The organism is Roseivivax isoporae LMG 25204 (assembly GCF_000521865.1).
GTDB classification, from domain to species: domain Bacteria; phylum Pseudomonadota; class Alphaproteobacteria; order Rhodobacterales; family Rhodobacteraceae; genus Roseivivax; species Roseivivax isoporae.
The window spans coordinates 113,462-225,166 of the sequence record NZ_JAME01000001.1 but is presented as its reverse complement, the minus strand read 5'-3'; the positions used below and the strand labels follow the sequence as shown (position 1 = coordinate 225,166).

The window sequence follows — 111,705 nt, the reverse complement described above, 5'->3', positions numbered from 1 at the left end:
GGCAGCGACGGCGCGCGGGTCTACATCCGCATCGTGCACCTGCCCTCTGCGCGCATGCTGTATTCGAAGCTGCAGAAGCTCGACGATCCGCAGGACATCCTGTCGTCGAGCCCCGCCATCTCGGCGCTGGTGTTCGAGGCGGCCGACCGGGCGCTCGCCATGCTGCCGCAGGCGGTGGACCGCGCCCGCCCCGAGGCCCGCGCCACCGCCCTGTCGCGGCTGGCGCTCTACCGCATGTTCAGCTTCGAACCGGCGAGCCTGCGCGAGGCGGACGATCTGCTGACGCAGGCGCACGAGGCGGACGCGAACGGCGTCTATACCGCGTGGCGGAGCCTCATCCGCACCATCCAGATGATCGAACTGCTCGAACCCGACCCGCAGGCCCTGCGCGAGGAGATGGTCGAGCTGAACCGCCGCGCGCTCGAGGAGGGGCCGGACAACGCGCTGGTGCAGGCGCTCCTGAGCCAGGTCCGGGTGATGGCTCTCGGGGATGCCGCAGGCGGGCTCGACCTCGCGCGGCAATCGGTCGACCGTAACCCGACCTCGGCCTTCGGCTGGCTGTCGCTGTCGGTCAGCCGGATGCTCGCGGGGGACCAGACCGAGGCCATCGCGCTGTCGGCACGGGCGCGCGAGATCGCGCGCTTCTCGCCCTTCCGGCAATGGTGGGACCTCTATCACTGCATCGTCTGCGTCGCCTGCAACGCGCCCGCGGCGGCGATCGAGGCGGGCGAGGCCGCGGCCCGCGCCGCGCCGTCCTTCCGCCCGGCGCACCGGCACCTGCTCGCGCTCTACGCGCTCGAGGGACGGCTCGACAAGGCGGAGGAGACCGCGCGCAGGCTGGCCCGGATCGAGCCTGGCTTCACGCTCGACCGTTTCGTGAACGACGACACCTACCCGGTGCGGACCTTGCGCACGAAGGGCCTGCTCGAACCGGTGCGCGCGCTTCTCTGAGGGGGGTCAGCGGGCCCCGGTGCGCGCGCGGCGCGGCGGCACGATCTGCTGCACCAGTCCGACGAAGAGCAGGTAGACCGAGGTGCAGACGAGCCCCCAATGGGCCCAGCTCTCGGGGTGGAAATCCACCCAGGCGGCCCAGCCGGCAAAGAACACCCAGGCGAAGGCGATGGGCAGAGACAGCCCGCGCCAGCGATGCGTGCGCACCGGGTGGATGAACTTGAGCGGCAGGAACATCGCGACCGCCAGCGCCACGACCAGGGCCAGGATGATCCAGAAATCCGGCCGGATCGCGAAGAGCACCAGCACGACCATGTTCCAGCAGCCCGGGAATCCGTGGAAGGAATTGTCCTCCGTCTTCATCCGGGAATCGGCGAAGTACATGGCGCTCGCGAAGGTGATGACGAAGATCGTGAACCACCCGGTCCAGCCGGGCAGCAGGTCCGACTGGAAGAGCGCGAAGGCTGGGATGAAGACGTAGGTCAGGTAGTCGATGATGAGGTCGAGCAGCACGCCGTCGAATCGCGGCGCGTTCACCTTGACGTCGTACTTGCGTGCGAGCGGTCCGTCGACGCCGTCCACGGCAAAGGCGACGACCAGCCACAGGAACATGACGTCCCATTCGCCCTGCGCCGCCGCAAGCAGCGCGAGCATGGCGAAAACGGCGCCGGTGGCGGTCAGCAGGTGGACGAGCAGCGCCTGGGTCTTGAGCCTCATGCAGGGGTGATGACGGAAATCCGCGCCGGGATCAATCGCCGGCGGCCCTGACGCGGCGACGTGCGCGCTCAGGCGAGGAGCGCCTGCCCGTCATGGCCCCGCGGCACCACCTCGACGATCGTGCCCTCGGGATGCGGCGCGTCGAGCCGGACCTCGGTGAACTGCTCGGTCCGGCCCATGTGCGGCGCCTCGGTCAGGACGCGGTGGGGACGGGCCGCGGCGGCCTCGAGGTGACGCGCGACCGCGGCGCGGCCGGCCTCGCGCAGCCGGGCCGCGCGCGCCTTGATCGCGCGGCCGTCCACCTGAGGCATGCGCGCCGCGGGCGTGCCCTCGCGGGCCGAGTAGGGAAAGACGTGCAACCAGGTCAGGCCGCATTCCTCGACCAGCCGCAGCGCATTCTCGAAGGCCGCGTCGGTCTCGGTCGGAAAGCCTGCGATGATGTCGGCGCCGAAGGTCATGTCGGGCCTGAGGCGCCGCGCCTCCTCGCAGAAGGCGATGGCGTCGTCGCGCAGGTGGCGGCGCTTCATCCGCTTCAGGATCAGGTCGTCGCCATGCTGGAGCGACAGGTGCAGGTGCGGCATGAGGCGGGGCTCGTCGGCGATGGCCTGCATCAGCGCGGGGTCGGCCTCGATCGAGTCGATGGACGAGATGCGCAGCCGCGGCAGGTCCGGCACCAGGCGCAGGATCCGCAGCACGAGGTCGCCGAGCCGCGGCGTGCCCGGCAGGTCCGCCCCCCAGGACGTCAGGTCCACCCCTGTCAGCACCACCTCGTTGTAGCCGCGGTCCCGGAGCCGGGCGATCTGGTCCACGACCACGCCCGCCGGCACCGACCGCGAATTGCCACGGCCATAGGGGATGATGCAGAAGGTGCAGCGATGGTCGCAGCCGTTCTGGACCTGCACGTAGGCGCGCGAGCGCGTTCCGAAGCCGTCGATCAGGTGGCCCGCGGTCTCCCGCACCGACAGGATGTCGTCGACCTGCACGCGTTCGGTGTCGCCGATGAAGTCGGCCGCGAGGCCGCGCCAGGTGTCCGGCGACATCTTCTCGGTGTTGCCGATGACCGCGTCGACCTCGTCCATGGCGGCGAATGTCGCGGGTTCGGTCTGCGCGGCGCAGCCGGTGACGATCAGGCGCGCCCCGGGATTCTCGCGGCGCAGGCGCCGGATCTCCTGCCGCGCCTTGCGCACGGCCTCGGCGGTCACCGCGCAGGTGTTCACGACGACCGCGCCCGAGAGGCCGGCCTCGCCCGCGAGCGCCTTCATCGCCTCGGTCTCGTAGGCGTTGAGCCGGCAGCCGAGGGTCGAGAAGACCGGCGCGCTCATGCCCCCGCCCCGAGCCAGGCGCCGCGCAGCACCCCGTCGAAGACATGCGCGGTGGGTCCCGTCATCCACACGCCGTCCTCGCGCCACTCGACCGACAGCGTGCCGCCGTCGAGGTCGATGGTCACGCTGCGCCCGGTGAGGCCGCGGCGCGCGGCCGCGACCGCCACGGCACAGGACGACGACCCCGAGGCGAGCGTGACGCCGGCGCCGCGTTCCCAGACGCGCAGGCGCAGCCGGTCGGGGTCGCTGACGCTCACCACCTGGACGTTGGTGCGCTCGGGAAAGAGCGGGTGATGCTCGTAGCGCGGCCCGAAGGTCTCGAGCGGCACGGCCTCCGCATCGGGCACGAAGAAGGTGCAGTGCGGGTTGCCGATGCCGGTGGCGACCGGCGCGCCCTCGATCGGCAGCTCGAGCGTGTCCATCTCCTCGGCGAGCGGGATCTCGTGCCAGAGGAGCTGCGGCTGGCCCATGTTGACCGCGGTCAGGCCGTCGCCGCGCGCCTCGGCCCGGAGCGTCCCGCGCCCGGTCCGCAGGGTCAGCGCGGAGCGACCGGTCTCGTCCATCAGGTGGCGCGCGATGCAGCGGGTGGCATTGCCGCAGGCGGCCGAGGGCGAGCCGTCGGAATTGTAGAACACGAGGCGCGCATCGGCGCCGTCCGCGTCCGCCTCGATCACCGCCAGCTGGTCGAAGCCCACGCCGCGGTGGCGGTCCGCGAGGGCCAGCGCCAGGTCCGGCGTCACCTCGAGCGCGCGCGCACGCGCGTCCAGCACGACGAAGTCGTTGCCGAGCCCGTGCATCTTCATGAAGGGCAGGTCGTTGCGGGTCGCGTCTGTCATGGCCGCGCATATACGCCCGGTGCGGTCCGCTTTCCAGATCCGCCGCGTTCCGGCGCGCACGCCCCGCGGACATGCGGAATTTTTCGGGTTGACCCTCCCCTGCCGCCTTTCTAAGTAGCGCGCCAGTGGGCCGTTAGCTCAGTTGGTAGAGCAACTGACTTTTAATCAGTGGGTCGCAGGTTCGAATCCTGCACGGCTCACCACTGTCACCCGATCGCATGGCATGACCATTTCCGCCCCGCGGACGCGCTGCAGCGCGGCGCGTGACGGGCGGTGCGGCGATCCCGTGCCGCAACGGGCAGGCCCGGCCTATCCTGTGGGGCGTCGCTTTCCTCCCCGCGCGGCCAGTTGAGGTTCGAAAGTTTCCGCCCTACCATTCTGCACAGCAGAATATTCCAGGACCTCCCCTCATGCCCGACTTCAAGAAGATCCTCATCGCCAACCGCGGCGAGATCGCGATCCGCATCATGCGCGCGGCGAACGAGATGGGCAAGAAAACGGTCGCCGTCTTCGCCGAGGAGGACAAGCTGGGCCTGCACCGCTTCAAGGCGGACGAGGCCTACCGCATCGGCGAGGGGCTCGGGCCGGTCGCGGCCTACCTGTCGATTCCCGACATCATCCGCGTGGCGAAGCTGTCCGGCGCCGACGCCATCCACCCGGGCTACGGGCTCCTGTCCGAGAACCCGGCGTTCGTCGAGGCCTGCGACAAGGCCGGCATCACCTTCATCGGGCCGAAGGCCGAGACGATGCGCGCGCTCGGCGACAAGGCGTCCGCGCGGCGCGTGGCGGTCGAGGCGGGCGTGCCGGTCATCCCCGCGACCGAGGTTCTCGGCGACGACATGGACAAGATCGCCCGCGAGGCCGAGGAGATCGGCTACCCCCTGATGCTCAAGGCCTCCTGGGGCGGCGGCGGGCGCGGGATGCGCCCGATCCTGTCGGCCAAGGAACTCAAGGACAAGGTGCTCGAGGGCCGGCGCGAGGCCGAGGCCGCCTTCGGCAACGGCGAGGGCTACCTCGAGAAGATGATCGAGCGGGCCCGCCACGTCGAGGTGCAGATCCTCGGCGACAAGATGGGCAACATCTACCACCTCTACGAACGAGACTGCTCGGTCCAGCGGCGCAACCAGAAGGTCGTGGAACGCGCGCCCGCGCCCTACCTGAGCGAGGCCCAGCGCGAGGAGCTGTGCGAGCTCGGCCGCAAGATCTGCGCCCACGTGAACTACGAGTGCGCAGGCACGGTCGAGTTCCTGATGGATATGGACACCGGCCGGTTCTACTTCATCGAGGTGAACCCGCGCGTGCAGGTCGAGCATACCGTGACCGAGGAGGTCACCGGCATCGACATCGTGCAGGCGCAGATCATGATCGCCGAGGGCAAGAGCCTGGCCGAGGCGACCGGCAAGGCCTCGCAATACGACATCCGGCTGAACGGCCACGCGCTGCAGACGCGGATCACCACCGAGGATCCGACCAACAACTTCATCCCCGATTACGGCCGGATCACCGCCTACCGCTCGGCCACCGGCATGGGCATCCGGCTCGACGGCGGCACCGCCTATGCGGGCGGCGTCATCACGCGGTTCTACGATTCGCTCCTGGTGAAGGTGACCGCCTGGGCGCAGACGCCGGAAAAGGCGATCCGCCGCATGGACCGCGCGCTGCGCGAGTTCCGCATCCGGGGCGTGTCCACCAACATCGACTTCGTGCAGAACCTGCTCAAGCACGAGACCTTCCTGACGAACCAGTACACGACCAAGTTCATCGACACGACGCCGGAGCTGTTCGATTTCAAGCAGCGGCGCGACCGCGGCACCAAGGTGCTGACCTACATCGCCGACATCACCGTGAACGGCCACCCCGAGACCGAGGGCCGGGTCCGGCCGCCGGCGGACGCCAAGCCCCCGCGCGCGCCCGACGTCACCGACGCCGAGATCCGGCCGGGGACGCGCACGCTGCTCGAGGAGAAGGGGCCGCAGGCGGTGGCCGACTGGATGGCCGCGCAGAAGGGCGTGCTGATCACCGACACGACCATGCGCGATGGGCACCAGTCGCTCCTCGCGACGCGGATGCGCTCGCTCGACATGATCCGCATCGCGCCCGCCTACGCGGCGTGGCTGCCCGGCCTCTTCTCGGTCGAATGCTGGGGCGGCGCCACCTTCGACGTGGCCTACCGCTTCCTCCAGGAATGTCCGTGGCAGCGGCTGCGCGACATCCGCGCCAAGATGCCCAACATCATGACGCAGATGCTGCTCCGGGCCTCGAACGGCGTGGGCTACACCAACTATCCCGACAACGTGGTGCAGTTCTTCGTCAAGCAGGCGGCCGAGTCGGGCGTCGACGTGTTCCGCGTCTTCGACAGCCTGAACTGGGTCGAGAACATGCGCGTGGCCATGGACGCGGTCCTCGAGAGCAACAAGGTCTGCGAGGCGGCGATCTGCTATACCGGCGACATCAACGATCCCGACCGGGCGAAATACGACCTCAAGTACTACGTCGCCATGGGCAAGGACCTGCGCGACGCCGGCGCCCACATCCTCGGGCTCAAGGACATGGCGGGCCTGCTCAAGCCCGCCGCCGCCGGCCCGCTGATCCGCGCGCTGAAGGAGGAGGTGGGCCTGCCCGTCCACTTCCACACCCACGACACGAGCGGCGCGGCGATCGCGTCGATCATGGCCGCGGCCGATGCGGGCGTCGACGCGGTGGACGCGGCGATGGACGCCCTGTCGGGCAACACCTCGCAGCCGACGCTCGGCTCGATCGTCGAGGCGCTGCGCTTCACCGAGCGCGAGAGCGGTCTCGACATCTCCCGCATCCGCGACATCTCGATCTACTGGGAGGCGGTGCGCCAGCAATACGCCGCCTTCGAGAGCGCGATGCAGTCCCCTGCCTCCGAGGTCTACCTGCACGAAATGCCGGGGGGCCAGTTCACCAACCTGCGCGCCCAGGCCCGGTCGCTCGGGCTCGAGGAGAAGTGGCCCGAGGTGGCGCGCACCTATGCCGACGTGAACCAGATGTTCGGCGACATCGTGAAGGTCACGCCGTCCTCCAAGGTCGTGGGCGACATGGCCCTGATGATGGTCAGCCAGGGGCTGACCCGCGCCGATGTCGAGGACCCGAAGAAGGACATCTCCTTCCCCGATTCGGTCGTCGACATGATGAAGGGCAATCTCGGCCAGCCGCCGGGCGGATGGCCCAAGGACATCCAGAAGAAGGTCCTGCGCGGCGAGAAGCCCCTGACCGACCGGCCGGGCAAGCACCTGAAGCCCGTGGACCTCGACGCGATGCGCACGGAGCTCAAGGACAAGTTCCCCGAGCAGGAATTCGATGACGAGGACCTGAACGGCTACATCATGTATCCCAAGGTCTTTTCCGACTATGCCGAGCGCCACGCCACCTACGGCCCGGTGCGGACGCTGCCCACGCGCACGTTCTTCTACGGGATGGAGCCCGGCGAGGAGGTGACGGCCGAGATCGACCCCGGCAAGACCCTGGAGATCCGCCTCGTCACCGTGGGCGAGACGCAGGACGACGGCGAGGTGCGGGTGTTCTTCGAGCTGAACGGCCAGCCGCGCACCATCCGCGTGCCCGACCGCAAGGCCAAGGGGTCGAGTGCCGCGCGGCCCAAGGCGCAGCTCGGCAACGCCGCGCATGTGGGCGCGCCGATGCCGGGCGTCGTCAGCCAGATCGCCGTCGAGGCCGGCAAGTCGGTCAAGGAGGGCGACCTCCTGCTCGTCATCGAGGCGATGAAGATGGAGACGGGCCTTTACGCCGAGCGCGACGCGACCGTGAAGGCCGTGCACGTGACGCCGGGCGGCCAGATCGACGCCAAGGACCTGCTGGTCGAGTTCGAGGCGGACTGACCTCTGCGCCGGCCCCGTCGCGCGGGGCCGGCCTCACGAGGGCGCGGGACCTCAGCCCACGTGGTACAGCGAGGCGAAGAGCCGCGGGTCGAGGCTGTCGGCGGCGAAGAGGTCGCCCTCGGTCAGGACCGACACCGCGTCGTGGCTGTGCAGGCTCTCCTGGTGGCTCGCCACCACCCGGTAGTCGCCGATCCGCGCATCCCCTGACAGCGCCTCGGCGAACAGCCGCGCGGCATCCTCGACGAAGATCGGGTTCGCGGCATTCAGCTCGGCAAAGGCCTGCTCGTCCTCGCGCTTGACCATGACCTGCGTTTCGGTCGGCACCGCGCCGCGGCAGAGCTCGATCAGGTCCTCGAACCACAGGCAGCCCGCCTCCGTCAGCTCCACCGACAGGCGTGCCACGGAGCGCTGCGAATGCGGCGTGGCCAGCACGCCGCGCTCGCGCCGCGCATGCTCGGACAGTTCGAGCGAACACGGGCAGGTCGAGGAATAGACGTAGTCGAGATGCATGACCTTGCGCCGCACGCCGTCGCGCTCCACCAGCTCGAGCGCGATGTCGTAGTACTGGTAGCCCGTCAGCCCAGAGCGCAGGCTCTCCACCGCGACCGGGAAGCGCAGGCGCATGTGGATGCGCGCGTCGAAGCTCTCGAGGTCGGACTTGTAGTCGTCGAGCGCCGCCTCGATCGTGCCGAAGCTGAACGTCTCCTCCGCGTGCCGGTAGAACGAGCGGATGATGCGGGACATGTTGATGCCCTTCTTGTCCGCGTCGAGGCTGACCGACCCGGTCACGCTCGTCTCGAGCACGAGATCGCCGTTGTCCCGCGTGCGGTAGCGCAAGGGCAGGCGGAAGTTCGAGATGCCCACGTGCTGGATCGCGCGGTTCGCGCCGCGGATCAGCGAGGACGGCCCGTTCTGCAGGTCCGGCAGCGTCGCGCGGTAGGCCGCGTCGGGCGCGAAGCCTGCATCGTAGCGCCGCGCCAGATCCGGGTAGGCGGCGGGTGCCGGCTCCCCGAGCAGCGCCATCAGTGCCGGGTCGAGATCGGCGATCTCGCGGTCCTGCGCCTTGCCCGTCCACTTCCTGAGAAGCGCCAGCGCCTCCTCGGCTTCCTCGCGGCTGGGCTTGCGGTCGATATCCGGGGTATGAACGTTCATCTGAGGGGCCTTTCCGGCAACTTGCCAGCGCAGGATCTAGGAATTGCCTGCGCGAAAACCACGTATCGGAAGGGTGTACGCACGAGGACGTGTCCCGGATGACTCACGGGCGCGGTGCCCGGGGACACCGCGCCCGACCCGCTCAGACCGCGTCGAGTGCCGCCAGGATGTCCTCCGCCAGGTCCTCAGGATCCTCGAGCCCGACCGACAGCCGCACCAGGCCCTCGCCGATCCCGAGCGCCGCGCGCGTCTCGGGCGCGAGCCGCTGGTGGGTGGTGGTGGCGGGATGCGTGGCGATCGACTTCGCGTCGCCGAGGTTGTTCGAGATCAGCACGACCTCGAGCGCGTTCAGGAACCGGAACGCCGCCTCCTTGCCGCCCGCGACCTCGAAGGACAGCATCGTGCCGCCCGCCCCCATCTGCCGCTCGGCGAGCGCGTGCTGCGGGTGGTCGGCGCGGCCGGGATAGATCACGCGCGCGAGCTTCGGATGTCCGGCGAGCCGGTCCGCGAGGAGCCCCGCCGCCGCGGTCTGCGCCCGGACCCGCAGGTCGATGGTCTCGAGCCCCTTGAGCAGCACCCAGGCCGTGAACGGGCTCATGGAGCCGCCGGTATGCTTCATGTAGGGCTCGACGACCTTGCGGATGAAGTCCCGCGAGCCGAGGATGACGCCGCCCAGCGTGCGCCCCTGCCCGTCGATGTGCTTCGTCGCGGAATAGATCACCACGTCGGCGCCGTCGGCGATGGCGCGCGAATAGACCGGCGTCGAGAAGACGTTGTCGACGATGACCGTCGCCCCGACCGCGTGGGCCAGCGCCGCGACGCCCGCGATGTCCACGAGGTCGAGGACCGGGTTCGACATGGATTCGAAGAACACCGCCTTGGTGTCGGGGCGCAGCGCCGCCTCCCAGGCCGCGAGGTCGGTGCCGTCGACCAGCGTCACCTCGACGCCGAAGCGCGGCAGGATCTCCTCGAGGATGTAGAGGCAGGACCCGAAGAGCGCCCGGGCCCCCACCACGTGGTCGCCCGCCTTCAGGTGCGCCATCAGCGCCCCGTTCACCGCGGCCATGCCGCTCGCCGTGGCGAAGGCATCCTCGCAGCCCTCGAGCAGCGCGATGCGCTCCTCGAACATGCGCACGGTGGGATTGCCGTAGCGGGCGTAGATGTACTCGCCCTCCTCCGCCTTCACGAAGCGCCGCTCGGCCTGCTCGGCGCTCTCGTAGGCGAACCCCTGGGTGAGAAAGATCGCCTCGCTGAGCTCGCCCCAGTGCGACCGCTGCGTGCCGCCATGCACGAGCTTCGTGCGGCTGCGGCGGGCGGGCCCGGCGCCCGTGGTCTTCTCGGTGTCCTTCATCTGCGTCCTCCAGGTGGCCGGCGCGGGGGCGGGCCCCCGGGCACGCGGCACAAAAAAGCCCCGTTCGCGGCCAAGCGAAAGGGGCTCTTTCTCCTGACCTCTTTAGCGGGATTGTTTAACGTGGCCCGCAATCCGGTGAACAAATCGCCACGATGCAGCGTGTTTACGCCCCCGCACCGCGCCGGTCAAGCCGCCCCCTGCCCGCCCGGGCTCCCGGCCCGCCCTTCTTCTTGGCGGAAATATCCCCGCCGGAGGCTCCGGACCCCGCCCTCCGCCGCGCGACGGGGCAGGGGCGCCACCCGCCCGCCACGCGCGGCCCGAGGCAGAGGCCGGAGGCCGGCGCCGAGACGGGACAGCGCGGCGCGCCAGCGCCGCACCGCGCGATCAGAACGGCACGTCGTCGGCGCCGCAGAGGAAGCGCGCCACCACCTTCTTGGTGCCGGCCTTCTCGAAGGCGACCTCGAGCTTGTCGCCCTCGACGCCGGTGACCGCGCCGTAGCCGAACTTCTGGTGGAACACGCGCTCGCCCACGCCGTAGGACGGCACCGCCTCGAGGTCGATGACCTGGTGGCGCGCCTCGCGCGGCTGCGACAGCGGCCGGTCGGCCGCGCGGGCCTGCAGGCGCCGCCAGCCGGGCGAGTTGTAGACGTCGGCGCGGCTCGCGCGCTCGTGCAGGTCGCTCGCCTGCCGCGCCATGATCTCGGGCGAGGCCTGCGCCGCCATGCCCGCCGCGCCGTAGCCGCCGCCATAGAGGCCCGGCGGCGTCAGCACCTCGACATGCGCCGCGTCGAGCTCGTCGATGAAGCGCGAGGGCAGCTGGCTCTGCCACTGGCCGAAGACGCGGCGGTTGCCCGCGAACGAGATCGTGCAGAGCTCCTCGGCGCGGGTGATGCCCACATAGGCGAGCCGCCGCTCCTCCTCGAGCCCCTTCACGCCCTGCTCGTCCATGGAGCGCTGCGAGGGAAAGAGCCCGTCCTCCCAGCCCGGCAGGAACACGGCCGGGAACTCGAGCCCCTTGGCCGCGTGCAGCGTCATGATCGACACCTTGGCGCCGCCGTCGTCGCTCTCGTTGTCCATGACGAGCGCCACGTGCTCGAGGAACCCGCCGAGGTTCTCGAAGCCCTCGAGCGCCTTCACCAGTTCCTTCAGGTTCTCGAGCCGCCCCGGCGCCTCGGGCGTGCGGTCGTTCTGCCACATGGCGGTGTAGCCCGATTCGTCGAGCACGATCTGCGCCAGTTCCACGTGGGTCAGGTCCGCGTCGCCGGTCATCCGTCCCCAGCGCGCGAGGTCGTCCACGAAGCGGCGCAGCTCGCCCGCGCCCTTGCCCTTGATGGCGCCGTCCTCGAGCGCGATCCGCGCCCCCTCGACCAGGTTCACGCCGTGGGCGCGCGCGGTCTTCTGGATGGTCTGCTGCGCCTTGTCGCCGAGGCCCCGCTTGGGGACGTTCACCACCCGTTCGAAGGCGAGGTCGTCCTCGGGGCTCGTCACCAGGCGGAAATAGGCCATGGCGTCGCGGATCTCCATCCGCTCGTAGAAGCGCGGCCCGCCGATCACCCGGTAGGGCAGGCCGATGGTCAGAAACCGGTCCTCGAAGGCGCGCATCTGGTGGCTCGCCCGCACGAGGATGGCGCTGTCGTCGAGGCTCATGGGCCGCATGCCGCGCGTGCCCTTCTGCATCGCCTCGAGTTCCTCGCCTATCCAGCGCGCCTCCTCCTCGCCGTCCCAGTGGCCGATCAGGCGCACCTTCTCGCCCGCCTCGGCCTCGGTCCAGAGCGTCTTGCCGAGCCGCCCCTCGTTGCCCGCGATCACCGCGGAGGCGGCGGCCAGGATGTGCGGCGTCGAGCGGTAGTTCTGCTCGAGCCGGACCACGTGCGCGCCGGGAAAATCCTTCTCGAAGCGCAGGATGTTGCCCACCTCGGCGCCCCGCCAGCCGTAGATCGACTGGTCGTCGTCGCCCACGCAGCAGATGTTGCGGTGTCCGGCCGCCAGGAGCCGCAGCCACAGGTACTGCGCGACGTTGGTGTCCTGGTACTCGTCCACGAGGATGTAACGGAACCAGCGCTGGTACTGCGCCAGCACGTCCTCGTGACGGCGGAAGATGGTGACCACGTGCAGCAGCAGGTCGCCGAAATCGACCGCGTTCAGCTCGCGCAGCCGCGCCTGGTATTCGGCATAGAGCCGCGGCCCGGCGTGGTTGTAGGCGCCCGCCTCGGACGCCGGGACCTTGTCGGGCGTGATCGCGCGGTTCTTCCAGCCGTCGATCACCCCAGCGAGCTGCCGCGCCGGCCAGCGCTTGTCGTCGATGTTCGAAGCATTCACGAGCTGCTTCAGCAGCCGCAGCTGGTCGTCGGTGTCGAGGATGGTGAAGTTCGACTTCAGGTCCACCAGTTCCGCGTGGCGGCGCAGGAGCTTGACGCAGATCGCGTGGAAAGTGCCGAGCCACGGCATGCCCTCCACCGTCTGGCCCAGCATGCGGCCGACGCGGTCCTTCATCTCGCGCGCGGCCTTGTTGGTGAAGGTCACCGCGAGGATCTCGTTCGGCCGCGCCCGCCCGGTGGTGAGGAGGTGCACGATGCGCGCGGTCAGCGCCTTGGTCTTGCCGGTGCCCGCGCCCGCCAGCATGAGGACGGGGCCGTCAAGCGCCTCCACCGCCTCGCGCTGCGCCGGGTTCAGATCCTCGAGATAGGGCGCGGGGCGGGCCTGCATGGCGCGGGCCGACAGCGATGCGCCCTCGAAGGCGTCCATTTCGTCGAAGCTGCTCATGCCCCAGAGAATAGCGCGCGACGCCCCCGAGTTAAAGAAGCGTTCCGCGAATGTTCCAGAGCTTTCCGCGCAGGGTCGACCGGACCGGCCTGGACGTGCCGCCTTTCCGGTCAAGAGATTTGCCATGCATTTTCCGCATGGCCGCGTTGCCGCCGGATGCGTTGCGCTGCGCTGCAGCGTAACCTAGGTATGGATCAACGACGCGACGATGCGTCGACGTTTTTTCGGGGCCTCCTCCTCCCTTGCCCCGGAAAACAGGCGGCGGCCCTACTCCTCCTCCCTTGGGGTCGCCGCCATCCCCCCCTCCTCGCCACGATCCGTGACGGAATGACGGGCGGCAGCCTGTCCCTGTGCGGTCCGTCTAGAACGCCTTGAAGGTCAGCGTGGTCAGCGAGCGTTCGATGTGCGGAATGTCGAGCAGCCGCTCGTTGATGTACTTCCCCACGTCCTCGCCGTCGGGGATGTAGATCTTCATCAGCAGATCCCATTCGCCCGAGGTCGAGAAGAGCTCGGAATGCATCTCGCGCAGCGCGATGTCCTCGGCGACGCGATAGGTCTTTCCCGGCGTGCAGCGGAGCTGGACGAAGACGCAGACGGTCATGGGCGGAACCTCCTTCGCGCGGCCCCCGCGGGCCGCCGTGGCGACGCTGGCACAACACCGTCCGGCCCGCAATGGCCGCCGGTACCGGGCGGTCTCCCCTTGGACTTGCCGCGCCCGCCGCCTATAACCCGCCCCGACCACCCCCGAGGAGCCCCCCGATGCGCAAGGCCAGCGTCACCCGCACCACCGCCGAGACCGACATCGCGGTCACGCTCGATCTCGACGGCACCGGCCAGTCCGAGGCCCGGAGCGGCGTCGGCTTCTTCGACCACATGCTGGACCAGCTGGCGCGCCACGCGATGATCGACCTCGCCGTGACCTGCGACGGCGACCGCCACGTGGACGACCACCACAGCGTCGAGGATTGCGGCATCGCCATCGGCCAGGCGCTGACGCGCGCGATCGGCGACAAGGCCGGCATCCGCCGCTACGGGTCCTGCCACCTGCCCATGGACGACGCGCTGGTGCGCGCCGCGCTCGACCTCTCGGGCCGGCCCTACCTCGTCTGGAACGCCGAGTTCCCGACCGCCGCCATCGGCACCTTCGACACCGAGCTCGTGCGCGAGTTCTTCCAGGCCCTCGCGACCCATGGGGGCATCACGCTGCACGTGGACGTGCTGCGCGGGATCAACAGCCACCACATCGCCGAGGCCGCGTTCAAGGCGGTGGCACGGGCGCTGCGCGACGCGCTCGAGCCCGATCCGCGGCGCGGCGGCGCCATCCCCTCCACCAAGGGCACGCTCTAGACACCGCCCGCGCGCGGGCACCGACAAGTCACAGAACGACGGGACCACGGGACCGATGCTGACAGCGATCATCGACTACGAGAGCGGCAACCTGCATTCCGCCGACAAGGCCTTCCAGAAGATGGCGCGCGAGACCGACGCAGGCGAGGTGGTGGTGACCGCCGATGCCGACGTGGTGGCGCGGGCCGACCGGCTGGTGCTGCCGGGCGACGGCGCCTTCCCCGCCTGCGCGAGCGCGCTGCGCGCCGTGGACGGCGTGCACGAGGCGCTGGTCGAAGCCGTGGAACACCGCGGCGTGCCGTTCCTCGGCATCTGCGTCGGCATGCAGCTCATGGCCCGAAAGGGTCACGAATACGCCGAGACCGAGGGGCTGGGCTGGATCGACGGCGAGGTGATGAAGATCACACCGTCCGACCCGGCGCTCAAGGTGCCGCACATGGGCTGGAACGACCTGATCGTCGACCTGCCCCACCCGGTGCTCGAGGGGATCGAGACCGGCGCGCATGCCTATTTCGTGCACTCCTACCACGTGCGCATGGCCGATCCGGCGCAGCGCGTGGCGCGGGTGGAATACGGCGAGGACGTCACCGCCATCGTTGCCGCGGGCAGCAGCGTGGGCCTTCAGTTCCACCCGGAAAAGAGCGGACCCACCGGCCTGCGGATGATCGCGAACTTTCTGAAGTGGCGCCCCTGAGCCGCAGCGGGTGTCCCGGCGCGCGGGGGCCTGCGCGCCGGATCGCCGGCCTGCCTCAGCGCACGCGGCTCCAGGTCTGGCTCGAGCACAGGAGCCCGCCCGCGACGCAGCCCGACAGCTTCAGGCTGTCGCCCGAGAGCTCCATCTTGCCCAGATAGACCTTGTCGTTCGACGGCCGCCACACCCGGCCCTCGTAGCGGTTGCCGTCCTGCGGCACCATGTTGAGCACGAGGTACTCGCCGATATTGGGCGAGCGGTACTCGCCCTGCGCGTTGAACGTCCGGTCGATGGTGCCGCAGATCTTGTCGCCGCAGGGCTTCATGCCGACAAAGGCGTAGGACCCGTCGTCCGCTTCCGTCTTCCAGGTGCCGAGCACCGGGTCTGCCGCCGCGGCGGTCCCCGCCGCCAGCACCAGCGCAAGTGCCGCCATCGCTCTCTTCATGGTCTCTCCTCCCGTGAGCGTGATGGCGCGAGCCTGAGCGCGGCGCCCCGTGCCGATCAAGACTGACGCGAGGTCGCGTTGCAAATGCCGTTCCGTCATGCCATGCGCGTCACGCCACAGCAGACCGGAGCGCCGCCATGATCCTCTATCCCGCGATCGACCTGAAGGACGGGCAGGCGGTGCGGCTGCTGCGCGGCGACATGGACACCTCGACCGTGTTCAACGACGATCCCGCGGCGCAGGCCCGCGCCTTCGTCGCGGCGGGCTGCCGCTGGCTGCACCTCGTCGACCTGAACGGCGCCTTCGCAGGGCGCCCGGTGAACGCCGACGCGGTCGAGGCGATCCTCGCGGCGGTGGACGTGCCGGTGCAGCTCGGTGGCGGCATCCGCGACATGGAGACGATCGAGCGCTGGCTCGACCGCGGGCTCGCCCGGGTGATCCTCGGCACCGTCGCGGTCGAGGACCCGGATCTCGTGCGCCGCGCGGCGCGCGCGCATCCCGGCCGGGTGGCCGTGGGAATCGACGCGCGCGGCGGCCGGGTCGCGACCAAGGGATGGGCCGAGGCCACGGATGTCGAGGCGACCGACCTCGCCCGGCAGTTCGAGGACGCGGGCGTCGCGGCGATCGTCTACACCGACATCGACCGAGACGGCGCAATGGGCGGCCCCAATATCGACGCGACCGCGGCGCTGGGCCGCGCCGTCGACATCCCCGTGATCGCCTCGGGGGGCGTCGCCTCGCTCGCCGACCTCCTCGCGCTGCGGGACACCGGCGCGATCGCGGGCGCGATCTCGGGCCGGGCGCTCTACGACGGCGCGCTGGACCTGGGCGAGGCGCTGGCGGCGCTCGGCACGGCCTAGCATTCCCGAAGATCGGCTCGACGCGCCAGCAGCCGTGCGGCGCGCCCTCGCCCGCGCAAGGTGCGCGGCGTGGCGTGACGGCGCGCGGCCGCAGCCCGCATCGGCGCGGCATCGCCGACGGCACCCCGGCGGGCCCCATGCGCTGCGCGGACCGCGCCCGGCCGCGCACCCGCCCCCCAACGGCCGCACAGCGCCTCGGGAGCCCGACCTCCCGGTGCGTCTCGGCACTCCGGCGCACGCGGTGCGGTTGCGCTTTCGCCGCGGCTTCGGCATATCGCCCGCAGACGGCGCACGGAGGAGCCATGCTGAAGACCCGCATCATCCCCTGCCTCGACGTGGCCGACGGCCGCGTGGTCAAGGGCGTGAACTTCGTCGATCTGCGCGATGCCGGCGACCCGGTCGATGCCGCGCGGGCCTATGACGCGGCGGGGGCGGACGAGATCTGCTTCCTCGACATCGGCGCGACGCACGAGAACCGCGAGACCATGCTCGACGTGGTGACCCGCACGGCCGAGCAGTGCTTCATCCCGCTGACCGTGGGCGGCGGCGTGCGTAGCGTCGACGACGTGCGCAAGCTTCTGCTGGCGGGCGCCGACAAGGTGAGCTTCAACTCCGCCGCGGTGGCCGATCCCGACGTGGTGACGGCGGCCGCCGACCGGTTCGGCAGCCAGTGCATCGTGGTCGCGATCGACGCAAAGAGCACCGGCGACGGCCGGTGGGAAATCTTCACCCATGGCGGCCGCCGCGCCACCGGCATCGACGCGCTCGACTTCGCGATGGAGATGGCGGCCAAGGGCGCGGGCGAGATCCTGCTGACATCCATGGACCGCGACGGCACCAAGGAGGGCTTCGACATCCCGCTCACGCGCGCGGTGTCGGGCGCGGTGCCGGTGCCGGTGATCGCGAGCGGCGGCGTCGGCACGCTCGATCACCTGGTCGAGGGCGTGACCGAGGGCGGAGCGTCCGCGGTGCTTGCCGCGTCGATCTTCCATTTCGGCACCTTCACCATCGGAGAGGCCAAGGACCACATGGCCGCCGCCGGCATCCCGGTGCGAGCATGACGCTCGACGAGCTCGAGCGCATCGTCGCCGCGCGGGCCTCCGCCGCGCCGGGCGAGAGCTGGACCGCGACGCTCCTGTCCAGGGGCACCGACAAGTGCGCCGAGAAGTTCGGCGAGGAAGCGGTCGAGGCGATCGTCGCGGCGGTCCGCGGCGACCGCGCGGCCCTCACCGCCGAGGCGGCCGACGTGCTCTACCACCTCCTCGTGCTGCTGCACGCGGCGGAGGTTCCCGTGGCCGACGTCATGACGGAACTGGCCGCGCGACAGCACCGCTCGGGCCTCGCGGAAAAGGCCGCGCGCGGCACCCCCTGACCGGCCTGGGCCGCGCCCGGTCCCGGTCGGGTGGTCCGCCGCGGCCGCGGCGCGCCTCCGCGTCACGCGCTGCGCCGCATCTCGCCCCGGGCGGGTGCGCGGTGCGCGTCCAATCCCGGCTCGGCGGCGACGCGGAAGCGGCCGACCGCCTGCATCAGCCCCGCCGATTCGTCCCGGAGCGCCTGCACCGCGGCATTGGTCTGTTCGAACATCGCCGCGCTCTGTTGCGTCGCGCGCTCGAGCGCGCTCGTGGCGCGGCTGATCTCGGTCACGCGTCCGGCGGTCTCGCGCGAGGCGCCGGCGATGTCCTGGATGCGCGCGCTGATCGCGGTCACCGATCCCGCGATCTGGGCCAGCGCCTCGCCCGTCTGATTCACCAGCGACACGCCGTTGCCCACGTGCCGGCCGCTCTCGGCGATGAGCGCCTCGATCTCGCGCGAGGCCTCGGACGACCGCGACGCAAGCGCCCGCACCTCAGAGGCCACGACCGCGAAGCCGCGCCCCGCCTCGCCGGCCCGCGCGGCCTCGACGCCCGCGTTCAGGGCGAGCAGGTTGGTCTGGAAGGAGATGCCGTCGATCACCTCGATGATGCGCCGGATCGCGTCCGACGAGCCCTCGATCTCGCGCATGGCGGCGATCGCGTTCGACACGACCTCGGTGCCCTGTGCCGCGCCGCGGTCGATCTCCTGCACCGAGGTGCTGGTCTCGGCGGCGGCGGCCTCGGTCGCCTTCAGCGCCTTCGCCATCTCCTCGATCCCGGTGGCGGTCTCCTCGAGGGTGGCCGCGGTCTGCTCGGTCCGGCGGGCCATGTCCTCGGCCGAGGCGCCGATGGTGCGGGCCCCGCCGTCGACTGATTCGCCGGCGGCGCGGATGCGGCGCACCGCGTCCGCGATGCTGCCGGCGCAGGCGTCGACCGCCTGCCCGAGTTCGCGGAACACGCCCGCATGCGCGCGTGACGTCCGGTAGGTCAGGTCGCCGTCCGAGAGCGCGCGCAGCGCCGCCACGATGTCGTCGAGCGCCCCGCGCGTCGCCGCGGCGATGCCGTTCAGCCCCTCGCAGAGGTCGCGGTAGACCCCGGCCTTGCCCTCGAGCGAGAGGTCGCGCGAGAAGTCGCCGCGCGCCCAGTCCTGCACGACGAGCGTGATGTCGGCCGCAGCGCTCTGCTCCTCGGCCTGCCGGCGCGCGGCGGCACCCTGTTCCTGCTCGGCGCGGCTGCGCTCGCGGGCCTCCTCCTCGGCGGCGGCGCGGGCGGCCGCGTCGCGCGCGTCGCGCTCGCGTGCCTCGGCCTCGCGGCGCCGGGCCTCGAGCCGGTCGCGCTCGACCAGCGTGTCGCGGAAGACGGTCATCGAGGTCCGCAGGTGACCGAGTTCGTCCCGGCTCTCCCATCCCGGCATCTCTGCGCCGAGATCGCCGGCGATCAGCCGGTCCATGCTGCGCTGCAGGTCGAGGATGCGGCGCACCACGCGCGCGTTCAGCAGGATGTAGGCCGCGCCGGCAAGCGCGATGACCACGGCGAGCGCTGCCGCCACGTTGACCATGGCATGGTTGCGGCTCTCGAGCATGCGGTCGGCGGCGACCGCCATCTGGCCCTCGACGATGCGCACCACCGCGTCGGTCGCGCCCGTCGCCGCGTCGAGCGCGGTGCGGAAGGCGGTGTCGGCCTCGGCGATCTGGCCGCGCCGGGCGACCGAGGCCGCGTGCCGCTCCTCGGCCAGCGCGGACAGGCGGTCGATGTCACCGGCGATGGCGTCGAGGCGACCGTCCGCGCCCGCCGCCGCGAGCGCCACCACGGCGGTGCGCGCCGCATCGAACGACGCCGCCACCTCGGCAAAGCTTTCGCCGCCGTCGCCGCCGAGGATCTCGGCCAGGATCAGGTGTCCATGGGCGAGCGCATGCCGCGCCTCGCCTGCGCGCGCCTGCGCTGGGGCCTCCGCGCGCAGCTCCGGCAGCGCGGCGAGGGTCGCGAGCCGCGCCACGAGGTCGTCGTAGAGCGCGTCGAAAATCACGTCGGCGTCGCTGCCCACGCCCACCGCGTTTCCGATGAGGGCGAGCCGCCGGTCCGCCGCCGCGACAAGCGCGGCGAGCCGCGTCTCGGCCTGCCGGAGGGCCGCGCCGAGCGAGGCAAGGTCGTCGTCCTGCGGCAACCGCTCCTCGGCGTCGCGCATGACCTCGGCCAGGCGTCGCTGCGCCTCCTCGAAGGTGCGCGAGACGGCGGCGGGATCGAACGGCTCCTCCCCGGCGGCGCCGCGCAGCAGGAGGGTCGTCGCCACCGCCACGTCCCCCCTGAGATGCTGCGCCCCCGTGGCGACCGGCGACAGCGCGCGGGCGGCGAAGAGCCCCTCCCCCGCAAGCGCACGCACCGTGAGATACGTGGCACCCTGCGTGAGCAGCATGACGCAGGCGAAGAGTGCGAACCCCCAGCCGACCTTGGAGCGAATCGATGCGGACATGCGCGCGGACCTTGTGGCAATCCCTGGTGGGCGCCACGCATAGCGCAGGGACTCCTAACCGCGCGCTAACGCGCGCCGGTCACGTCTGGAACACGTCCGCCCATTCCGGGTGCCGCCGCCGCTGGGCGTTCACGAAGGGGCAGAGCGGCACGATCTTGACCCCCTCGGCCCGCGCATCCGCCACCAGCCGCTCGACCAGCGCCTGGCCGGCGCCGGTCCCGCGCAACGCGTCCGGCACTTCGGTGTGGTCGGCGATGATCGTTGCGGCGGAGAGGATCGAATAGGTCAGCTCCGCCTCGGCACCGTCCCGGCGCAGGACGTAGCGGCCCTTGCTGCCGGTGGTCTCGCGGACGATGCCGTCCTCAGACAATCGTCGCCTCGGTCTTTTCGCGGATCTCGTCCTCGGTCACGCCGGGCGCGGTCTCGACGATGCGGAGCCCGCCCTCGACCACGTCGAGCACGCCGAGATCGGTGATGATCCGGTTGACGACACCCGTGCCGGTCAGCGGCAGCGTGCATTCCCGCAGCAGCTTCGGCTCGCCCGCCTTGTTGGTATGATCCATGACCACGATCACGCGGCGCACGCCGGCGACGAGGTCCATCGCGCCGCCCATGCCCTTGACCAGCTTGCCGGGGATCATCCAGTTCGCGAGGTCGCCGTTTTCGGCCACCTCCATGGCGCCGAGGATCGCCATGGCGATCTTGCCGCCGCGGATCATGGCAAAGCTCGTGGCACTGTCGAAATAGGCCGTGTGCGGCAGCTCGGTGATGGTCTGCTTGCCGGCGTTGATGAGGTCGGGATCCTCCTCCCCCTCGATCGGGAACGGGCCCATGCCGAGCATCCCGTTCTCGGATTGCAGCGTCACGTGGACCCCCTCGGGGATGTGGTTCGGCACCAGCGTCGGGATGCCGATCCCGAGGTTGACATAGGTGCCGTCCTCGAGCTCCTGCGCCGCGCGCGCGGCCATCTGGTTGCGATCCCACGGCATTGCTCAGTCTCCTTCAGTGGTCGATGCGCCGGGATCCATCGGCACGTCGATCATCACGACCGTGCCGGCAGCCCCCCGGGCGACGTTGATTGTGGCGTCGAGGCCCTCGAGCAGCGCGGCGATCAGGCGTCCGCCCACCGTCGCCTCCGAGGGCCACGCGATCTTGGCGGGGATGCCGACGCCGTCATCCGACACCATCATCCGCAGGCCGCCCGCGGCGAGGCGGGTCACGCGCAGGTCGATGAAGCCCTGGTCGAGCCCGACGAAGGCATGGCTGAAGGCGTTCGACAGCGTCTCGGACAGGATCAGCCCCACGCGCGTCGCGGTCTCGAGGTTGATCTCGATCGGGTCGATCTGCTGCACGAAGCGCACGCCCGGGCGACCCTCGTGATAGGCCACGTTGGTCGCGATGCGCGCGAGCAGCGAGCCGAGGTCGATGCCCACCCGCTCGATCATCTCGTCGGTCTGGCGCAGTTCCTCGTAGACGAGCTGCAGGCATTCCAGCCGCCGCGGCAGCGCCTCGACCTCGTGCAGCGGGTCGTCGAGGCTCAGCCGCAGCGAGGGGCGGCTCATGTTGGTGAGGATCAGCCCCAGGTCGCCGTGCACGCGCGAGCGGATCATGTCGAGCCTGAGATCGCTCAGGCCCGGGCCGTCGTCCTCGCCGTCGCGCAGTTCCTTCTGCAGGCCGAGATAGAACAGCGGCGTGCCGTCGTCCCCCTCGATCGGGGCGATCACCAGGCGGTTCATGAAGGGCTCGCCCGAGGCGCGGTAGTTCAGGATGTCGACCGACACGTCGCGACCGGCCTCGACCGCGTGCCGGATCCGGTCGACCGCCCGCTTGTCCGTGCGTTCGCCCTGCAGGAACCGGCAGTTCCGCCCGATGACGGACGAGCGCGAATAACCGGTGGTGCGCTCGAAGGCGTCGTTCACGTAGACGATCGGATTGTCGGGCGCCCGCGGGTTTGTGATGATCAGCGAGATCCCGAGACGCGAGAAACCGGCCAGCGCCTCGCGGTCGTCGAGGACCGCGGTCAACCTGCGTCGGGAACCGGTGGTGGTGGTCACGGGACCGTCAACCTCGTGTCTGCGGGCGCACCGGGCCGGTCAGGCGGCGGGTCGGGTGGTGCGCTGTTCGATGCGTTTCTCGTGTGCGCCCTGGATCAGCCGGTGGACGTAGATGCCGGGCAGATGGACGTGGTCGGGATCGAGCGTGCCGGGCTCGACGATCTCCTCGACCTCCATCACGCAGACCTTGCCGCACATCGCGGCCGGCGGATTGAAGTTGCGTGCGGTCTTGCGGAAGATGCAGTTCCCGGTCGTGTCGGCCTTCCAGGCCTTCACGATCGACAGGTCGGCGACGATGCCGCGCTCGAGGATGTAGTCCTCGCCGTCGAACTGCTTGACCTCCTTGCCCTCGGCGATGCGCGTGCCGACACCGGTCTTGGTGTAGAAGCCCGGGATGCCGGCGCCACCGGCGCGCATCCGCTCGGCCAGCGTGCCCTGCGGGTTGAACTCGAGCTCGAGCTCGCCCCCGAGGTACTGGCGCATGAATTCCTTGTTCTCGCCCACGTAGGACGACATCATCTTCTTCACCTGCCGGCTTTCCAGCAGCAGGCCCAACCCGAACCCGTCGACGCCCGCATTGTTGGACGCCACGGTCAGGTCCTTCGTGCCGGCCTCGCGGAGCGCCGCGATCAGGAGTTCGGGGATGCCGCAGAGGCCGAAGCCGCCGGCCGCGATGGTCATGCCGTCGAACAGCAGCCCGTCCAGCGCCTCGGCCGCCGAACCGTAGACTTTCTTCATGGAACGCTCCCTCGTGCCGTGGTTGTCCGATATGTGACGAAGGGGACGTGCAGAGTCAAATGTCCCCACGCCGCAGCGCGCGCCCTGCGCAGGCCGCGCGCAACGGCCTGCAGCCCCGGCGCCCCGGCCGAGCCCGGATCAGCCCTTGGCGCGTTTCTTGGCGGGGCTGTCCGCGTCGGCGGCTGCCTTGGTCGTCGCCTTCTTGGCGGCGGGCTTCTTCGCGGCCGTCTTCTTGGCCGCGGGCGCCTTGGCGGTGGCCGTGCCGCTCGCGGACTTGGCGGCGGTCTTGCGCGCGCCGCCCTTCTTGGTGCCGGACTTCGACGCCTTCTCGGCGATCAGTTCGACCGCCATCTCGAGCGTGACCTGCGCGGGTTCGGTGCCCTTGGGCAGGGTCGCGTTGACCTTGCCCCACTTCACGTAGGGACCGTAGCGGCCTTCCATGACATTGACCGGCCCGCCCTCGGACGGATGCTCGCCCAGCTCCTTCAGCGGCGCGACCGCGCCGCGCCCGCCGCCGCGCTTGGCGGCCTTCTCGGCCAGGAGGTCCACGGCGCGGTTGATGCCGATCTCGAAGACCTCGTCGACCTCCTTGAGGTTCGCGTAGAGCCTGTTGTGCTTCACGAAGGGGCCGTAGCGCCCGATGCCGGCCTCGATCGGCTCCCCGTCCTCGGGATGGGTGCCGACGATCCGCGGCAGGCTGAGCAGCGTCAGTGCCTTCTCGAGGTCCATCGCGTCCGCGGCCCAGCCCTTGGGCAGGCTCGCGCGGGGCGGCTTCGGCTGCTCCTCGGTCGGCTCACCGCGCTGCACGTAAGGACCGAAGCGGCCCGACCGGAGGGTGATCTCGTCGCCGTTGTCGTGGCCCAGGACCCGGTCCTGCGCCTCGGCCGCGTCGCCGCCGAGCGGCCGCGTGTAGCGGCATTCGGGATAGCGCGAGCAGCCCACGAAGCCGCCCGAGCGCGAGGTCTTGAGGTGCAGGGACCCCTGGCCGCAGAGCGGGCAGGTGCGCGGGTCGGTGCCGTCCTCGCGCGGCGGGTAGAGCTGCGGAGCCAGCGCATCGTCCAGCACGTCGAGCACCTCGGCGATGCGCAGCTCGGACGTCTCGGCGATGGCGGCCGAGAAGTCGCGCCAGAACTTCCGCAGAAGCTCCTTGTAGTCCATCTGGCCCGCGGAGACGTCGTCGAGCTCGTCCTCGAGCGCGGCGGTGAAGTCGTATTCCACGTACCGCTTGAAGAAATTCAGAAGGAAGATCGTGACGATCCGGCCCTTGTCCTCGGGGATCAGCCGGTTCTTGTCCTTGCGGACATACTCGCGGTCCTGGATCGTCGAGAGCACGCTCGCATAGGTCGAGGGCCGGCCGATGCCCAGCTCCTCCATCTTCTTGACGAGCGTCGCCTCGGTGTAGCGCGGCGGCGGCTGGGTGTGGTGCTGGAGCGCCAGCACCGCGTCCCGCGCGGCAAGGAGCGCCGCACCGTTGCGCGTGGTCTCTCCGCTGCCGCCCTCGGTGCCCGCGGCCTTGTCGAACTCGGCGCGGAGCCCCGCGGCGGCGAACCTGGCGGCCTCGCCCTCCATGATCTGCGGCAGCCGGCTGTCGTCGTCACCGTCGCCCGCATCGTCGCGGCCTTCCTCGTAGACCCGCATGAAGCCGTCGAAAAGCACCACCTGGCCGGTCGCGCGCAGGCCCACCTGGCCGTCCGGCGCGCCGATCTCGACGGTGGTGCGCTCGAGCCGCGCGGCCTCCATCTGGCAGGCCAGCGTGCGCTTCCAGATGAGGTCGTAGAGCCGGCGCTGGTCGGCGTCGGTCAGCTTCAGCGCCTGCGCGTCGGCCTCCATGTCGGTGGGCCGGATGCATTCGTGCGCTTCCTGCGCGTTCTTCGCCTTGTTCTTGTACATGCGCGGCGACGAGGGGACGTATTCCTTGCCGAAGCGGCTGGCGATCGCGTCGCGGGCGGCGTGCACCGCCTCGGGCGCCATGTCGATGCCGTCGGTCCGCATGTAGGTGATGTGGCCCGCCTCGTAGAGCCGCTGCGCCGCGGCCATGCACTGCTTGGCCCCCATGCCGAACTTGCGGCTCGCCTCCTGCTGGAGGGTCGAGGTCATGAAGGGCGCCGACGGGTTGCGGTTCGCGGGCTTGGCCTCGACCGAGGTGACCTTGAGCGTGCGCGACGCCACTGCCTGCACCGCCATCTCGGCCTGCGTCTCGTTCTCGAGGTCGTAGCGGTCGAGCTTCTTGCCGGCGAGCGTGACGAGGCGCGCCTCGAAATCCTGGCCGCGCGGCGTCGTTAGCAGCGCCTTGACCGACCAGTACTCGCGCGGCCGGAACGCCTCGATCTCCATCTCGCGCTCGACGATGAGCCGCAGGCAGACCGACTGCACGCGGCCCGCGGAGCGCGCGCCGGGCAGCTTGCGCCACAGGACCGGCGAGAGGTTGAAGCCCACGAGGTAGTCGAGCGCCCGGCGGGCCAGATAGGCCTCGACCAGCGGGGCGTCGATGTCGCGGGGATTCTTCATCGCCTCGGTCACCGACGCCTTGGTGATGGCGTTGAAGGTGACGCGGCGCACGTCGGTGTCCTTGCGGATCGACTTCCGCTTGGTCAGCGCCTCGCGCAGGTGCCACGAGATCGCCTCGCCCTCGCGGTCGGGGTCGGTCGCGAGGATCAGCGCGTTGTCGTCCTTGAGCGCGTCGGCGATGGCCTTGACGTGCTTCTTGCTGTCGTTGCCGACCTCCCACGTCATGTCGAAGCCGTTGTCGGGATCGACCGAGCCGTCCTTGGCGGGCAGGTCGCGCACGTGTCCGTACGAGGCCAGAACGACGTAGTCCGATCCCAGGAACTTGTTGATCGTCTTGGCCTTGGCCGGGGATTCGACAACGACGACGGGCATGTCCGGAGCCACTCCTGACGGGAAAACGGGGCTTTCTATGGCCGCGCAGGATGTGGGGTGCAAGAGCTGATTGTCAATCTGGCCTGTCGCGGCGTCGTTGCGCCGGTCATACGGCGAGCGCGAGAAGGCCGCCCGAATGCCGCCGGATGCGGCCGTCGAGCTCGAGCTCGGTCAGCGCGGGCATCACGGTGTCGGGCGGCGTGGCGAGGTCGCGGATCAGCTGGTCCTCGGCCACGGGCGCCGCGCCGAGCCGCGACAGGATGCGCGCGTGCAGCGCCGTCGCGTCGGCGCGCGGCGGTCCGGGCTCCGGCGGCGCCAGCGGCAGCACCGACTGGCGCTGCGGCCCCTCCACGGCGGGCAGGTCCAGCACCTCGATCACGTCTTCGGGACCGCGGACGAGCCGCGCGCCGTCGCGGATCAGCAGGTTGCAGCCCCCTGCCCGCGTGTCGAAGGGATGGCCCGGCACCGCCAGCACCTCGCGCCCCTGGTCGAGTGCGGCGCGCGCGGTGATGAGCGAGCCCGACTTCGCCGCCGCCTCGACCACGACCACGGCCCGCGCGAGACCGGAGATCAGGCGGTTGCGTGCCGGGAAGTGCCGCGCCTGCGGCTGGAGACCCATGGGTTGCTCGCTGATCCTCAGTCCCGAGGCCGCGGGGATGTCCTCGGCGAGCTTCGCGTTCTCGGCCGGGTAGAGCACGTCCACGCCGCCCCCCATGACCGCGAGCGTGCCGGTCCCGAGGCTCGCCGCATGCGCCGCGGCGTCGATGCCGCGGGCAAGCCCGGAGACGATCACGAGACCGCGCGCGCCCAGGCCCTCGGCCAGGCGGCGCGCCATCCGCGTGCCGAGGGACGACGCGTTGCGCGCCCCCACGAGCGCCACCGCCGGCCGGTTCAGGAGCGCGGTGTCGCCCACCGCCCAGAAGAAGGGCGGCGGGTCGGCGATCTCGGCCAGTAGGGCGGGATAATCGGCCATGCCGCGGCAGATCATGCGGGCGCGGGCGTGGCGTGCGGCCTGCATCTCGGCCTGCGCGGCGCGTTCGGAAAAGGCCTCGTAGCCGTCGAGCCCGGCAGCGCGGGCGATGTCCGGCAGCGCCTCCAGCGCCTGCCGCGCGGTGCCGTGTTCGGCCATAAGGCGGTAGAAGGTGCTGGCGCCGACGCGCCGCGAGCGCAAGAGACGGATCCAGGCGAGCCGGTCGTCTTCCGTGGTGGGTGGGAGTAGGGGGTGAGTGGAAGAAGTGAGTTGCTCGACCATCCAGCCCGGCTCCGTCCCTTGCAGGAACCGTTCTAGGATCGTGCGGTTAACGAGCCGTAAATGACCCTGCGCGAGCACGGCTGCCGCGCCGCCGCGCGGGCCCCGTGCACGGGTGCTCCGGCGCGGATCGCGACACCAAGTGTCTGAGGCAATTTACATTCGCGGGACAAATACTGTCAGAAAAATCTGACAGAGATCGGCGCACCCCAGCGCCTGCGCCGGGCGCGGATCCGGCGCGCGGACACCCTGCCCGCCCGAATCAGCCGCCCGAGCCGCCCACCGTCAGCCCGCCGATCAGCAGCGTGGGCAGGCCGACGCCCACCGGCACCCACTGGCCCTGCTTGCCGCAATTGCCCATCCCGGGATCGAGCGCCATGTCGTTGCCGATCCCGCGGATCTGCATGAGCGCCGTCGCGCCGTCGCCGATGAGCGTCGCGCCCTTGACCGGCGCGCCGACCTTGCCGTCCCGCACGCGGTAGGCCTCGGTGCAGGAGAAGACGAACTTGCCGTTGGTGATGTCCACCTGCCCGCCGCCGAAGCCTACGGCATAGATGCCGTCCTTAAGCTCGGCCACCAGCTCGCCCGGCGTGGCGTCGCCGCCCAGCATGTAGGTGTTGGTCATCCGCGGCATCGGGAGGTGCGCGTAGCTCTCGCGCCGCCCGTTGCCCGTAGGCGCGGCGCCCATCAGGCGCGCGTTCTGGCGGTCCTGCATGTAGCCGGTGAGGATCCCGTCCTCGATCAGCACGTTGCGCCCAGACGGCGTCCCCTCGTCGTCCACCGTCAGCGAGCCCCGCCGGTCGGGGATCGTGCCGTCGTCGAGCACGGTGACGCCGGGGGCCGCCACACGCCGGCCCATGAGCCCCGCGAAGGCCGAGGTGCCCTTGCGGTTGAAGTCGCCCTCGAGCCCGTGGCCGACCGCCTCGTGCAGCAGGATGCCGGGCCAGCCGGGCCCGAGCACGATGTCGAAAACACCCGCCGGCGCGGGCTCCGCGCGCAGGTTCACGAGCGCGATGCGCAGCGCCTCGCGCGCCTTGGCCTGCCAGTCCGCCGGATCGAGCAGACCGTCGAGCGCGATGCGCCCGCCGCCGCCGGCACTGCCGCTCTCGCGGCGGCCGTCCTGCTCGACGATGACGCTGACGTTCACGCGGGTCATCGGCCGGATGTCGGTGACGAGCGAATCGTCCTCGCGCAGAATCGCCACCTCCTGGCAGGACGCGGCGATGGAGGCGGTCACCTGCACCACCCGCGGGTCGAGCCCGCGGACGAAGGCGTCGATCTCGGACAGGGTCTCGACCTTCACCGGAAAGTCGGTGCCCGCGATGGGATCGGCATCGGTGTAGAGCCTGCGGTTGGTGCGCGCCGGCGCGTCCGCCATGGTGCCCCCGCCATCGCCCACGGCGAGGCGCGCGGTCTCTCCGGCGCGTTTCAGCGCGGCTTCCGAGATGTCGGTCCCGTGGGCATAGCCCGCCACCTCGCCGCGCACGGCACGCAGCCCGAAACCTTCGGAATTGTCGTAGCTTGCGGTCTTGATGCGACCATCGTCGAACAGCAGCCCCTCGGAGCGGCGCCGCTCGAGGAAAAGCTCGCCGTCATCGGCGCCCGCGAGGGCCGCGCGCAGCTCCGCCAGGGCGCAGCCGCGGTCCAGGTGGGTCTCGAACGGGCGGAAGGGGGCATCTGTCATGCGGCACTCCGGTCGGGCTGCGGATGTGGGACCGTGGCCGCAAGCGTCCGTTTGCCGCAAGCCAGGTTCTTTATCTGGCCGAGAGAATATGGTTTTAAGCGGCAACAACAAGGACGGGACGCCGCGATCGCGCGCGACCGTCCGCTTGGCCGACAGTGAACCGATCGGGGTTGAGACATGCGAAACAGAACGATGCTGACGGGGCTCGCCACCGCCTTTGCCGCCCCTGCCGCCGCGCAGGACGCGGGCAACGGGCTCGAGGTGGTGGGCGCGCCGACCCACGGCGGCATGGGCTTCCAGTACGGCGCGACCGAGCTGGCCCGCGACATCCACTGGCTCGACGGCATGGTCACGATCATCATCACGGCGATCACCATCCTCGTGACGGCGCTGCTCGTGTTCTGCATCGTGCGCTACAACCGCAAGGCCAACCCGACCCCCGGCAGCTTCACCCACAACTCGCCGCTCGAGATCGCGTGGACCGTCGGCCCGATCCTCGTCCTCGTCTTCATCGGCGCCTTCTCGCTGCCCGTGCTGTTCAAGCAGCAGGAGATCCCCGAGGGCGACATCTACATCAAGGCGACCGGCTACCAGTGGTATTGGAACCACGAGTACCTCGACGACGGCTTCGCCTTCGACAGCTACATGATCGGTTCGCCCGCGACCGGCGGCGACAACCGCCTGACCGACGAGGTCGTCGCCCAGCTGCAGGAAGCCGGCTACGAGGAGGAGCACTTCCGCCTCGCCACCGACACCGCCGTCGTGGTGCCCGTCGGCAAGACGATCGTGATGCAGATCACCGGCGGCGACGTCATCCACTCGTGGACCATCCCGGCCTTCGGCGTGAAGCAGGACGCGGTTCCGGGCCGTCTCGCCGAGCTGTGGTTCACCCCCGAGCGCGAGGGCGTCTACTTCGGCCAGTGCTCGGAACTCTGCGGCATCGCGCACGCCTACATGCCGATCACCGTCAAGGTGGTCAGCGAGGAGGAATACGAGACCTGGAAGGCCGAGATGATCGAGGAATACGCCGAGGCCCCCTCGGCCCCGGAGGCGATCCAGGTCGCGTCGGCCGACTGATCCGATCCGCGGCGCGCCGGCCCGCCCGGCGCCCGCCCCACATTCCGACGCCATGCGCGGCCCCCGGCCTTCGGCCCTGCGGGGGCCGCGCGTTCCACCGACAGGGCCGGCGAGAGACGGAACCGGACGCCCCATGAGCGATGCCAGCCTTCAGAGCGCGCAATACGAGACCGAGGCCGAGTTCCGCGACTACTTCGCGCTGCTGAAACCACGGGTCATGACGCTGGTGGTCTTCACCGCGCTGGTGGGGCTTCTGGCCGCGCCGGCGGACATGCACCCCTTCGTCGCCTTCTGCGCCATCCTCTTCATCGCCATCGGCGGCGGCGCCTCGGGCGCCCTGAACATGTGGTGGGACGCCGACATCGACGCGCGCATGCGCCGCACCGCGCGCCGGCCGATCCCCGCGGGGCGGGTCACGGGCGAGCAGGCGCTGGGCCTCGGCGTGGCGCTGTCGGGCTTCTCGGTCGTGTTCCTCGGGCTCGCGACCAACTGGATCGCGGCCGGGCTCCTGGCCTTCACGATCTTCTTCTACGTTGTCGTCTACACCATGTGGCTCAAGCGCTGGACGCCCCAGAACATCGTCATCGGCGGCGCCGCGGGCGCCTTTCCCCCGATGATCGGCTGGGCCGCGGCCACCGGTGGCATCTCCATCGAATCGCTCCTGATGTTCGCGCTGACCTTCCTGTGGACGCCGCCGCATTTCTGGGCGCTCGCGCTCTTCATGCGCTCGGACTACGACGACGCAAACGTGCCCATGCTGACGGTGACGCACGGGCGTCCCGCGACGCGCGCGCACATCCTCGCCTACACCGTCATCCTCGCGCTGCTCGCGGTCGCCATGGGCTTCACCTCGGCGGGCGGACCGCTCTACCTCGCCGTGGCGCTGGCACTGAACGCGATGTTCCTGCGCGGTGCCTGGGCGATCTGGAAGCGCGACGAGGCCGACGCGGAGGCCGACGGCTACGCGGCCGAGAAGGGCTTCTTCAAGCTGTCGCTCCTCTATCTCTTCCTGCATTTCGGCGCGCTTCTGGCCGAGGCGGCGCTCGATCGCGCGGGCTTCGTCTGGGGAGCGATCTGATGAGCTTCCGCACCGAACACGAGCTTCACCGGCGGCGGCGGGGCCGCAATGTCGGCCTCGCGCTGACCCTTGCCGCCTTCATCGCGGTGATCTTCGGCCTGACCATGGTCAAGGTCACGCGCGGCGACTTCGCGCTGCCCCAGAACACGGCCGGCGCGCCTGCCACGGAGGACGTGAACTGATGGCGATGGATCCGAAAACCCGCACCGTCGCGCAGCTTGGCGGCGTCGTCGTCTTCATGGGCGCGATGGCCTGGGCGTCGGTCCCGCTCTACAACTGGTTCTGCGCGGTCACGGGCTACGGCGGCACCACCGGCGTGGCGGAACAGGGCAGCGCGGACGTCCTCGACCGCACCATCACCGTGCGCTTCGACGCCAACAAGGAAGCGGGCATGCCCTGGGAGTTCCGGCCGGTCGAGCGCGAGATGACGCTGCGCATCGGCGAGGACGGGCTTGCCTATTTCGAGGCCTACAACCCCACCGACCGCCCGGTGGCGGGCCAGGCGGGCTACAACGTGGCGCCGTTCTCGGCGGGCAGCTATTTCAACAAGGTGCAGTGCTTCTGCTTCACCGAGCAGGTTCTGCAGCCGGGCGAGCGGGTCGAGATGCCGGTCTACTTCTACGTCGACCCGGCCATCGTGGACGACCGCGACGCCAAGTTCACCAAGACCATCACGCTCAGCTACACCTTCTACGAGATCGACCTGCCCGAGGACGCGGCACGGGCGGATCTCGCCACCGACAATCCGACAGAAACTTCCGTCAACTGACGCCTTCCAGCGGGGGACCAGACCAATGGCGCACGCGAAAAACCACGACTACCACATCCTGAGCCCGTCGCTCTGGCCGCTGATCGCGGCCGTGTCGAGCTTCGTTATGCTGTTCGGCGGCGTTCTCTACATGCACGACAACGGGCCGTGGATGTTCCTGATCGGCCTCGTCGGCGTGCTCTACACGATGTTCGGCTGGTGGTCCGAGGTCGTGGCCGAAAGCAGCGTGGGCGACCACACGCCCGTCGTGCAGATCGGCCTGCGCTACGGCTTCATCCTGTTCATCATGTCCGAGGTGATGTTCTTCTTCGCGTGGTTCTGGTCGTTCTTCAAGCACGCCATGTACCCGATGGGCCCCGAGAGCCCGGCGGTGGACGGCGTCTGGCCGCCCGCGGGCATCGAGACCTTCGACCCCTGGCACCTGCCGCTGATCAACACGCTGATCCTGCTCTGCTCGGGCGCCGCGGCGACCTGGGCGCACCACGCGCTGGTGCACGAGGACAACCGCAAGGACATGAAGTGGGGCCTGACCATCGCGATCGTGCTCGGCCTGATCTTCACCGCGTTCCAGGCCTACGAGTACAGCCACGCGCAGTTCGGCTTCTCGGGCAACATCTACGGCGCAAACTTCTTCATGGCGACGGGCTTTCACGGCGCGCACGTGATCATCGGCACGATCTTCCTGTTCGTCTGCCTGCTGCGGCTGATGCGCGGCCACTTCACGCAGGACAAGCACGTGGGCTTCGAGGCGGCCGCCTGGTACTGGCACTTCGTCGACGTGGTGTGGCTGTTCCTCTTCGCCGCCGTCTACGTCTGGGGCGGCTGACCGGCCCCCACACGCGCGACCGGCATCCGACGCCCGCCCCACCGGCGGGCGTCAGTCGTTCGCGGCGGCGCGCCCGGAACGGGAGGAGGATGCGAGGGCGCTGCCCTCGCGCTCCCGGGATATTTCCACCAAGAAGAAGCCGGAAACCGTGCGCGCGCCGGGGCATCGGGCCGCACCGTTTCCGGTTGAACCTTCCCCCGGCTCGGCGCTAAAGCAAGGCGCCCTGACACGGCACAGGACGGAGCCCTCTTGAAACGCCTCGCCGCCCCCCTTCTGATCGGCCTCGTCGGCGCCGCGATCCTCGTCGCGCTCGGCATCTGGCAGGTCCAGCGGCTCGAGTGGAAGCGCGGCATCCTGACCGAGATCGAGACCACGATCACGGCCGACCCGGTGCCCCTGCCCGCCCCCGGTGCCGCCGATCCCGAGGCCGACCGCTACCTGCCGGTGGCGGCCCGGGGCACGATCGCGCCGGGCGAGCTGCACGTGCTCGTCAGCCGCAAGCAGCAGGGCGCGGGCTACCGCATCATCGCGCCGTTCGAGACCGAGGACGGGCGGCGCGTGCTTCTCGACCGCGGCTTCGTGCCGACCGAGGCCAAGGCGGCGCCCCGCCGCATCGGCGCGACGCGCATCACCGGCAACCTGCACTGGCCCGAGGAACGCGGCGGCTTCACTCCCGAGAACGACCTCTCGGACAACATCTGGTTCGCCCGCGACGTCGCCGCCATGGCGGAGGCGCTCGGGACCGAGCCGCTGCTCGTCGTGGTCAGGACGGAGACGCCGCAGGCGCCCGGCCTCGTGCCGCTGCCGGTCTCGGCGGTGGGCATTCCGAACGACCACCTGCAATACGCGATCACCTGGTTCTCGCTCGCGCTCATCTGGCTCGGGATGGCGGCGATCTGGATCCGGCGCGGACATTTCGCCAAGGAAACAAGGGCATGAAATACGTCTCGACGCGGGGCCGCGCCCCGGCTCTCTCGTTCGAGGAGGCGATGCTGTCGGGCCTGGCGCGCGACGGCGGGCTCTACGTTCCCGAGAGCGTACCGCAGATGTCGGCGGGCGACATCCGCGCGCTGCACGGGCTGAGCTACGAGGAGACCGCGTTCCGCGTGATGCGCCCCTTCCTCGGCGACACCTTCGACGACGCGACGCTGGGCGACCTGATCGCCCGGGCCTACGCGCCCTTCGGCCATGGCGCGCGCGCGCCGCTCGTGCAGCTCGCGCCCGGGCATTTCCTGCTCGAGCTGTTCCACGGGCCGACGCTCGCCTTCAAGGACTTCGCGATGCAGCTCATCGGGCAGTTCTTCGAGGAGGCGCTGACGCGGCGCGGCACGCGGGTGACGATCGTCGGCGCCACGTCGGGCGACACCGGGTCGGCGGCGATCGAGGCCTTCCGCGGGCTCGACGCGGTGGACGTCTTCATCCTCTACCCGCACGGGAGGGTGTCCGAGGTCCAGCGCCGCCAGATGACGACGCCCGACGAGACCAACGTGCACGCGGTGGCCATCGACGGGCATTTCGACGACGCGCAGGCGCGGCTCAAGGACATGTTCAACGATTTCGGCTTCCGCGACGAGGTCCGGCTGGCCGGCGTGAACTCGATCAACTGGGCGCGCGTCCTGGCGCAGGTGGTCTACTTCTTCAGCGCGGCGGTGTCGCTCGGGGCGCCCGACCGGGCGGTCAGCTTCACCGTGCCCACCGGCAATTTCGGCGACATCTTCGCAGGCTACATCGCCCGCCGCATGGGCCTGCCGATCGCGCGGCTGGTGATCGCCACGAACCAGAACGACATCCTGCACCGCGCGATGACCGGGGGCGACTACCGCACCGGCACCGTCGCCCCGTCGATCTCGCCCTCCATGGACATCCAGGTCAGCTCGAACTTCGAGCGCGCGCTCTTCGACGCCTATGGCCGCGACGGCGGCGCGGTGGCGCAGCTCATGGACGAGCTGAAAACCGGCGGCGGCTTCGCCATCAGCCAGGGCGCGCTCCAGGCGCTGCGGGAGCATTTCGCGAGCGGACGCGTGTCGGAGGAGGAGACCTCGGCCATGATCGCGCGCGCCCATGCGCAGATGGGCGAGCTGCTCTGCCCGCACAGCGCCGTGGGCGTGAAGGTGGCCGAGGAGCAGCGCGACCCGGCCGTGCCCATGGTCACGCTCGCCACCGCCCATCCGGCGAAGTTCCCCGACGCGGTCGAGGCCGCGACGGGGCTCCGCCCCGCCCTGCCCGAGCGCATGGCCGACCTTTTCGCCCGGCCCGAGCGCATCACGCGCGCCGAGAACGACCTTTCCGCCCTCGAGACCCTCATCAGGGAGCGTATCCGCAAGTGACTGTCCAGACTGCCACCCTTTCCAACGGCTTCCGCATCGTGACCGAGCGCATGCCGGGACTGAAATCCGCGGCGCTCGGCATCTGGGTGACCGCCGGCGGGCGGCACGAACGGCCCGAGCAGAACGGCGTGGCACATTTCCTCGAGCACATGGCCTTCAAGGGCACCGCGACGCGGTCCGCGCTCCGCATCGCCGAGGAGATCGAGGATGTGGGCGGCTACATCAACGCCTATACCTCGCGCGAGGTGACGGCCTATTACGCCCGCGTGCTCGAGGCCGATACCGGCCTCGCGCTCGACGTGATCGCCGACATCCTGCGGAACCCCGTCTTCGACCCGAAGGAGATCGAGACCGAGCGCCACGTGATCCTGCAGGAGATCGGACAGACGCTCGACACGCCGGACGACATCATCTTCGACTGGCTGCAGGAGACCTGCTATCCCGACCAGCCCATCGGCCGCACCATCCTCGGCGAGGCGGCGCGCGTGACGGGCTTTTCCCGCGACGACCTCGCCGCGTTCGTGCGCGAGCATTACGGGCCCGACCAGATGATCCTGTCGGCCGCGGGCGCGGTCGACCACGACCGCATCGTGGCGCAGGCGGAGGCGCTCTTCGGCGACCTCGCGCCGCGCGACGCCGACCGGGCCCTGCCCGCGCGGTTCCACGGCGGCGAGGTGCGGCGGCAGAAGACGCTCGAGCAGGCGCATCTCGCGCTGGCCTTCGAGGCGCCGGGTTACCGCGACCCGGCGTTCTACGCCGCGCAGATCTACTCGACCGCGCTCGGCGGCGGCATGTCCTCGCGGCTGTTCCAGGAGATCCGCGAGAACCGCGGGCTCTGCTACACGATCTTCGCGCAATCGGGCGCCTACGCGGATACCGGCGCGACGACGATCTATGCCGGCACCTCGGGCGAGGAGGTGGGCGATCTCGCGCATCTCGTGATCGACGAGATGAAGCGCGCGGCCGCGGACCTGAGCCCCGCCGAGGTCGCCCGCGCGCGCGCGCAGATGAAGGCCGGGCTGCTCATGGGGCTCGAGAGCCCCTCCGCGCGCGCCGAGCGCTCGGCGCGGATGCTGCAGATCTGGGGCAGCGTGCCGACGATCGAGGCCACGGTGGAGAGGATCGACGCGGTGACCGACGCCGACGTGCGCAGCTTTGCCGAGCACACGGCAGCCGAGGCCCGCGCGGCGCTCGCGCTCTACGGCCCGGTGTCGCGCGCGCCCTCGCTCGACACGCTCGCGGCACGCCGGATCGCCTGATGCTCGGCCTGCGCCGGCGTTTCCGCATCGAGACGGAGCGACTGTCGCTGCGCGCGCCGACGCATGCCGACTTCACCGCGTGGACGTCGCTGCGGGCTCGGAGCGAGGCGTTCCTGAAGCCGTGGGAGCCCACCTGGTCGCACGACCACCTGTCGCGCCGCGCCTTCACCAACCGCGTCTACTGGGCCAACCGGTCGATCGCGGCGGGCAGCGCCGTGCCGCTGTTCCTGTTCCGGCGCACAGACGAGGCGCTGCTGGGCGCGATCACGCTCGACAACGTGCGCCGCGGGCCCGCGCAGGCCGGCACGCTCGGCTACTGGGTGGGACTGCCGCATGCCCGGCAGGGCTACATGCACGAGGCGATCGAGGCGCTGGTGCATCACGCCTTCGAGCGCATGGACCTGAGCCGGATCGAGGCGGCGTGCCTGCCCGAGAACGTGGCGTCCCGCGGGCTGCTCGAGCGCTCGGGATTCAAGTACGAGGGCGTGGCGCAGAGCTACCTGCAGATCAACGGCCGCTGGCGGACGCATGTCCTCTACGCGGCGCTGCGGATCGACCGGCGCGGGCGCACCCAGGTGGGCTAGGTCCGCAGCCCGAGGCCCGAGGTCCGAGGCGAGGGCGCTGCCCTCGCGCTCCCGGGATATTTTTCCCAAGAAGAAGGCAGGACGGGAGACCCCGGCACTCTTTGCCGCGCGACACGGCATTGTGATGCGGTGCGGCGGGCGGGCGGTTGCTAGCCTCGGCGGGAACCGGAGGTGTCCCCATGTTCCGAGCCGCGATCGCCCTTGTCCTCGCCGCCGCCCTGGCGCTGCCCGCCGCCGCGCAGGAGCGCCGGCCGAGCCATTGCATCGCGGTGGCGGACGCGCGCCCGGGCATGGAGCACGTGGTGGCGGCGAGCTGGCAGGCGCCGCTGCCGGCCCACACGGTGCGCATCCGCTACATCAACCACGCGTCCTTCCTGCTGCGCACGGAGGGAGGCATGAACATCGTCACCGACTTCACCGGCTTCATCGGCAACACGGCGATGATCCCCGACCTCGTGACCATGAACCACGCCCATTCCACCCACTGGACCGCCCATCCCGATCCGGCGATCCCGCATGTCCTGCCGGGATGGGGGGAAACGTTCGGGGCGGGGATCGACCACCATCTCGACCTGGGCGAGGTGCTGGTGCGGAACGTGTCGACCGACATCCGCTCGGCCTATGGCGGGGTCGAGGAGCGCGGCAACTCGATCTTCGTCTTCGAGATGGCGGGGCTCTGCATCGGGCACCTGGGGCACCTGCACCAGGAGCCGAGCGACGCGCAATACGCGGCGCTCGGGCGGCTCGACGTGGTCATGGTGCCGGTCGACGGCGGCTACACCATGTCGCGCGAGGCCATGATCCGCGTGGTCGAGCGGCTGCGCGCGTCGGTGGTGATCCCCATGCACTGGTTCTCGCCCTATGCGCTCGAGGATTTCCTCGACGGCGTGTCCGAGGTCTGGGCGGTCGAGCGGCCCGGCACCTCGTCCCTCGAGGTCTCGCTCGCCACCCTGCCCGCGCGGCGAACGGTCATGGTGCTCGACCCCGAATGGCTGACCGACGGCTGAGCGGCCGCGCGGCCGCGGAAACGCCTTGGGTCGCCGGTCGAGCCGGGCTAGGTCTGCAGCCCAGACGATGACCGGGACCCGCCAGACCATGACGCTCGCCTCCGCCGACCAGACCTTTCTCGACACCCTCGCCGCCGCGCTGCCCGACGACACGCTCCGCCCGCCCGAGCCGCGCTTTCTCGAGGAGCCGCGCGGCCGCTGGCAGGGGGCGGTCGCGGGCGTGGCGCTGCCGCGCGGCGCTGAAGAGGTGGCGACGATCGTCCGCCACGCCGCGCGGGCTGGCGTGGGCCTTGTGCCCTATGGCGGCGGCACGGGGCTCGTCGGCGGACAGATCATGCCCGGGGGTGCGGCGGCGCCGCTGCTCGTCTCGCTCGAGCGCATGACCGCGATCCGCGGCACCTGGGCCGAGGAGAACGTGCTGGTGGCCGAGGCCGGTGCCATCCTGGCCGACGTCCAGGACGCGGCGCGCGCGGCCGGGCGGCTCTTTCCGCTCTCGCTCGCCTCGGAAGGCTCGGCGCGGATCGGGGGGCTCCTGTCGACGAACGCGGGCGGGGTGAACGTGCTGCGCTACGGCAATGCGCGCGAGCTCTGCCTCGGGCTCGAGGCGGTGCTGCCCTCGGGCGAGATCTGGCACGGGCTCCGGCGGCTGCGGAAGGACAATACCGGCTACGACCTGCGCAGCCTCCTGATCGGGGCCGAGGGCACGCTCGGCTTCATCACCGCGGCGAGCCTGCGGCTCTTTCCGCAGCCGGCCGCCACCGGCACCGCGCTCCTCGTGGTGCGGGATCCGCGCGCGGCGCTGTCGCTGCTCGCGCTGGCGCGCGACCAGCTGGGCGAGGGCGTGAGCGCGTTCGAGATCATGGGGCGCACCGGCTACGACTTCCTCGCCGAGGTGCTGCCGGAGGTGCGCCAGCCCTTCGCGACGCCGCCCGACTGGTCGGTGCTGATCGAGGTGGGCCTGGCCCGCGGGCTCGACCCGGCCGCGGCGCTCGAGACGCTCTTCGCCGAGGCCTCCGAGGCCGGGCTCGTCACGGACGGGCTCGTCGCGCAGTCCGAGGCGCAGGCGCGGGATTTCTGGGAGATCCGCGAACGCATCCCCGAGGCCAACCGCAAGATTGGCGCGGTGTCCTCGCACGACATCTCGGTGCCGCTCTCCGCCATCCCGGACTTCATCCCCGAGGGGATCGCGCGGCTCGCGCGGCTCGGCGCGTTCCGGGTGAACTGCTTCGGCCACGTGGGCGACGGGAACCTGCACTACAACGTCTTTCCCGCGCCGGGCGCGACACGCGCGGACCACGAGCATCGCCGCGACGCCATCAAGCGCACGGTCCACGACCTCGTGCACGAGATGGGCGGATCGGTCAGCGCCGAGCACGGCATCGGGCGGCTCAAGGTCGACGACCTCGAACGCTACCAGGATCCGGCCAAGCTCGGCGCGATGCGGGCGATCAAGGCGGCGCTCGACCCGATGGGCATCATGAACCCGGGCGCCGTCCTGCGCGCATCCTAGTTCATGCCGTGGAAGACGCAGCCGTCCGAGAGGAACATGGGCGGCGTGCGGCAGAGCCCCTTGGCCACCTCGAAGGCCGCGAGGACCTTGGGCACGTAGTCGCGCGTCTCGGCGTAGGGCGGCACGCCCGCGTTCGGCGCGATGGAGTTCTCGCCCGCGTTGTAGCCCGCGATCACGAAGAGCGGGTCGCCGTCGAACTTCTTCATCAGGAAGTCGAGGAAGGCGACGCCGCCGGCGATGCTCTGCGCCGGGTCGAAGCTGTCGCTGACGCCGAACCGCCTGGCGGTGCCGGGCATGAGCTGCATGAGGCCCTGCGCGCCGGCGCTGCTGACCGCATCGGCGCGGCCCCCCGATTCGACCGCCATGACCGCAAGCGCCAATGCGGGCGAGACGTCGGTGCCGACGCTCTCGCGCAGGATGTGGGCGCCGTGGGCGCGTGCCATGTCCTGCAGAGCCTGGAGCCGCGGGGCGGCGACGGTGCCGCCCGCCGGACCCTGCCGGAGACCGGCGAGCGCGGGCTCGAGCCGCCCCGGCCCCGCGCCGTCAAAACCGGGCGCGATCACGTCCCAGTACCAGGCGTAGCGGCCCGTGGCGGCCCCCGCGGGCTGCTTGGGCGCCACGGTCGCGGCGGTGCGCTCGACCGGCGCGGGCTTCTCGGGCGGCGGCAGGACGGCGGGATTGTCGCGGGGGGCGATCGTCACGGTGATGCGCTTGGCCGTGCCGGAGCCGGGCGGCTTGACGAAGCGGGCGGAGGAATTGGCGATGACGCGCGCGACCTCGGCCGCGACGGGAGGCGCGGGAACACCCGTGACCAGCGCCGCGGCAAGCGCGGCACCGAGGACCGGTCGGAAGATCATGGGCCTGCTCTGCCTCTGTCTCTTTGTCCGGGGAGCATGCCACAGGGACACTCCTGCACAAAGACCGGCGTCCGAACCTGCTGCCGAGGGCGACATGTCGGCCACATGGGCGCGGGTCCCGTGGCCTGCCCGCGGCGCGCGGTGCGGCGATTGCGTCCGTGGATCAACGGCTTGGGGGGACTTCGCGAAATTAACGTTAACTGCAAAATCGGCGCGATCCGGCCAAACTCCTGCCCGAATCCCCCGGCTAATTGGCGTCATACCGCAGCGGGCGGGGAAGTGAGAGAGCCCAGCGAAGGTCCGGCGCGGTTGGTTGGTAACATCGGTATCCACGGAGACTAAACATGCTCAAGTTCATCAAGACCTTCCGCAAGGACGAAGACGGCGCCGTCACGGTCGACTGGGTCGTTCTCACCGCAGCCGTCGTCGGCCTCGCCATCGCCGCATACGGCGGCATCTCGGGCCAGGCGCTCGACCTGATTGGCACCGCCGCCACCGCCGTGGACGGCCAGGAGACCGCAACGATCGAAGCTGCCGACGATTGATCGCCGCAGACACGAACAGCCTCGGGAAGGCCGACACCGGCCTTCCCGCAGCCTGAAGCTCCGGCACTTTGTGATTTTCCGTTCCCGGTCGCGATGACGCATCGCCCTCCGGGGCCAAGGCAGCCTGACGGCCGCAAGTCGTCCGTCGCACGTGTGCAGGCCAGTGCAGATGTTTGAACGTATCACGACCTTCATGAAGGATCAGGATGGCGCGGTCACGGTGGACTGGGTTGTCCTGACCGCGGCGATCGTCGGCCTGGCGATATCGGCCTACACGATCCTCGGCGGCCAGACGATGGACCTCGTCGAGACCGCATCCACCAGCATCGACGCACGGCAGGACGCCACGCCCTCGGCAGCTGGCGACTGAACAGGACGCGACGGGGCGCGCAAATCCCGACGACGTGTAACGCGACGAGGCCGGCCCGCACAGACGCGGTCCGGCATGCAGATGTTTATGGAGGGCCAGAACCATGAGACTGGTATTCGGACTGGTGCTGATCGTCGGCCTCGGGCTGGGGGGCATCGCTGTCTACATGGCCAACACCTATATCGGCGCCTACGAGACCGCGCTGCAGGAAGAGCGGGCCAAGACCGCCGACGCGGTTCCGGTCAAGGAAATCTACGTGGCGACCCGCGCCATCGCCTACGGCGAGACCATCGCGGCCGAGGACGTGCGGCTGACGGCCTGGCCCCTGGACGTGCTTCCCGAGGGATATTTCGATGCGGAGCGCCCGTTTGCCGCCGAGGGCGAGGCACGCCGCGTGGCGCTGCGCCAGATCGAGAAGAACGAGGCGCTCATGACGCTGAAGGTCAGCGAACCCGGCGGCGATGCCGGGCTGACCTCGCGCCTGTCGCGCGGGCAGCGCGCCTTCGCGCTGCGGGTCGACGTCGCGACGGGCGTGTCGGGCTTCCTGCGGCCGGGCGACCGCGTCGACGTCTACTGGACGGGCAGCGTGCGCAGTTCCGATCCGGGCATGCCGCAGGGCGACGTGACGCGGCTCATCCAGACGGGGATCGAGCTCATCGCCATCGACCAGATGGCGAACTACGACAGCACCGACACCACGATCGCGCGCACCGTGACCGTGGCCGCGACGCCCCAGCAGATCGCGGCGCTGGCGCAGGCGCAGTCCACCGGCCGGCTGTCGCTGTCGCTCATGTCGGCGACGGACGACACCATCGCGGAGGTCGTGGAAGTCGACCAGCGTGCGCTGCTCGGCATCGTCGAACGCCAGGAGGCCCCCAAGCCGCAACAACCCGAGGTCTGCACGATCCGCACCCGGCGCGGCTCCGAGGTGCACGACCTGCCGATCCCCTGCACGAACTGACGGCACCGCGCCGCCACGGCGGATGACGGACAGCCCGGCCCGGCGCCGGGCTGTCTGTTGCCGGTTATCCACATAAGTTCCGGCCCGGACTGCGTTGATTGTTGCAAAAAATACCGAAGTCGCACAGGCTGCGACCAATGCAGGCGGAAGATCTGCACCAGAGGCGTGATCGGAAAGGCAGGTCACATGTACATCGACAGGTTTCTGCGGGCCGCCGTCGCGGGGATGGCGCTCGCAATGGCGTTTCCGCATGCCCCCGCCCAGGCCGAGACGCTGCGCGTCGTGCAGGGCTCCGTGGGACGCGCGCTGACCGTGCCGATGAACCGCGCGGTGGTGGTCGAGAGCGACGTCCCCTTCGCCGAGCTGTCCATCGCCAACGCCGCCATCGCCGACATCTCCTCGCTGTCCGACCGGACCATCTACGTCCTGGGCAAGGCGCCCGGCACCACCACCCTGACGATTCTCGACGAAAGCGGCCGGCTCATCTCGAACGTGGACGTGCGCGTCGCGGCGGACGTGACCGAGTTCAAGGAGCGCCTGCAGCAGATCCTGCCCGGCGAGAACATCGAGGTCCGCACCGCCAACGACGGCATCGTGCTGTCGGGCACCGTCTCCTCGGCGCAGAAGCTCGACCGCGCGCTGAGCCTCGCCCAGCGCTACGCGCCCGAGCGGGTGTCGAACCTGATGACCGTGGGCGGCGTCCAGCAGGTGATGCTCAAGGTCCGTTTCGCCGAGATGCAGCGCTCTGTGTCGAAGGCGCTGCGCTCGTCGCTGTCGGTGGCGGGCGACCTCCTTGGCGGCGATCTCGGCGTCGCGTCGGAGACCGGGACCTGGCTGAGCGGCGACAACGCGCTCGGCCAGCCGGTGACGCCCGCGGGCGAGACCGCAGGCGCCGCCATCCTCGGCTTCGACATGGGCGGCCTCGAGGTCGGCATCCTGCTCGAGGCATTCGAGCAGAAGGGCCTCGTGCGCATGCTGGCCGAGCCCAACCTCACCGCCCTCTCCGGCCAGGAGGCGCGGTTCCTCGCGGGTGGCGAGTATCCCGTGCCCGTGGCCCAGGACGAGGGCAACATCTCGGTCGAGTTCAAGCCGTTCGGGATCGAGCTGAACTTCGTCCCCCGGGTGGTCGACGGCGACCTGATCAACCTCGAGCTGCGCACCGCGGTCTCGTCGATCGATCCGACCTCGGGCGTCTCGCTCGGCAACATTCAGATCGACGGCTTCTCGCGCCGCGAGGCGCAGACCACGGTCGAGATGCGCGACGGCGAGAGCTTCGCCATCGCCGGACTCCTGCAGGACGACTTCCGCGACGTGAACGGCCAGGTGCCGTGGCTCGGCGACGTGCCGGTCCTGGGCGCGCTCTTCCGCAGCGCCGAATATGCCCGCGAGCAGTCCGAGCTGGTCATCATCGTGACCCCGCACCTCGTCACGCCCACGCGCGGCGAGGCGCTGGCCCTGCCGACCGACCGCGTCCGCCCGCCGACCGAGAAGGACCTCTTTCTCTACGGCCGCACCCAGGCCGGCACGCGCGTGCAGCGCGGCGCCGTGGGCGAGGTCGCCAAGCAGGACTTCAACGGCTCCTACGGCTACGTGATGGACTGAGGAACGGTCGCATGTCCCTTCGCATCTGCACCGCCTTGGCCGCCCTGACGGTCGTCACCGGCTGCCAGGAGGCGGGGCACGACCCCGTCTACACGCAGTTCCACCGCGAGGCGGGATCGCTCTTCGATGCGGACGACTTCGGCGTCGCGACGCAGACCAACGTCGCGGTGATGTCGGGGGAACGCCAGTACACCTACAGCCTCGCCCGCCGCTTTGCCGCCGAGGTCGAGAGCACCGTCACCTTCGCCTTCAACTCCGCCGCGCTCGATGCCACCGCGCAGCAGGTCCTGGCGCAACAGGCGCACTGGATCCGGCAGTTCCCCGAGGTGCGCTTCCGCGTCTACGGGCATACCGACCTCGTGGGTTCGGCAGCCTACAACCGCGCCCTCGGGTTGCGCCGCGCGCAGGCGGTCGTGCATTTCCTGTCGACGCAGGGCGTCAACCTCAACCGGCTCGAGGCGGTGGTATCCGAGGGCGAGACCCAGCCGCTCATCGTCACCGAGGGCCGCGAGCGGCGCAACCGGCGCACCGTGACCGAGGTCTCGGGTTTCGTGCAGTCGCACAGCCAGGTGCTCGACGGCCGCTATGCCGCCATCGTCTACCGCGACTACGTGCAGAGCGCCGCGCAGAAATCGACGCTCGATTCGAGCACGCTCACCGCCGAGTAGAGAGCGCCCGACGCCGCGCGTGATCGTGCGGCGAGACCGTACAATTACGGTTTTTTCGTCCAAATGTTGCCCCCTTTGGCTGCGACTTCTCGCTCCAAGTCCCGGCATGTCCGCACCCCGCGGCGCCGGCGCGACGGGGCCGGATCGCGGCCCGCCCGGCCCTTCTGGCCAATGCGGGCCGACCGACCCGACGCGACAGAAAGCGAGAGGATTCGAGGCACATGGCAACCAGCATGGCCCAGCCCGCGGAACAGGCGCCCCTGCGCGCCTGCACCGTCAGCCGCGACGTGCAGCTCTTCGATCTGCTGATCGAGGACATGGAGACGCTCCTAGGCGAGGCCTGGGGTGACCTCGGCTTTTCCGAGGCCGAGACCTTCCTGCAGCAACCCGAGGCGGAGACGCTGGAATTCGTGGCGATCGCCATCGACGACACCGACGAGCACGACCTCGAGCGGCTCGCGCGGCTGATTGCCGCCGCCCGGGCGCGCGGCATCAAGGTGGTGCTCATCGCCGAGGACGTGAGCCCCGCGGCGCTGCACCAGCTCCTGCGCAGCGGCGCGGACGAGTTCGTGCCCTATCCCCTGCCCGAGGGCGAGCTGGCCGCGGCGGTCGACCGGCTGCGCCGCCCGCTGCCGCAGGTCGTGGCCGAGGGCGCCCAGCCCCCGGCGCCGGTCGACCGGCGCAACCGGGTCAAGCTGACCTCGGGCGGCGACGGCGTGGTGATCGCCGTGCAGGGCATGGCCGGCGGGATCGGCGCCACCACCTTTGCCGTCAACCTCGCGTGGGAGCTCGCCACCGTCAGCAAGGACAAGCCGCCGCGCGTCTGCCTGCTCGATCTCGGGCTGCAGTTCGGATCGGTCTCGACCTATCTCGACCTGTCGCGGCGCGAGGCCGTGATGGAGCTCCTGTCGGACGTCGAATCGGTCGATGCCGAGGTCTTCGCGCAGGCGCTCGCCATCTTCGACGAGAAGCTGCACGTGCTGACCGCGCCGCCCGACCTGCTGCCGCTCGACATGGTGGGGCCGGACGACGTCCAGAAGCTGCTGAACATCGCGCGCGAGCATTACGATTTCGTCGTCGTCGACATGCCGCAGGCGGTGGTCCACTGGTCCGAGACGGTCCTGAACGCCGCGCAGGTGTTCTTTGCGCTGATCGAGCTCGACATGCGCTCGGCGCAGAACACGATCCGTCTCAAGCGCGCGCTGCAATCGGAGGACCTGCCGTTCGACAAGCTGCGCTTCGTGCTGAACCGCGCGCCGCGCTTCACCGACCTGCAGGGCAAGAGCCGGGCCAAGCGCATGGCCGAAAGCCTCGGGATCACGCTCGACCTGCAGCTCCCCGACGGAGGGCGGCAGGTGTCGCAGTCCTGCGATCACGGCCTGCCGCTTGCCAGCCAGGCCGCCAAGAACCCGCTGCGCCGCGAGATCGCGAAGCTGGCGCAGTCGCTCTACCGCGTCGGTCTCTCGGACGCCGACGCGGCGTAACAGGAAAAAGTGACCCATGTTTTCACGGTACAAGAAGCAGAAGGCCGACCCGGTTCCGGTCGCAGCACCCGCCGCGCGACCGGCGGCAGAGCCCGCCCCGGTGCTGGAACGCGCCGCCGGCGCCGCGTCCCGCAAGCCGCAGGTCAAGACGATCCCGGCAAAGGCCGCGCCGCAGGACAAGGAGAAGAAGCGCCGCGAGCGGCTGCAGGAGATCAAGCTCGAACTGCACCGCGCGCTGCTCGACAACCTGAACCTCGCCGCGCTCGACCAGGCGACGGAGGCCGACCTGCGCGCCGAGATCTCGGCCATCGCGCAGGAGACGCTGCAGGAAAAGGCGATCGTCCTCAACCGTGACGAACGCCAGACGCTCAACCAGGAGCTCTACGACGAGGTGAAGGGCCTCGGCCCCCTCGAACCGTTGCTCAAGGACGACACGGTGTCGGACATCCTGGTGAACGGGCCGCACCAGATCTTCATCGAACAGAACGGCAAGCTCCGCCTGTCGGACGTCCAGTTCAAGGACGAACGCCACCTGATGCGGATCATCGACAAGATCGTGTCCGCCGTGGGCCGCCGCGTCGACGAATCGAACCCCTACGTGGACGCGCGGCTGGCGGACGGGTCGCGCTTCAACGCCATGGTGCCGCCGATCGCGGTGGACGGCAGCCTCGTGTCGATCCGGAAGTTCAAGAAGGACAAGCTCGGGATCGACGACCTCGTGCGCTTCGGCGCCTTCACCGAGGAGATGGCGGTCTACCTGCAGGCGGCCGTCGCCTGCCGGCTGAACGTGATCGTTTCGGGCGGTACCGGTTCGGGCAAGACCACCACGCTCAACGCGCTCTCCTCCTTCATCGACGACAGCGAGCGCATCCTGACCATCGAGGACACCGCGGAACTGCAGCTCCAGCAGACGCATGTGGGGCGCATGGAAAGCCGCCCGCCGAACGTCGAGGGCAAGGGCGCGGTGACGCCGCGCGACTGCCTCAAGAACGCGCTGCGGATGCGCCCCGACCGCATCATCGTGGGCGAGACCCGCGGCGAGGAGGTCATCGACATGCTGCAGGCCATGAACACCGGCCATGACGGGTCGATGACCACGATCCACGCGAACTCCGCCCGCGACGGCATCAGCCGTCTCGAGAACATGATCGCCATGGCCGGGATCGAGATGCCGCTCAAGGCCATGCGCAGCCAGATCTCGAGCGCGGTCAACCTCATCGTGCAGGCCAGCCGCCTGCAGGACGGCTCGCGGCGCATGACCTCGATCACCGAGATCACCGGCATGGAGGGCGAGGTCATCTCGATGCAGGAGATCTTCCGCTTCCAGCGCGTGGGGCTGACGCCGGACAACAAGATCATCGGCCATTTCACCGCGACGGGCGTGCGCAGCCACTACGCCGAACGCTTCAAGATGTGGGGCTACGACCTGCCGCCGTCGATCTACGAACCCTTCCGCGGAGACTGAGCTGCCATGAGCGCCGAAATCATCATCTACGGCCTGATCTTCGTGGGCGTGCTCGTGCTGGTGGAGGGCGTCTACCTCGTCGCCTTCGGCAAGTCGATCAGCCTCAATTCCAAGGTGAACCGCCGCCTGCAGATGCTCGACAAGGGCTCGCGGCGGGACGAGGTGCTCGCCAAGCTGCGCAAGGAGATGGACCAGCATCTCGACAGCAGGTCGGTGCCTCTCTACTCGCTGCTCGCAGACCGCGCGCAGAAGGCGGCGCTCGCCTTCACCCCGCGCCAGCTGATCATGCTGATGGTCGCCGTGTCGGTCGCGGCCTTCGTGGCCCTCAGCGTGGGCACCGAGGCGTCTCTGCCGGTGCGGCTGCTGCTCGGGGTCGGCTTCGGCGTCGGCGGCGTCTTCGCCTGGATCAACTTCAAGGCCAAGAAGCGGCTGGCGATGATCGAGGAACAGCTGCCGGACGCGGTCGAGCTGATGGTGCGCAGCCTCCGGGTCGGGCACCCGTTCTCGTCCGCGATCTCGATCGTGTCGAAGGAGATCAAGGACCCGCTCGCCACCGAGTTCGGCGTCATCGCGGACGAAAGCGCCTATGGCCGCGACATCGGCGAGGCGCTGCGGCACATGGCCGAGCGGCTCGACATGCAGGACCTGCGCTTTCTCGCCGTCGCCGTGACGATCCAGCAGCAATCGGGCGGCAACCTGGCCGAGATCCTCGAGGGCCTCGCCAAGGTGATCCGCGCGCGCTTCCGCCTCTTCCGCAAGGTCAAGGCGATCACCGCCGAGGCGCAATGGTCGGGCAAGTTCCTGTCGGGCTTCCCGGTGGGTGCGCTCATCGTGATCCAGGTCACCGACCCGCACTACTACGACGAGGTGATCGACCACCCGCTGTTCATCCCGGCCTGCTTCGTCGTCGCCATCCTCCTGACGCTGAACCTCTTCGTCATGAAGATACTCACGAACATCAAGGTCTGAGGTTCCGGCATGGAAATCCTGTCCCAACTGAACGTCCTGCTGGTCGACCTGCTGGGCCCGGCCGGTCCGCTCATCGCCGTCGCGGGGCTGGGTCTGCTGCTGATGCTCGCGGCGATCCCGCTGATGATCGGATCGAAACCCGATCCGCTCGACCGGCTCGCGCACGACGCGCGCGCCCGCGTCGAGAAGGAGACGCGCGCGGTCCTGCGCGAGAAGAACAAGAACGAGAAGCTCAACCGCTACGCCCAGTTCCTCGAGCCGCAGGACGCCAAGGAGCTGTCGGACGTGCGGCTGAAGCTGCTGCAGGCGGGCTACCGCAGCAAGGAGGCGGTGCAGGTCTACTACTTCCTGCAGTTCGCGCTTGCGATCGGGCTCCTCGGTGCCGGCCTCGTCTACTACATGCTGTTCATCTCGGGCGATGCCGCCACCATGCAGCAGACGATCATGTACGTGCTCGGTCCCGGCGTCGTGGGCTACATGGCGCCGAAATACTGGGTCACGCGCCGTGTCGAGGAGCGCACGCAGGAGATCCAGGACGGCTTTCCCGACGCGCTCGACATGATGCTCGTCTGCGTCGAAGCCGGGCAGTCCATGGACCAGTCGATCGTCCGCCTCGCGCGCGAGCTGCGCCCGTCCTACCCGAACCTCGCCGACGAGTTCCAGCTCGTGAGCTACGAGATGAAGGCCGGCAAGGACCGCTCGTCGGTGCTGAACGACATGTCCGAGCGTTGCGGCGTGCAGGACGTGTCGTCCTTCGTTAGCGTGCTGAACCAGTCCGCGACCTTCGGCACCTCGGTGGCGGACGCGCTCCGGGTCTACGCGTCCGAGATGCGTGACAAGCGCGTGATGCGCGCCGAGGAGAAGGCAAACAAGTTGCCGACCAAGATGACTTTGACCACAATGATGCTCACGGTGCCGCCGCTCCTGATCATCCTTGTCGGCCCCTCGGTGGTGGGCATCATGTCGCTGGGGCAATAGCAGACGAAAGACGACCCCACCCATGCGGCCCAGCCGGCTGGCCCTCTTCCTTCTCGCCCTCGCTGCCGCCGCCTGTGCGCGGGACGAATTCTCCGAATCCGGGGATCGCCTGTTCGCGCCCTCGATCGACCGGCGCGGCACGCCCGTGGACGGGCTGCTCGTCGGGCACCGCCTGATGGACGCGGGCGAACACGAACTGGCGCTCGAGGCGTTCCAGCGGGCGGCCTTCGACCGCGGGCTCGACGGCGAGGTGCTGAGCGCCATCGGCTCGGCCAACCTGGCGCTTGGCCGGCTGAACCAGGCCGAGGACCTGCTGCGCCGCGCAGTCAAGACCGAGGCGGCCTCGCCCGCGGTCTGGAACAATCTCGGCGTGGTGCTCGTCGAGCGCGGCAAGACCGCCGAGGCTTCCGAGATCTTCCGCAAGGCCTACGCGCTCGACAATGGCAGAAGTGACGCAATCCGCGACAATCTGCGCCTGACGCTCGCAAAACTCGACAATACCGGGTACGATGCCGCAGAGGCAGAAGATTACAGGCTCGTGCGACGAGGCACCGGGGACTACCTGATCCAGACCGGGGGTTGACGCGAGCCGCGAGCAGCGAAGGACGCAGCAAATGCGCCACCCCATCCTTGCCGTCGCCTGCATCGCGGGCGCATTCGGTCTGTCCGCCTGCGGCGGCCCCACCGGAGAAGAAGTCGACCGCGCCTTCCAGGGCGTCAACGCCATCGACGGCACCGGCCTGAACGACGTGATGCTGAAGGCCGCCGATCCCGAAGAGGCGGTGCGCTACTTCCAAAGATCCGCGCAGGACGAACCCGAGCGCCTGGAATTCCAGCGCGGCCTCGCCACGTCGCTCGTGCGCGCGAAGCGGGTGACCGAGGCGGTGCCGATCTGGCAGCGCGTCGCCGCGCACCCCGAGGCCGGCAACGACGACCGCGTGTCGCTCGCCGACGCGCTGATCCGCACCGGCGACTGGACCCGCGCGCAGGAGGTGCTGAACGCCATCCCGCCCACCCACGAGACGTTCGAGCGCTACCGGCTCGAGGCGATGATCGCCGACTATTCCGAGAACTGGGCCAAGGCGGACAGCTTCTACGAGATCGCGGTGGGTCTGACGACCACGCCCGCGGGCGTCCTCAACAACTGGGGCTTTTCCAAGCTTACCCGCGGCAGCTATTCCGAGGCCGAGCGGCTGTTCTCGGACGCGATCCGCCAGGATGCCGACATGTTCACCGCCAAGAACAACCTGATGCTCGCGCGCGGCGCGCAGGGCAATTACGCCCTGCCGGTGATCCCGATGACGCAGGTCGAACGCGCGGAGCTTCTGCACACGCTCGGGCTCTCGGCGATCAAGCGTGGCGACGTCTCGATCGGCAAGGGCCTTCTCGAGGACGCGCTCGAGACCCATCCCCAACATTTCGAGGCCGCGGCCCGCAGCCTCGACGCGCTGAACGCCACCACCGTGAACTGAGGACGCCATGGACATCCTCGCGTCCTCGGCGCGCTGGTTCCTGCCGTTCGTGGTGCCGATCTGCCTCTACGTGGCGTGGACGGACATGGCGTGGATGAAGATCACGAACCGCGCGGTGGGCCTCCTCTTCGCGGTCTTCCTGATCGCCGGCCCGGTCGCGCTGCCGCTCGACGCCTATCTCTGGCGCTTCACCCACCTCGCGGCGGTGCTCGCGGCGGGGATCGCACTGAACGCGGGCGGGGTCATGGGCGCGGGCGACGCCAAGTTCCTCGCCGCCGCCGCCCCCTTCGTGCATCTGGGCGACCTGCGCTTCCTGATGGCGCTCTTCGCCGCGACGCTGCTCGCGGCCGTCATCGGGCACCGCGCGGTGCGGGCGACGCCCCTCGTGCGCCTCGCGCCCGGGTGGAAGAGCTGGTCCTCCGGCACGCGCTTTCCCATGGGCCTCGCGCTCGGCGGCACGCTCATGCTCTACCTCTCGGCGGGGGCGCTCTACGGGCGCTGACCGGCGCCCGGTAACCTTCTTTAACCTCGCGCTAACCTTGCGCGCGCAACGCTGCCCCGGAACAGGACCGGAGGTGCCGTTGGTCGCGCATGCCGATTCCGTCGCCTTCGAGGGGGTCGAGGCGCGCCTTGTCGAGGTGCAGTGCGCGGTGACCGCCGGCATGCCGGCCTTCTCCATCGTGGGACTGCCCGACAAGGCGGTGACCGAGGCCCGCGACCGCGTGCGGGCGGCACTTTCGGCCATGTCTGTGGCACTGCCGTCGAAGCGCATCACCATCAACCTCTCGCCCGCGGACATGCGCAAGGAAGGCTCGCATTTCGACCTGCCGATCGCGCTGGCGCTCCTCGCCGCGCTCGACGTGCTGCCGCGTGACGCGGTCGCAGGCACGGTGGCGATCGGCGAGATGTCCCTCGACGGCACGCTCGTGCCGGTGCCGGGCGCCCTGCCCGCGGCCATGGCGGCGGCGGCCGAGGACCGCGCGCTGGTCTGCCCGCGGGCCTCGGGCGCCGAGGCGGCCTGGGTCGAGGCCTGCGACGTGATCGGGGCCGAGACGCTCCTGCAGGCGGTGCAGCACCTCTCGGGTCAGTCGGTGCTGCCCTCCTGCGCGGCGGGCGAGGTGCGCGCGTCCCGCGAGGCGCGCGACCTCGCGGACGTGAAGGGGCAGGAACGCGCCAAGCGCGCGCTCGAGATCGCCGCGGCGGGCCGGCATCACCTGATCCTCGTGGGCGCCCCGGGTTCGGGCAAGTCGATGCTCGCCGCGCGGCTGCCCGGCATCCTGCCGCCGCTCTCCCCGGCCGAGGCGCTCGAGACCTCGATGATCCACTCGCTCGCCGGGCTGCTCGACGCGGGCGGGCTGTCGCGCGACCGGCCCTTCCGCGAACCGCACCACACCGCGAGCCCCGCCGCCATCATCGGCGGCGGGCGCACCGCCCAGCCGGGCGAGATCAGCCTCGCGCATAACGGCGTCCTCTTCATGGACGAGTTCCCGGAATTTCCCCGGCAGGTGCTCGAGACGCTGCGCCAGCCCATCGAGACCGGCACGGTGGTGGTGTCCCGTGCCTCGGCCCGGTTCCGCTATCCCTGCCGGTTCCTGCTTGTGGCGGCCGCGAACCCCTGCCGCTGCGGCCACATGGCAGAGGCCGACCGCGCCTGCCCGCGCGCGCCGGCCTGCGGGGCGGAATATCTCGGCCGCATCTCGGGACCGCTCATGGACCGCTTCGACCTGAGGGTCGAGGTGCCGCCCGTGGCCTTCACCGACCTGCACGCGGCGGCGGCCGGCGAGCCCTCCGCCCGCGTCGCGGCCCGCGTGGCGGCTGCGCGCGCGGTCCAGACGGACCGCTTCGGCCCCGACGCGCAGGCCCGCACCAATGCCGATGCCGAGGGTGCGCTCCTCGACCGCATCGCCACGCCCGATGCGGGTGGCCGCGCGCTGCTCGACCGGGCAGCGGACCGGCTGGGGCTCTCGGCGCGGGGCTATCACCGGGTGCTGCGGGTGGCGCGGACCATCGCGGACCTCGCCGGCTGCGACGGCGTGCGGCGCGCGCACGTGGCCGAGGCGCTGGGTTACCGGCTCGTCGCCTCGAACGAGCCCTGAACGAAGGCCGCCGTGCGCTCGAGGCTCGCGCGCGCCTCGGGCAGCCAGCCGTCCATCAGCTGCCAGACATGCGGCACGTCCGGCAGGGCGTCCTCGGTCACCGTGGCGCCGAAGCCGCGCAGCCGGTCCGCCATGCGGCGCGAATCGTCGCGCAGGATCTCGTCCTCGCCGTATTGCAGCAGGATCGGCGGGCAGCCGGGAAAGCGGCCGTAGAGCGGCGAGGCGCGCGGGTCGCGGCGCGGCGCGTCGCCGAGGTAGAGCTCCACCACCTCCTCCATGCGCCCGACCGGCAGCATCACGTCCGCCTCGCGGTTCTCGTAGAGGCTGCGCCCGGTCAGGGCGAGGTCGGTCCAGGGCGAAAAGGCGAAGGCCGCGCGCGGCGGCGCGCCGCGGCAGCAAAGCCGCGACAGCAGCGCGAGCGCGAGGCCGCCGCCGGCGGAATCGCCCCCGATCACGATGTTCTCGGGGCGGTAGCCCAGCCGCCGGAGCCGCCGCCAGGCGCGCACCGCGTCACGGTAGGCGGCAGGGAACGGCGCCTCGGTCGCGAGCCGGTAGCGCGGCGCGCAGACCTCGATGCCCGAGAGCCGCGAGAGGTTGCCGAGCGGGCCGGCATAGCCTTCGGGACTGCCGGCCACGTAGGCCCCGCCGTGGAAATAGAGGATAACGGCGTCGCGACGCGTCTTGCCGGCCGAGATCCAGGTGAGGCCGTCGGGCCGGCTGACCCGGCGCAGGAACGGCGGCCGGCGCAGCAGCAGGCTCAGCGCGTCCACGTCGCCGGCGAAGCGTCCGGGATCATCGAGCCGCGCCAGCCACGGTTTCAGGAGAAACCGCAGGTGGAACCCGACCATCCTGGACTGCCAGCTCATCGTCGTTTTGCCTCGATCGCGTCCCAGACCGCGCCTGCCACGTCAACGCCGTCGAACCGTTCGAGTTCCTGCACGCCCGTGGGCGAGGTGACGTTGATCTCGGTCAGCCAGTCGCCGATCACGTCGATGCCCACCAGCACCTGCCCCTTCTCGTGCAGCACCGGCCCGATCGCCGCGCAGATCTCGCGGTCGCGGTCGGTCAGCGTCGCCTTCTCGGGGCGGCCGCCCACATGCATGTTCGACCGCACCTCGCCCTTCGCGGGCACGCGGTTGATCGCGCCGACGGGCTTGCCGTCGACCAGCAGCACGCGCTTGTCGCCCTTCGAGACGTCGGGCAGGTATTTCTGCGCGATGAGCGGCTCGCGAGAGAACCCGGTGAACATCTCGTGCAGCGAGGACAGGTTGCCGTCGCCCTGCGCCAGCTTGAAGACGCCCGCGCCGCCGTTGCCGTAGAGCGGCTTCAGGATGATGTCCCCGTGCCGCTCGCGGAAAGCGCGCAGCGTCGCGAGGTCGCGCGCGATCGCGGTGGGCGGCGTCAGCTCGGGGAAGTTCAGCACGAGCAGCTTCTCGGGCGAGTTGCGCACCCAGAACGGGTCGTTGACCACCATCGTCCGCGGCCCCAGCCGCTCGAGCAGGTGCGTCGTGGTGATGTAGTGCATGTCGAAGGGCGGGTCCTGCCGCAGCCACACGACGTCGAACTCGGCGAGGTCCACCTGCCGCATCTCGCCCAGCTCGGCATGGTCGCCCTTCACCCGGCGCACCCGCAGGTCCTGCCCGCGCGCGGTGATGCGCCCCTCCTCGTAGGCGAGGTGGTCGGGGGTGTAGTAGAACAGCTCGTGACCGCGGGCCTGCGCCGCCTCGGCCAGCCGGAAGGTGGTGTCGGCGTCGATGTCGACCGGACCGATCGGGTCCATCTGGAAGGCGATCTTCATGGGGCTCCTCGCGCTTGGACGCGCCCATAGATGGGGCAAGCGCCAGGCGGAGGCAATGGCGCGCCGGCGGGAGGCAGGTGTGCGGTGCCGTCAGGGGGCGCCGAAGGCGTTCTCGATCACCCGCACCGCGCCCTGCGCGTCCATGAGCGCCACGTCGAAGCGCATCTCGGTCAGGAGCCCGCCGGGCAGACCGCCCAGATATTCCTCGGCGGCGGCGCAGAGGCGGTCCATCTGCCGCCGGCCGAGCCGCTCGGCCGCGCCGGCAAAGCTGCGGCCCTTCTTGACCTCGACGAAGACCGTGACCGGGCCATCCGACACGACGAGGTCGATCTCGCCGCCCGCGCCGCGCCAGCGCCTGTCCGCGACGGTGCAGCCGCGCTCGACATAGTGCTGCGCCACCCGCGCCTCCGCGGAGAGCCCGGCGAGATGCCCGGTACGCCCCCGCGCCGCGCGGCCCAGCCGCACGGCCGCGCGATCAGCCGTCGTCGTCGGGTCCGTCGTCCGCGTCATCGCCCAGGTCCCCGTCGCCCTCGCGCGTGGCGGCGTCGAGCCGCATGGCCCGCTGGTAGACCTTGCGCCGCTGCATCCCGTGCATGCGCGACACGAAGTCCGCCGCGTCCCGCACCGACATCGTCCGCAGCGCCTCGCGCAGCGACAGGTCTAGGTCGGAATCGCTAATTTTCTCCGAACTCCCGCGGCCCACCAGCACGACCACCTCGCCGCGGGCCTCCTCGCTGGCGTAGGTTTCGGCCAGCTCGGCCAGCGTGCCGCGCCGCACCTCCTCGAACCGCTTGGTCAGCTCCCGCGCCACCGCGGCGGGACGCCCAGGCCCGAGCGCCCCGGCCGCCGCCGCGAGCATCGCCCCGAGACGCCGGGGTGATTCGTAAAAGACCAGCGTCGCCGGCACCGCCGCGAGCTCGGCGAGCGCCGCGCGCCGGGGGCCGCCCGCCGCGGGCAGGAAGCCCGCGAAGAGGAAGCGGTCGGTCGGCAACCCCGCCACGGTCAGCGCCGCCAGCACCGCCGAGGCGCCGGGCGCCGAGGTCACCGCGTGCCCCGCGTCCCGCGCCGCGCCGACGAGGTCGTAACCCGGGTCCGACACGAGCGGGGTGCCCGCCTCGGAGGCGTAGGCGACGGACCGCCCGTCCTTGAGCGCGCCGAGAATGCGCGGCCGCGCCTTGGCGCCGTTGTGGTCGTGATAGGCGATCATGGGTCGCCCGTTCAGGGAAATCCCGTGAATTTCCATGAGCTTGCGCAGCGACCGCGTGTCCTCGGCGGCCAGGATGTCGGCCTGCCGCAGGATGTCCGCCGCGCGCAGCGTCAGGTCGCGCGCGTTGCCGATCGGTGTCGCCACGAGGTAAAGCCCCGGCGGCAGCGGTCCGTCCTCGGGATTCATAGTTGGACCCGCCTCCTGCCTGCCCTAAGCTCGCCCTCACCACCGCGCGGGTTCGTCCGACCCGTCCCGCCCATGCGTCCGAGGGGAGCCCGTTCCGACATGATCGCCCGTAATACCAGCAGCTTCAAGGCGTGGCCGCGTGCCGCCGCCTGTGCAGCCATCCTGTCCCTTGCCGCCTGCGACGCGGCACTCCTGCCGAGCGGCTCGGGCGGGCCCCTCGCAGGCGGGGGCGGCGGCGGCGCGGTGCAGGTCGCCCTGCTCGTGCCGCGCTCGGACGCCGGCGCGCGCGCCGTGGCGACCGATCTCGAGCGCGCCGCACGGCTTGCCGTCGCGGACCTGAACGGCGTCGACGTCGATCTGCGCGTCTACGACACCGCGGGCCAGCCCGCGACCGCCGCGGCCGTCGCGCAGCAGGCGGTCGACGAAGGCGCGCAGGTCATCCTCGGCCCGCTCTTCGCCGAGGCCGCGAACGCCGCCGCGGTGTCGGTGGCCGACGAGGGCGTGAGCGTGCTCAGCTTCTCGAACAACCCCACCATCGCCGGCGGGAACCTCTTCATCCTCGGCGCGACCTTCGAGAATGCCGCCGAACGGGTGGTGTCCTACGGCGCGCGGCAGGGCGTCGACGACCTTGCGGTGCTCTACACGCAGGACGTGGCGGGCCAGGTCGGCCGCAACGCGGTGCAGTCCGCGGCCTCGCGCAGCGGCGCGCGCGTCGTGGCCTCCGAGCCCTATGCGCTCAACACGCAGAGCCTGACGTCCGCGCTCGGCCGGATCAGCCCGGTGATCGACAGCGGCGAGGCCGAGGGCCTGGTGCTGACCGACACTTGGGAGGGCGGCCTGTCCGTGGTGCTGCAGCTCGGACCCGAACAGGGCATCGCGCCGTCGGCGGTCCAGTACATGGGCCTCACCCGGTGGGACACGCGGTCTGACGGCTTCCGCCTGCCGGGAATCGAGGGCGCGTGGTTCACCATGCCCTCGCGGAGCGCGCAATCGGCCTTCGAGAGCCGCTACACCCAGACCTATGGCGGCACGCCGCACCCGCTGGCCGGGCTCGCCTTCGACGGCGTGGCGGCGGTGGGCGCCCTGGTGGGACAGGGCCGCAGCAACGCGCTTTCGGTCAATTCGCTGACACAGGGTTCTGGCTTCCAGGGCGCCTCCGGTGTATTCCGCCTGCGGTCGGACGGCACCAACGAGCGCGGGCTCGCCGTCGCGACGGTGCGCAACGGCCAGGTGGTGATCCTTGACCCAGCTCCAAGAGGTTTCGGCGGCGCAGGCTCCTGACGGCGCCTCCGCCCCCGCGCTGATCGCGCCGGCCGAGCGGATCTTCGACCGCGCGGCCGTGCGCGCCGAGATGCACGCGGAGATCGGCGAGGAAAAGGAAGAGGCCGCGGTGCGCCGCATCGCGGTCCGGGTGCTGGGCGAGGCCCGCGACCGCGGCCGCGCGGTGATCGCCGAGGCCTTCGCCGAGCGGCCCTTCGCCGCGGCCGAAACGACGCGCGCCTACACCCACGTGACCGACGGGCTGGTGACGCTGGCCTTCGAACTGGCCGCGGGACACCTGCACCGCCGGCCGAACCCCACCTCGGGCGAACGGATCGCGGTGATCGCGGTCGGCGGCTACGGCCGCGCAGAGATGGCACCGTTCTCGGACGTGGACCTCCTGTTCCTCACGCCCTGGAAGATCACGCCCTGGGCCGAGAGCGTCATCGAATCGATGCTCTACATCCTGTGGGATCTGAAGCTGAAGGTCGGCCATTCCAGCCGCACGGTGAAGGACTGCCTCCGGCTCGGGGCCGAGGACTTCACCATCCGGACCTCGATGCTCGAACACCGCTTCCTGATCGGCGAGGCGGCGCTCGCCGAGGAGCTCGACCGCCGGCTCTGGACAGACCTCTTTGCCGGGACCGAGCGCGAGTTCATCGACGCGAAGCTCGCCGAGCGCGACCAGCGCCACGAGAAGCAGGGCGGTCAGCGCTACATGGTCGAGCCCAACGTCAAGGAGGGCAAGGGCGGCCTTCGCGACCTCCAGTCGCTGTTCTGGATCACCAAGTACCTCTACCGCAGCGACGACACCGCCGAGCTCGTGCGCTCGGGCGTGTTCCGCCGCGACGAGCACGAGACCTTCGTGAAGGCCGGCGCCTTCCTCTGGGCGGTGCGCTGCCATCTGCACCTGATCGCGGGCCGCGCGATGGAACAGCTGACCTTCGACCTGCAGGTCGAGGTGGCCGCCGCCATGGGGTTCAAGGACCGCGGCGGACGGCGCGCGGTCGAGATCTTCATGCAGAGCTATTTCCGCCATGCGACCGCCGTGGGCGACGTCACGCGGATCTTCCTGACCTCGCTCGAGGCGCAGCACAGCAAGGACCCGCCGCTCCTCGCCCGCGTGTTCAAGCGTCCGCCGCGCGTGCGCGCGGGCTACGCGGTGCGCCACGGGCGGCTGATCTTCTCGGACGAGGCCAAGTTCCTCTCGGACAAGCTGAACCTCCTGCGCATCTACGAGGAGGCGCTGCGCACCGGGCTGCTGATCCACCCCGAAGCGATGCGGCTCATCAAGGCGAACCTGCACCTCATCGACGACGGCCTGCGCCAGTCGAAGGAGGCGCAGCGCATCTTCCTCGACCTGATGCTCAAGCACGGCAATCCCGACCGCGCGCTGCGGCGGATGAACGAGCTGGGCGTGCTGTCGGCGCTGATCCCGGAATTCGAACCCATCGTGGCGATGATGCAGTTCAACATGTATCACCACTACACGGTGGACGAGCACACCATCCAGTGCATCTGGCACCTGAGCCAGATCGAGGAGCACCAGGTGGTCGAGGAACTGCCGGTGGCGACCCGCATCCTCGAGGAGGGCGTGAACCGCCGCGTGCTCTACGTGGCGCTCCTGCTCCACGACATCGGCAAGGGCCGGGACGAGGACCACTCGGTGCTGGGCGCGCAGATCGCGCGCCGCGTGGCGCCGCGCATGGGTCTGAACAAGTCCGAATGCGCGACGGTGGAATGGCTGGTGCGCCATCACCTGCTCATGTCCGACATGGCGCAGAAGCGCGACATCGCCGACCCGCGCACGGTGCGCGACTTCGCCAAGGCGGTGCAGACGCGCGAGCGGCTCGACCTCCTGCTCCTGCTCACGGTCTGCGATATCCGCGGCGTGGGCCCGGGCACCTGGAACAACTGGAAGGCGGCGCTTCTGCGCGCGCTCTACCGCCAGACGCGGCGTGGGCTCGAATCCGGGCTCGAGGATCTCAACCGCGAGAACCGCGGCACCGAGGCCAAGCGGCTCCTGCGCGAGCGCCTGTCGGACTGGGACCAGAAGGCGCTCAAGACCGAGGTGCAGCGCCATTACCCGCCCTACTGGCAGGGGCTGCACGTCACCGCCCACGTGGTTTTCGCGCGGCTCCTGCGCGACATCGCGGTGGACGAGATCCGCGTCGACATCCATCCGGACGAGGACCGCGACGCCACCCGCGTCTGCTTCGCGCTCGTGGACCATCCGGGCATCTTCTCGCGGCTCGCGGGCGCGCTCGCGCTCGTCGGCGCCGACGTCGTGGATGCGCGGACCTACACGACCAAGGACGGCTTCGCCACGGCTGCCTTCTGGATCCAGGACGGCGACGGGTCGCCCTACGAGGCCGCGCGCCTGCCCCGCCTGCGCGAGACCATCCGCAAGACGCTGATGGGCGAGGTCGTGGCGCGCGACGCGATGAAGTCCAAGGACAAGCTCAAGAAGCGCGAGCGCGCCTTCAAGGTGCCGACCTCGATCGCCTTCGACAACGACGGCTCGGACATCTACACGATCATCGAGGTCGACACCCGCGACCGGCCGGGCCTGCTCTATGACCTGACGCGCACGCTTGCGGGACAGAACATCTACATCGCGAGCGCGGTCATCGCGACCTACGGCGAACAGGTCGTAGACAGCTTCTACGTCAAGGACATGTTCGGGCTGAAGCTGCACTCGACCTCGCGGCAGCGCGCGCTCGAGCGCAAGCTGCGCGACGCCATCGCCGAGGGCGCCGAACGCGCCAATTCCTGAGTGGCGCGCGGGTTTCCCCGCGCCGCCGGAGGATGCGCTTTCTCGCCCGCGGCCTATGCGCTACTGCTCGCGGAAAAGGATAGGCCCGGTCGGCGCCGGGCGGGGACGACGGCAGATGAAACCCATAAGACTGATGAGCGGCGTCCTGACCGTGGGATTCTGGACGCTGGTCTCCCGCGTGCTGGGCGTCGGGCGCGAGATCATCATCCTCGCGCTGATCGGCCCCGGCCCCGTGCTCGACGCCTTCGTGGCGGCGTTCCGGCTGCCCAACATCTTCCGCCGGTTCTTTGCCGAGGGCGCGTTCAACTCGGCCTTCGTGCCCATGTTCTCGAAACGTCTCGAAAGCGGCGACGCGCCCGAACGCTTCGGCTCGGACGCGCTCGGCGGGCTCGCCTTCGTGCTGGTGGTGCTGTCCGCGCTCGCCATGGTGTTCATGCCGGCGCTGGTCTGGGCCACCGCGAGCGGCTTTGCCGGGGACGAGCGGTTCGACCTGACCGTGGGGTTCGGGCGCATCGTCTTTCCCTACATCCTCTTCATCTCGCTTGCGGCCCTCATGTCGGGCGTGCTGAACGCGGCCGGGCATTTCACCGCGGCGACGGCGGCGCAGACGCTCCTCAACGTCGTGGTGATCGCGGCGATGGTCGCCGCGGACATCGTGGGCGGCGACGTGGTGACGGCGCTGGTCTGGTCGGTGCCGGTCGCGGGCGTGGCGCAGCTCGCCCTCTGCTGGTTCGCGGCAGAGCGCGCGGATCTGCGGCTGCGGCCCCGCCGCCCGCGCTGGACGCCCGAGATGCGGCGCCTCGTGGTCGTGGCGCTGCCGGCGGCGCTTGCCGGCGGGGTCATGCAGATCAACCTCCTCGTGGGCCAGCAGGTCGCGTCGACCTTCGACAAGGCGATCAGCTGGCTCTATGCCGCCGACCGGCTCTACCAGCTTCCGCTCGGCGTCGTCGGCATCGCGGTCGGCATCGTGCTCCTGCCGGACCTGTCGCGGCGGCTCGCCTCCGGGGACGAGGCCGGCGGGCGCCACGCGCTGAGCCGCGCGGCCGAGATCTCGCTGGCGCTGACCTTGCCTGCCGCGGTCGCGCTCGTCGTGGTGCCCCTGCCCATCGTGTCGGTCCTGTTCGAGCGTGGCGCGACGGACGCCGGGGACAGCCGCGCCATCGCGCTCGCCGTCGCCATCTACAGCCTCGGCCTGCCGGCCTTCGTGTTCCAGAAGGTCCTGCAGCCGATCTTCTTCGCCCGCGAGGACACCAGGACCCCGTTCCGCTACGCCGTGGTCTCGGTGGTGGTGAACACCGTCCTCGCCATCGGCCTCGTGCCCCTGGTCGGCTGGCTCGCCCCCGCCGTCGCGACCACCGCGTCGGGCTGGGCCATGGTGATCCTGCTCTTCGTGGGCGGCCGGCGGTTCGGCGAGGTGACGCGCTTCGACGCGCGCTATCACCAGCGGTTCTGGCGCGTCATGGCCGCCTCGGGGTTGATGGGAGTCGTCCTTTGGGGAACGATGCAGGCACTTGCACCCTTTCTGGAACAGGGGGGCGTGAGATACGCCGCGCTTCTGGTGCTCATCACGGTAGGGGCCGTCACATATGGAATCGTCGGACAGGCTCTCGGGGCCTTCAGACTCTCGGAATTCCGAGACGCGCTCCGGCGCCGAAAATCCTGACTCCGGGACCGGGACGGAGCTTTCCGTACACGTCACCGCGGCCGAGATCTTTCCCGAGCTCGAGGCCCTCGCGGATGGCGCGCGCGAGGAATTGCTGCTGTCGTTCCGCATCTTCGACCCGAAGACCAAGCTGCGCACGCCCGCGCTGCGCGATCGCGGGCTCGACGACTGGGGCGACCTTCTGGCGCTCGTCGTGCGGCGCGGGGTGCGGCTGAGGCTCGTCGTCACCGATTTCGACCCGCTCTTCGCCTCGGACCTGCACCGCCTGTCGTGGTCGACCGCGAGCGGGATCGTGAACCGCGTGACCGGCGACGCCGAGGTGCTGATCGCTCCGCACGGGCAGGAGGTCGGCTGGATCTGGCGCCGCGCGCTGATCCTGCAGGTCGCCGAGAAGCTGCGCGAGCTGAAGCGCGAGGCACAGAACCGGCTGACCCCGGTCCAGCGCAAGGTCCTGAAGTCGCGCCCGTTTCTCTGGCCGGTGTCGCTGCACCAGAAGGTGGCGGTGGCCGACGGGCGCGTCGCCATCGTCGGCGGGCTCGACCTCAACGAACGCCGCTGGGACGACAACGACCACGACCGCCCGGCCGAGGAGACGTGGCACGACGTGTCCGCGCGGGTCGAGGGCAGCTTTGCCGGCGCCGTGCGCGCGCACGTGGTCGACACCTGGAACGCCGCGATCGAGGCGGGCGCGTCCTCCGTCGATGGCCGGGCCACGCCGCTCGAGGCGCCGGTGCGCGAACAGGGCACCTCGGAACTGCGGCTCGTGCGCACGGTCTCGACCGCCCGGAACGGCCCCTTCGGCTTCGGCCCCGCGCCGCACCTGACCGAGAACGAGGACGTCACGCTGCAGGGCATCGCCGCCGCCCGCCGGCACATCTACATCGAGAGCCAGTTCCTGCGGCACCGCCCGATCACCCGCGCGCTGATCGCCGCGGCCAATCGCGTGCCGGACCTGCAGCTCGTCCTGCTGCTGCCGCCCGAGCCCGAGCGCATCCTCTTCGGCGGCGACGACACCTGGGACGCGCGCCACGCCCACGCGCTGCAGACGCTCTCGCTGAACGACGTGCGCGACGCCTATGGCGACCGCGTGGCGCTGATCTCGCCGGGCCAGAACCGGCCGGCGAGCGAAGGTTTCGCCGGCGCGCTCGGCGGCGCGGGGCCGATCTACGTGCACGCAAAGGTCACGCTGATCGACGACACGTTCGGGATGGTCGGATCCGCAAACCTGAACGGGCGGTCGATGCGCTGGGACACCGAGGCCTCGATCCTCTTCCGCCGGCCGACGGTCATCCGCGATCTGCGGCTCAAGCTGGCCCGCAAGTGGCTCGGCGCGCATCTGGGCGATCAGGACTCGACGCGGGCCGAGGTCTGGAACGTCGCCGCGCGCGAGAACGCCGCGCGCCCCCCCGAAGAGCGCCAGGGCTTCGTTATGCCCTACCCGCTCGGCCGCGGCAGGCGCTTCGCACGCTACCTGCCGCTGTTGCCGGACGAGATGTTCTGAGACCTCAGCGCCTCAGCCGCGCGATCAGCCGGCGCGTGCCGCCCGGGACCAGCACCACGGTCATGGCGAAGCCGCAGGCAAAGCCCGCGACCTCGGCCACCCAGTAGAGGCCGGCATTGAAGAACAGCCCGAAGACCAGCTGCAGGCCGAGCAGCATGCCGATCAGCGTGAAGGCGCGGATCTGCGCCTCGCCCATCTGGCCGAGCCGGACGTAGAGCAGGTAGGTGAACGCGCCGATCAGCCCGTAGACCGCGGGAAACGCGCCGATCAGCGGCCGCGGATCGTCGAGGACGAGCCCGTAGGCCAGCGCGCCGCCGATCGCCGAGAGGAAGTAGATGGCGACCACGCGCGCCTGCCCGATCGCCTCGGCCACCATCTTGCCCAGCGCAAGCAGCATCACGCAGGCAAAAAGCGTGCTGGTGAAGGCCGGGTGCACGAAGGAATAGGTGAAGAAGCGCTGCACGTGCTCGAGCGGGAAAGTGCGCGTCTGCACCATCCAGTCGAGGATCTCGCCGGAAAAGGCGAAGCGCTCGACCGCCGCGATCCGCCAGCCCACGGCCTGCGGCCCGCCGATCAGGCCGCGCGCCCCGAGCGAGAACGCCACCTCCGCGACGAGCATGATGCCGAAAAGCGCCCAGACCGCCGGTGGCAGCGGATTCACCGGGTTCGCGTTGTGATCGGAGTGCATGATCGGTCCCCCGCAGGTGCGTCTCGGGGTCCGACCTAGTCGAGAGGCCGCGCGAATGCCAGCGCGGCGGATGCGCGCGCCGCCGTGGAAGCCCGCGCGCCGCGGCATAGATCCGCCGCATCGCGGCCACCTCTCGCTGGAAATCGACCCATGTCCGACGACTACCTCTCGCGCCCCTACGCGGTGCCCTCGCACCGCCTCGGGCGCATGGCGCGGCTCGGCGGGCTGACCGGCGGGCTTCTGGGCCGCGCGGCACTCGCCGGGGCGCGCGACCTCGCCCGGGGCCGCCGGCCGGCACTCGGCAGCGCGTTCCTGACACCCGCCAACGCCGCGCACCTCGCCTCGGAACTCGCGCGCATGCGCGGCGCGGCGATGAAGCTCGGGCAGCTCCTGTCCATGGAGGCCGGCGAATACCTGTCTCCCGACCTGGCCGACATCCTGTCGCGCCTGCGGTCCGAGGCACACGCCATGCCGGGCAGCCAGCTGAAACGCGTGCTGTCCGACAATTGGGGCACCGATTTCCTCACCCGCTTCCGCAGCTTCGACGTCCGGCCCGTCGCCGCCGCCTCCATCGGGCAGGTGCACCGGGCCGAAACGAAGGACGGCCGCGCGCTGGCGGTCAAGGTGCAGTATCCGGGCGTCCGCGACAGCATCGACAGCGACATCCGCAACCTCGGCGCGCTCATGCGGTGGTCGGGGCTGGCGCCCAGGGGCATGGACCTCTCGGCGCTGCTCGAGGATGCACGCGCGCAGCTGCACGACGAGGCCGATTACGGCGCCGAGGCGCGGATGCTCGACCGCTTCGGCGCGCTGCTGGCGGACGATCCGCGCTTTGCCGTGCCGGAGGGGGTGCCCGAGTTCTCGACCCGCGACATCCTCGCCATGACATGGATGGACGGGGTGCCGATCGAGACGCTCGCCGCGGCCGACCAGGAGCTGCGCGACGAGGTCGCGGCGCGGCTCATCGCGCTCACCCTGCGCGAGCTCTTCGCGTTCCGTCTGGTGCAGACCGATCCGAACTTCGCGAATTTCCGCTGGAACGCGGAAGCCGGGCGGATCGTGCTGCTCGATTTCGGGGCGGCGCGCGACTATCCCGAACCGCTCGTGGCGGAGTTCCGCGCGCTCTTGCGGGCCGGCCTCGCCGGCGACCGCGACGACATGCGCGCGGCCGCGACCCGGATCGGCTACCTCTCCGACGACCTGTCTCCCGCGCGGCTCTCGGCGCTGCTCGACATGATGGAGATGTGTTTCGAGCCGCTCCGCGACGACCGGCCCTTCGACTTTGCCCGCTCGGACCTGCCGCAGCGGCTGACCGCGGCGGCCATGGCCTTCGGGCGGGACCGCGACATCGCGCCGGTGCCGCCGGCCGACGCGCTGTTCCTGCAGCGCAAGGTGGCGGGGCTCTATCTTCTCGCTGCGCGGCTCGGCGCACGTGTGGCGCTGCGGCCGCTGCTCGCGCCCTACGCCTGAGCCCCGCGCCCGGATCGCGGCTGGACCTTCCCCGCCCCCGGGGATAGCGTCGCGCCCGAACCGGACAGGGAGGGCGCGCCATGGCGACCGGCCGCAACATCCGCACCTATTTCGAGGGCGCCTGGCACGAGGGCGACGTGGCCGTGATGCGGGCGGCGGACCACGGCGCGTGGCTCGGATCGACGGTGTTCGACGGCGCGCGCTTCGTCGACGGGATGGCACCGGACCTCGACCGCCACTGCGCGCGCACCAACCGATCGGCCCGTGCGCTGATGATCGAGCCCACCAAGACCGACGCCGAGATCCTCGAGATCGCGCGCGAGGGGCTCGAGATGTTCCCCAGGACGGCCCCGGTCTATGTCCGGCCCATGTACTGGGCGCTGAATTCCGAGGCCTCGGCGATCCTGCCCAAGATCGGGCCCGAGCACACGGGCTTTGCCCTCTGCCTCGAGGAGTTCCCGATGCTGCCGTCGGACCACGCCGTGTCGCTCGGGCGCACGTCGTTCCGCCGGCCGGTGCTCGAGGACAACGTGGTCAACGCCAAGGCCGGCTGCCTCTACGCCAACAACGCGCGCATGCTGGCCGAGGTCGGCCGGCGCGGGTTCGAGAACGCGCTCGTCGCCGATGCCATGGGCAACGTGGCCGAGACCGCGACCTCGAACGTCTTCATGGTCCGCGACGGCGTCGTGTTCACCCCGATCCCGAACGGCACCTTCCTTGCCGGTATCACCCGCGCACGGCATATCGAGACGCTGCGCGCCGACGGCGTCGAGGTGGTGGAAACGGTCCTGAGCTTCGAGGATTTCGAGAACGCGGACGAGGTGTTCCTCACCGGCAACCTCAACAAGGTGACGCCGGTCGGCCGCTTCGAGGACCGGACCTACGAGATCGGGCCGATCACCCGGCGCGCGCGCGAGATCTACTGGGACTGGGCCGCCTCGCAGGCGTGGTGACCGCCCGGGCCGCCCGGGGTCATGGACAGGCCGCCCGGCCTTCGCCATGATCGCCCCGAGGCTCGGAGAATTCACATGCGCAAGTTCCTCGTCGTGCTCGACGACAGCCGGGAATGCCTGAACGCCATGCGCTTCGCCGCCATGCGCGCGTCGAAGACCGGCGGCGGCGTCGAGATCCTGTCGGTGATCCCGCCGGACGAGTTCAACCACTGGATCGGTGTCGGCGACATCATGCGCGAGGAGGCGCGCGAGCGCATCACCGCGCATTTCGAGGTGTTCGCGAAATGGATGCGCGACCGCCAGAAGGTCGACCCCGAACTCGTCATCCGCGAAGGCGACCCGGTGACGCAGATCATCGCGCAGGTGGCGGACGATCCCGAGATCGGCGTGCTGGTGCTGGGGGCCGGGACGGACAAGAAGGGACCGGGGCCGCTCGTGACGCAGCTCACGCGCAATGCCGGCTCGCTGCCCATCCCGATCACCATCGTGCCGGGCGACCTGTCCAAGGAACGGCTCGAGGCGATCACCTGAGCCACGTCCGGGCGCCCTCGGGGGGCCCAGACCGGCCGGCGGCGGCCGCGGTGGCGCGCCGTCCCCTCCGGCCGGTTGGCACGGACGCGATGCTCGACGCGTCCGCGCGGTACGATCACTCTGCGGTGATGACCGTCATGACGAGCGCGTCGTCCATGCGGATCGGGCCGTCCTCGGTGGCGCCGAGGGTGTATTCGAAGATGCCCGTCTCGGCACCGCCGTCCTCGCCGTGCACCATGAGCATCAGCATGTCGCCCGAGGCGACGTCTTCGGTCAGGATGGCCGCGACGTCGGCGGTCTCGCCTTCGCGGATCGGCGCGTGACCGACCACCGGGCCGGGCTTCATCTCGGCGTCGGTGCGGTGCACGACCAGCCAGCCGTTCGCCGGGGCGACGACGCGCTCGGCGCTGACCACGCCGTTCGCGACGGACTGGTCGGACGCCTCGACCATCGGCGTCTCCTGCGCGAGGGCGGGAAGGCCGGCGGTGGCGGCGAAGGCTGCGGTCATGAGAATGCGGCGCATGTTGTGGTCCTTTCTCTGGTGTCGATACCGCCAGCCACGCGGCGGCGATCGAAGAAGTTTCGCCGCGCGGCACAGGTTTTCCGTCGCGGAAACCGGCCTCGCCACTTTAGAACCGTTCCAAACCTTGACCCCGCGCGCCCGGCTGCGCATATTCGCGGTCAAGCGAGAAAGGCGGACAACATGTTCATCCAGACCGAATCGACCCCGAATCCGGCGACGCTCAAGTTCCTGCCCGGGCAGACCGTGCTGGACGCGGGCACCGCCGACTTCCCCTCTGCCGAGGGTGCCGCGGCCTCGCCGCTGGCGACCCGCCTCTTCGACGTCTCGGGCGTCCGGGGCGTGTTCTTCGGCAACGATTTCGTGACCGTGACCAAGGCCGAGGACACCGACTGGGATCACGTGAAGCCCGCGATCCTCGGCGCCATCATGGAGCATTTCCAGTCCGGCCAGCCGGTCATGGCGGACGACGCCGTGCAGGCGGGCTCGGGCCATGCCGAGCACAGCGGCGAGGATTCCGAGATCGTGGGCCAGATCAAGGAACTGCTCGACACCCGGGTGCGCCCCGCGGTGGCGCAGGACGGTGGCGACATCACCTTCCACGGCTTCGAGCGTGGCGTGGTCTACCTGAACATGCAGGGCGCCTGCGCGGGCTGCCCGTCCTCGACCCTGACGCTGAAGATGGGCATCGAGAACCTGCTGCGGCACTACATCCCCGAGGTGACCGAGGTGCGGCCGGTTGGCGTCGCCTGATCCCCTGATCCTCGCATTCGACACGTCGGCGGCGCATTGCGCCGCCGCTTTGTTTGTGGCCGAAGGCGACGTGCCGGCACTGGCGCAGGCCATGAGCCGCGGCCAGGCCGAGGCGCTCTTTCCGCTGATCGAGAACCTTCTCGAGCAGCGGGGCGTCGGCTGGGCCGATCTCGACGCGATCGCCGTGGGCGTGGGTCCCGGCAACTTCACCGGCATCCGCATCGCGGTCTCGGCCGCGCGCGGGCTCGCGCTGAGCCTCGGCGTGCCGGCCTTCGGCGTCACCGCCTTCGACGCGGCGGCGGATGGCGACGAGGTCGTGGCAGCCGTGCCTGCCCCGCGCGAACAGGCCTACCTGCAGCGCCCGGGTGCGGCCCCGCGCCTCGTGCCCCTGGCCGACGCCGAGGCCGCCGGCGCGCGCATGCCCGGCACGCCCGAGGACACCGTCCGCGCCATCGCGCGTCGCGCCCGCGCGGACCTCGCCCGGGGCATCCGGCCGTCCGCGCCCGCGCCGCTCTACATCCGGCCCGCCGACGCGGCCCCGGCGCGCGACACGCCGCCGGCGCTTCTCGACGACGCCTGAACGATGACAGACGACGACATGGCCGCGCTCATGGCGCGGGCCTACCGCCACCAGGCCCCGTGGACCGCGCCGGACATCACCGCGCTGCGCGCGCGGCCGACGACGCTCGTCCTCGACGCCCCCGGCGGCTTCCTGATCGCGCAGGTGGTGATCGACGAGGCCGAGATCCTCGCGCTCGCCACCGATCCCGCCAAGCAGCGCCGCGGCGTCGCGACCGCCCTCCTCGACCGCTTTCATGCCGATTGTGCCGCGCGCGGCGTCGCACGCACCCTCCTCGACGTGGCCGAGGACAACGGGCCGGCACGCGCGCTCTACCACCGCGCGGGCTATGCCGAGACCGCCCGCCGCCGGGGCTATTACGCGCGGGCCGAGGGACGGCGCGCGGATGCGCTGCTCATGGCACGCGCAGTCGCGCGGGAGCCTGCCGGGACGTGGGGTCAAGGCTCCGGGAGGCCGGGAAAAACCGGTTGACCCTGTCACGGGGCTCGGTCCTAAATCGCGGGCAGATCGCCACGATCCAACAGGGCGGAGGGCCGCAGAGCCCCCGCTCACGACATCTGGGAGCCCGACATGAACTTCACGAAGACCCTTCTCGGCGCTTCGGCGGCGCTGGCCCTGAGCGCCGGCGCGGCGCTGGCCGATCCGGCCCTGATCTACGACCTCGGCGGCAAGTTCGACAAGTCGTTCAACGAGGCCGCGTTCAACGGCGCGCAGCGCTGGGCCGAGGAGACCGGCGGGTCCTACCGCGACATCGAGCTGCAGTCGGAAGCCCAGCGCGAGCAGGCGCTCCGCCGCTTCGCCGAGGCCGGTTTCAACCCGATCGTGACCACCGGCTTCTCGATGTCCACGCCGATCGACAACGTCGCCGCCGACTACCCGGACACAAAGTTCGTGACCATCGACGGTTTCGTCGATCCCGAGGCGCATCCGAACGTGAAGTCGATCCTCTTCGCCGAACACCAGGGGTCCTACCTCGTGGGCATGATGGCGGCCATGGCCTCCGAAACCGGCACCGTGTCCTTCGTGGGAGGCATGGACATCCCGCTCATCCGCAAGTTCGCCTGCGGCTACGCGCAGGGCGCCAAGGCGGTGAACCCCGAGATCGAGGTCATCTCCAACATGACCGGCACCACGCCCGCGGCGTGGAACGACCCGGTGAAGGGCTCCGAGCTCACCAAGGCGCAGATCAGCCAGGGCTCTGACGTGGTCTTTGCCGCGGCGGGCGGCACCGGCATCGGCGTGCTGCAGACCGCTGCCGACGAGGGCATCCTGTCGATCGGCGTCGACAGCAACCAGAACTACCTGCACCCGGGCTCGGTCCTGACCTCTATGCTGAAGCGCGTGGACGTCGCGACCTACGACGCGATGCAGGCCGGCGCCGACCTCGAGACCGGCGTCGAGGTCCTGACGCTTGCCGAGGACGGCGTGGGCTACGCCATGGACGAGCACAATGCCGACCTCGTGACCGAGGAGATGCGGACCGCGGTCGAGGAGGCCAAGGCCAGCATCGTCGCGGGCGAGACCGAGGTACACGACTACACCTCGGACGACAGCTGCCCGGCCCTGACCTTCTGAGCGCACGGGCGGCCCCCGCCGCCCGCATGACTTCCGGGGGCGGCGTCCTGCGCCGCCCCGCAGCATTCTTCTGGGCTTCCCCGCCATGACCGACAGCGCCCCCGCCATCGAACTCAAGGGCATCTCCAAGGCCTTCGGCCCGGTTCAGGCGAATCGCGACATCTCGATCCGCGTCATGCCGGGCACGATCCACGGCATCATCGGCGAGAACGGCGCGGGCAAGTCGACGCTCATGTCGATCCTCTACGGCTTCTACGCGGCCGACGCGGGCGAAATCTTCGTCAAGGGCCGGCGGACCGAGATCCCCGACAGCCAGGCGGCGATCGCGGCGGGCATCGGCATGGTGTTCCAGCACTTCAAGCTCGTGCAGAACTTCACCGTGCTCGAGAACGTCATCCTCGGCGCCGAGGACGGCGCGCTGCTGAAGCCGTCGCTCGCCAAGGCCCGGGGCGTGCTGAAGCGCCTCGCCGAGGAATACGAGCTGCACGTCGATCCCGACACGCAGGTCCAGCACCTGTCGGTCGGCCACCAGCAGCGGGTCGAGATCCTCAAGGCGCTCTACCGGCAGGCGGACATCCTGATCCTCGACGAGCCGACGGGCGTGCTGACGCCGGCCGAGGCCGACCACCTCTTCCGCATCCTCGACAACCTTCGGGCCGAGGGGAAGACGATCATCCTCATCACCCACAAGCTGCGCGAGATCATGGAGATCACCGACACGGTGAGCGTGATGCGCCGCGGCGAAATGACCGCGACGGTCAAGACCGCCGAGACCTCGCCCGAACAGCTGGCCGAGCTCATGGTGGGGCGCAAGGTCCTGCTGCGCGTGGACAAGGCGCCGGCGCGGCCCGCCGCGACGCTCCTCGAGGTGGAGAACCTGCACCTCGTCGACGCGCAGGGGGTCGAACGGCTGCGCGGGATCTCCTTCGGCCTGCGCGCGGGCGAGGTTCTGGGCATCGCGGGCGTCGCCGGCAATGGCCAGTCCGAGCTGCTCGAGGTGCTGGGAGGCTATGCCGAGGCGACGGGCACCGTGCGCGTGAACGGCCGCGAGATCCCGCTGTCCGGCGCGGGCTGCGACGGCATGGCCCGGCGGGCCGCGGGCATCGGCCACGTCCCCGAGGACCGACAGCGCGAGGGGCTGATCATGCCCTACACCGCGTGGGAGAACAGCGTCTTCGGCTATCACCGCGACCCGCGTTACCAGAAGGGCGCGCTGATGGACCAGGCCGCGATCCGCGAGGACGCGGCGGGCAAGATGGAACGCTTCGACGTGCGACCGCCCAACCCGAACCTCGCGGCGCGGAACTTCTCGGGCGGCAACCAGCAGAAGATCGTCCTCGCCCGCGAGATCGAGCGCAACCCGGACGTCCTGCTGGTGGGCCAGCCCACGCGCGGCGTCGACATCGGCGCGATCGAGTTCATCCACAAGCAGATCGTGGCCCTGCGCGACGCCGGCAAGGCGATCCTGCTCGTGTCGGTCGAGCTCGACGAGATCTTCGCGCTGTCCGACCGCATCGCGGTGATGTTCGACGGCCGGATCATGGGCATCCGCGAGGCGGCCGAGACCGACCAGCGCGAGCTCGGCCTGCTCATGGCGGGCATCACCGAGGATCCGGGCGGCGACGCGATCGCCGCCATCGACGCGGCGATGGCGGAAAAGGAACGCCGGGAGGCCAGCCATGGATAGGATGCCAGCCTGGGCCGACGCGATCCTCGTCCCGCTGATCTCGCTGCTGCTGGCGGCGCTCCTGTCGGCCCTCGTGATCCTCGCCATCGGCGAGAACCCGGTCGAGGCCTTCCGCCTGATGGTCGACGGCGCGCTCATGCGATCGACCGGCTGGGGCTACACGCTCTATTACGCGACGAATTTCATCTTCACCGGCCTCGCCGTGTCGGTGGCGTTCCACGCGCGGCTCTTCAACATCGGCGGCGAGGGGCAGGCGACGCTCGGCGGCCTCGGCGTGGCGCTGGTCTGCCTCTACCTGCCCTGGCCGCACTGGACGCTGGCGCTGCTCGGCGCGTCGCTCGGCGCGGCGCTCTTCGGCGCGCTCTGGGCGCTGATCCCGGCCTGGCTGCAGGCCAAGCGCGGCAGCCACATCGTCATCACGACGATCATGTTCAACTTCATCGCGGCGGCGTTCCTGAACTACCTCCTCGTGAACCTGATGAAGCCCGCGGGCCAGATGGATCCCGCGACCGAGATCTTTCCCGCCGCGACCCACCTGCCCACCTTCCAGGACATGTTCGCGACCGAGGCGTCGCCGCTCTTTCGCGGCGCCCCCGGCAACGTGACCTTCTTCCTCGCGCTGCTCGCCTGCGTGGCCGTGTGGCTGCTGATCTGGCGCACGCGGCTCGGCTACGAGATCCGCGCGCTCGGCCATTCCGAGAGCGCGGCGCGCTATGCCGGCATCTCGCCGGTGCGGATCATCGTGATCACCATGCTCATCTCGGGGGCGCTCGCCGGCCTCATGGGCGTGAACACCGCGATGGGCGAGGCGGAGCGCCTCGTGCTGAACGCGACCGAGGGCGCGGGCTTCATCGGCATCGCGGTGGCGCTCATGGGGCGGAACCATCCCTTCGGCGTCTTCCTCGCCGCGATCCTCTTCGGCTTCCTCTACCAGGGCGGTGCGGAGCTCGCGCTCTGGACCAGCATCCCGCGGGAGCTGATCGTGGTGATCCAGGCTCTGGTGATCCTGTTCACCGGCGCGCTCGACAACATGGTGCGCATGCCGCTCGAACGCGTCTTCGCCGCGCGCCGCCGCCGCGCCCGCCGGACGCCGGCGGAATGACCCGACAGATGCGGAGCTGACGGCCCATGGATTTCGCAACCCTCCTGCAGGTCCTCGATTCCACCGTGCGGCTGGCGACCCCGCTGCTGCTGGCCTGCCTCGCCGGCCTCTTCTCGGAACGCTCGGGCATCTTCGACATCGGGCTCGAGGGCAAGATGCTGGTGGCGGCCTTCTTCTCGGCGGCGATCGCCGCGGCCACGGGATCGGTCTGGCTGGGCCTTCTCGCCGGCATCGCGGCGTCGCTCGTCCTCTCGGGCATCCACGGGCTCGCCTCCATCACCTTTCGCGGCAACCAGCTGATCTCGGGGGTGGCCATCAACTTTCTCGCCGCGGGACTGTCCGTGCTCATCGCGCAGGACTGGTTCGGACAGGGCGGGCGCACGCCCTCGCTCGTGGGCGGCGGCCGCTGGGACAACATCACCCTGCCCCTCGCCGAGACCCTGTCGGGCGTCCCGGTCATCGGGCCGATCTACGCCGAGCTGATCTCGGGCCATTCGATCCTCGTCTACGTGGCGTTCCTGATGGTGCCGCTGACCTGGTGGATCCTCTTCCGGACGCGGTTCGGGCTGCGCCTGCGCGCCGTGGGCGAGGCCCCCGAGGCCGTGGACACGGCGGGCGTCTCGGTGGTGGGCCTGCGCTACGCGGCGGTCGGCATCTGCGGGCTTCTCTGCGGCCTCGCGGGCAGCTACCTCGCCACCGGCCTGCAGGCGGGCTTCGTCAAGGACATGACCGCGGGGCGCGGCTACATCGCGCTCGCCGCGCTCATCTTCGCCAAGTGGCGGCCGTGGCACGCGCTCGGCGCCTGCCTTCTGTTCGGGCTCCTCCAGGCGGTGGCGCTGCGCTACCAGAACATCGACCTCGGCGGGCTGACCATCCCGGTGCAGGTGATGGACGCCCTGCCCTACATCCTCACCGTGGTGATCCTCGCGGGGTTCGTCGGCAAGGCGATCCCGCCGCGCGCGGGCGGCGAGCCCTACGTCAAGGAACGCTGAGCCTCAGACCGGCGGGTCGAGTTCCGCCGGGGACGGCGCGACGGCATCGCCCAGCGCGCGCGCCAGCGCCTTCAGCACCTCGGCGCGGGCCGAGACCTGCCGTTCGGCAAGCCCCAGCCGCCGGGTGATCGCGCCGTCGCCGAACGGCACCGCCCGCACGAGCCCCAGCGGCACGTCGAGAAGCGCGATCCGCGGCACCACCGCGACGCCGAGCCCCGCCGCGACGCAGCCCACGATCGCGGGCATGGTGTTCGTCACGGCGATCCCGGCCGGCCGCACGCCCATGCGCGACAGCTCCGTCTCGATCTGGCGGGCGAGCGGCACGCCCGTTTCGTAGCGGATGAACGGCAGGTCGGAGAGCAGCGCCGCGGCATCCCGCCCCTCGGCGCCTGCGGGCGCGGCGAGCACGAGCGGCTCGGTCAGGACCGGTCGCCAGATCAGCCCGGTCGGAACGCCCACATGTTCGGCCACGACAGCCGCGTCAAGCCGGCCCGCGGCGACGTCCGCCATCAGCCCCTCGGACATGCCCACCTTCAGGTCGAAGGTCAGGTCGGGATAGGCGGGCCGGATCGCCGCGAAAGCGAGAGGCACGAGCTGCATCGAAACCGTGCGGATCGCCCCGATCTTGAGCACTCCCGCCGTGCGGCCGCCACTGATCGCCGCCCGCGTTTCGGTCAGGATCCGCACGACGCCGCGGGCCGCGCGCACCACTTCCTCGCCCTTGGCGTTGAGCCGCGGGGGCCGCGTGCGGCGGTCGAACAGCACGACGCCAAGCTCGCCTTCAAGTGCCTGAATCTGCTGGCTCACCGCCGACGCCGTGAGGTTCACGATCCGCGCCGCGGCCGCGAAGCTGCCGGTGTCCGCAACCGCGACCAGCGTCTGCAATTGCCGCATGTCCATGGCTTTAGTTAAGAAAAGCTGCAGCAAAAGGCAAAGAGAAATCGCTTTCGAAAGGCTGGCTTGTGTCATAGCCCGGTTACATGATGTTGCATGGGTCCGCAAAGACGGGCCGACCAGACAGGGAGACGACCATGACCATCCTGGCACGTGCCACGACCGGCCTCGCGCTCGCCACCGCCGCCCTCGCCGCCCCCGCGGCGGCGCAGGAATATCCCGAACGACCGGTAGAGTTCATCGTGCCGTGGTCGCCCGGGGGCGGCAGCGACACGCTGATGCGGATCATCGCCAACAACGTCCCCGAGCACCTCGGCGTCGAGATGCCGGTCATCAACATGCCCGGCGTCGGCGGCACCGTCGGGCTGACCGAAGCCTCGCGGCGCGACGCGGACGGCTACACGATCAGCCAGGTGCACGAGGGGCTCCTGACCGCGACGGCGACCGGCCTGACCGAACTGTCCTGGCAGGATTTCGAGCCGATCGCGCTGATGACCGCCTCGCCGCAATACCTGGTGGCCAATGCCGACCAGCCCTACGCGACCTTCGAGGAATTCGTGACCTACGCGCAGGAGAACCCGGGCGAGATCATCATCGGCGTGACGCTCGGCGGCGTGCCCCACCTGCACGCGGCGATGATCGAGGAAGCGTTCGACCTGCAGTTCCAGTACGTGGGCTACGAGGGCACGGGTGAGCGCGTCCGCGCGCTCGTGGGCGGCAATCTCGACGTGGCGATCGGCGACATCTCCTCGGCGCAGCAATTCGTCGAGAACGGCGACCTGACCTTCCTCGCCGTGGGCTCGGCCGAACGGATGGAGCAGACACCGGACGTCCCGACCTTCACCGAACTTGGCGCCGAGCTCGACCTCGCGGTGACGCGCGGCATCGTCATGCCAAAGGGCGCGCCGGAGGAGGCCCGCGCCACGCTCGAATCCGCGCTCGAGGCGCTGGCGCAGGACGAGGCCTTCGTCACGCAGGTGAACAATGCCGGCGCCGAGGTCGATTTCCGCGGGCAGGACGGCTACACCTCCTACCTGCAGACGCTCGACGACACCGTGAACCGGCTGGCCGAGGTTCTCGCACCGTGAGCGGGCCCGCCGCGACGGACGTGCGGCTGGCACCGCAGGATGCGCCGGGCGAGGTCGCCCGGCTCATTTCCTACGTGGCGCTCCTGGCAGTGTCTGCCGGCCTCTTCGCCGAGGCCTGGGCGATCCCCGTGTCGCGGTTCGAGACGCTGGGCGCGGGCGCGTTCCCGATGCTCGTGCACGGCGTCCTGATGCTTCTCCTGGCCGGCGCGGCGATCGGGTCGCTCCGGCGACTGCCCGCGGGCGCCTGGACCGCCTTCGCCGCCGCCGCGGGGCACTGGGTACGCACCCGCCGGCTGGTGATCGTGGTCTTCGCCTGCCTCGCCCTCTACCTCGCCACCATGCCGGTCGTGGGCTACCCGCTGGCGACGCTCGCCTTCCTGGCGGTGCTGCAGGTCACGCTCGCCCCCAAGACGCGCACCGCCATCGCCATCTCGCTGGTGCTGGCGCTCCTCTTCTCCTTCGGCCTCAACTGGCTTTTCGCCGAGGTCTTCAACGTGTTCCTGCCGCGAGGACGCTGAACGATGGACGCCTTTCTGTCGGGCGCGGCACAGGTCCTGGCGCCGGCGACGCTCCTCTACATGCTGCTGGGCTCGATCGCCGGCATCATCGCCGCCGCCATCCCGGGCTTCACCGTCACCATGGCGATCGTGTTGACGCTGCCGCTGACCTTCAGCATGGAGCCGCTGCAGGGCATCGCGGTGATGCTGTCGGTCTACGTGGGCGGATATACCGGCGGTCTGATCTCGGCGGCGCTGCTCGGCATCCCCGGCACGCCGTCCTCGGTCGCCACGACCTTCGACGCCTTTCCCATGGCCCGGAACGGCGAGCCGGGGCGCGCGCTGTCGATCGGGGTCTGGGCGTCCTTCTTCGGCACGCTGATCTCGACCGCGGTGCTGATCGTGGCGGCACCGCCGCTCGCCATCTTCGCTGTGCGGCTCGGCCCGTGGGAATACTTCTCGCTCATCGTCTTTGCCCTGACCATCGTGGCGAGCCTCGTCGGCAGTTCGCTGCAGCGTGGGCTCATCGCCGCGATGATCGGCCTCGCCATCTCGACCATCGGCACCGACCCGATCCTCGGGAGGCCGCGCTTCGATTTCGGCCTCGAGGTGCTGGCGGCGGGCCTGCCCTTCCTCGTGGTGCTGATCGGCATCTTCGCCATCTCGCAGCTCGCCTCCGAGGTCGAGGACGCCGATGCCATCAAGCGCGGCGAGAAGCTGGTGCAGGGCGAGATCTCGTTCCGCACCTGGGCGGTCATGCGAGAGGTGCTGATGCGCCCGGTCAACCTCGTGCGGTCCTCGCTCGTGGGTGTGGCCATCGGCGCCCTGCCCGGCGCCGGCGGGTCGATCGCCAACCTCGTGGCCTACGACCAGGCGCGCCGCGCCTCGAAGACGCCCGAGGCGTTCGGCAAGGGCACCCCCGACGGCGTCGTGGCGTCCGAGGCCGGGAACTCGGCGACCGCCGGCGGCGGTCTCATCCCGCTCATCGCGCTCGGCATCCCGGGATCGGCGGTCGACGCGATCCTGATGGCCTCGCTCATGGTGCACGGCATCTCGGTCGGGCCGCGGCTCATCATGGACAACGCCGATCTCGTCTACGGCATGTTCGTGGCGATGACCGTGGCGAGCCTCATGATGCTCGTGGTCTGCGTCCTGTCGATGAAGAGCTTCCTGCGGGTGGCGGAGGTGCCGAAATGGGTCGTCGTGCCCGTGGTGCTGGTCTGCTGCGTCGTGGGATCCTTCGCTCTCAACAACCGGGTCACCGATCTCTACCTGCTCGGGTTCGTCGGGCTCTTCGGCTACGCGCTGCGCGCGCTCGACTACCCGCTCGCGCCGCTCGTGCTGGGCGTCATCCTCGGCCCCATCGCCGAGACGAACCTGCGCCGCGCCCTGATGACCGACGGCGACTGGTCGCTGTTCCTGACCCGGCCGGTCAGCCTCGTCTTCCTGCTCGCCGCCGCGGCCTCCGTCGCGTGGGCGGTCCGGTCGCACCTCACCGCAAGAAGGGCGCGCGACAGCGCCAAGGAGTCCGCCTGATGTATCTTCGCCCCGATCCGCTCTACGCCGCGCGCCGTTCGCCGGTCCTGGCCGACAACGCGGTGGCCACCTCCCACCCGCTGGCCGCCCAGGCGGGGCTCGCGATGCTGGCGCGGGGCGGGAACGCCGCGGACGCCGCGGTCGCCGCCGCCGCCGTTTTGACGGTGGTCGAGCCGACGGGCAACGGGCTCGGGTCGGACGCGTTCTGCATCCTCTGGGACGGTGCCCGTCTGCACGGCCTGAACGCCTCGGGCGCCTCGCCCGCCGCATGGACGCCCGAGCGCTTCGCCGGACGCGACGCGATGCCGTTCCGCGGTTGGGAGAGCGTGACCGTGCCGGGCGCCGTCAGCGCCTGGGCCGAGCTTGCCGAGCGGTTCTGCGCCTTCGACCTCGAGACGCTCCTCGAACCCGCGGTGCGCTACGCCGCCGAGGGATTCACCGTGACGCCGATGATCGGCACGCTCTGGCAGCGCGGGGCCGAGGAACTTGGCGCCCAGCCGGGCTTTGCCGAGGCGTTCATGCCCGGCGGCCGTGCCCCGCGCCCGGGCGAGCGGTTCCGCAACCCCGCCCAGTCCGAAAGCCTGCGCGCCATTGCCGAAAGCGGCGGCCGCGCCTTCTACGAAGGCGCGCTTGCCGAACGCATCGCCGAGGCGGCCCGGGCGAACGGCGCCGCGCTGGCGCTCGAGGACCTCGCGGCGCACCGCGCCGAATGGTGCGGCACGATCTCGGGCCCCGCGGGCGGCGACAGGCTGCACGAGATCCCGCCGAACGGCCAAGGCATCGCCGCGCTCATGGCGCTGGCCATGCTCGACCATACCGGGATCGCCGATCTCGGCCCCGACGACCCGGCGGCGATGCACCTGCAGATCGAGGCGATCAAGCTCGCCTTCGCCGACCTGCACGCCTACGTCGCCGACGGGCGCCAGATGACCGATCCGACGGTGCAGGCGCTGCTGGACGGTGCCTACCTCAAGGAACGTGCGGCGCGGATCGATCCCGCGCGGGCGGAGGTCCACGGCCCCGGCGCCCCGAAGAACGGCGGCACCGTCTACCTCACGGCGGCCGATGCCTCGGGCATGATGGTGTCCTTCATCCAGTCGAACTATGCCGGTTTCGGCTCGGGCGCCGTGGTGCCCGGCACCGGGATCAGCCTGCAGAACCGCGGCGCGGGCTTCACGCTCGAGCGCGGCCACCCGAACGAGGTCGGCCCGTCCAAGCGCCCCTTCCACACCATCATCCCGGGCTTCCTCATGCACGAGGGCGCGCCGGTCACGAGTTTCGGCGTCATGGGCGGCCCCATGCAGGCGCAGGGCCACGTCCAGATGGTGTTGCGCACGCGGCTCTGGGGGCAGGACCCGCAGACGGCGGTCGACGCGCCGCGCTGGCGCTTCGTCTCGGGGCGCAAGGTCGCGGTCGAATCCGCGCTGCCCAGGGCGACCTGCGCCGCGCTGTCGGATCTCGGGCACGAGATCGACGTGGAGGAACCCGACCGCGCGTTCGGCTTCGGCGGCGCGCAGATCATCGAGCGGCTGCCCGGCGGCGGGTACATGGCGGGCTCCGATCCGCGGAAGGACGGACAGGCCGTGGGCTTCTGACATCGGGGGCGCGGTGATTTGCATCGCGCCCCGTTGCCAACGACCACGCCGCTGCGCAATCTGGGCACATGCAGCTATACCTTCCCATTGCCGAGGTTTCGGTCAACCTGATCCTGCTTCTCGGCGTGGGAACCATGGTGGGCATCCTGTCCGGAATGTTCGGCGTGGGCGGCGGATTCCTGATCACGCCGCTCCTCTTCTTCATGGGCATCCCGCCTGCAGTCGCGGTGGCGACCGGCGCCAACCAGATCGTGGCGAGCTCCGTCTCGGCCGTGCTCGCGCATCTGAGACGCCGGACGGTCGACATCCGCATGGGCACGGTGCTTCTCGCGGGCGGTCTCGTGGGCTCGGCCCTCGGCGTCTGGCTCTTCAACTGGCTCAAGGCGCTCGGGCAGGTCGAGCTGCTCGTGCAGCTCTGCTACGTCGTCTTCCTCGGCGTGATCGGCGCGCTGATGCTGGTCGAGAGCGTGCGCGCGCTCCTCAACGCGAACAAGGGCCGCACGCCCAAGCGGCGCAACCACGGCTGGGTGCACGGCCTGCCCTTCAAGATGCGCTTCCGTGCCTCGGGGCTCTACATCTCGGCGCTGCCGCCGCTCCTGGTCGGCGCCGCGGTCGGGGTGCTGGCGGCGATCATGGGGGTGGGCGGCGGTTTCATCATGGTGCCCGCGATGATCTACCTCCTCGGCATGCCGACCAAGGTCGTCGTGGGCACGTCGCTGTTCCAGATCATCTTCGTCACGGCGTTCACGACCCTCCTGCACGCGGTGACCACGCAGACGGTCGACATCTTCCTCGCGCTCGCGCTCATCATGGGGGGCGTGGTCGGCGCGCAGCTGGGCGCGATCCTCGGCGCGCGGCTCAGGGCGGAACAGCTGCGCATCCTGCTCGCGCTCCTCGTCGTGGGCGTCTGCATCAAGCTCGCGCTGGAACTCGTGCTGACGCCCGAGGAACTTTACGTCATCTCGTTCGAGGGGGCGCCCACGTGATCCGGACGCTCGTGACATTCGCGCTCGGGATGGCGCTCGCCCTGCCCGCTTCGGCGCGCGAGGAGGTGGTGCTGGGCCTCAGCCAGGACGAGGTGTCGATCTCGGCCGATTTCGACGGCTCCGAGATCCTCGTCTACGGCGCGGTCAAGCGCGAGACCCCGATCCCGGTCGACCCGCCGCTCGAGGTGCTGGTGACGGTCGCGGGCCCTTTCGTGCCGCTGACGGTCTACCGCAAGGAACGCAAGCTCGGCATCTGGGTGAACGCCGACGCGGTCGAGGTGGACGCAGCACCGTCGTTCTACGCCGTCGCGACCTCGGGTCCGTGGGAGGACGTGATCTCGCATGTCGAGGACCTGCGCCATTCCGTGTCGATCCCGCGCGCGATCCGCTCCGTCGGCGCGCAGGTCGAGGAGGCGCAGACCTTCAGCGACGCGGTCATCCGCATCCGCGAGACCTCGGGGCTCTACCGGCTGCTGCAGGGCGAGGTGAACATCCGCGAGGAGACCCTGTTTTCCACCCGCGTGCGGCTGCCCGCAAACCTGATCGAGGGCGCCTACGTCACCCGCATCTTCCTGACCCGCGACGGGTCGGTGATCGGCCAGACCGAGGCGGTGATCGACGTGCGCAAGGTCGGCCTCGAGCGCTGGCTCTTCAACCTGTCGAAGGACCAGCCGCTGCTCTACGGCCTTCTGTCGCTGTCGCTCGCCATCTTCGCCGGCTGGGGAGCGTCGGCCGCGTTCCGCGCGATCCGGAACTGACCGCGATGCCCCGCACGCCGCCGCCCCGCCGCGCCGACTTTGCCGCCTTCCTGCCCGTCCAGACCCGCTGGGCGGACAACGACGAATACGGCCACATGAACAACGCGACCTATTACGCGATCTTCGACAACGTGATCTCGGTCTGGCAGATGGCGCAGGGGGTGACGATCCGCGGACCCGGGGCGATCCGCTTCGTCGTGGTCGAGAACGGCTGCACCTATTTCCGCGAGGTGGGCTTTCCTGACGCGCTCGAGGCGGGCCTGAGGCTGACGCAGATCGGGACCTCGTCCTACCGGATCGAGGTCGCCCTGTTCCGCGAGGGCGAGGACGCGGCCGCGACCCTCGGCTTCTTCCATAACGTGCTCACGGACGCGACCGGCCGGCCGCGGCCGATCCCGGAGGGCCTGCGCGCGGTGCTGGACCGGCTGCGCACGTCCTGAGACCGGCCCGGGGCGTGGAGGTCAGTCTTCCTGCTGGAACTCGGGCGCCTGCTCCAGCTGTTCCTGGTTCAGCCGCGTGACGATGGTGATCGTGCCGTCCTCGGGCGACCGCGCGAGCCGCAGGTCGGAGAGCGGGATCATCACCGTCTTCTCGCCGATGCCGATGAAACCGCCCACGTCGGTGGTCACGCCCTGCACCTGGCCCGAATCGTCGAGCAGGATTTCCTCGACCTCGCCGATGCGCTCGAGGCCGGCGAGGATCGGCTGCAGCGGCTGGTCGGTGTCCCAGCTCTGCGGGTCGTAGTCGCCCTCGAGCGACACGATGTCCGCCTCCTCGATCATCTCGGCGGTGATGTAGACGGGCTGCGCCCCGGCATCGCCGGACTGGTCCTGGGTCGCCGAAGCGCCCTGGTCGGCCGGCTGGTCCGTGTCGGTCCCGCTCGTCTGGGCGTAGGCGGGAAGCGCGAGGGCCGCGGCCAGGGCGGCGGCAAGAGCGGTGCGGGACATGGTCATCCTTTCTGTCCGGACAGAGTGCAGGCAGAACGGACACTGCGGGGCACGGGTTCCCTCGATCGTGATCACGGGGGGCCGATCAGCGCGGAAAGATCGCCACCATCTCGGCCTCGAAGGCGGGCCAGCTCATGGTCGCCCTGTTGCCGGCATGGCCGTGGTAGCGCGATCGCCCGCTCGGCAGCGGAAAGCCCGCCCAGATGCCGGCGAGGTTCACCATGAAGTCGCGGCGCCCGAGCGTGCCGTCCCGCACCGCGTGCAGCCCGGCCTCCGAAAGGAGCCGGTCCGCCAGCCGGTCCTGCAGGTCGGGAGAGAAGCGCGCGGCGGGATCGACGCCCAGGTCGCGCATGAGCCGGCGCAGCGTCGAGGGAATGAACTGGTAGCGCCCGATGGCATGCGGCTGGCCCGGCGTCGCGCGGATCCAGTCGTAGATGTCCTGCACGCGCATCTGCGTGGGCGGCCGCGGCGGGCGCAGGCGCGCGCCGTGCTGGACCGCGTCGTAGCCGGCCTGCCCCGCCTCGGCCCGCGCAATCAGGTCGCGGATGCGCAGCGCGTCGCTGCCGCCCCCCGTCCAGGGCGCGACGGCCGCGACCACGTCGCCCCGTTCGGACCAGGGCGCGAAGAGCCCGCCATCCGTGCGCCCGGAAAAGAGGCTGCCCGCCGCGCCGCCGCGGCGCCCGGGTTCCGCGAGCGCGACAAGGGGCGTCGCGGCGGCGCGTCCCCGGTCGAAGAAGGCGAGCGCCTCGGCCCCGGCGCCGGGCGCGGCCGCGAGACCCGCGCAGCAGGTGAGCCACAGCAGCGCCGCCCGTGTCATCCCCGCGATGTCCCCCGCTTGCCCCATCCGAGGCGACACCATGAGGACAAGGCATTCAGAAAGCGTTGAAGGGCCTCAGCCGCTTTCGTGGAAATGTCCGTAGATGCGTTCGGCCAGCGCCTCGGACACGCCCTCGACCGCCTTGAGGTCGGCGAGGTTGGCGCGGCTCACCGCCTTGGCCGACCCGAAATGCTGCAGGAGAGCGCGCTTGCGCGACGCTCCCACGCCCGCGATCTCGTCCAGCGGATTGGCCGACACCGCCTTGGCGCGCTTGGCCCGGTGGGTGCCGATGGCGAAGCGGTGCGCCTCGTCGCGAAGCCGCTGCACGAAGTAGAGCACCGGGTCGTTGCGGCGCAGCGCGAAGGGCCGTTCGCCGAAGCGGTGGAACTCCTCCTTGCCGTGGTCGCGGTCGATGCCCTTGGCCACGCCAACCATCGCCACGTCCTCGACGCCGTGCTGGGCCATGATCTCGTGCACGGCACTGACCTGCCCCTGCCCGCCGTCGATCAGCAGCAGGTCCGGCCAGAGCCCCTTGTCCCGGTCCGGGTCTTCCTTGAGCAGCCTTTTGAACCGGCGCGACAGCACCTCCTTCATCATCCCGAAATCGTCGCCCGGCGTCAGCTCGTCGCCGCGGATGTTGAACTTGCGGTACTGGTTCTTGAGGTATCCCTCGGGCCCCGCGACGATCATCGCCCCCACCGCGTGCGCGCCCTGAATGTGGCTGTTGTCGTAGACCTCGATCCGTTCCGGCACGGTCTCGAGCCCGAAGGCCTCGGCCAGCCCGCGCAGGAGCTTTCCCTGCGCCGCGCTCTCGGCCATCTTCCGGCCGAGGCTCTCGCGCGCGTTGCGCAACGCCCCCTCGATCAGCTCGGCCTTCTCGCCCCGCTGCGGCACCGCGATCTCGACCTTGCGGCCGAGCTTCTCGCTCAGCGCCTCGATCATCAGGTCGGGGCTCTCGATCGGATGCGACAGCAGCAAGAGGCGCGGCGGCTCCTTCGTGTCGTAGAACTGGCCGATGAACGCCTCGAGCACCTCCGCGTGGTCCACGTCCTCGCCCACCCGGGGGTAGAAGTCGCGGTTGCCCCAGTTCTGGTGCGCGCGGATGAAGAAGACCTGCACGCAGGCCTGCCCGCCCTCCATGTGCAGCGCGAGGATGTCGGCCTCGCCCACAGTGCGGGGGTTGATGCCCTGCGCGGTCTGCACCTGCGTCAGCGCCCGGATACGGTCGCGCAGCGCCGCCGCGCGCTCGAACTCCATGGCGTCCGAGGCGTCCTGCATCTGCCGCGCAAGCGTTTCCTGCACCTTGGTGTCGCGCCCGGACAGGAAGCGCTCGGCGTCGCGCACGCTCTCGGCATAGTCCTCGCCCGAGATGCGCCCGACGCAGGGCGCGCTGCATCGCTTGATCTGGTGCAGGAGGCACGGCCGCGTGCGCGTCTCGAACACGGAATCCGAACAGTTGCGCAGCAGGAACGCCTTCTGCAGCTGGTTCAGCGTGCGGTTCACCGCGCCGGCGCTCGCGAACGGGCCGTAATAGCTGCCCTTCTCCTTCTTTGCGCCGCGATGCTTCTTGATCTGCGGATAGGGATGGTCGCCTGTCACGAGGATGTTCGGGAACGACTTGTCGTCCCGCAGGAGCACGTTGAACTTGGGCTTGAGCTGCTTGATCAGGTTCTGCTCGAGCAGCAGCGCCTCGGTCTCGGTCCGCGTCGTGAGGAACATCATCGATGCGGTTTCGCGGATCATTCGGGCGATGCGCGGCGTGTGCCCGGAGGGCCGGGCATAGTTCGACACCCGCGCCTTGAGGTTGCGCGCCTTGCCCACGTAGAGCACCCGGCTCTGTGCATCGAGCATGCGGTAGACCCCCGGCCGCGACGGCAGCGTCCGGAGGTAGCCCTGGATGCAGTCGTGGCCGGTCGGACCGGCCGGAATGTCGTTTTCCACGCCTTCGTTCATCGCCTCGTGTCAACCTGCCGATACAGGCCCCGATTCGTCCTGTCCGAGGCTGCACCGCAGCCCGATTTCAAGTCCGGAGGCATCCACCGATCCTGTGGATAAGCCTTGGGAGCGTTTGCGTAAGTCACAAATTTTTTATTGAATCTTAACAGTTTGGTTAAGTTGCCCGTTTTTTAGGCGCATAAATAAGCTGTTGTAACAAAAGGAAATTTTCTAGAGACTGCCGAGCATGTCCGCTCCTGGGGGTGCCCCTTTACCTTTTCTTAAACATTCCGGTCGCCGGTGCACAAGTTGCCGCCAGGGCAGCACGGGAGCCCCTATTCGACCCCCAAGACGTCCGGGGTCTGCCAGGCAAGGTGCTGGCCCCCGTCGACGCACAGAAGCTGCCCGGTGATGGCCGGTGCCGACAGGAAATATCCCAGCGCCGCGGTGATGTCGTCCGGCGACGCGCCGCGTTCGAGCACGGTCGCGGCGCGCTGGCGGGCGAAATGGTCGTCGCTCTGGCGCGCCCCCTGCAGGGTCGGGCCGGGGCCGATGGCGTTCACCCGCACCCGCGGCGCCAGCGCCTGCGCCGCCGTCCGGGTAAAGGCCCAGAGCCCCATCTTGGCGATGGTGTAGGTCATGAAGTGCGGCGTAAGCTTGCGCACCCTCTGGTCGATCATGTTGACGACGAGGCCCTGCGCCACCGGCTCGCCGTTCTCGTCCCCGGACGGGTCGGGCACCTGCGCTGCCAAGGCCTGCGTCAGCACGAAAGGCGCGCGCAGGTTGCTTTCCATGTGCCGGTCCCAGCTCTCGCGCGTCGCCCCCGCGATATCGTCGTATTCGAAGATCGACGCGTTGTTCACGAGACGCGTCACCGGGCCGCCCAGCGCCTCGGCCGCCCGCGGCAGCAGCGCCTGCGTCTCCGCCTCGTCGAGGAGGTCGGCCTGCACCGCCACGGCGCGGCGACCCAGCGCCTCGATCTCGCGCACGGTGTCCCGGGCGGCGTCGGCCGACCCGCCGTAATGCACCGCGACGTCGCAGCCGTTCCGCGCCAGGTACAGCGCCATGGCGCGCCCGAGCCGTTTCGCCCCGCCGGTGACCAGCGCCCTGTGTTGCATCGTCTCGGTCATCTCGGTCGGCCCCTTCTTCACATCGTCAGGACGACGGCCACGTAGGCGGCGTAGAGCGCCGTCAGGATCACCCCCCACACCCGCGTCAGGTTGCGGCGCAGGAGCACGAACGGGATCAGCAGCAGCGACGCGGCCAGCATCACCCACAGGTCGAAGCGCAGGAAGGACGGGTCGACCTCCATCGGCGCGATCAGCGACGCGACACCGATGATCGCGAGCAGGTTGAACATGTTCGACCCGATCACGTTGCCGAGCGCCACGTCCGCCTGCCGCCGCAGGGCCGCCGCGACCGTTGTCGCAAGCTCCGGCAGCGAGGTGCCGACCGCGACGAGCGTCAGGCCGATCACCGTGTCGCTGACGCCGAAGCGCTGCGCGATCTCGGTCGCGCTGTCCACGAGAAGGTCGGCGCCAATCGGCAGGCCCACGAGGCCCAGGACGATGTAGACGGCGATCTTCCACCAGGCCATCTCGGGATCGGCGCCCTCGACCTCCTCGGGGTCGTCCTCGGGCACGGCCTGGCCGGCGCGGCGGTGCCGCAGCGAATCCCGGAAGTTGTCCGCGAGGATCAGGCCGAGCCCCGCCAGCAGGACGAGCCCGGCGATCCAGTCGAACACGCCCCGAAAGGCGAGCCCGATGAACAGGACCGTGGATGCCAGCATCACCCAGTAGCTCTTGCGGGTGTCGTGCTCGGAAGTGTGCATGACCGCCAGCAGCGACGGGATGCCGAGCACCAGGAGCACGTTGGCGGTGTTCGACCCGACCACGTTGCCAAGCGCGATGCCCGGCGCGCCGTCAAGCGCCGCGTTGATCGAGATCAGGAGCTCGGGGGCCGAAGTGCCGAAGGCGACGATGGTCAGCGACACGATCAGGGCCGGCACGCCGACCCGGAGCGCGAGGTTCACCGCGCCCTTCACCAGCGCGTCCCCCGCCAGAAGCAGGATCACGAGACCCAGCGCCGCCAATGCCCAGACCATCTCAGCCCTCCCGGGTCTTGCAGGGACAGGGCCCCCGCCCGATGCGATACCGCCCGCACTCCGGGCACTTGCGCTGCCCGAGACGCATGATCTTGGGCGCGCGGAGCTTGCCGAACATGCCGAGCACGCCGACGAACACGAGGAACAGGAGGACGATCTTTACGATCACGTCAGAGGCCGAAACGCGCGAAATCCGCACGCTCCTCGATGGTGCCCAGCGCGTCCTGCACGAGCGTGGTGCCGAAACGCGCGAGGAACGGCCGCCGCACCTCGTACCGGCGGAACCGCACCTTGTCGCCGAAGCGGGCCTTCATCACCGGCACCAGGTGTCCGATGCCATCGGCCAGCCCCACCTCGACGGCGTTGCGGCCGATCCAGATCTCGCCGGTGAAGAGATCCGCGTCCTCGGCGAGCTTGCCGGCGCGGCGCTCCTTCACCTGCGCGATGAAGGTGTCGTGCAGCTGGGAAAGCCAGCGGTTCAGGCGCGCCACGTCCTCCTCGCTCTCGGGACGGAAGGGGTCGAGCATGCTCTTCGACCGGCCGGCCGTGTGCACGCGCCGCTCGATGCCCTGCCGCTGCAGGAAGACATGCGCGCCGAAGCCCGACGAGATGACGCCGATGGAGCCGAGGATCGAGGACGGATCGGCGTGGATCTCGTCCGCGGCGCTGGCCAGCCAGTAGCCGCCCGAGGCTGCCACATCCTCGACAAAGGCGAAGACCGGAACCTTCTTCTCCTCGGACAGACGCCGGATGCGGGCCGCGATGAGCGAGGATTGCGCCGGCGAGCCGCCGGGCGAGTTGATCTCCAGCGCGACGGCGGCGGGCTTGCCCCGCGAGAACGCCTTCTCGATCATCGACGACGTCGAGCGGTCGGTCAGGCTGCTTCGGCCCGGACCGCCGATCGTGCCCTGCAACCGGACGATGGCGACATGCGGCCGGTTCTTCTTGAACGGGTTCCAACGGGTCATGTCGGGCATTTAGAGGCTGCCTCGTGTGCAGACAAGACGCGCGCGCAGATGAAGGCGACGCAGCGGCCACACAGGCGGCCGCCGTCGCGTCACATGAAGCTCTGCGGGTCGATGTCGATGGCGAGCCGCAGGTCGCCCTTGAGCCGGAACTGCCCCACCCAGTCGGCGAGCGCGCGCTGGAGCGGCACGCCCTTCGGCGCCTTCACCAGCAGCCGCACGCGGTGGCGCCCGCGCACCCGGGCGACCGGGGCGGGTGCCGGCCCGAAGACCTGCGCGCCCACGCGCCGCAGCGCCGCATCCTGCCGGGCGAGCGCGTTGCCGAGGTCGAAGGCCTCCTGCGCGTCCGTCGAGGACAGCACGATCCCCGCCATGCGCCCGTAGGGCGGCACGCCCGCCGCGCGCCGCTCGGCCGCCTCCGCGCGCCAGAACCCCTCCTCGTCGCCCGAGAGGATGGCGCGGATCACCGGGTGCTCGGGCTGGTGCGTCTGGAGGAGCGCCGTCCCGCGCTTCTCGGCCCGCCCCGCACGACCGGCGACCTGCCGCATCAGCTGGAACGTGCGCTCGGCCGCGCGCAGGTCCGAACCCTGCAGACCGAGATCCGCGTCGATCACGCCCACGAGCGTGAGCAGCGGGAAATTGTGCCCCTTGGCCACGAGCTGCGTGCCCACGACGATGTCGGCCCCGCCCGAGGCGATCGTCTCGATCTCGGCCTTGAGCTGGCGGGCGCTGCCGTAGAGGTCCGAGGACAGGACCGCGATGCGCGCCTCGGGAAAGAGCGCGCGCGCCTCCTCGGCCAGCCGCTCGACCCCGGGACCGACCGCGGCCAGCTTGTCCTCCGCCGCGCAGGACGGGCAGGCGGCAGGGATCGGCACGCTGTCGCCGCACTGGTGGCAGACGAGCCGCTTCAGGAACCGGTGCTCGACCATGCGCGCGTCGCACTGGGCACAGCCGATCTGGTGGCCGCAGGCACGGCAGACCGTGACGGGCGCGTAGCCGCGCCGGTTCAGGAAGAACAGCACCTGCTCGCCGCGGCCGATCCGTGTCGCCGCCGCGCGCTGCAGGCTCGGGGAAATCCAGCGGTTCGACGGCAGGTCCTCGGCCCGCATGTCGATCGCGCGCATCTCGGGCAGCACCGCCTCGCCGTAGCGCGACCCGAGCGTCAGGCGCGCATACTTGCCCGCCTCGGCATTGGCCCAGCTCTCGAGCGAGGGCGTCGCCGAGGCCAGGACCACGGCCGCATCGTTCAGGGAGGCGCGGAGCACCGCCATGTCCCGTGCATTGTAGAGGACGCCGTCCTCCTGCTTGTACGACGTGTCGTGCTCCTCGTCGACGACCACGAGCCCGAGGTTCCGGAAGGGCAGGAACAGCGCCGACCGCGCCCCCACGACCAGCTCCGCGCCCCCCGTCGCCACCATGCGCCATGCGCGGCGCCGCTCGGTCTGGGTCACGCCGTGATGCCATTCGGCGGGCTTGTGGCCGAAGCGCGCCTCGACGCGGGTGAGGAACTCGGCCGTCAGCGCGATCTCGGGCAGCAGGACCAGGGCCTGCCGGCCGCGGGACAGGCATTCCGCCACCGCCTCGAGGTAGACCTCGGTCTTGCCGGACCCGGTGACACCGCGCAGGAGCGTCGTGCCGTAGCGCCCGCCCCGCACGCCCGCGCGAAGGAACTCGGCCGCCTCCTTCTGGTCGTCGGTCAGCGTCTTTCCGCCGTGGTCGGGATCGAGCCGCGGATAGGGCGTGTCGCGCGGCGCCTCCTCCTCGAGCACGACGCCCTGCGCGACGAGGCCCTTGATTACCGAGGCGGTCACCCCCGCCGCCTCCGCGAGTTCGCCCTGCGTCAGCGCAAGGCCGCCCATCTCGTCGAGGACGGCCAGCACCCGCGCGCGGGCGTCCGTCTCGCGCGAGGGGCGCCCCGGGCCGCGGCGCAGGACGCGCCGGGTCGACGGCGCATCGCCGAGTCCGGGCGCGCGTGTCGCAAGGCGCAACATGGCGGACATGGGCGTGAGCGTGTAATCGCCCGCCTTCACGAGGAACTCGCGCAACTCCTCCCGCATGGGCGGGACGTCCAGCACGCGGTGGACCTTGCGGATGCGGTTCGCGTCGATTCCGCCCTGCCCCGGTCCCCAGACCACGCCCACGACGCGCCGCGGCCCGAGCGGGACCTCGACGAAGGCGCCGAGATGGCAGCCGCCCTCGGGCGCGCGGTAATCGAGCGCCCGGTCGAGCGGCTGCGTGGTCAGCACGCCGACGAGGTCGTTCTCATGAAAGAAGCCGTCCATGGCGCTCCGGCGTTCGGGGGATCGCTGGCAGGGGTTTCAGCCCCCGGGACCATGGGGTATGACAGCGACGACAGATTGCCAAGCGACGCCTGGAGGGCACGCCCATGAAGTTCTTCGTCGACACCGCAGACATCGACGCCATCCGCGAGCTGGACTCGCTCGGCATGATCGACGGTGTCACCACCAACCCGTCGCTCATCCTGAAGTCCGGCCGCGACATCCTCGAAGTGATGCAGGAAATCTGCGAGATCGTGCACGGTCCGGTCTCTGCCGAGGTCGTCGCGCTCGACTCCGAGGTGATGATCGAGGAGGGCCGCAAGCTCGCCGCGATCGCGGACAACATCGCGGTCAAGGTGCCGCTGACCTGGGACGGCCTGCGCGCCTGCAAGGTGCTGTCGGGCGAGGGCAAGATGGTCAACGTCACGCTCTGCTTCTCCGCGAACCAGGCGCTGCTGGCCGCCAAGGCCGGCGCGACGTTCATCTCGCCGTTCGTCGGCCGGCTCGACGACCTCAACATCGACGGGCTCGAGCTGATCTCGGACATCCGCCAGATCTACGACAATTACGGCTACGAGACGCAGATCCTGGCCGCCTCGATCCGCACCGCGAACCACATGTCGGAGTGTGCCAAGATCGGCGCCGACGTGGCCACCGCGCCGCCGGCGGTGATCAAGGCGATGGCGAACCACGTGCTGACCGACAAGGGGCTCGACGCCTTCGTCAAGGACGCCCAGCAGGCCGGCATCAAGATCGTGTGACCGGTTCGGCAGGGGCAAGGGCCCCTGCCGCCCCCCTTCGGTCGGTCCCGGCACCGGCCAAGAAAAAAGCCCCGCTCGCGCGGGGCTTTTGTTTTTCGGGCCGGACCGTCGGGCGGTCAGCCCTTCTTCTTGATCGGCGCCCAGATGCGCTTGTTGGTGAGGTAGAGCAGCACCGACAGCACGGTCAGGAACAGCACGCCCGCAAAGCCCGCCTGCTTGCGCGCCATCATCTTGGGCTCGGCCGTCCACATCAGGAACGCGGCCACGTCCTGCGCCTCCTGCTCGAGCGTGGGCTCGGGCTGCCCTTCGGCATAGGACACGTCCTCGCCGTAGAGCGGCGGCGCCATCGAGATCCAGCCGCCCGGGAACGCCGTGTTCTCGTAGAGGATGGTGCCCGCCTGTTCCATCTGCTCGCCGGTATAGCCGTTCAGCAGCGACGCAATGTATTCCGCGCCGCCCATGCCCTTGACCAGCTGGTTGATGCCGGTCCCGTAGGGGCCGTGGAAGCCCGCGCGCGCCTTCGCCATGAGCGACAGGTCCGGGGCACCGACGGCGTCGACCTCGGGGAAGTTGTCGGTCGGACGCGCCGGCCGGTAGTCGTCGAGCTCGGGGTCGAAGACCTCGAAGTTCTGCTCGGCATAGGCGCGCACCTCGGCGTCGCTGTAGCCGGGGCCGGATTCGTCCCCGAGCGAGCGCAGCGGCACGAATTTCAGGCCGTGGCAGCCGGAGCAGACCTGCGTATAGATCTGCAGGCCGCGCTGAAGCTGCGCCTGGTCGTAGCTGCCGAAGGGCCCCTCGAACGAGAACTGGTAGTCGTGGATTTCCTGGTGCACCTCGCCGGTGGCGGCGGCGACGCCGCTGCCCGCGAGGGCCAGGCCCGCGATCAGGGCCGGTGCTGCAAGTTGTCTCAACATCGCGATCGGATCCTTTCTCATTCCGCCGGCGCCATGCCCGGAGCCTTGCCGGAGCCCGAGGCGGCCTTGCGGGCGTCGAAGTCGGCCTCGATGGTGTCGGGCCGCGCCAGCGGCTTCTCGATCACGCCGAGGAGCGGCAGGATCACCAGGAAGTAGGCGAACCAGTAGGTCGAGGCGATCAGCGAGATCCAGTCGTAGGGGAACTCGGTCGACTGCGCGCCGACCCACATCAGGACGATGAAGTCCACCACGAGGAGCGCGAACCACCACTTGAACATCGGCCGGTAGCGGCCCGAGCGCACGGTCGAGGTGTCGAGCCACGGCGCCAGCGCCATGACCGCGATCGCGCCGAACATGGCGAGCACGCCGAAGAACTTCGCGTCGATGATGCCGCCGGTGATGAAGCTCACGAACTGCACCGCCCAGACCTCGGAGGTGAAGGCACGCAGGATCGCGTAGAACGGCAGGAAGTACCATTCGGGCACGATGTGCGCGGGCGTCGCCAGCGGGTTCGCCTCGATGTAGTTGTCGGGGTGACCGAGGTAGTTCGGCATGAAGCCCACCACCGCGAAGAACACCGCCATGATGATCGCCAGCGCGAACAGGTCCTTGATCACGTAGTAGGGCCAGAACGGCACCGTGTCCTTGGCGGCATCGGCCTTGGACCCGCGGCGCACCTCGACCCCGGTGGGGTTGTTGTTGCCCGTGGTGTGGAAGGCCCAGATGTGCACGATCACCAGGCCCGCGATGACGAACGGGAACAGGTAGTGCAGCGAGAAGAAGCGCGTCAGGGTGTAGTTGCCCACCGCGGGTCCGCCCAGCAGCCAGGTCTGGATCGTCTCGCCCACGAACGGGATCGCGCCGAAGAGGCCGGTGATCACGGTGGCGCCCCAGAAGGACATCTGGCCCCACGGCAGGACGTAGCCCATGAAGGCGGTGCCCATCATCAGCAGGTAGATCAGGATGCCGATGATCCACGTCACCTCGCGCGGGGTCTTGTAGGACCCGTAGTAGAGGCCGCGGAAGATGTGGAAGTAGACCGCGACGAAGAACAGCGAGGCGCCGTTCGCGTGCAGGTAGCGCAGCGCCCAGCCGCCGTTCACGTCACGCATGATGTGCTCGACCGAGGCGAAGGCGATGTCGGTGTCCGGCGCGTAGTGCATCACCAGCGTGATGCCCGTGACGATCTGCAGGACCAGGGTGAAGGTCAGCACGATGCCCCAGATCCACATCCAGTTCAGGTTCTTGGGCGTGGGGATCATGATCGTGTCGTAGAGCAGGCCGACGATCGGCAGCCGCGAATGCAGCCACTTCTCGCCGCCCGTCTTGGGTTCGTAATGGTCGTGGGGAATGCCGGCCATAGTCGTTCCTCCCTTTGTCCTCAGCCCAGGACGATGGTGGTTTCGTCGGCGAACTCGGCGATCGGGACCGGCAGGTTCGTCGGTGCGGGTCCCCGGCGGATGCGGCCGGCGGTGTCGTAGTGAGAGCCATGGCAGGGGCAGAACCAGCCGTCGAAATCGCCGGCGCCGTTGCCGAGCGGCACGCAGCCGAGATGGGTGCACACGCCCATCATCACGAGCCACTTGCCTTCCTCGTCGAGGGTGCGGTTCTCGTCGGTGGCGGGCACCTCGCCCTGCAGGTTGCCGTTGCGCGCGACGGGGTCGATCAGGTCGGACACGTCGACGGCCCGGCCTTCCTCGATCTCGGTCGCGGTGCGGTGACGCACGAACACGGGCTTGCCGAGCCACTGCACGGTCAGCTGCGTGCCTTCGGCGACGCCGCCGACATCGACCCGGATCGAGGACAGCGCCCGCACGTCGGCGGACGGGTTCATCTGGTTCACCAGCGGCCAGATCGCCGCGCCCGCGGTCACGGCACCGGCCCCGGCGGTGGCGTAGTAGAGGAAATCCCTCCGGGTGCCTGCGGTATCGTCTGCGTGGGACACGAGGTCACCTCCAGTCCTGGGCCCCTCTGCGGGGCACTTGCATGGCAGCCGCGGCGCGGGGCGCTGCGGCATCATCATCATGGGCGCGGTATTTAACGGCACGCGGCTGAGCCGTCCAGAACACAAAACGGTGCAATTGGACCTAGCGCGCATCTGTCGCGGTTGAGTGCCGCACGGCGCGCCTATATGTGGAAAGTCGAAGCGCCACGCGACATTGGGACATGGAATGAAGACCGGACGGACGTCTGCACTGATCGGCCTCGCGACGGCCGCCGCGCTCTGCGCGGCACCGGTCGCGGCGCAGGATCTCGAATTCTCGCTCTACTCGGGCTGGCAGACGGCCCCGCACAGCCGCGTCAAGGGCGACTATCCCGGCACCGGCGCGGATTTCGACGCGCTCATCGGCTGGGACGGCAAATCCTTCGAGATGCCGCCCTATTACGGCATCCGCGGCACCTGGTGGCGGTCCGAGAACGTGGGCTTCGGCCTCGAGTTCACCCACACCAAGGTCTACGCGCCCGACGACGAGAAGGCGGCGATCGGGTTCGACGACCTCGAGTTCACCGACGGCCTGAACATCGTGACCGCGAACGCGCTCTACCGCTGGCCGAACCGCTGGGGATCCGTGACGCCCTACGTCGGCGGCGGCATCGGCATCTCGGTCCCGCACGTGGACGTCGATTCGACCAACGGCTTCGAGACCTACGAGCTGCAATATGCAGGCCCCGCGGCGCGCCTCATGGCCGGTGCCAGCTACGACCTGACCGAGCGCGTGTCGGTCTTCGGCGAGTACCAGTTCACCTACTCGTCGAACGACGTCGACCTCGAGGGCGAGGGATCGCTGCAATCGGACATCAAGACCAACGCGGTGAACTTCGGCGTCACGCTGAAGTTCTGACCGCGCGCCCGTCGCCTCAGGCGGCGGGTTCCGTTTCCTGCATCGACGGACGCTCCGCGAATCGCGCGTACCACGCGGCGAGCGTCGGGCGTCCCTCGCGCCAGCCGCGGTCGCCGTGGCGGAAGTCGAGATAGCCCAGCGCACAGCCGAGCGCGATCTGCGCCATGGTCAGCCGCCCCGACAGGTGGCTCGTCCAGCGCGCCTCGACCGCGTCGAGCGCGCGCGTGATCTTGCCCCACTGCCCCGCGATCCACGGCTCGTACACCATGTCCTCGGGCCGCACGCGGCGCTCGTAGACCATGGACACGCCCGCATCCATCATCGCCTGCGCCGTCGCCTCGAGCGTCAGCACCTCCCACAGGCGGCTGTCGGGATAGAGGCCGGCCTGCGCGCGGTGGTCGAGGTAGCGGCAGATCACCCGGCTGTCGTAGAGCGCCGGCCCGTCGGGCCGCATCAGCGCCGGGATCTTGCCCAGCGGGTTGGCCGAGACGAGCTCGGGATCGGCGCCGGTGGGCGACGCCGCGACCTTGCGCGTCTCGATCTCGGCGATCTGGCCGGTCTCGTGCGCGGTGACGAGGACCGTGCGCACGAAGGGCGACGGCCCTGCCATCAGAAGCGTCATCATGGTCCGGCTCTCCTCTGTCGCCACGTGTGTGCGGCCGACACTAGAGGGCGGGACGGGAACGGCAATCCGCTTTTCGCGCCGCCGCTTGGTCAGAGGGCGGGCGGGTTCCGCATCAGCGCCGCCAGCGCGTCGAGCTCCTGCCCGATGCCCTCGGCGACGGCCCCGGCCGCGCCGAGCCGGGCAGCGTCGGGCTTGTTCTGGTTGAGCTTCCACGTGGCGTCGATCGCCTCCACGTGCAGCACGCAGGGGACGATCGCGCGCATCAGCCGCTCGAGCGCGTCGGGCGTCATCTTGTCCGCGGTCCACGGCGCCTTGGGCGCGAGCCGCGCCTCGTAGGCCGCGCTCTGGAGGTCCAGCATGGCGCGCATCTCGTCGCCCGGGCGGCGTTCCAGCCGGCCGGCGAGGTGCACCGCCACGTAGTTCCACGTGGGCACCTGGTCGGGCAGGCCGTACCAGTCGGGCGAGACGTAGCCGTCGGGCCCCGAGACCGCGATCACCGCCGGGTGCGGCGCATCGAGGGCGCGCGCCACCGGATTCGAGCGCACGAGGTGCAGCCGCGCGGTGCCGCCGTCCTCGGACAGGTGAAACGGCACGTGCGCCAGCAGCGGCGCGCCCGGCCCCGACAGCGCCAGCACGCCGAAGCCGCGCGTGCGGGCAAAGGCGATGTCCCCGGCGTGGTCGACGCTGCGGAAGACGCGGTTCGGATGCATGGCTCAGCGCGCCTTGGGATGCGTGGCCTCGTAGACGCGCATCAGGTGCACGCCATCCACCGAGGTGTAGGCCTGCGTGGTCGACAGCGACCCGTGGCCCAGCAGTTCCTGGATCGCGCGCAGGTCGCCGCCCGCCGCCAGGAGATGCGTGGCGAAGCTGTGGCGCATGGCGTGCGGCGTCGCGGTCGCCGGCAGGCCGAGCTGCATGCGTGCGGCCTCGGTCACCTTCTGCACGACGCGCGCGTTGAGCGCGCCGCCCCGCACGCCGCGGAAGATCGGCGCGTCGGTCTCGACCGGGAAGGGACAGAGCGCCAGGTAGCGCTCGACCGCCTGCCGCGCCGCCGGCAGGACCGGGACGACGCGTTCCTTGCCGCCCTTGCCGCGGATGCGCAGCGAGTCGCCCATGGGCAGGTCGCGCCCCGCCAGCCCCAGCGCCTCGGAGATGCGCAGGCCGCAGCCGTAGAGGAGCGTGACCACCGCCGCGTCCCGCGCCGCGATCCAGCCGGTCTCGGATTGCAGCTCCACCCGGTCGATCATGGCGCGCGCGGCCTCCTCGGACAGCGGGCGCGGCAGCTTGCGGTCGAAGCGCGGCGCGCGCGCCGACAGGACCGCGGTCGCCTCGACGCCCTCGCGTTCGGCCAGCCAGCGGTAGAACGACTTGACCGCCGAGAGCTTGCGCGCGAGCGACCGCCCGCTCGCCCCCTGCCCGCGGGCATGCGCCATCCACGCGCGCATGTCGCGCACGTCGACCTGCATCAGCGGACCGAGGCCCTCGGTCCCGCCGCGGTGCACGGCCATGAAGGCGATGAAGTCGACGACGTCGGCGCGGTAGGCGCGGATCGTCGCCGCCGCCGCACCACGCACCGCCGAAAGCTGCGCAAGCCACGCCTCGAGCGCATCGCGCGCCTGGGGCGAGACCGCGAGCGTCACGACAGCCAGCGGCGCATGGAACGCTCGAAGACGCCTCCGAAGAACCCGAGCAGGTCGGTCCCGTGCTGCGGCGTGAAGAGCTCCGGATCCTCGGCGCCGAGGACGAGGAGACCCGGGAGCCGCCCGGGCCCGAGGTCGAGCACGAGGCACGCTTCCGACCGGATCCAGCTCGCCACCTCGCCGTAGACCTGGGCATCCGCCTGGTGGATCTGCCGCAGCGTGACCGCGCGCACGGGCGTGTTGCGCCCGCCGGTCACGTAATGCGAGACGAAGCCCGGTTCGGCCACGCTCAGGATCTCGCCCAGCCGGCGCACCGACGGGATGTCGCCGCCCTCGCGGCTTTCCAGCACGAGCTTCACGCAATCGACGCGCAGGATGTCCGCCACGTCGCCGCCGAGGTCGCGCAGGAACCCCTCGAACTCGACCGGGTCGAGCATGCGCAGGATCGCGCGATGGATCTGGTTCGTCCCCGCGAGGTTCTCGTAGGCCGCGGCGATGACCGAGCGGTGCGTCTCCTCCAGCCGTTCGAGCCGCGATTCAAGACGCTCCATGGCGATGCCGCGCAGGTCGACGATGTTCGCGCCCATGGCCCGCTCGTTGGCCGCGACCAGTGCGCGCATGAGGTCGCGATCCTCGAGCACGATGTCGGGGGTCGCGATGATCGTGTCGCGCAGGGTGGTGTCGATGCTGGCTTGGCTGTTGCTCATCCGGGCCTCTCCTGAGGGGACCGCGCCGGCGGATGCCTGACCCGATTTCCCGTGTGGACGGAAGTTTTTACGGTTTCTTGTTCAAGTGCACGCCGCAAGTCAATCCGGCCGGCCAGTTTGGCGGCGCGGGTGGCATCGCGGCCACGCGCGCCGGCGACCCCGCGATCCCGTCGCGGCCGCCGAAACCTCTTGATGCGCCGCGCCCGCTGGCCTAGGCGACCGCTGGGAAACCTGTCTGCAGGCACGGGGAGGCCGCGCGCGCATGAGCCACAACACCTTCGGCCACCTCTTCCGCGTCACCACGTGGGGGGAAAGCCACGGGCCCGCGCTCGGCTGCACCGTGGACGGCTGCCCGCCGGGCATCGCGCTCGACGAGGCGTCGCTGCAGCGCTGGCTCGACCGGCGCAAGCCCGGCCAGAACCGCTACACCACGCAGCGCCGCGAGGCCGACGCGGTGCGAATCCTCTCGGGCGTGTTCGAGGGGCGCACCACCGGCACGCCGATCCAGCTGATGATCGAGAACACCGACCAGCGGTCCAAGGATTACGGCGACATCGCCGAGACCTTCCGTCCCGGCCACGCGGACATCGCCTATTTCCAGAAATACGGCCACCGCGACTACCGCGGCGGCGGGCGCTCCTCGGCGCGCGAGACCGCGGCACGGGTCGCCGCCGGAGGCGTGGCGCGCGCCGCGCTCGCGGCGCTGGCGCCGGGCCTCAGGATCACGGGCTACATGACGCGGATGGGCGCGCATGCGCTCGAGGGGCCGCGCGACATGGACCAGATCGACAAGAACCCCTTCTGGGTGCCCTCGGCCGAGACGGCCGAACGCTGGGCCGCCTATCTCGACGGGCTGCGGAAGGCCGGATCGTCCTGCGGCGCCGAGATCGAGGTGGTCGCGGAGGGCGTGCCGCCGGGGCTCGGTGCGCCGGTCTACGGCAAGCTCGACACCGACCTCGCTGCCGCGATGATGTCGATCAACGCGGTGAAGGGCGTCGAGATCGGCGAGGGCATGGCCGCCGCGCGGCTGACCGGCGAGGCCAATGCCGACGAGATCACCCTCGGCCCGGACGGCCAGCCGGTCTACGCGTCGAACCATGCGGGCGGCATCCTCGGCGGCATCTCGACCGGGCAGGACGTCGTCGTGCGCTTCGCGGTGAAGCCCACCTCGTCGATCCTTACGCCGCGCGCCTCGATCACCCGCTCCGGCCGGGAAACCGAGGTCGTGACCAAGGGCCGCCACGATCCCTGCGTCGGCATCCGCGCGGTGCCGGTGGGCGAGGCGATGATGGCCTGCGTGCTGCTCGACCACCTCCTGCGCGACCGCGGCCAGACCGGCGGGGTGCGCGGACGCATCGGCGCGGAGGACTGAGCGCCCGCCATTCCGGAGAATGACGTTGATTTCCCCGCCCCTCTCGGGCATCCGGTTCAGCGGACCGCGCAAGGGAGAGAGACAATGACCCGGATCGACGCCCGTTTCGCCAGCCTCCGGCAGGACGGACGGAAGGCCTTCGTGGCCTACATCATGGCCGGCGACCCGGACGTGGAAACCTCTTTCGAGCTCATGCGCGGGCTGCCCGGCGCCGGCGTCGACGTGATCGAGCTGGGCCTGCCTTTCACCGATCCCATGGCCGATGGCCCGACGATCCAGACCGCGGGCCAGCGCGCGCTCGCCGGCGGCATGACGCTCGACCGGACGCTCGACATGGTGCGCCGCTTCCGCGCCGAGGACAACGAGACGCCCATCGTGCTCATGGGCTACTACAACCCGATCTATTCGCGCGGCGTCGACCGGTTCCTGGCGCAGGCGACCGAGGCCGGCATCGACGGGCTGATCGTGGTCGACCTGCCGCCCGAGGAGGACGACGAGCTGTGCCTGCCCGCGCAGAAGGCCGGCATGAACTTCATACGCCTTGCGACGCCCACGACCGATGACCGGAGGCTGCCGCGCGTGCTGCAGAACACCTCGGGCTTCGTCTACTACGTGTCGATCACCGGGATCACGGGCGCCGCAGCGGCAGAGGCCGGCGACGTGGGCCCCGAGGTGTCGCGCATCAAGGCGCAGACCGACCTGCCCGTGATCGTGGGCTTCGGGATCCGCACACCCGAGAGCGCCGCGGCCATCGCCGGCGTGGCCGACGGCTGCGTCGTGGGCTCGGCCATCGTGGCGGCGCTGGCCGAGGGGCGCCCGGTGCCCGAGGTGCTGGACTTCGTCGCCTCGCTCGCCGGGGGCGCCCATTCCGCCTGAGCGTCGGTCATTGCGAAAACAGGAATACTGACTTCCGTTTTGCACGGATTGTTCCTCGCGGGTTCCGGGGCCATGTTCGACGGGCCGGCGGCGCATGGGGCCTGCCGGACCACACCGGAGCGACCGCCATGCAGCCCTCGACCGACATCGCCTTCTCGCCCGCGGTCAAGGCCGTGCAGGACCGGCTCGGATCGCGCGCCGCCTATGCCCGCGTCGAGGCACGGGGCGGGTGGGACACGACGATTTCGCCCGACGTGGCGCAGTTCATCGCGGCCCAGCGGTCCGTCTTCCTCGCCACGGCGAGCGCGGATGGCCAGCCCTACATCCAGCACCGCGGCGGGCCGCCGGGATTCCTGAAGGTCCTCGACGAACGCACGCTCGGGATGGCCGACCTCGCGGGGAACCGGCAGTACATCTCGACCGGCAACCTGTCCGAGAACCCGCGCATCCACCTCTTTCTCATCGATTACGCCAACCGCCTGCGGGTCAAGATCTGGGGAACCGCCCGCATGGTCGAGGACGATCCCGACCTCGTGGCGCGGCTGATGCCCGGGGACGGCACCGGCCGGGCGGAACGCGCGCTGATCATCGACGTGGCCGCGATCGACCGGAACTGCCCGCAGCACATCCCCCAACGGTTCGAGGCCGCCGACGTGGCGCGCGCCCTCGAAACTCGCGAGGCGCACATCGCCGAGCTCGAGGCAGAGCTCGCGCGGCTCGGCGGGGCCTGAGATGGACGGACGTCACGACGCTTGCTAAGCCTCCTCGGAACGTCCGCCCGAGGAGAGCCGCATGCCCCCCGTCATCACCGAGATCGAGGACCTCAAGCGCATCTACCGGCGTCGCGTGCCCAAGATGTTCTACGATTACTGCGAGTCGGGCAGCTGGACGGAACAGACCTTCCGGGAGAATTCCTCGGATTTCGACAAGATCTACCTGCGCCAGCGGGTGGCCGTGGACATGGCGAACCGCACCACCCGCAGCACCATGATCGGCCAGGACGTGGCGATGCCGGTGGCGCTCGCGCCCGTGGGCATGACGGGGATGCAGCACTGGGACGGCGAGATCAAGGCGGCGAAGGCGGCCGAGGCGTTCGGCGTGCCCTTCAGCCTGTCCACCATGTCGATCTGCTCGATCGAGGACGTCGCCGCCAACACCTCGAAGCCGTTCTGGCTGCAGGTCTACACGCTGACCGACGACGATTACATGCGCAGGCTCTTCGACCGGGCCAGGGCCGCGAAATGCTCGGCCGCGGTCATCACCGTCGACCTCCAGCTTCTCGGCCAGAGGCACAAGGACCATCGCAACGGGCTGTCGGCGCCTCCAAAGCCCACGCTGCGCACTCTCGTGAACCTCTCGACCAAGTGGGCCTGGGCCATGGGCATGCTGTCGACCAGGCGGCGGCAGTTCGGCAACATCGTCGGCCACGTGGCGGACGTGGACGACCCGTCCTCGCTGATGACGTGGACGGCGCAGAAATTCGACCAGTCGCTGAACTGGGACCGCATCCGGCAGTTCCGGGACATGTGGGACGGCCCCCTCATCATCAAGGGGATCATGGACCCGCGCGATGCGCTCGAGGCGGTGAACGTGGGCGCCGACGCGATCATCGTCTCGAACCACGGCGGCCGGCAGCTCGATGGCGCGCTGTCGTCGATCCGGGCGCTGACCCCGGTGCTCGACGCGGTGGGCGACAAGGTCGAGGTGCACCTCGACAGCGGCGTGCGGTCGGGCCAGGACGTGCTCAAGGCGCTCGCCATGGGCGCCAAGGGCGTGCATATCGGGCGCGCCTACATCTACGGCCTCGGCGCCATGGGCCAGAAGGGCGTGACCCGCGCGCTCGAGATCATCCGCAACGAGCTCGACGTGTCGATGGCGCTCTGCGGACGGCGGCACGTCACTGACATCGACCGCGACATCCTTCTCGTGCCCGAGGACTTCTCGGGTCGCTGGGAGGCGCCGCGCCGCAACGCCTGAGGCGTCTCCTCAGGGCGCGCGGACGGGCATCGCCCCGCGCCCGAGCGCCGGCAGGAGCGCGAGCGGCACCACCAGCAGCAGGACGGCGATCACCGTGAAGGACGTCGAGAGGCCGAACCCCTCGGACACGAAGCCCATCATCGGCGGCCCGAGGAAGAAACCGGTATAGCCCACGACCGACAGCCGCGAGATCGCGTGCGCGCGCGCCCGCGACGGCACGAGCCGCCCCACCCAGGCAAAGACCATGGGCACCACGACCGAGAGACCGAGCCCCATCAGCGTGAAGCCCGCGAGCGCGAAGCCGAGGCCGGGCCCGTGCGCGGCGACGAGCGCGCCCACGGCGGCGATCAGGGTGGCGGCGGCGATCACCGACCGTTCCGACAGCCGCTGCGCCAGCACCTGCCCCGACAGCCGGCCGATGCCCATGGTGAGCCCGAGAAGCGCAGGCCCGAGCGCGCCCGCCGCGGCACCCGCGCCGTGACCGCGCTCGAGATGAAGCGCCGACCAGCCCTCGGTCGCCTGTTCGGACAGGAAGGCCAGGCACACGATCAGGCCGCCCGGCAGGATCAGCGCCCAGGGCGCCCGCACCACGACCGGGCCGTCCGCGTCGTCGTCGGCATCCGCCGGCGCCGCGGGGTCGCGCACCGTCGCCACGATGATCGTGAGGCCGAACATGACCGCGCCGAGCACGAGGAATATCGGCGCGGGCGCGATGCCCGCCTCCCGCGCGAGCCCGACCGCCAGCGCGACGAAGGCGTAGGTCAGCGAGTAGATCGCGTGGTTGAGGTTCATCAGCGTGCGGCCCGTGACGCTCTCGATCAGGCTGATGCGGGTGTTCATCACCACGTCCATGACGCCGAGCCCCATGCAGCCCAGCAGCATCACCAGCGCGAAGGTGACGCCGTCGCCGATCATTCCGGGAAAGAGCGCGACCGTCGCGGAGGCCGCTGTCGCCACGCTCAGCGCGTGCCGCCCGAGCCGCGCCTCGGCCAGGGGGGCGAGCCACATGGCCGCGACCGCACCCACCGTGGCCACGAGCAGCGCCAGCCCGAAGCCGCCGTCGGACAGTCCGACCTGCGCCTTGACCGCGGGCACCTGCGCCGCGAAACCGCCCCAGAACACGCCCATCGCGGCAAAGGCCGCCGCGGGGCCGCGGCTGGCCCGGAGATCACCCAGCATCTGCATGGCGGTGCCTGTGACATGCGGCGCGCCCGGCGTCCAGACGCCCTCGACGGGACGGCGGGTGTGCGCCGCGCGTACCCCCGAATCGCCTTGCCATGGCGGGGGCATGCGTGTAACGGGCAGCACTCGCGCGGGGTGACAGCCTTGGAGGCACGCCGCGTCAGACATCAGGAGTTAAAGACATGGCTGGAGAAATCCCAGATCTTCACGCCCAGGAACGCACGGGGACGGGCAAGGGCGCCGCTCGTGCGGCGCGTCGCGCCAATCTCGTTCCGGGGATCGTGTTCGGTGGCGAAAAGGAACCGCTGCCCATCAACCTGCCCTACAACGACCTCATCAAGCGCCTGCGCGCCGGCCGCTTCAAGTCGCGGCTCTTCAACCTCAAGGTTGACGGCCACGAGGACGTCCGCGTGATCTGCCGCGACGTGCAGCGCGACGTGGTCAAGGACCTGCCGACGCATGTGGACTTCATGCGCCTGCGCCGGACCTCGAAGATCAACCTCTACATCCCGGTCGAGTTCATCAACGAGGACAAGTGCCCGGGCCTGCGCAAGGGCGGCGTGATGACCGTCGTGCGTCCCGAGGTCGAGCTGATGGTGACCGCCGGCGACATCCCGGAAAAGGTCGTGGCGGATCTCGAGGGCCTCGAGATCGGCGACACGCTGACCATCTCGAGCGTCCCGCTGCCCGAGGGCGCCAAGAAGACGATCGACCGCGATTTCGTGATCTGCAACATCACCGCGCCGTCCGCGCTGGCCGCGGCGTCCGACGAGGACGAGGTGACGGAGACCGAGGTCATCGAACAGAACGCCGAGACCGTCGAGGGCGAGAACGACTGATCCCGACGCGGCGCGGCATCCCTGCCCCGCCATCACGGCCCCGCGCCCCCGCGCGGGGCCGTTTTCGTTGCGGCCGGCGCGCCCGCGCCCTATCTCTCGGCCCGACGCAGAGGGGAGACGGCCATGAAACTCTTCGCAGGTCTCGGCAATCCGGGCGCGAAATACGCGGGCAACCGGCACAACGTGGGCTTCATGGCGGTGGACCGCATCGCCGAGGACCACGGGCTCGGGCCGTGGCGCGCCCGCTTCCAGGGCGAGGCGGCGGAGGGCAGGCTCGGCGGCGACAAGGTCATCCTGCTGAAACCCGGCACCTTCATGAACCTCTCGGGCCAGGCGGTGGGCGAGGCGATGCGCTTCTACAAGCTCGGCCCCGAGGACGTGGTGATCCTGCACGACGAGCTCGACCTCGCGCCGGGCAAGGTCAAGGTCAAGACCGGCGGCGGCCATGCGGGTCACAACGGGCTGCGCTCGATCCACGCCCACATCGGCGAGGCCTACCGCCGCGTGCGCATCGGGATCGGTCATCCCGGCCGCAAGGAACTGGTGTCGGGCTACGTGCTGCACGACTTCGCCAAGGCCGACGAGGCCTGGCTCGACGACGTGCTGCGCGGCATCTCGGACGGGGCGCCGGCCCTCGCGGACGGCGATGCGGCGGGCTTCACCACCAAGGTCGCGCTGCGCACGCAGCCCCAGCGCGAGAGCGCGCCGAAGCCCGGGCGCGTCGAGACCGAACGCCCCGCCGCGGAAGGGCCCGCAGACCCCGAGCCCGACGCGCGCTCCCCGCTCCAGCGGCTCGCCGATCGCTTCCGCTGAAGCGCCGCAGCGTCACGCTTGCCGGACGCGCGGCACCGGTGTTCGCTGCGTGCCGGGAGGACGGGGAAGATGGGCAGACGGACGGCGCGCGCCGCCGCCGCGGCGGGCATCGTGGCCCTTGCCGTGCTGGCGGCCGGCCTGTGGAAGCGCGAGGACCTGACGCGGCTCATGGCCGTGACGAGCCTGTTCGCCGAGGACAGGATCGTGCGCAACTTCAGCAACATGCACACGCTCTTTCACACGGCGCCGGTGCCGCGCGGCGACGGTCCCGCGGTGCCGCTGCCGCAGGGCATGCCGCTTGTGCCGCCGGACGGGCTCGACGCCTGGCTCGACCGAAGGGCGGTGACGGCGATGGTGGTGCTGAAGGAGGGTGCGATCCGGCACGAGACCTACCGGCTCGGCACGGGCCCGGACGATCTGCGGATCTCCTGGTCGATGGCGAAATCGTTTCTTTCCGCGCTCTTCGGCACCGTCGTTGCGGATGGCACGATCGACAGCCTCGACGACCCGGTGACACGCTACGCGCCGGCCCTCGCCGGGTCGGCCTATGACGGCGTGTCCGTCCGGAACGTGCTGCAGATGTCCTCGGGCGTGGCCTTCGACGAGGACTACCTGGACTTCTGGAGCGACATCAACCGCATGGGCCGCGTCCTTGCGCTGGGCGGCTCGATGGACAGCTATGCCGCGGGACTCGACGACCGGGCGGCCGCGCCGGGCACGTCCTGGGCCTACGTGTCGATCGACACGCATGTCCTGTCGATGGTCCTGCGCGGCGCCACCGGGCAGTCGCTGCCCGACCTCATGTCCGAGCGGATCGTGGCGCCGCTCGGGCTCGAACGCGAACCGCTTTACGTGACGGACGGTTACGGCGTGGCCTTCGCTCTGGGCGGACTTGCCATGACGACGCGGGACTACGCGCGCTTCGGCCAGATGGTGCTGCAGGGCGGCCACTGGGACGGACGGCAGGTGGTGCCGGCGGACTGGATCGCGGCCAGCACCGTGCCCTCTGCGCCCACCGCGCCCGGTGCGCTGCGCTACGGCTACCAGTGGTGGATCCCCGCGGACGGCGACAGCGGAGAGGTCCTGGGGCGCGGGGTTTACGGGCAGTACCTCTACCTCGACCGCGCTGCCGGGGTGGTGATCGCGGTCAACGGGGCGGACCGGAACTTCCGCGAGGACGGGGCGTTCATGGACTCGCTGCAGATGTTCCGTCGTATTCGGGACAGCGTGTAACCGGTTGTGTCGGCAGGAGGCGCCCCATGGAGATGGACCCGAAGATCAACGTCCTGGGCGGGCCGCTGGAGCCGTGCTCGGTCGATCCCCTGACCGGCTTCTTCCGCGACGGCGCGTGCAATACCTGCAACGAGGACGTGGGCAGCCACACCGTCTGCGCGGTGATGACCGCCGAGTTCCTGGCATATTCCAAGTACGTGGGGAACGACCTTTCGACGCCGCGCCCCGAGTTCGGGTTCGAGGGGCTCCGCCCCGGCGACCGCTGGTGCGTCTGCGCCGGCCGCTTCCTCCAGGCGGCGGAGGAGGGATGCGCGCCGCGGGTCTCGCTCGCCGCGACCCATCGGCGGGCGCTCGAGATCGTGCCCGAGGACAAGCTGCGCGCGCACGCGATCGACCTGCCCGACTGAGCGACATCGGAGCAAAGCCGGGCATTTGCCGTCGGATGCTCACGCGTCGGGCGTCGCAGGCCGCGCCGCCCCGGGACCTCGCCCGCACGGCACGGACGCCCCGCGTGCCCGGGGGAAACGCCCTCACTTTCCGAACATGAAAGGGGTCGATCCACATCCGGACCGGCCCCTTTCTTTCACAAACCGGACAATCCTGCGGATTCAGCCCATGTCGTGGCCAAGCGCCTTGGCGACGGTGAAGATGTCCTTGTCGCCACGCCCGCACATGTTCATGCAGATGATATGGTCGGACGGAAGCTCGGGCGCGATCTTCGTCACGTGGGCCAGCGCGTGCGAGGGCTCGAGCGCGGGGATGATGCCCTCGGTCTCGCAGCAGAGCTGGAACGCCTCGAGCGCCTCGGCGTCGGTGATCGCCACGTATTCGGCGCGCCCGATCTCGTGCAACCAGGCATGTTCAGGCCCGATGCCCGGGTAGTCGAGCCCGGCCGAGATCGAGAAGCCCTCGAGGATCTGCCCGTCGTCGTCCTGCAGCAGGTAGGTGCGGTTGCCGTGCAGGACGCCCGGCCGCCCGCCCGTCAGCGATGCGCAATGTTCCATCCTGTCGTTGACGCCCTTGCCGCCGGCCTCGACGCCGATGATCCGCACCTCCTTGTCGTCGAGGAAGGGGTGGAACAGCCCCATAGCGTTCGATCCGCCGCCGATCGCGGCGACGACCGTGTCGGGCAGCCTGCCCTCGGCCTCGTGCATCTGTTCGCGCACCTCCTTGCCGATGATCGACTGGAAGTCGCGGACCATGGCGGGATAGGGATGCGGGCCGGCGACGGTGCCGATGCAGTAGAACGTGTCGCGCACGTTCGTCACCCAGTCGCGCAGCGCGTCATTCATCGCGTCCTTGAGCGTGCCGCGGCCCGACGTCACCGGCACCACCTCGGCGCCCAGAAGCCGCATGCGGAACACGTTCGGCTGCTGCCGCTCGACGTCGTGCGCGCCCATGTAGACCACGCATTTCAGCCCGAACTTGGCGCAGACCGTCGCCGTCGCCACGCCATGCTGGCCCGCACCGGTCTCGGCGATGATGCGGGTCTTGCCCATGCGGCGCGCGAGGATGATCTGGCCCAGCACGTTGTTGATCTTGTGCGCGCCGGTGTGGTTCAACTCGTCGCGCTTCATGTACACCTTGGCGCCGCCCAGCCGCTCGGTCAGCCGCTCGGCGAGGTAGAGCGGCGAGGGCCGGCCCACATAGTGCTTCCAGAGGAAGTGCATCTCGTCCCAGAAGCTCTGGTCGGTCTTGGCGTAGGTATAGCGTTCCTCGAGTTCGAGGATCAGCGGCATCAGCGTCTCGGACACGAAACGCCCGCCGAAATCGCCGAAGCGGCCCTTGTCGTCGGGCCCGGTCATGAAGCTGTTGACGAGCTCGTTCATCGCGCATCCTCCGGTATCGTGCCTTGGGCCGTCCTACGACATCGGCCGCCCTGCCCGCCAGCGGGAATCGTCCGCCCCGGTGTCGCAGGCGCGCCGCCCTTCCCTTGGCCCGGGCCTTCGGGCTAGACCGGGAGCGGGATCACCGGGAGGCACCATGCAGATCGCCGAGGTCAACGGCACGCGCCTGCACTACCGCATCGACGGGCCGGCCGACGGCGCGCCGGTCGTCTTCTCCAATTCGCTCGGCACGGACCTCAGGCTCTGGGACGCGGTGCTGCCGCACCTGCCCGCGGGCCTGCGCATCCTGCGCTACGACAAGCGCGGGCACGGCCTGTCCGAGGCACCGAAGGGCCCCTATTCCATGGGCATGCTCGTCTCGGACGTCGAGGCGCTCATGGACCATGCCGGGATGACCGACGCGGTCTTCGTGGGCCTGTCGATCGGCGGCATGATCGCGCAGGGCCTCGCCACCAAGCGGCACGACCTCGTGCGCGCGGCGGTCCTGTCGAACACCGGCGCCAAGATCGGCACGCGCGAGATGTGGGCAGACCGCATCGCCGCGGTCGAGGCGGGCGGCATCGCCGCGCTCGCCGACCAGGTGCTCGAACGCTGGTTCTCCGCCCGCTTCCGCGCGACGCCCGAATTCCACGCCTGGCGCAACATGCTGCTGCGGCAGCCGCGCGAGGGCTATCTCGGCTGCTGCCACGCCATCGCGGGGGCGGATTTCTTCACGCCCACCGCCGCGCTGCGCCTGCCGGTCCTCGGCATCGCCGGGTCCGAGGACGGGTCGACGCCGCCCGACCTCGTGCGCGAGACCGCCGAGCTGGTGCCGGGATCGCAGGTCCGGCTGATGCGCGGCGTGGGCCACCTGCCCTGCGTCGAGGCGCCCGAGGACTACGCGTCGATCCTGACCGGGTTCCTGAAGGCGCAAGGCCATGGCTGACCGCCGCGCACGCCCGGCACGGACCGCCTGAGCCATGGCCGGATCGCTTTTCGACAGCGAACTCTACGCGCGCCTCGTGCCGGCCGGAGAGGTCGCGCGGCTCTTCACCGACAGCGCCGAGGTGCGCGCCATGATGCTGGTCGAGGGGGCGCTGGCGCACGCCCAGGGCGCACGCGGCATCATTCCCGAGATCAGCGGCGCGGCGATCCACCGCGCGAGCCTCGAACTGCAGATCGACCCCGCCGCCCTTGCCGGGGCGACCGGCGGGAACGGCGTGCCGGTGCCCGCGCTCGTCGCGGCCTTCCGCGCCGGGATGAAGGCGCCCGAGCACGCGCAATACGTGCACTGGGGCGCGACCTCCCAGGACATCATGGACACGGCGCTCATGCTGCGGCTGCGGCAGGTTCTCGGACATTACGACGCTGCGCTCGGCCGCCTCCTCGCGCGGCTTGCGACGCTCGCCGAGGACCACGCCGGGACGGCGATGGCCGCTCGCACCTATGGCCAGCACGCGACGCCCACGAGCTTCGGCGCGCAGGTGGCGTCCTGGGGCTGGCCGCTCCTCGCCCTGCGGGAGGAACTCGGCGCCCTGCGCGCGGCGCTCCCGGTCTCGCTGTCGGGGGCGGCAGGGACGTCGGGCGCGCTCGGCGTGCACGCGGCGGCGCTGCGGGCCGACCTCGCGCAGGCGCTCGCGCTCGCCGATCCCGGCCATGGCTGGCACACCGACCGGACGATCCTCCTGCGGCTCGGCGCGTGGCTCGCGCGCGCCGCGGCGGCGCTCGCCAAGATCGGCGAGGACGTGATCCTCGGGACCCAGTCGGGGCTGGCGGAACTGCGCCTCGGCGCGGCCGGCCAGTCCTCGACCATGCCGCAGAAGCAGAACCCGGTCTCCGCCTCGATCCTCGTCGCGCTCGCGGCGCAGGTGCAGGGCCTGAACGCCACCCTGCAGGGCGCGGGCGCGCACCGGCAGCAGCGGGACGGCGCCGCCTGGTTCACCGAGTGGCTCACCCTGCCGCCGCTCTGCCTCGCCCTCGCCGCCGCGCTGGAACGGGGCGCGGAGATGGCCGAGGCGCTCGCGCCCGACGCGGAGGCCATGGCGGACACGCTCGCACGGTCGCGGGGGCTTCTCGCCGCCGAGGCGCTGTCCTTCGCGCTGGCCGAGCGCATGCCGCGGCCCGAGGCGCAGGACGCGGTCAAGGCGCTGGCGCGGGAGGTCGCGGCGCACGGCACCGATCTCGGCAGCGCGGCGCACGCACGCTGGCCGGACCTCGATCCGGCGCTCTTCGATCCGGCGCGGCAGCTGGGCGCGGCCCCGGACGAGGCGCGCGCCTTCGCCGCCGCCGCCCGGGCCGGGAACTGACGCCCTTGCCCGCGGCGCGGCACCGCCGGCTGCCGAGGCTGTTCCTGCTGTCGACGGTGATGATCGATTCCATGGGGATCGGGCTGATCATCCCGGTGATGCCTGACCTCCTGCGCGAGGTCACGGGCGGCACGCTTGCAGACGCCGCGCTCTGGGGCGGGGTCCTGTCGACCTCCTTCGCGCTGATGCAGTTCCTCTGCGGGCCGCTGGTGGGTTCCCTGTCCGACCGGTTCGGCCGGCGGCCGGTTCTGCTGCTCTCGCTCGCGGTGATGGCGGTCGACTACGTGGTGATGGCGCTCGCCTCGACCATGTGGCTGCTGCTCGCGGGGCGCATCGTCGGCGGGATCACCGCCTCGACGCAGGCGACGGCCTCGGCCGCCATGGCGGACCTCTCGCGTCCCGAGGAGAAGGCGGCGCAGTTCGGCCTGATCGGCGCGGCCTTCGGCATGGGTTTCGTGATCGGGCCGCTCCTCGGCGGGCTCTTGGGCGACATGGGCACGCGCGCGCCGTTCTGGGCAGCGGCGGCGCTCGCGGCGGCGAACGGGGTCCTCGGCGCGGTGGTCCTGCCCGAGACCGTGACCGACGCCACGCGCCGCGGGCTCGACCGCCGGCGCCTGAACCCTCTCGGGGCCTTCCGGGCGCTCGGCCGCCTGCCCGGCGCGCGGCGCGGACTCACCGTGTTCTTCCTGCTGCAGACCGCCTTCTTCGTCTATCCCGCGATCTGGAGCTTTTTCGGCACCGCCCGCTTCGGCTGGAGCGCGGCGACCATCGGGCTGTCGCTGGCGCTGTTCGGCGTGGCCGTCGCAGGCGTGCAGGGAGGGCTCATCCGCGTCTTCCTGCGGCTCATGGGCGAACGGGGCACGGTGATCTACGGGCTCGTGTTCAACGCGCTGGCTTTCCTCGCGCTGGCCTTCGTCGCCTCTGGCACGCCGGCGCTCGTGCTGACGCCGCTCGCCGCGCTCGGCGCGGTCACCTCGCCCGCGCTGCAGGGCCTCCTGGCCCGGCGGGCGGGCGCGGACGAACAGGGTGCGCTGCAGGGTCTCTTCTCGTCCGCCGGCGCGCTGGCCGCGATCGTGTCGCCGCCGGTGATGACCGCGACCTTCGCCGCTTTCACCCGGCCCGACGCGCCCCTGCACCTGCCCGGTGCGCCGTTCCTCGTCTCGCTCGCGATCCTGCTCGCCGCGCTTGCCGTCGTGCTCGCCCCCGACCGGCAGGGCCGCGCCTCGCTGCGCTGAAGCCGCTTGCGACCCGACCGGCCCGCGGCGACAACATGCGGGCGACAGGTCCCGAGGAGGTTCCCCCCATGACGCGCATCCGTGCCGCGGTCTGCCACGCCTTCGGCGCCCCCCTGACCCTCGAGGACCTCGACCTCAGGGCGCCCGGCCCGGGCGAGATCGAGGTCGAGATCGAGGCGGTGGCCATCTGCCATTCCGACATCCACTACGCCGAGGGCGGCTTTCGCAGCCGCCTGCCCGCGGTCCTCGGGCACGAGGCGGCCGGACGCGTCGCGGCGCTCGGCCAC

Annotated in this window: 108 protein-coding genes, 1 tRNA gene and 1 riboswitch (2 of these 110 only partly in view); of the genes, 68 read left to right on the top strand and 41 right to left on the bottom strand. The window is 70.4% G+C overall.

Annotated features, from left to right (window positions below; translation table 11 throughout):
• Positions 1–951: the 3' portion of an AfsR/SARP family transcriptional regulator gene (locus RISW2_RS01045; protein WP_051491714.1), read on the top strand. The gene continues 714 nt to the left of window position 1, outside the view; the window shows 951 of its 1,665 coding nt (coding positions 715–1,665); its start codon lies beyond the left edge, outside the window; the stop codon is at positions 949–951.
• 6 nt (positions 952–957) lie between these two features.
• Here RISW2_RS01045 and RISW2_RS01040 read toward each other — a convergent pair whose 3' ends face one another.
• The 3 genes from RISW2_RS01040 to dapF all read right to left on the bottom strand — a co-directional run bounded on the left by RISW2_RS01040 (position 958) and on the right by dapF (position 3,826).
• A complete protein-coding gene (locus RISW2_RS01040) occupies positions 958–1,668 on the bottom strand; it encodes a CDP-alcohol phosphatidyltransferase family protein (protein WP_043765375.1) in 711 nt (236 codons plus the stop codon).
• Between the two features lie 68 nt (positions 1,669–1,736).
• Positions 1,737–2,990, bottom strand: a complete 1,254-nt coding sequence (gene mtaB / locus RISW2_RS01035) for a tRNA (N(6)-L-threonylcarbamoyladenosine(37)-C(2))-methylthiotransferase MtaB (RefSeq protein ID WP_043765373.1) — start codon at positions 2,988–2,990, stop codon at positions 1,737–1,739.
• Complete coding sequence (dapF, locus tag RISW2_RS01030; protein WP_043765372.1) at positions 2,987–3,826, bottom strand: diaminopimelate epimerase; 840 nt, start codon at positions 3,824–3,826, stop codon at positions 2,987–2,989. Before dapF ends, mtaB begins: the two co-directional genes overlap by 4 nt.
• A gap of 127 nt (positions 3,827–3,953) precedes the next feature.
• On the opposite strand from dapF, the gene RISW2_RS01025 reads away from it, so the two are divergent.
• Positions 3,954–4,029, top strand: a tRNA-Lys gene (locus RISW2_RS01025).
• Between the two features lie 207 nt (positions 4,030–4,236).
• Positions 4,237–7,686, top strand: coding sequence for a pyruvate carboxylase (gene pyc / locus RISW2_RS01020; RefSeq protein WP_043765370.1), 3,450 nt, complete (start codon positions 4,237–4,239; stop codon positions 7,684–7,686).
• Between the two features lie 51 nt (positions 7,687–7,737).
• Here pyc and folE2 read toward each other — a convergent pair whose 3' ends face one another.
• From folE2 to RISW2_RS01000, 4 genes are all read right to left on the bottom strand, one after another.
• Positions 7,738–8,838 carry a GTP cyclohydrolase FolE2 gene (gene folE2, locus RISW2_RS01015; RefSeq protein ID WP_043765368.1) on the bottom strand — a complete coding sequence of 367 codons (1,101 nt, stop codon included), beginning with the start codon at positions 8,836–8,838 and terminating at the stop codon, positions 7,738–7,740.
• Positions 8,839–8,980: 142 nt separating this feature from the next.
• Complete coding sequence (gene metZ / locus RISW2_RS01010; RefSeq protein WP_051491712.1) at positions 8,981–10,189, bottom strand: O-succinylhomoserine sulfhydrylase; 1,209 nt, start codon at positions 10,187–10,189, stop codon at positions 8,981–8,983.
• Between the two features lie 81 nt (positions 10,190–10,270).
• Positions 10,271–10,350, bottom strand: a riboswitch (SAM riboswitch).
• A gap of 223 nt (positions 10,351–10,573) precedes the next feature.
• On the bottom strand, positions 10,574–12,952 hold the full coding sequence (locus RISW2_RS01005; protein WP_043765366.1) for an ATP-dependent helicase: 2,379 nt from the start codon (positions 12,950–12,952) through the stop codon (positions 10,574–10,576).
• 361 nt (positions 12,953–13,313) lie between these two features.
• On the bottom strand, positions 13,314–13,553 hold the full coding sequence (locus tag RISW2_RS01000) for an Lrp/AsnC ligand binding domain-containing protein (RefSeq protein WP_043765364.1): 240 nt from the start codon (positions 13,551–13,553) through the stop codon (positions 13,314–13,316).
• 158 nt (positions 13,554–13,711) lie between these two features.
• Between RISW2_RS01000 and hisB the strand changes: the two genes are divergently transcribed.
• Complete coding sequence (gene hisB, locus RISW2_RS00995; protein ID WP_043765362.1) at positions 13,712–14,299, top strand: imidazoleglycerol-phosphate dehydratase HisB; 588 nt, start codon at positions 13,712–13,714, stop codon at positions 14,297–14,299.
• A gap of 55 nt (positions 14,300–14,354) precedes the next feature.
• Positions 14,355–14,993, top strand: coding sequence for an imidazole glycerol phosphate synthase subunit HisH (gene hisH, locus RISW2_RS00990; protein WP_043765361.1), 639 nt, complete (start codon positions 14,355–14,357; stop codon positions 14,991–14,993).
• Between the two features lie 55 nt (positions 14,994–15,048).
• Here the strand turns inward: hisH and RISW2_RS00985 are convergent, their stop codons facing one another.
• Positions 15,049–15,435, bottom strand: a complete 387-nt coding sequence (locus RISW2_RS00985) for a DUF2147 domain-containing protein (RefSeq protein ID WP_043765359.1) — start codon at positions 15,433–15,435, stop codon at positions 15,049–15,051.
• A gap of 137 nt (positions 15,436–15,572) precedes the next feature.
• Here RISW2_RS00985 and hisA point away from each other — a divergent pair, with 137 nt between their 5' ends.
• The 3 genes from hisA (at position 15,573) to RISW2_RS00970 (ending at position 17,667) form a co-directional block, all read left to right on the top strand.
• Positions 15,573–16,295, top strand: coding sequence for a 1-(5-phosphoribosyl)-5-[(5-phosphoribosylamino)methylideneamino]imidazole-4-carboxamide isomerase (hisA, locus tag RISW2_RS00980; protein ID WP_043765357.1), 723 nt, complete (start codon positions 15,573–15,575; stop codon positions 16,293–16,295).
• A gap of 302 nt (positions 16,296–16,597) precedes the next feature.
• Complete coding sequence (hisF, locus tag RISW2_RS00975; RefSeq protein ID WP_043765355.1) at positions 16,598–17,356, top strand: imidazole glycerol phosphate synthase subunit HisF; 759 nt, start codon at positions 16,598–16,600, stop codon at positions 17,354–17,356.
• Positions 17,353–17,667, top strand: coding sequence for a phosphoribosyl-ATP diphosphatase (locus RISW2_RS00970; protein WP_043765353.1), 315 nt, complete (start codon positions 17,353–17,355; stop codon positions 17,665–17,667). Before hisF ends, RISW2_RS00970 begins: the two co-directional genes overlap by 4 nt.
• 62 nt (positions 17,668–17,729) lie before the next feature.
• On the opposite strand, the gene RISW2_RS23380 is transcribed toward RISW2_RS00970, so the two are convergent.
• The 8 genes from RISW2_RS23380 to tldD form a co-directional block, all read right to left on the bottom strand.
• A complete protein-coding gene (locus RISW2_RS23380) occupies positions 17,730–20,117 on the bottom strand; it encodes a methyl-accepting chemotaxis protein (RefSeq protein WP_051491710.1) in 2,388 nt (795 codons plus the stop codon).
• A 79-nt stretch (positions 20,118–20,196) separates the two neighbouring features.
• Positions 20,197–20,487, bottom strand: a complete 291-nt coding sequence (locus RISW2_RS00960) for a GNAT family N-acetyltransferase (RefSeq protein WP_043765351.1) — start codon at positions 20,485–20,487, stop codon at positions 20,197–20,199.
• Positions 20,480–21,106: a CoA transferase subunit B gene (locus RISW2_RS00955; RefSeq protein WP_043765348.1), complete on the bottom strand. Its 627-nt coding sequence runs from the start codon at positions 21,104–21,106 to the stop codon at positions 20,480–20,482. Before RISW2_RS00955 ends, RISW2_RS00960 begins: the two co-directional genes overlap by 8 nt.
• Positions 21,107–21,109: 3 nt before the next feature.
• Positions 21,110–22,171 carry a PAS domain-containing protein gene (locus RISW2_RS00950; protein ID WP_051491709.1) on the bottom strand — a complete coding sequence of 354 codons (1,062 nt, stop codon included), beginning with the start codon at positions 22,169–22,171 and terminating at the stop codon, positions 21,110–21,112.
• Positions 22,172–22,210: 39 nt separating this feature from the next.
• Entirely contained in the window at positions 22,211–22,909 is a 699-nt protein-coding gene (locus tag RISW2_RS00945) for a CoA transferase subunit A (RefSeq protein ID WP_043765346.1), read from the bottom strand.
• 138 nt (positions 22,910–23,047) lie between these two features.
• Positions 23,048–25,789, bottom strand: coding sequence for a type I DNA topoisomerase (topA, locus tag RISW2_RS00940; RefSeq protein ID WP_043765344.1), 2,742 nt, complete (start codon positions 25,787–25,789; stop codon positions 23,048–23,050).
• 106 nt (positions 25,790–25,895) lie between these two features.
• Entirely contained in the window at positions 25,896–27,041 is a 1,146-nt protein-coding gene (gene dprA, locus RISW2_RS00935) for a DNA-processing protein DprA (protein ID WP_084615199.1), read from the bottom strand.
• A 259-nt stretch (positions 27,042–27,300) separates the two neighbouring features.
• On the bottom strand, positions 27,301–28,722 hold the full coding sequence (gene tldD, locus RISW2_RS00930; protein WP_043765340.1) for a metalloprotease TldD: 1,422 nt from the start codon (positions 28,720–28,722) through the stop codon (positions 27,301–27,303).
• 177 nt (positions 28,723–28,899) lie between these two features.
• On the opposite strand from tldD, the gene coxB reads away from it, so the two are divergent.
• The 11 genes from coxB (at position 28,900) to RISW2_RS00875 (ending at position 39,159) form a co-directional block, all read left to right on the top strand.
• Complete coding sequence (gene coxB / locus RISW2_RS00925; protein ID WP_043765338.1) at positions 28,900–29,799, top strand: cytochrome c oxidase subunit II; 900 nt, start codon at positions 28,900–28,902, stop codon at positions 29,797–29,799.
• Positions 29,800–29,932: 133 nt separating this feature from the next.
• Positions 29,933–30,877, top strand: coding sequence for a heme o synthase (gene cyoE / locus RISW2_RS00920; protein WP_043765336.1), 945 nt, complete (start codon positions 29,933–29,935; stop codon positions 30,875–30,877).
• On the top strand, positions 30,877–31,059 hold the full coding sequence (locus tag RISW2_RS00915) for a hypothetical protein (RefSeq protein ID WP_043765334.1): 183 nt from the start codon (positions 30,877–30,879) through the stop codon (positions 31,057–31,059). The genes cyoE and RISW2_RS00915 overlap by 1 nt, the downstream gene beginning before the upstream one ends.
• On the top strand, positions 31,059–31,646 hold the full coding sequence (locus RISW2_RS00910) for a cytochrome c oxidase assembly protein (RefSeq protein WP_043765332.1): 588 nt from the start codon (positions 31,059–31,061) through the stop codon (positions 31,644–31,646). The genes RISW2_RS00915 and RISW2_RS00910 overlap by 1 nt, the downstream gene beginning before the upstream one ends.
• Before the next feature lie 25 nt (positions 31,647–31,671).
• Positions 31,672–32,472, top strand: coding sequence for a cytochrome c oxidase subunit 3 (locus RISW2_RS00905; RefSeq protein WP_043765330.1), 801 nt, complete (start codon positions 31,672–31,674; stop codon positions 32,470–32,472).
• Positions 32,473–32,721: 249 nt separating this feature from the next.
• Complete coding sequence (locus RISW2_RS00900; protein ID WP_043765328.1) at positions 32,722–33,411, top strand: SURF1 family protein; 690 nt, start codon at positions 32,722–32,724, stop codon at positions 33,409–33,411.
• Positions 33,408–34,799, top strand: coding sequence for a threonine synthase (gene thrC, locus RISW2_RS00895; protein ID WP_043765326.1), 1,392 nt, complete (start codon positions 33,408–33,410; stop codon positions 34,797–34,799). The genes RISW2_RS00900 and thrC overlap by 4 nt, the downstream gene beginning before the upstream one ends.
• Positions 34,796–36,058, top strand: a complete 1,263-nt coding sequence (locus RISW2_RS00890) for a M16 family metallopeptidase (RefSeq protein WP_043765324.1) — start codon at positions 34,796–34,798, stop codon at positions 36,056–36,058. Before thrC ends, RISW2_RS00890 begins: the two co-directional genes overlap by 4 nt.
• Positions 36,058–36,642: a GNAT family N-acetyltransferase gene (locus RISW2_RS00885; RefSeq protein ID WP_043765322.1), complete on the top strand. Its 585-nt coding sequence runs from the start codon at positions 36,058–36,060 to the stop codon at positions 36,640–36,642. Before RISW2_RS00890 ends, RISW2_RS00885 begins: the two co-directional genes overlap by 1 nt.
• 179 nt (positions 36,643–36,821) lie before the next feature.
• Entirely contained in the window at positions 36,822–37,649 is an 828-nt protein-coding gene (locus RISW2_RS00880; protein WP_043765320.1) for an MBL fold metallo-hydrolase, read from the top strand.
• A gap of 88 nt (positions 37,650–37,737) precedes the next feature.
• On the top strand, positions 37,738–39,159 hold the full coding sequence (locus RISW2_RS00875; RefSeq protein ID WP_043765493.1) for an FAD-binding oxidoreductase: 1,422 nt from the start codon (positions 37,738–37,740) through the stop codon (positions 39,157–39,159).
• Here RISW2_RS00875 and RISW2_RS00870 read toward each other — a convergent pair.
• Entirely contained in the window at positions 39,156–40,016 is an 861-nt protein-coding gene (locus tag RISW2_RS00870) for a lytic transglycosylase domain-containing protein (RefSeq protein WP_051491707.1), read from the bottom strand. The two genes, RISW2_RS00875 and RISW2_RS00870, sit on opposite strands and share 4 nt — an antisense overlap.
• Positions 40,017–40,360: 344 nt before the next feature.
• On the opposite strand from RISW2_RS00870, the gene RISW2_RS00865 reads away from it, so the two are divergent.
• From RISW2_RS00865 to RISW2_RS00805, 13 genes are all read left to right on the top strand, one after another.
• Positions 40,361–40,561: a Flp family type IVb pilin gene (locus tag RISW2_RS00865; protein ID WP_043765318.1), complete on the top strand. Its 201-nt coding sequence runs from the start codon at positions 40,361–40,363 to the stop codon at positions 40,559–40,561.
• A 169-nt stretch (positions 40,562–40,730) separates the two neighbouring features.
• Entirely contained in the window at positions 40,731–40,931 is a 201-nt protein-coding gene (locus RISW2_RS00860; RefSeq protein WP_043765316.1) for a Flp family type IVb pilin, read from the top strand.
• A gap of 103 nt (positions 40,932–41,034) precedes the next feature.
• Positions 41,035–41,892, top strand: a complete 858-nt coding sequence (gene cpaB, locus RISW2_RS00855) for a Flp pilus assembly protein CpaB (protein ID WP_043765314.1) — start codon at positions 41,035–41,037, stop codon at positions 41,890–41,892.
• Positions 41,893–42,078: 186 nt separating this feature from the next.
• On the top strand, positions 42,079–43,494 hold the full coding sequence (locus RISW2_RS00850; RefSeq protein WP_043765311.1) for a type II and III secretion system protein family protein: 1,416 nt from the start codon (positions 42,079–42,081) through the stop codon (positions 43,492–43,494).
• Between the two features lie 11 nt (positions 43,495–43,505).
• Complete coding sequence (locus tag RISW2_RS00845) at positions 43,506–44,162, top strand: OmpA family protein (protein WP_051491705.1); 657 nt, start codon at positions 43,506–43,508, stop codon at positions 44,160–44,162.
• A gap of 221 nt (positions 44,163–44,383) precedes the next feature.
• Positions 44,384–45,646: a CpaE/TadZ family protein gene (locus RISW2_RS00840; RefSeq protein WP_051491703.1), complete on the top strand. Its 1,263-nt coding sequence runs from the start codon at positions 44,384–44,386 to the stop codon at positions 45,644–45,646.
• Between the two features lie 16 nt (positions 45,647–45,662).
• Positions 45,663–47,111, top strand: a complete 1,449-nt coding sequence (locus tag RISW2_RS00835; protein ID WP_043765310.1) for a TadA family conjugal transfer-associated ATPase — start codon at positions 45,663–45,665, stop codon at positions 47,109–47,111.
• A 6-nt stretch (positions 47,112–47,117) separates the two neighbouring features.
• On the top strand, positions 47,118–48,080 hold the full coding sequence (locus tag RISW2_RS00830; protein ID WP_043765308.1) for a type II secretion system F family protein: 963 nt from the start codon (positions 47,118–47,120) through the stop codon (positions 48,078–48,080).
• Positions 48,081–48,089: 9 nt separating this feature from the next.
• Entirely contained in the window at positions 48,090–49,058 is a 969-nt protein-coding gene (locus RISW2_RS00825) for a type II secretion system F family protein (protein WP_043765306.1), read from the top strand.
• 22 nt (positions 49,059–49,080) lie between these two features.
• Positions 49,081–49,641, top strand: a complete 561-nt coding sequence (locus tag RISW2_RS00820; RefSeq protein WP_043765304.1) for a tetratricopeptide repeat protein — start codon at positions 49,081–49,083, stop codon at positions 49,639–49,641.
• Positions 49,642–49,672: 31 nt separating this feature from the next.
• Positions 49,673–50,530: a tetratricopeptide repeat protein gene (locus RISW2_RS00815; protein ID WP_043765302.1), complete on the top strand. Its 858-nt coding sequence runs from the start codon at positions 49,673–49,675 to the stop codon at positions 50,528–50,530.
• A gap of 7 nt (positions 50,531–50,537) precedes the next feature.
• Entirely contained in the window at positions 50,538–51,032 is a 495-nt protein-coding gene (locus tag RISW2_RS00810) for a prepilin peptidase (RefSeq protein WP_043765300.1), read from the top strand.
• 79 nt (positions 51,033–51,111) lie between these two features.
• Positions 51,112–52,626, top strand: a complete 1,515-nt coding sequence (locus RISW2_RS00805) for a YifB family Mg chelatase-like AAA ATPase (RefSeq protein WP_043765298.1) — start codon at positions 51,112–51,114, stop codon at positions 52,624–52,626.
• Here the strand turns inward: RISW2_RS00805 and RISW2_RS00800 are convergent.
• From RISW2_RS00800 to rsmI, 4 genes are all read right to left on the bottom strand, one after another.
• On the bottom strand, positions 52,596–53,492 hold the full coding sequence (locus RISW2_RS00800; RefSeq protein WP_043765296.1) for an alpha/beta hydrolase fold domain-containing protein: 897 nt from the start codon (positions 53,490–53,492) through the stop codon (positions 52,596–52,598). The two genes, RISW2_RS00805 and RISW2_RS00800, sit on opposite strands and share 31 nt — an antisense overlap.
• Positions 53,489–54,424 carry a glutathione synthase gene (gshB, locus tag RISW2_RS00795; RefSeq protein ID WP_043765294.1) on the bottom strand — a complete coding sequence of 312 codons (936 nt, stop codon included), beginning with the start codon at positions 54,422–54,424 and terminating at the stop codon, positions 53,489–53,491. Before gshB ends, RISW2_RS00800 begins: the two co-directional genes overlap by 4 nt.
• A gap of 90 nt (positions 54,425–54,514) precedes the next feature.
• Complete coding sequence (locus RISW2_RS00790; RefSeq protein ID WP_084615198.1) at positions 54,515–54,934, bottom strand: YraN family protein; 420 nt, start codon at positions 54,932–54,934, stop codon at positions 54,515–54,517.
• Complete coding sequence (gene rsmI / locus RISW2_RS00785; protein ID WP_051491702.1) at positions 54,900–55,817, bottom strand: 16S rRNA (cytidine(1402)-2'-O)-methyltransferase; 918 nt, start codon at positions 55,815–55,817, stop codon at positions 54,900–54,902. Before rsmI ends, RISW2_RS00790 begins: the two co-directional genes overlap by 35 nt.
• Before the next feature lie 99 nt (positions 55,818–55,916).
• Between rsmI and RISW2_RS00780 the strand changes: the two genes are divergently transcribed.
• The 4 genes from RISW2_RS00780 to RISW2_RS00765 all read left to right on the top strand — a co-directional run bounded on the left by RISW2_RS00780 (position 55,917) and on the right by RISW2_RS00765 (position 63,017).
• Positions 55,917–57,098 carry a penicillin-binding protein activator gene (locus RISW2_RS00780; RefSeq protein WP_043765292.1) on the top strand — a complete coding sequence of 394 codons (1,182 nt, stop codon included), beginning with the start codon at positions 55,917–55,919 and terminating at the stop codon, positions 57,096–57,098.
• Positions 57,058–59,853, top strand: a complete 2,796-nt coding sequence (locus RISW2_RS00775; RefSeq protein ID WP_051491700.1) for a [protein-PII] uridylyltransferase — start codon at positions 57,058–57,060, stop codon at positions 59,851–59,853. Before RISW2_RS00780 ends, RISW2_RS00775 begins: the two co-directional genes overlap by 41 nt.
• 115 nt (positions 59,854–59,968) lie before the next feature.
• A complete protein-coding gene (murJ, locus tag RISW2_RS00770) occupies positions 59,969–61,516 on the top strand; it encodes a murein biosynthesis integral membrane protein MurJ (protein ID WP_043765290.1) in 1,548 nt (515 codons plus the stop codon).
• Positions 61,440–63,017, top strand: a complete 1,578-nt coding sequence (locus RISW2_RS00765) for a phospholipase D-like domain-containing protein (RefSeq protein WP_084615197.1) — start codon at positions 61,440–61,442, stop codon at positions 63,015–63,017. The genes murJ and RISW2_RS00765 overlap by 77 nt, the downstream gene beginning before the upstream one ends.
• 4 nt (positions 63,018–63,021) lie before the next feature.
• Here RISW2_RS00765 and RISW2_RS00760 read toward each other — a convergent pair whose 3' ends face one another.
• Entirely contained in the window at positions 63,022–63,705 is a 684-nt protein-coding gene (locus tag RISW2_RS00760; RefSeq protein ID WP_043765288.1) for a rhomboid family intramembrane serine protease, read from the bottom strand.
• A gap of 150 nt (positions 63,706–63,855) precedes the next feature.
• Between RISW2_RS00760 and RISW2_RS00755 the strand changes: the two genes are divergently transcribed.
• From RISW2_RS00755 to RISW2_RS00745, 3 genes are all read left to right on the top strand, one after another.
• Positions 63,856–65,175, top strand: a complete 1,320-nt coding sequence (locus RISW2_RS00755; RefSeq protein ID WP_043765286.1) for an ABC1 kinase family protein — start codon at positions 63,856–63,858, stop codon at positions 65,173–65,175.
• An 80-nt stretch (positions 65,176–65,255) separates the two neighbouring features.
• Positions 65,256–66,128 carry a branched-chain amino acid aminotransferase gene (locus tag RISW2_RS00750; protein WP_043765284.1) on the top strand — a complete coding sequence of 291 codons (873 nt, stop codon included), beginning with the start codon at positions 65,256–65,258 and terminating at the stop codon, positions 66,126–66,128.
• Positions 66,129–66,203: 75 nt separating this feature from the next.
• Positions 66,204–66,659, top strand: coding sequence for a universal stress protein (locus RISW2_RS00745; RefSeq protein ID WP_043765282.1), 456 nt, complete (start codon positions 66,204–66,206; stop codon positions 66,657–66,659).
• A gap of 115 nt (positions 66,660–66,774) precedes the next feature.
• Here RISW2_RS00745 and RISW2_RS00740 read toward each other — a convergent pair whose 3' ends face one another.
• Positions 66,775–67,167 (bottom strand): DUF7282 domain-containing protein, encoded by a 393-nt coding sequence (locus RISW2_RS00740; RefSeq protein WP_051491723.1) that lies wholly within the window; start codon positions 67,165–67,167, stop codon positions 66,775–66,777.
• Between the two features lie 195 nt (positions 67,168–67,362).
• Here RISW2_RS00740 and RISW2_RS00735 point away from each other — a divergent pair, with 195 nt between their 5' ends.
• From RISW2_RS00735 to RISW2_RS00705, 7 genes are all read left to right on the top strand, one after another.
• Positions 67,363–67,932 carry a NifU family protein gene (locus RISW2_RS00735; RefSeq protein ID WP_043765278.1) on the top strand — a complete coding sequence of 190 codons (570 nt, stop codon included), beginning with the start codon at positions 67,363–67,365 and terminating at the stop codon, positions 67,930–67,932.
• Positions 67,919–68,512, top strand: coding sequence for a tRNA (adenosine(37)-N6)-threonylcarbamoyltransferase complex dimerization subunit type 1 TsaB (gene tsaB, locus RISW2_RS00730; protein WP_043765276.1), 594 nt, complete (start codon positions 67,919–67,921; stop codon positions 68,510–68,512). The genes RISW2_RS00735 and tsaB overlap by 14 nt, the downstream gene beginning before the upstream one ends.
• Positions 68,513–68,515: 3 nt before the next feature.
• The gene (locus RISW2_RS00725) at positions 68,516–68,983 is read left to right on the top strand and encodes a GNAT family N-acetyltransferase (RefSeq protein WP_043765274.1); all 468 of its coding nucleotides are present in this window, start codon (positions 68,516–68,518) and stop codon (positions 68,981–68,983) included.
• Between the two features lie 99 nt (positions 68,984–69,082).
• On the top strand, positions 69,083–70,087 hold the full coding sequence (locus RISW2_RS00720; protein WP_043765272.1) for a BMP family lipoprotein: 1,005 nt from the start codon (positions 69,083–69,085) through the stop codon (positions 70,085–70,087).
• 85 nt (positions 70,088–70,172) lie between these two features.
• Complete coding sequence (locus RISW2_RS00715; protein ID WP_043765270.1) at positions 70,173–71,774, top strand: ABC transporter ATP-binding protein; 1,602 nt, start codon at positions 70,173–70,175, stop codon at positions 71,772–71,774.
• A complete protein-coding gene (locus RISW2_RS00710) occupies positions 71,767–72,876 on the top strand; it encodes an ABC transporter permease (protein ID WP_043765267.1) in 1,110 nt (369 codons plus the stop codon). The genes RISW2_RS00715 and RISW2_RS00710 overlap by 8 nt, the downstream gene beginning before the upstream one ends.
• 26 nt (positions 72,877–72,902) lie before the next feature.
• Positions 72,903–73,868, top strand: a complete 966-nt coding sequence (locus RISW2_RS00705) for an ABC transporter permease (RefSeq protein WP_043765266.1) — start codon at positions 72,903–72,905, stop codon at positions 73,866–73,868.
• Between the two features lie 3 nt (positions 73,869–73,871).
• Here the strand turns inward: RISW2_RS00705 and RISW2_RS00700 are convergent, their stop codons facing one another.
• Positions 73,872–74,762 carry a LysR family transcriptional regulator gene (locus RISW2_RS00700; RefSeq protein ID WP_244437482.1) on the bottom strand — a complete coding sequence of 297 codons (891 nt, stop codon included), beginning with the start codon at positions 74,760–74,762 and terminating at the stop codon, positions 73,872–73,874.
• A gap of 137 nt (positions 74,763–74,899) precedes the next feature.
• On the opposite strand from RISW2_RS00700, the gene RISW2_RS00695 reads away from it, so the two are divergent.
• The 7 genes from RISW2_RS00695 (at position 74,900) to RISW2_RS00665 (ending at position 81,662) form a co-directional block, all read left to right on the top strand.
• The gene (locus RISW2_RS00695) at positions 74,900–75,850 is read left to right on the top strand and encodes a tripartite tricarboxylate transporter substrate binding protein (protein WP_043765263.1); all 951 of its coding nucleotides are present in this window, start codon (positions 74,900–74,902) and stop codon (positions 75,848–75,850) included.
• Positions 75,847–76,368 carry a tripartite tricarboxylate transporter TctB family protein gene (locus RISW2_RS00690; RefSeq protein WP_244437481.1) on the top strand — a complete coding sequence of 174 codons (522 nt, stop codon included), beginning with the start codon at positions 75,847–75,849 and terminating at the stop codon, positions 76,366–76,368. Before RISW2_RS00695 ends, RISW2_RS00690 begins: the two co-directional genes overlap by 4 nt.
• A gap of 3 nt (positions 76,369–76,371) precedes the next feature.
• Entirely contained in the window at positions 76,372–77,883 is a 1,512-nt protein-coding gene (locus RISW2_RS00685) for a tripartite tricarboxylate transporter permease (protein ID WP_043765261.1), read from the top strand.
• The gene (locus RISW2_RS00680) at positions 77,883–79,478 is read left to right on the top strand and encodes a gamma-glutamyltransferase family protein (protein ID WP_043765259.1); all 1,596 of its coding nucleotides are present in this window, start codon (positions 77,883–77,885) and stop codon (positions 79,476–79,478) included. Before RISW2_RS00685 ends, RISW2_RS00680 begins: the two co-directional genes overlap by 1 nt.
• Positions 79,479–79,546: 68 nt before the next feature.
• Positions 79,547–80,464 carry a sulfite exporter TauE/SafE family protein gene (locus tag RISW2_RS00675; RefSeq protein ID WP_043765258.1) on the top strand — a complete coding sequence of 306 codons (918 nt, stop codon included), beginning with the start codon at positions 79,547–79,549 and terminating at the stop codon, positions 80,462–80,464.
• Positions 80,461–81,222, top strand: a complete 762-nt coding sequence (locus RISW2_RS00670) for a TIGR02186 family protein (RefSeq protein ID WP_043765256.1) — start codon at positions 80,461–80,463, stop codon at positions 81,220–81,222. The genes RISW2_RS00675 and RISW2_RS00670 overlap by 4 nt, the downstream gene beginning before the upstream one ends.
• A gap of 5 nt (positions 81,223–81,227) precedes the next feature.
• Positions 81,228–81,662 (top strand): acyl-CoA thioesterase, encoded by a 435-nt coding sequence (locus RISW2_RS00665; RefSeq protein ID WP_043765254.1) that lies wholly within the window; start codon positions 81,228–81,230, stop codon positions 81,660–81,662.
• A 21-nt stretch (positions 81,663–81,683) separates the two neighbouring features.
• Here the strand turns inward: RISW2_RS00665 and RISW2_RS00660 are convergent, their stop codons facing one another.
• The 8 genes from RISW2_RS00660 to RISW2_RS00625 form a co-directional block, all read right to left on the bottom strand.
• Positions 81,684–82,169: a PRC-barrel domain-containing protein gene (locus RISW2_RS00660; protein WP_043765252.1), complete on the bottom strand. Its 486-nt coding sequence runs from the start codon at positions 82,167–82,169 to the stop codon at positions 81,684–81,686.
• Between the two features lie 85 nt (positions 82,170–82,254).
• Complete coding sequence (locus RISW2_RS00655) at positions 82,255–82,986, bottom strand: lysozyme family protein (protein WP_043765250.1); 732 nt, start codon at positions 82,984–82,986, stop codon at positions 82,255–82,257.
• A 75-nt stretch (positions 82,987–83,061) separates the two neighbouring features.
• A complete protein-coding gene (gene uvrC / locus RISW2_RS00650) occupies positions 83,062–84,939 on the bottom strand; it encodes an excinuclease ABC subunit UvrC (RefSeq protein WP_051491696.1) in 1,878 nt (625 codons plus the stop codon).
• A gap of 317 nt (positions 84,940–85,256) precedes the next feature.
• Positions 85,257–86,051, bottom strand: a complete 795-nt coding sequence (locus tag RISW2_RS00645) for an SDR family oxidoreductase (RefSeq protein WP_043765471.1) — start codon at positions 86,049–86,051, stop codon at positions 85,257–85,259.
• Positions 86,052–86,068: 17 nt separating this feature from the next.
• Positions 86,069–87,025 (bottom strand): calcium/sodium antiporter, encoded by a 957-nt coding sequence (locus tag RISW2_RS00640; protein WP_043765248.1) that lies wholly within the window; start codon positions 87,023–87,025, stop codon positions 86,069–86,071.
• 1 nt (position 87,026) lies between these two features.
• Positions 87,027–87,194 carry a hypothetical protein gene (locus RISW2_RS25360; protein WP_043765246.1) on the bottom strand — a complete coding sequence of 56 codons (168 nt, stop codon included), beginning with the start codon at positions 87,192–87,194 and terminating at the stop codon, positions 87,027–87,029.
• A 1-nt stretch (position 87,195) separates the two neighbouring features.
• Positions 87,196–87,993 carry a S49 family peptidase gene (locus RISW2_RS00630; RefSeq protein ID WP_043765469.1) on the bottom strand — a complete coding sequence of 266 codons (798 nt, stop codon included), beginning with the start codon at positions 87,991–87,993 and terminating at the stop codon, positions 87,196–87,198.
• 89 nt (positions 87,994–88,082) lie between these two features.
• Entirely contained in the window at positions 88,083–90,272 is a 2,190-nt protein-coding gene (locus RISW2_RS00625) for a primosomal protein N' (protein ID WP_043765243.1), read from the bottom strand.
• 104 nt (positions 90,273–90,376) lie between these two features.
• Here RISW2_RS00625 and fsa point away from each other — a divergent pair, with 104 nt between their 5' ends.
• A complete protein-coding gene (gene fsa, locus RISW2_RS00620; RefSeq protein ID WP_043765241.1) occupies positions 90,377–91,030 on the top strand; it encodes a fructose-6-phosphate aldolase in 654 nt (217 codons plus the stop codon).
• Positions 91,031–91,146: 116 nt separating this feature from the next.
• On the opposite strand, the gene RISW2_RS00615 is transcribed toward fsa, so the two are convergent.
• Genes RISW2_RS00615 through petA form a run of 3 tightly spaced genes read right to left on the bottom strand, consistent with a single transcriptional unit; the run spans position 91,147 to position 93,889 of the window.
• On the bottom strand, positions 91,147–91,944 hold the full coding sequence (locus RISW2_RS00615; RefSeq protein ID WP_043765239.1) for a cytochrome c1: 798 nt from the start codon (positions 91,942–91,944) through the stop codon (positions 91,147–91,149).
• 17 nt (positions 91,945–91,961) lie between these two features.
• Positions 91,962–93,305 (bottom strand): cytochrome b, encoded by a 1,344-nt coding sequence (gene petB / locus RISW2_RS00610; protein ID WP_043765237.1) that lies wholly within the window; start codon positions 93,303–93,305, stop codon positions 91,962–91,964.
• Positions 93,306–93,325: 20 nt separating this feature from the next.
• Positions 93,326–93,889: a ubiquinol-cytochrome c reductase iron-sulfur subunit gene (petA, locus tag RISW2_RS00605; protein ID WP_043765235.1), complete on the bottom strand. Its 564-nt coding sequence runs from the start codon at positions 93,887–93,889 to the stop codon at positions 93,326–93,328.
• A gap of 226 nt (positions 93,890–94,115) precedes the next feature.
• Here petA and RISW2_RS00600 point away from each other — a divergent pair, with 226 nt between their 5' ends.
• On the top strand, positions 94,116–94,787 hold the full coding sequence (locus tag RISW2_RS00600) for an outer membrane protein (RefSeq protein WP_043765233.1): 672 nt from the start codon (positions 94,116–94,118) through the stop codon (positions 94,785–94,787).
• Between the two features lie 16 nt (positions 94,788–94,803).
• Here RISW2_RS00600 and RISW2_RS00595 read toward each other — a convergent pair whose 3' ends face one another.
• The 4 genes from RISW2_RS00595 to RISW2_RS00580 all read right to left on the bottom strand — a co-directional run bounded on the left by RISW2_RS00595 (position 94,804) and on the right by RISW2_RS00580 (position 97,759).
• Positions 94,804–95,409 carry a glutathione S-transferase gene (locus RISW2_RS00595; RefSeq protein ID WP_043765467.1) on the bottom strand — a complete coding sequence of 202 codons (606 nt, stop codon included), beginning with the start codon at positions 95,407–95,409 and terminating at the stop codon, positions 94,804–94,806.
• 92 nt (positions 95,410–95,501) lie between these two features.
• Entirely contained in the window at positions 95,502–96,122 is a 621-nt protein-coding gene (locus RISW2_RS00590) for an FMN-binding negative transcriptional regulator (RefSeq protein WP_043765231.1), read from the bottom strand.
• Between the two features lie 3 nt (positions 96,123–96,125).
• The gene (locus RISW2_RS00585; protein ID WP_043765229.1) at positions 96,126–97,052 is read right to left on the bottom strand and encodes a tyrosine recombinase XerC; all 927 of its coding nucleotides are present in this window, start codon (positions 97,050–97,052) and stop codon (positions 96,126–96,128) included.
• Entirely contained in the window at positions 97,049–97,759 is a 711-nt protein-coding gene (locus RISW2_RS00580; RefSeq protein ID WP_043765225.1) for a DUF484 family protein, read from the bottom strand. The genes RISW2_RS00585 and RISW2_RS00580 overlap by 4 nt, the downstream gene beginning before the upstream one ends.
• Before the next feature lie 32 nt (positions 97,760–97,791).
• Between RISW2_RS00580 and RISW2_RS25430 the strand changes: the two genes are divergently transcribed.
• From RISW2_RS25430 to RISW2_RS00560, 5 genes are all read left to right on the top strand, one after another.
• Positions 97,792–97,974: a hypothetical protein gene (locus tag RISW2_RS25430; RefSeq protein ID WP_211238650.1), complete on the top strand. Its 183-nt coding sequence runs from the start codon at positions 97,792–97,794 to the stop codon at positions 97,972–97,974.
• Positions 97,975–98,021: 47 nt separating this feature from the next.
• Complete coding sequence (gene aroC, locus RISW2_RS00575) at positions 98,022–99,131, top strand: chorismate synthase (RefSeq protein WP_043765221.1); 1,110 nt, start codon at positions 98,022–98,024, stop codon at positions 99,129–99,131.
• A gap of 84 nt (positions 99,132–99,215) precedes the next feature.
• Positions 99,216–100,007, top strand: coding sequence for a tryptophan synthase subunit alpha (trpA, locus tag RISW2_RS00570; protein WP_043765217.1), 792 nt, complete (start codon positions 99,216–99,218; stop codon positions 100,005–100,007).
• Positions 100,008–100,135: 128 nt separating this feature from the next.
• On the top strand, positions 100,136–100,738 hold the full coding sequence (locus tag RISW2_RS00565) for a pyridoxamine 5'-phosphate oxidase family protein (RefSeq protein WP_043765214.1): 603 nt from the start codon (positions 100,136–100,138) through the stop codon (positions 100,736–100,738).
• 61 nt (positions 100,739–100,799) lie between these two features.
• Positions 100,800–101,984 (top strand): alpha-hydroxy acid oxidase, encoded by a 1,185-nt coding sequence (locus RISW2_RS00560; RefSeq protein WP_043765212.1) that lies wholly within the window; start codon positions 100,800–100,802, stop codon positions 101,982–101,984.
• A gap of 9 nt (positions 101,985–101,993) precedes the next feature.
• Here the strand turns inward: RISW2_RS00560 and RISW2_RS00555 are convergent, their stop codons facing one another.
• Positions 101,994–103,169, bottom strand: a complete 1,176-nt coding sequence (locus RISW2_RS00555) for an MFS transporter (protein ID WP_043765210.1) — start codon at positions 103,167–103,169, stop codon at positions 101,994–101,996.
• Positions 103,170–103,348: 179 nt separating this feature from the next.
• Here RISW2_RS00555 and RISW2_RS00550 point away from each other — a divergent pair, with 179 nt between their 5' ends.
• The 4 genes from RISW2_RS00550 (at position 103,349) to RISW2_RS00535 (ending at position 106,458) form a co-directional block, all read left to right on the top strand.
• On the top strand, positions 103,349–104,005 hold the full coding sequence (locus RISW2_RS00550) for a 50S ribosomal protein L25/general stress protein Ctc (RefSeq protein WP_043765208.1): 657 nt from the start codon (positions 103,349–103,351) through the stop codon (positions 104,003–104,005).
• A gap of 123 nt (positions 104,006–104,128) precedes the next feature.
• Positions 104,129–104,818, top strand: coding sequence for an aminoacyl-tRNA hydrolase (pth, locus tag RISW2_RS00545; protein WP_043765205.1), 690 nt, complete (start codon positions 104,129–104,131; stop codon positions 104,816–104,818).
• 69 nt (positions 104,819–104,887) lie between these two features.
• On the top strand, positions 104,888–106,051 hold the full coding sequence (locus RISW2_RS00540; protein ID WP_043765203.1) for a serine hydrolase domain-containing protein: 1,164 nt from the start codon (positions 104,888–104,890) through the stop codon (positions 106,049–106,051).
• Positions 106,052–106,077: 26 nt separating this feature from the next.
• Complete coding sequence (locus RISW2_RS00535; RefSeq protein ID WP_043765201.1) at positions 106,078–106,458, top strand: DUF2237 family protein; 381 nt, start codon at positions 106,078–106,080, stop codon at positions 106,456–106,458.
• A gap of 201 nt (positions 106,459–106,659) precedes the next feature.
• Here the strand turns inward: RISW2_RS00535 and trpB are convergent, their stop codons facing one another.
• Entirely contained in the window at positions 106,660–107,880 is a 1,221-nt protein-coding gene (gene trpB / locus RISW2_RS00530) for a tryptophan synthase subunit beta (protein WP_043765200.1), read from the bottom strand.
• A gap of 154 nt (positions 107,881–108,034) precedes the next feature.
• Here trpB and pcaD point away from each other — a divergent pair, with 154 nt between their 5' ends.
• The 4 genes from pcaD to RISW2_RS00510 all read left to right on the top strand — a co-directional run.
• A complete protein-coding gene (pcaD, locus tag RISW2_RS00525; RefSeq protein ID WP_043765198.1) occupies positions 108,035–108,823 on the top strand; it encodes a 3-oxoadipate enol-lactonase in 789 nt (262 codons plus the stop codon).
• 34 nt (positions 108,824–108,857) lie between these two features.
• Positions 108,858–110,183: a lyase family protein gene (locus RISW2_RS00520; protein WP_043765196.1), complete on the top strand. Its 1,326-nt coding sequence runs from the start codon at positions 108,858–108,860 to the stop codon at positions 110,181–110,183.
• A gap of 59 nt (positions 110,184–110,242) precedes the next feature.
• Entirely contained in the window at positions 110,243–111,418 is a 1,176-nt protein-coding gene (locus RISW2_RS00515) for an MFS transporter (RefSeq protein ID WP_051491721.1), read from the top strand.
• 68 nt (positions 111,419–111,486) lie between these two features.
• On the top strand, positions 111,487–111,705 hold the start of the coding sequence (locus tag RISW2_RS00510; protein ID WP_043765195.1) for an alcohol dehydrogenase catalytic domain-containing protein. 867 nt of this gene lie beyond the right edge of the window; 219 of the gene's 1,086 nt are visible here — the first part of the coding sequence; its start codon is at positions 111,487–111,489; the stop codon falls past the right edge of the window.

What these genes read in the sequence shown, in the direction of transcription:
- RISW2_RS01040 (WP_043765375.1), bottom strand. Translation starts at nt 1,668, where the DNA reads ATGAGGCTCAAGACCCAGGCGCTGCTCGTCCACCTGCTGACCGCCACC.
- mtaB (WP_043765373.1), bottom strand. Translation starts at nt 2,990, where the DNA reads ATGAGCGCGCCGGTCTTCTCGACCCTCGGCTGCCGGCTCAACGCCTAC.
- dapF (WP_043765372.1), bottom strand. Translation starts at nt 3,826, where the DNA reads ATGACAGACGCGACCCGCAACGACCTGCCCTTCATGAAGATGCACGGG.
- pyc (WP_043765370.1), top strand. Translation starts at nt 4,237, where the DNA reads ATGCCCGACTTCAAGAAGATCCTCATCGCCAACCGCGGCGAGATCGCG.
- folE2 (WP_043765368.1), bottom strand. Translation starts at nt 8,838, where the DNA reads ATGAACGTTCATACCCCGGATATCGACCGCAAGCCCAGCCGCGAGGAA.
- metZ (WP_051491712.1), bottom strand. Translation starts at nt 10,189, where the DNA reads ATGAAGGACACCGAGAAGACCACGGGCGCCGGGCCCGCCCGCCGCAGC.
- RISW2_RS01005 (WP_043765366.1), bottom strand. Translation starts at nt 12,952, where the DNA reads ATGAGCAGCTTCGACGAAATGGACGCCTTCGAGGGCGCATCGCTGTCG.
- RISW2_RS01000 (WP_043765364.1), bottom strand. Translation starts at nt 13,553, where the DNA reads ATGACCGTCTGCGTCTTCGTCCAGCTCCGCTGCACGCCGGGAAAGACC.
- hisB (WP_043765362.1), top strand. Translation starts at nt 13,712, where the DNA reads ATGCGCAAGGCCAGCGTCACCCGCACCACCGCCGAGACCGACATCGCG.
- hisH (WP_043765361.1), top strand. Translation starts at nt 14,355, where the DNA reads ATGCTGACAGCGATCATCGACTACGAGAGCGGCAACCTGCATTCCGCC.
- RISW2_RS00985 (WP_043765359.1), bottom strand. Translation starts at nt 15,435, where the DNA reads ATGAAGAGAGCGATGGCGGCACTTGCGCTGGTGCTGGCGGCGGGGACC.
- hisA (WP_043765357.1), top strand. Translation starts at nt 15,573, where the DNA reads ATGATCCTCTATCCCGCGATCGACCTGAAGGACGGGCAGGCGGTGCGG.
- hisF (WP_043765355.1), top strand. Translation starts at nt 16,598, where the DNA reads ATGCTGAAGACCCGCATCATCCCCTGCCTCGACGTGGCCGACGGCCGC.
- RISW2_RS00970 (WP_043765353.1), top strand. Translation starts at nt 17,353, where the DNA reads ATGACGCTCGACGAGCTCGAGCGCATCGTCGCCGCGCGGGCCTCCGCC.
- RISW2_RS23380 (WP_051491710.1), bottom strand. Translation starts at nt 20,117, where the DNA reads ATGTCCGCATCGATTCGCTCCAAGGTCGGCTGGGGGTTCGCACTCTTC.
- RISW2_RS00955 (WP_043765348.1), bottom strand. Translation starts at nt 21,106, where the DNA reads ATGCCGTGGGATCGCAACCAGATGGCCGCGCGCGCGGCGCAGGAGCTC.
- RISW2_RS00945 (WP_043765346.1), bottom strand. Translation starts at nt 22,909, where the DNA reads ATGAAGAAAGTCTACGGTTCGGCGGCCGAGGCGCTGGACGGGCTGCTG.
- topA (WP_043765344.1), bottom strand. Translation starts at nt 25,789, where the DNA reads ATGCCCGTCGTCGTTGTCGAATCCCCGGCCAAGGCCAAGACGATCAAC.
- dprA (WP_084615199.1), bottom strand. Translation starts at nt 27,041, where the DNA reads ATGGTCGAGCAACTCACTTCTTCCACTCACCCCCTACTCCCACCCACC.
- tldD (WP_043765340.1), bottom strand. Translation starts at nt 28,722, where the DNA reads ATGACAGATGCCCCCTTCCGCCCGTTCGAGACCCACCTGGACCGCGGC.
- coxB (WP_043765338.1), top strand. Translation starts at nt 28,900, where the DNA reads ATGCGAAACAGAACGATGCTGACGGGGCTCGCCACCGCCTTTGCCGCC.
- cyoE (WP_043765336.1), top strand. Translation starts at nt 29,933, where the DNA reads ATGAGCGATGCCAGCCTTCAGAGCGCGCAATACGAGACCGAGGCCGAG.
- RISW2_RS00915 (WP_043765334.1), top strand. Translation starts at nt 30,877, where the DNA reads ATGAGCTTCCGCACCGAACACGAGCTTCACCGGCGGCGGCGGGGCCGC.
- RISW2_RS00910 (WP_043765332.1), top strand. Translation starts at nt 31,059, where the DNA reads ATGGCGATGGATCCGAAAACCCGCACCGTCGCGCAGCTTGGCGGCGTC.
- RISW2_RS00905 (WP_043765330.1), top strand. Translation starts at nt 31,672, where the DNA reads ATGGCGCACGCGAAAAACCACGACTACCACATCCTGAGCCCGTCGCTC.
- thrC (WP_043765326.1), top strand. Translation starts at nt 33,408, where the DNA reads ATGAAATACGTCTCGACGCGGGGCCGCGCCCCGGCTCTCTCGTTCGAG.
- RISW2_RS00885 (WP_043765322.1), top strand. Translation starts at nt 36,058, where the DNA reads ATGCTCGGCCTGCGCCGGCGTTTCCGCATCGAGACGGAGCGACTGTCG.
- RISW2_RS00880 (WP_043765320.1), top strand. Translation starts at nt 36,822, where the DNA reads ATGTTCCGAGCCGCGATCGCCCTTGTCCTCGCCGCCGCCCTGGCGCTG.
- RISW2_RS00875 (WP_043765493.1), top strand. Translation starts at nt 37,738, where the DNA reads ATGACGCTCGCCTCCGCCGACCAGACCTTTCTCGACACCCTCGCCGCC.
- RISW2_RS00870 (WP_051491707.1), bottom strand. Translation starts at nt 40,016, where the DNA reads ATGATCTTCCGACCGGTCCTCGGTGCCGCGCTTGCCGCGGCGCTGGTC.
- RISW2_RS00865 (WP_043765318.1), top strand. Translation starts at nt 40,361, where the DNA reads ATGCTCAAGTTCATCAAGACCTTCCGCAAGGACGAAGACGGCGCCGTC.
- RISW2_RS00860 (WP_043765316.1), top strand. Translation starts at nt 40,731, where the DNA reads ATGTTTGAACGTATCACGACCTTCATGAAGGATCAGGATGGCGCGGTC.
- cpaB (WP_043765314.1), top strand. Translation starts at nt 41,035, where the DNA reads ATGAGACTGGTATTCGGACTGGTGCTGATCGTCGGCCTCGGGCTGGGG.
- RISW2_RS00850 (WP_043765311.1), top strand. Translation starts at nt 42,079, where the DNA reads ATGTACATCGACAGGTTTCTGCGGGCCGCCGTCGCGGGGATGGCGCTC.
- RISW2_RS00845 (WP_051491705.1), top strand. Translation starts at nt 43,506, where the DNA reads ATGTCCCTTCGCATCTGCACCGCCTTGGCCGCCCTGACGGTCGTCACC.
- RISW2_RS00840 (WP_051491703.1), top strand. Translation starts at nt 44,384, where the DNA reads ATGGCAACCAGCATGGCCCAGCCCGCGGAACAGGCGCCCCTGCGCGCC.
- RISW2_RS00835 (WP_043765310.1), top strand. Translation starts at nt 45,663, where the DNA reads ATGTTTTCACGGTACAAGAAGCAGAAGGCCGACCCGGTTCCGGTCGCA.
- RISW2_RS00830 (WP_043765308.1), top strand. Translation starts at nt 47,118, where the DNA reads ATGAGCGCCGAAATCATCATCTACGGCCTGATCTTCGTGGGCGTGCTC.
- RISW2_RS00825 (WP_043765306.1), top strand. Translation starts at nt 48,090, where the DNA reads ATGGAAATCCTGTCCCAACTGAACGTCCTGCTGGTCGACCTGCTGGGC.
- RISW2_RS00820 (WP_043765304.1), top strand. Translation starts at nt 49,081, where the DNA reads ATGCGGCCCAGCCGGCTGGCCCTCTTCCTTCTCGCCCTCGCTGCCGCC.
- RISW2_RS00815 (WP_043765302.1), top strand. Translation starts at nt 49,673, where the DNA reads ATGCGCCACCCCATCCTTGCCGTCGCCTGCATCGCGGGCGCATTCGGT.
- RISW2_RS00810 (WP_043765300.1), top strand. Translation starts at nt 50,538, where the DNA reads ATGGACATCCTCGCGTCCTCGGCGCGCTGGTTCCTGCCGTTCGTGGTG.
- RISW2_RS00800 (WP_043765296.1), bottom strand. Translation starts at nt 53,492, where the DNA reads ATGAGCTGGCAGTCCAGGATGGTCGGGTTCCACCTGCGGTTTCTCCTG.
- gshB (WP_043765294.1), bottom strand. Translation starts at nt 54,424, where the DNA reads ATGAAGATCGCCTTCCAGATGGACCCGATCGGTCCGGTCGACATCGAC.
- RISW2_RS00790 (WP_084615198.1), bottom strand. Translation starts at nt 54,934, where the DNA reads ATGACGCGGACGACGGACCCGACGACGACGGCTGATCGCGCGGCCGTG.
- rsmI (WP_051491702.1), bottom strand. Translation starts at nt 55,817, where the DNA reads ATGAATCCCGAGGACGGACCGCTGCCGCCGGGGCTTTACCTCGTGGCG.
- RISW2_RS00780 (WP_043765292.1), top strand. Translation starts at nt 55,917, where the DNA reads ATGATCGCCCGTAATACCAGCAGCTTCAAGGCGTGGCCGCGTGCCGCC.
- murJ (WP_043765290.1), top strand. Translation starts at nt 59,969, where the DNA reads ATGAAACCCATAAGACTGATGAGCGGCGTCCTGACCGTGGGATTCTGG.
- RISW2_RS00765 (WP_084615197.1), top strand. Translation starts at nt 61,440, where the DNA reads ATGGAATCGTCGGACAGGCTCTCGGGGCCTTCAGACTCTCGGAATTCC.
- RISW2_RS00760 (WP_043765288.1), bottom strand. Translation starts at nt 63,705, where the DNA reads ATGCACTCCGATCACAACGCGAACCCGGTGAATCCGCTGCCACCGGCG.
- RISW2_RS00755 (WP_043765286.1), top strand. Translation starts at nt 63,856, where the DNA reads ATGTCCGACGACTACCTCTCGCGCCCCTACGCGGTGCCCTCGCACCGC.
- RISW2_RS00750 (WP_043765284.1), top strand. Translation starts at nt 65,256, where the DNA reads ATGGCGACCGGCCGCAACATCCGCACCTATTTCGAGGGCGCCTGGCAC.
- RISW2_RS00745 (WP_043765282.1), top strand. Translation starts at nt 66,204, where the DNA reads ATGCGCAAGTTCCTCGTCGTGCTCGACGACAGCCGGGAATGCCTGAAC.
- RISW2_RS00740 (WP_051491723.1), bottom strand. Translation starts at nt 67,167, where the DNA reads ATGACCGCAGCCTTCGCCGCCACCGCCGGCCTTCCCGCCCTCGCGCAG.
- RISW2_RS00735 (WP_043765278.1), top strand. Translation starts at nt 67,363, where the DNA reads ATGTTCATCCAGACCGAATCGACCCCGAATCCGGCGACGCTCAAGTTC.
- RISW2_RS00725 (WP_043765274.1), top strand. Translation starts at nt 68,516, where the DNA reads ATGACAGACGACGACATGGCCGCGCTCATGGCGCGGGCCTACCGCCAC.
- RISW2_RS00720 (WP_043765272.1), top strand. Translation starts at nt 69,083, where the DNA reads ATGAACTTCACGAAGACCCTTCTCGGCGCTTCGGCGGCGCTGGCCCTG.
- RISW2_RS00715 (WP_043765270.1), top strand. Translation starts at nt 70,173, where the DNA reads ATGACCGACAGCGCCCCCGCCATCGAACTCAAGGGCATCTCCAAGGCC.
- RISW2_RS00710 (WP_043765267.1), top strand. Translation starts at nt 71,767, where the DNA reads ATGGATAGGATGCCAGCCTGGGCCGACGCGATCCTCGTCCCGCTGATC.
- RISW2_RS00705 (WP_043765266.1), top strand. Translation starts at nt 72,903, where the DNA reads ATGGATTTCGCAACCCTCCTGCAGGTCCTCGATTCCACCGTGCGGCTG.
- RISW2_RS00700 (WP_244437482.1), bottom strand. Translation starts at nt 74,762, where the DNA reads ATGCGGCAATTGCAGACGCTGGTCGCGGTTGCGGACACCGGCAGCTTC.
- RISW2_RS00695 (WP_043765263.1), top strand. Translation starts at nt 74,900, where the DNA reads ATGACCATCCTGGCACGTGCCACGACCGGCCTCGCGCTCGCCACCGCC.
- RISW2_RS00685 (WP_043765261.1), top strand. Translation starts at nt 76,372, where the DNA reads ATGGACGCCTTTCTGTCGGGCGCGGCACAGGTCCTGGCGCCGGCGACG.
- RISW2_RS00680 (WP_043765259.1), top strand. Translation starts at nt 77,883, where the DNA reads ATGTATCTTCGCCCCGATCCGCTCTACGCCGCGCGCCGTTCGCCGGTC.
- RISW2_RS00675 (WP_043765258.1), top strand. Translation starts at nt 79,547, where the DNA reads ATGCAGCTATACCTTCCCATTGCCGAGGTTTCGGTCAACCTGATCCTG.
- RISW2_RS00665 (WP_043765254.1), top strand. Translation starts at nt 81,228, where the DNA reads ATGCCCCGCACGCCGCCGCCCCGCCGCGCCGACTTTGCCGCCTTCCTG.
- RISW2_RS00660 (WP_043765252.1), bottom strand. Translation starts at nt 82,169, where the DNA reads ATGTCCCGCACCGCTCTTGCCGCCGCCCTGGCCGCGGCCCTCGCGCTT.
- RISW2_RS00655 (WP_043765250.1), bottom strand. Translation starts at nt 82,986, where the DNA reads ATGACACGGGCGGCGCTGCTGTGGCTCACCTGCTGCGCGGGTCTCGCG.
- uvrC (WP_051491696.1), bottom strand. Translation starts at nt 84,939, where the DNA reads ATGAACGAAGGCGTGGAAAACGACATTCCGGCCGGTCCGACCGGCCAC.
- RISW2_RS00645 (WP_043765471.1), bottom strand. Translation starts at nt 86,051, where the DNA reads ATGACCGAGACGATGCAACACAGGGCGCTGGTCACCGGCGGGGCGAAA.
- RISW2_RS00640 (WP_043765248.1), bottom strand. Translation starts at nt 87,025, where the DNA reads ATGGTCTGGGCATTGGCGGCGCTGGGTCTCGTGATCCTGCTTCTGGCG.
- RISW2_RS00630 (WP_043765469.1), bottom strand. Translation starts at nt 87,993, where the DNA reads ATGACCCGTTGGAACCCGTTCAAGAAGAACCGGCCGCATGTCGCCATC.
- RISW2_RS00625 (WP_043765243.1), bottom strand. Translation starts at nt 90,272, where the DNA reads ATGGACGGCTTCTTTCATGAGAACGACCTCGTCGGCGTGCTGACCACG.
- fsa (WP_043765241.1), top strand. Translation starts at nt 90,377, where the DNA reads ATGAAGTTCTTCGTCGACACCGCAGACATCGACGCCATCCGCGAGCTG.
- RISW2_RS00615 (WP_043765239.1), bottom strand. Translation starts at nt 91,944, where the DNA reads ATGTTGAGACAACTTGCAGCACCGGCCCTGATCGCGGGCCTGGCCCTC.
- petB (WP_043765237.1), bottom strand. Translation starts at nt 93,305, where the DNA reads ATGGCCGGCATTCCCCACGACCATTACGAACCCAAGACGGGCGGCGAG.
- RISW2_RS00600 (WP_043765233.1), top strand. Translation starts at nt 94,116, where the DNA reads ATGAAGACCGGACGGACGTCTGCACTGATCGGCCTCGCGACGGCCGCC.
- RISW2_RS00595 (WP_043765467.1), bottom strand. Translation starts at nt 95,409, where the DNA reads ATGACGCTTCTGATGGCAGGGCCGTCGCCCTTCGTGCGCACGGTCCTC.
- RISW2_RS00590 (WP_043765231.1), bottom strand. Translation starts at nt 96,122, where the DNA reads ATGCATCCGAACCGCGTCTTCCGCAGCGTCGACCACGCCGGGGACATC.
- RISW2_RS00580 (WP_043765225.1), bottom strand. Translation starts at nt 97,759, where the DNA reads ATGAGCAACAGCCAAGCCAGCATCGACACCACCCTGCGCGACACGATC.
- RISW2_RS25430 (WP_211238650.1), top strand. Translation starts at nt 97,792, where the DNA reads ATGCCTGACCCGATTTCCCGTGTGGACGGAAGTTTTTACGGTTTCTTG.
- aroC (WP_043765221.1), top strand. Translation starts at nt 98,022, where the DNA reads ATGAGCCACAACACCTTCGGCCACCTCTTCCGCGTCACCACGTGGGGG.
- trpA (WP_043765217.1), top strand. Translation starts at nt 99,216, where the DNA reads ATGACCCGGATCGACGCCCGTTTCGCCAGCCTCCGGCAGGACGGACGG.
- RISW2_RS00565 (WP_043765214.1), top strand. Translation starts at nt 100,136, where the DNA reads ATGCAGCCCTCGACCGACATCGCCTTCTCGCCCGCGGTCAAGGCCGTG.
- RISW2_RS00560 (WP_043765212.1), top strand. Translation starts at nt 100,800, where the DNA reads ATGCCCCCCGTCATCACCGAGATCGAGGACCTCAAGCGCATCTACCGG.
- RISW2_RS00555 (WP_043765210.1), bottom strand. Translation starts at nt 103,169, where the DNA reads ATGCAGATGCTGGGTGATCTCCGGGCCAGCCGCGGCCCCGCGGCGGCC.
- RISW2_RS00550 (WP_043765208.1), top strand. Translation starts at nt 103,349, where the DNA reads ATGGCTGGAGAAATCCCAGATCTTCACGCCCAGGAACGCACGGGGACG.
- pth (WP_043765205.1), top strand. Translation starts at nt 104,129, where the DNA reads ATGAAACTCTTCGCAGGTCTCGGCAATCCGGGCGCGAAATACGCGGGC.
- RISW2_RS00540 (WP_043765203.1), top strand. Translation starts at nt 104,888, where the DNA reads ATGGGCAGACGGACGGCGCGCGCCGCCGCCGCGGCGGGCATCGTGGCC.
- RISW2_RS00535 (WP_043765201.1), top strand. Translation starts at nt 106,078, where the DNA reads ATGGAGATGGACCCGAAGATCAACGTCCTGGGCGGGCCGCTGGAGCCG.
- trpB (WP_043765200.1), bottom strand. Translation starts at nt 107,880, where the DNA reads ATGAACGAGCTCGTCAACAGCTTCATGACCGGGCCCGACGACAAGGGC.
- pcaD (WP_043765198.1), top strand. Translation starts at nt 108,035, where the DNA reads ATGCAGATCGCCGAGGTCAACGGCACGCGCCTGCACTACCGCATCGAC.
- RISW2_RS00520 (WP_043765196.1), top strand. Translation starts at nt 108,858, where the DNA reads ATGGCCGGATCGCTTTTCGACAGCGAACTCTACGCGCGCCTCGTGCCG.
- RISW2_RS00515 (WP_051491721.1), top strand. Translation starts at nt 110,243, where the DNA reads ATGATCGATTCCATGGGGATCGGGCTGATCATCCCGGTGATGCCTGAC.